At 64.9% G+C, this 113,298-nt stretch carries 108 protein-coding genes and 1 tRNA gene (2 of these 109 cut by a window edge); 39 read left to right on the top strand and 70 right to left on the bottom strand.

All coding sequences use genetic code 11. The features are described 5' to 3' along the window. The 3 genes in view from ACSBOX_RS07725 to ACSBOX_RS07715 are tightly spaced (at most 41 nt apart) and all read left to right on the top strand, a layout consistent with a single transcriptional unit that may run on beyond the window. On the top strand, positions 1-324 hold the end of the coding sequence (locus ACSBOX_RS07725) for a DUF1684 domain-containing protein (RefSeq protein WP_442545502.1). 345 nt of this gene lie to the left of the window's left edge; only the last 324 of its 669 coding nucleotides appear in the window; its start codon lies off the left edge, out of view; its stop codon occupies positions 322-324. A 41-nt stretch (positions 325-365) separates the two neighbouring features. Beyond that, on the top strand, positions 366-1,220 hold the full coding sequence (locus ACSBOX_RS07720; RefSeq protein ID WP_442545501.1) for a fumarylacetoacetate hydrolase family protein: 855 nt from the start codon (positions 366-368) through the stop codon (positions 1,218-1,220). A gap of 12 nt (positions 1,221-1,232) precedes the next feature. After that, on the top strand, positions 1,233-1,724 hold the full coding sequence (locus ACSBOX_RS07715; RefSeq protein WP_442545500.1) for a GtrA family protein: 492 nt from the start codon (positions 1,233-1,235) through the stop codon (positions 1,722-1,724). 134 nt (positions 1,725-1,858) lie between these two features. On the opposite strand, the gene ACSBOX_RS07710 is transcribed toward ACSBOX_RS07715, so the two are convergent. The 6 genes from ACSBOX_RS07710 to ACSBOX_RS07685 form a co-directional block, all read right to left on the bottom strand. After that, a complete protein-coding gene (locus ACSBOX_RS07710) occupies positions 1,859-3,016 on the bottom strand; it encodes a cysteine desulfurase family protein (RefSeq protein WP_442545499.1) in 1,158 nt (385 codons plus the stop codon). A gap of 4 nt (positions 3,017-3,020) precedes the next feature. Beyond that, positions 3,021-3,917, bottom strand: coding sequence for a carboxylating nicotinate-nucleotide diphosphorylase (gene nadC, locus ACSBOX_RS07705; RefSeq protein ID WP_442545498.1), 897 nt, complete (start codon positions 3,915-3,917; stop codon positions 3,021-3,023). Then, on the bottom strand, positions 3,910-5,673 hold the full coding sequence (gene nadB, locus ACSBOX_RS07700; RefSeq protein WP_442545497.1) for an L-aspartate oxidase: 1,764 nt from the start codon (positions 5,671-5,673) through the stop codon (positions 3,910-3,912). Before nadB ends, nadC begins: the two co-directional genes overlap by 8 nt. A 37-nt stretch (positions 5,674-5,710) precedes the next feature. Further along, positions 5,711-7,018, bottom strand: a complete 1,308-nt coding sequence (gene nadA / locus ACSBOX_RS07695; RefSeq protein WP_442545496.1) for a quinolinate synthase NadA — start codon at positions 7,016-7,018, stop codon at positions 5,711-5,713. After that, positions 7,015-7,725 (bottom strand): NUDIX hydrolase, encoded by a 711-nt coding sequence (locus ACSBOX_RS07690; RefSeq protein ID WP_442545985.1) that lies wholly within the window; start codon positions 7,723-7,725, stop codon positions 7,015-7,017. Before ACSBOX_RS07690 ends, nadA begins: the two co-directional genes overlap by 4 nt. 101 nt (positions 7,726-7,826) lie before the next feature. After that, positions 7,827-8,306 (bottom strand): Lrp/AsnC family transcriptional regulator, encoded by a 480-nt coding sequence (locus ACSBOX_RS07685; RefSeq protein ID WP_059387632.1) that lies wholly within the window; start codon positions 8,304-8,306, stop codon positions 7,827-7,829. A 176-nt stretch (positions 8,307-8,482) separates the two neighbouring features. On the opposite strand from ACSBOX_RS07685, the gene ACSBOX_RS07680 reads away from it, so the two are divergent. From ACSBOX_RS07680 to ACSBOX_RS07660, 5 genes are all read left to right on the top strand, one after another. Then, the gene (locus ACSBOX_RS07680) at positions 8,483-9,865 is read left to right on the top strand and encodes an amino acid permease (RefSeq protein WP_442545495.1); all 1,383 of its coding nucleotides are present in this window, start codon (positions 8,483-8,485) and stop codon (positions 9,863-9,865) included. Positions 9,866-10,114: 249 nt separating this feature from the next. Next, positions 10,115-11,152, top strand: a complete 1,038-nt coding sequence (locus ACSBOX_RS07675; protein WP_442545494.1) for a thiamine pyrophosphate-dependent enzyme — start codon at positions 10,115-10,117, stop codon at positions 11,150-11,152. Continuing rightward, positions 11,145-12,179, top strand: a complete 1,035-nt coding sequence (locus ACSBOX_RS07670; protein ID WP_442545493.1) for an alpha-ketoacid dehydrogenase subunit beta — start codon at positions 11,145-11,147, stop codon at positions 12,177-12,179. The genes ACSBOX_RS07675 and ACSBOX_RS07670 overlap by 8 nt, the downstream gene beginning before the upstream one ends. Continuing rightward, complete coding sequence (locus ACSBOX_RS07665) at positions 12,172-12,501, top strand: biotin/lipoyl-containing protein (RefSeq protein ID WP_078108520.1); 330 nt, start codon at positions 12,172-12,174, stop codon at positions 12,499-12,501. The genes ACSBOX_RS07670 and ACSBOX_RS07665 overlap by 8 nt, the downstream gene beginning before the upstream one ends. Positions 12,502-12,505: 4 nt before the next feature. Beyond that, positions 12,506-13,336 carry an alpha/beta fold hydrolase gene (locus ACSBOX_RS07660; RefSeq protein ID WP_442545492.1) on the top strand — a complete coding sequence of 277 codons (831 nt, stop codon included), beginning with the start codon at positions 12,506-12,508 and terminating at the stop codon, positions 13,334-13,336. 42 nt (positions 13,337-13,378) lie between these two features. On the opposite strand, the gene ACSBOX_RS07655 is transcribed toward ACSBOX_RS07660, so the two are convergent. Then, positions 13,379-13,792, bottom strand: coding sequence for a MarR family transcriptional regulator (locus ACSBOX_RS07655; RefSeq protein ID WP_442545491.1), 414 nt, complete (start codon positions 13,790-13,792; stop codon positions 13,379-13,381). 82 nt (positions 13,793-13,874) lie between these two features. Here ACSBOX_RS07655 and ACSBOX_RS07650 point away from each other — a divergent pair, with 82 nt between their 5' ends. After that, on the top strand, positions 13,875-14,528 hold the full coding sequence (locus ACSBOX_RS07650; protein WP_442545490.1) for a phosphoribosyltransferase: 654 nt from the start codon (positions 13,875-13,877) through the stop codon (positions 14,526-14,528). A gap of 39 nt (positions 14,529-14,567) precedes the next feature. On the opposite strand, the gene ACSBOX_RS07645 is transcribed toward ACSBOX_RS07650, so the two are convergent. Beyond that, a complete protein-coding gene (locus ACSBOX_RS07645) occupies positions 14,568-15,374 on the bottom strand; it encodes an AfsR/SARP family transcriptional regulator (RefSeq protein WP_442545489.1) in 807 nt (268 codons plus the stop codon). A gap of 408 nt (positions 15,375-15,782) precedes the next feature. Here ACSBOX_RS07645 and ACSBOX_RS07640 point away from each other — a divergent pair, with 408 nt between their 5' ends. From ACSBOX_RS07640 to ACSBOX_RS07615, 6 genes are read left to right on the top strand one after another with little or no spacing between them, the layout of a single operon-like run. Then, entirely contained in the window at positions 15,783-16,649 is an 867-nt protein-coding gene (locus tag ACSBOX_RS07640; RefSeq protein ID WP_442545488.1) for a glycosyltransferase family 2 protein, read from the top strand. Further along, positions 16,649-17,683, top strand: a complete 1,035-nt coding sequence (locus ACSBOX_RS07635) for a glycosyltransferase family 2 protein (RefSeq protein WP_442545487.1) — start codon at positions 16,649-16,651, stop codon at positions 17,681-17,683. The genes ACSBOX_RS07640 and ACSBOX_RS07635 overlap by 1 nt, the downstream gene beginning before the upstream one ends. Next, positions 17,676-18,764, top strand: a complete 1,089-nt coding sequence (locus tag ACSBOX_RS07630) for a hypothetical protein (RefSeq protein WP_442545486.1) — start codon at positions 17,676-17,678, stop codon at positions 18,762-18,764. The genes ACSBOX_RS07635 and ACSBOX_RS07630 overlap by 8 nt, the downstream gene beginning before the upstream one ends. Continuing rightward, entirely contained in the window at positions 18,761-20,908 is a 2,148-nt protein-coding gene (locus ACSBOX_RS07625) for a glycosyltransferase (RefSeq protein WP_442545485.1), read from the top strand. Before ACSBOX_RS07630 ends, ACSBOX_RS07625 begins: the two co-directional genes overlap by 4 nt. Beyond that, complete coding sequence (locus tag ACSBOX_RS07620; RefSeq protein ID WP_442545484.1) at positions 20,908-22,803, top strand: hypothetical protein; 1,896 nt, start codon at positions 20,908-20,910, stop codon at positions 22,801-22,803. Before ACSBOX_RS07625 ends, ACSBOX_RS07620 begins: the two co-directional genes overlap by 1 nt. Continuing rightward, the gene (locus ACSBOX_RS07615; RefSeq protein ID WP_442545483.1) at positions 22,793-23,176 is read left to right on the top strand and encodes a hypothetical protein; all 384 of its coding nucleotides are present in this window, start codon (positions 22,793-22,795) and stop codon (positions 23,174-23,176) included. Before ACSBOX_RS07620 ends, ACSBOX_RS07615 begins: the two co-directional genes overlap by 11 nt. Before the next feature lie 20 nt (positions 23,177-23,196). Here the strand turns inward: ACSBOX_RS07615 and ACSBOX_RS07610 are convergent, their stop codons facing one another. After that, positions 23,197-24,129 carry a glycoside hydrolase family 16 protein gene (locus ACSBOX_RS07610; protein WP_442545482.1) on the bottom strand — a complete coding sequence of 311 codons (933 nt, stop codon included), beginning with the start codon at positions 24,127-24,129 and terminating at the stop codon, positions 23,197-23,199. Between the two features lie 215 nt (positions 24,130-24,344). On the opposite strand from ACSBOX_RS07610, the gene ACSBOX_RS07605 reads away from it, so the two are divergent. Both ACSBOX_RS07605 and ACSBOX_RS07600 read left to right on the top strand, forming a co-directional pair. Further along, positions 24,345-25,544 carry an alkaline phosphatase family protein gene (locus ACSBOX_RS07605; RefSeq protein WP_442545481.1) on the top strand — a complete coding sequence of 400 codons (1,200 nt, stop codon included), beginning with the start codon at positions 24,345-24,347 and terminating at the stop codon, positions 25,542-25,544. A 210-nt stretch (positions 25,545-25,754) separates the two neighbouring features. After that, a complete protein-coding gene (locus tag ACSBOX_RS07600) occupies positions 25,755-27,083 on the top strand; it encodes an S-layer homology domain-containing protein (RefSeq protein ID WP_442545480.1) in 1,329 nt (442 codons plus the stop codon). A 152-nt stretch (positions 27,084-27,235) separates the two neighbouring features. Here ACSBOX_RS07600 and hpaB read toward each other — a convergent pair whose 3' ends face one another. After that, positions 27,236-28,690 carry a 4-hydroxyphenylacetate 3-monooxygenase, oxygenase component gene (hpaB, locus tag ACSBOX_RS07595; RefSeq protein ID WP_442545479.1) on the bottom strand — a complete coding sequence of 485 codons (1,455 nt, stop codon included), beginning with the start codon at positions 28,688-28,690 and terminating at the stop codon, positions 27,236-27,238. 67 nt (positions 28,691-28,757) lie between these two features. Next, a complete protein-coding gene (locus ACSBOX_RS07590; RefSeq protein ID WP_442545478.1) occupies positions 28,758-29,294 on the bottom strand; it encodes a flavin reductase family protein in 537 nt (178 codons plus the stop codon). A 160-nt stretch (positions 29,295-29,454) separates the two neighbouring features. Between ACSBOX_RS07590 and ACSBOX_RS07585 the strand changes: the two genes are divergently transcribed. Next, positions 29,455-30,189 carry an IclR family transcriptional regulator gene (locus ACSBOX_RS07585; protein WP_442545984.1) on the top strand — a complete coding sequence of 245 codons (735 nt, stop codon included), beginning with the start codon at positions 29,455-29,457 and terminating at the stop codon, positions 30,187-30,189. A 115-nt stretch (positions 30,190-30,304) separates the two neighbouring features. Here ACSBOX_RS07585 and ACSBOX_RS07580 read toward each other — a convergent pair whose 3' ends face one another. From ACSBOX_RS07580 to ACSBOX_RS07555, 6 genes are all read right to left on the bottom strand, one after another. Next, positions 30,305-31,747: an MFS transporter gene (locus tag ACSBOX_RS07580; RefSeq protein WP_442545477.1), complete on the bottom strand. Its 1,443-nt coding sequence runs from the start codon at positions 31,745-31,747 to the stop codon at positions 30,305-30,307. 136 nt (positions 31,748-31,883) lie between these two features. Then, entirely contained in the window at positions 31,884-34,904 is a 3,021-nt protein-coding gene (locus ACSBOX_RS07575) for an AAA family ATPase (protein WP_442545476.1), read from the bottom strand. After that, on the bottom strand, positions 34,901-36,097 hold the full coding sequence (locus ACSBOX_RS07570) for an exonuclease SbcCD subunit D (protein ID WP_442545475.1): 1,197 nt from the start codon (positions 36,095-36,097) through the stop codon (positions 34,901-34,903). The genes ACSBOX_RS07575 and ACSBOX_RS07570 overlap by 4 nt, the downstream gene beginning before the upstream one ends. A gap of 90 nt (positions 36,098-36,187) precedes the next feature. Further along, on the bottom strand, positions 36,188-37,162 hold the full coding sequence (locus ACSBOX_RS07565) for an MIP/aquaporin family protein (protein ID WP_442545474.1): 975 nt from the start codon (positions 37,160-37,162) through the stop codon (positions 36,188-36,190). A 138-nt stretch (positions 37,163-37,300) separates the two neighbouring features. Further along, a complete protein-coding gene (locus ACSBOX_RS07560; RefSeq protein WP_306868986.1) occupies positions 37,301-37,651 on the bottom strand; it encodes a DUF202 domain-containing protein in 351 nt (116 codons plus the stop codon). Then, a complete protein-coding gene (locus ACSBOX_RS07555) occupies positions 37,648-38,004 on the bottom strand; it encodes a YidH family protein (protein ID WP_442545473.1) in 357 nt (118 codons plus the stop codon). Before ACSBOX_RS07555 ends, ACSBOX_RS07560 begins: the two co-directional genes overlap by 4 nt. Positions 38,005-38,081: 77 nt before the next feature. On the opposite strand from ACSBOX_RS07555, the gene ACSBOX_RS07550 reads away from it, so the two are divergent. Further along, positions 38,082-39,161 (top strand): ADP-ribosylglycohydrolase family protein, encoded by a 1,080-nt coding sequence (locus ACSBOX_RS07550; RefSeq protein ID WP_442545472.1) that lies wholly within the window; start codon positions 38,082-38,084, stop codon positions 39,159-39,161. A 6-nt stretch (positions 39,162-39,167) separates the two neighbouring features. Here ACSBOX_RS07550 and ACSBOX_RS07545 read toward each other — a convergent pair whose 3' ends face one another. From ACSBOX_RS07545 to ACSBOX_RS07535, 3 genes are all read right to left on the bottom strand, one after another. Beyond that, positions 39,168-39,707 (bottom strand): DUF4395 domain-containing protein, encoded by a 540-nt coding sequence (locus ACSBOX_RS07545; RefSeq protein ID WP_442545471.1) that lies wholly within the window; start codon positions 39,705-39,707, stop codon positions 39,168-39,170. A 66-nt stretch (positions 39,708-39,773) separates the two neighbouring features. Next, positions 39,774-40,799, bottom strand: coding sequence for an exonuclease domain-containing protein (locus ACSBOX_RS07540; protein ID WP_442545470.1), 1,026 nt, complete (start codon positions 40,797-40,799; stop codon positions 39,774-39,776). Positions 40,800-40,808: 9 nt separating this feature from the next. Next, a complete protein-coding gene (locus tag ACSBOX_RS07535) occupies positions 40,809-42,050 on the bottom strand; it encodes an MFS transporter (RefSeq protein ID WP_442545983.1) in 1,242 nt (413 codons plus the stop codon). A gap of 187 nt (positions 42,051-42,237) precedes the next feature. Between ACSBOX_RS07535 and ACSBOX_RS07530 the strand changes: the two genes are divergently transcribed. After that, positions 42,238-43,002 (top strand): VTT domain-containing protein, encoded by a 765-nt coding sequence (locus ACSBOX_RS07530; protein ID WP_442545982.1) that lies wholly within the window; start codon positions 42,238-42,240, stop codon positions 43,000-43,002. 70 nt (positions 43,003-43,072) lie between these two features. Here the strand turns inward: ACSBOX_RS07530 and rdgB are convergent, their stop codons facing one another. From rdgB to clpS, 6 genes are all read right to left on the bottom strand, one after another. Further along, positions 43,073-43,714: an RdgB/HAM1 family non-canonical purine NTP pyrophosphatase gene (gene rdgB, locus ACSBOX_RS07525; RefSeq protein ID WP_442545469.1), complete on the bottom strand. Its 642-nt coding sequence runs from the start codon at positions 43,712-43,714 to the stop codon at positions 43,073-43,075. Then, on the bottom strand, positions 43,711-44,469 hold the full coding sequence (gene rph, locus ACSBOX_RS07520; RefSeq protein ID WP_442545468.1) for a ribonuclease PH: 759 nt from the start codon (positions 44,467-44,469) through the stop codon (positions 43,711-43,713). Before rph ends, rdgB begins: the two co-directional genes overlap by 4 nt. A gap of 43 nt (positions 44,470-44,512) precedes the next feature. After that, positions 44,513-45,310 carry an MBL fold metallo-hydrolase gene (locus ACSBOX_RS07515; RefSeq protein WP_442545467.1) on the bottom strand — a complete coding sequence of 266 codons (798 nt, stop codon included), beginning with the start codon at positions 45,308-45,310 and terminating at the stop codon, positions 44,513-44,515. Beyond that, on the bottom strand, positions 45,307-46,395 hold the full coding sequence (murI, locus tag ACSBOX_RS07510; RefSeq protein WP_442545466.1) for a glutamate racemase: 1,089 nt from the start codon (positions 46,393-46,395) through the stop codon (positions 45,307-45,309). Before murI ends, ACSBOX_RS07515 begins: the two co-directional genes overlap by 4 nt. A 95-nt stretch (positions 46,396-46,490) precedes the next feature. After that, entirely contained in the window at positions 46,491-47,057 is a 567-nt protein-coding gene (locus tag ACSBOX_RS07505) for a DUF2017 domain-containing protein (RefSeq protein WP_442545465.1), read from the bottom strand. Then, the gene (gene clpS, locus ACSBOX_RS07500) at positions 47,050-47,457 is read right to left on the bottom strand and encodes an ATP-dependent Clp protease adapter ClpS (protein WP_078108496.1); all 408 of its coding nucleotides are present in this window, start codon (positions 47,455-47,457) and stop codon (positions 47,050-47,052) included. Before clpS ends, ACSBOX_RS07505 begins: the two co-directional genes overlap by 8 nt. 181 nt (positions 47,458-47,638) lie before the next feature. On the opposite strand from clpS, the gene ACSBOX_RS07495 reads away from it, so the two are divergent. Further along, entirely contained in the window at positions 47,639-48,967 is a 1,329-nt protein-coding gene (locus ACSBOX_RS07495) for a nicotinate phosphoribosyltransferase (protein ID WP_442545464.1), read from the top strand. Beyond that, positions 48,968-49,594 carry an isochorismatase family protein gene (locus ACSBOX_RS07490; RefSeq protein ID WP_442545463.1) on the top strand — a complete coding sequence of 209 codons (627 nt, stop codon included), beginning with the start codon at positions 48,968-48,970 and terminating at the stop codon, positions 49,592-49,594. A 25-nt stretch (positions 49,595-49,619) separates the two neighbouring features. Here ACSBOX_RS07490 and ACSBOX_RS07485 read toward each other — a convergent pair whose 3' ends face one another. From ACSBOX_RS07485 to ACSBOX_RS07450, 8 genes are all read right to left on the bottom strand, one after another. After that, on the bottom strand, positions 49,620-51,398 hold the full coding sequence (locus tag ACSBOX_RS07485; RefSeq protein ID WP_442545462.1) for a DEAD/DEAH box helicase: 1,779 nt from the start codon (positions 51,396-51,398) through the stop codon (positions 49,620-49,622). A 196-nt stretch (positions 51,399-51,594) separates the two neighbouring features. Further along, entirely contained in the window at positions 51,595-51,933 is a 339-nt protein-coding gene (locus ACSBOX_RS07480; protein ID WP_059387622.1) for a DUF3039 domain-containing protein, read from the bottom strand. Between the two features lie 36 nt (positions 51,934-51,969). Further along, positions 51,970-52,752, bottom strand: coding sequence for a glucosamine-6-phosphate deaminase (gene nagB / locus ACSBOX_RS07475; RefSeq protein WP_442545461.1), 783 nt, complete (start codon positions 52,750-52,752; stop codon positions 51,970-51,972). Positions 52,753-52,845: 93 nt separating this feature from the next. Continuing rightward, positions 52,846-54,417: a transporter gene (locus ACSBOX_RS07470; RefSeq protein ID WP_442545460.1), complete on the bottom strand. Its 1,572-nt coding sequence runs from the start codon at positions 54,415-54,417 to the stop codon at positions 52,846-52,848. Beyond that, positions 54,399-55,190, bottom strand: coding sequence for an ABC transporter ATP-binding protein (locus ACSBOX_RS07465; RefSeq protein ID WP_442545459.1), 792 nt, complete (start codon positions 55,188-55,190; stop codon positions 54,399-54,401). Before ACSBOX_RS07465 ends, ACSBOX_RS07470 begins: the two co-directional genes overlap by 19 nt. 97 nt (positions 55,191-55,287) lie before the next feature. Then, on the bottom strand, positions 55,288-56,391 hold the full coding sequence (locus ACSBOX_RS07460) for an NADH:flavin oxidoreductase/NADH oxidase (RefSeq protein ID WP_442545458.1): 1,104 nt from the start codon (positions 56,389-56,391) through the stop codon (positions 55,288-55,290). Further along, positions 56,391-57,356: a co-chaperone YbbN gene (locus tag ACSBOX_RS07455; RefSeq protein WP_442545457.1), complete on the bottom strand. Its 966-nt coding sequence runs from the start codon at positions 57,354-57,356 to the stop codon at positions 56,391-56,393. Before ACSBOX_RS07455 ends, ACSBOX_RS07460 begins: the two co-directional genes overlap by 1 nt. Before the next feature lie 36 nt (positions 57,357-57,392). Next, positions 57,393-59,210, bottom strand: a complete 1,818-nt coding sequence (locus tag ACSBOX_RS07450; RefSeq protein ID WP_442545456.1) for a hypothetical protein — start codon at positions 59,208-59,210, stop codon at positions 57,393-57,395. 299 nt (positions 59,211-59,509) lie between these two features. Here ACSBOX_RS07450 and ACSBOX_RS07445 point away from each other — a divergent pair, with 299 nt between their 5' ends. Then, the gene (locus tag ACSBOX_RS07445) at positions 59,510-60,700 is read left to right on the top strand and encodes an AI-2E family transporter (RefSeq protein WP_442545981.1); all 1,191 of its coding nucleotides are present in this window, start codon (positions 59,510-59,512) and stop codon (positions 60,698-60,700) included. A 35-nt stretch (positions 60,701-60,735) separates the two neighbouring features. On the opposite strand, the gene ACSBOX_RS07440 is transcribed toward ACSBOX_RS07445, so the two are convergent. Both ACSBOX_RS07440 and ACSBOX_RS07435 read right to left on the bottom strand, forming a co-directional pair. After that, a complete protein-coding gene (locus tag ACSBOX_RS07440) occupies positions 60,736-61,530 on the bottom strand; it encodes an alpha/beta hydrolase (protein WP_442545455.1) in 795 nt (264 codons plus the stop codon). Between the two features lie 697 nt (positions 61,531-62,227). Then, positions 62,228-62,560, bottom strand: coding sequence for an ATP/GTP-binding protein (locus tag ACSBOX_RS07435; protein WP_442545454.1), 333 nt, complete (start codon positions 62,558-62,560; stop codon positions 62,228-62,230). 57 nt (positions 62,561-62,617) lie between these two features. Here ACSBOX_RS07435 and nucS point away from each other — a divergent pair, with 57 nt between their 5' ends. The 3 genes from nucS to ACSBOX_RS07420 all read left to right on the top strand — a co-directional run bounded on the left by nucS (position 62,618) and on the right by ACSBOX_RS07420 (position 65,150). Next, positions 62,618-63,313: an endonuclease NucS gene (gene nucS / locus ACSBOX_RS07430; protein ID WP_059387620.1), complete on the top strand. Its 696-nt coding sequence runs from the start codon at positions 62,618-62,620 to the stop codon at positions 63,311-63,313. A 64-nt stretch (positions 63,314-63,377) separates the two neighbouring features. Continuing rightward, positions 63,378-64,625 carry an N-acetylglucosamine-6-phosphate deacetylase gene (gene nagA / locus ACSBOX_RS07425; protein ID WP_442545453.1) on the top strand — a complete coding sequence of 416 codons (1,248 nt, stop codon included), beginning with the start codon at positions 63,378-63,380 and terminating at the stop codon, positions 64,623-64,625. A 321-nt stretch (positions 64,626-64,946) separates the two neighbouring features. After that, positions 64,947-65,150: a cold-shock protein gene (locus ACSBOX_RS07420; protein ID WP_028264741.1), complete on the top strand. Its 204-nt coding sequence runs from the start codon at positions 64,947-64,949 to the stop codon at positions 65,148-65,150. Between the two features lie 141 nt (positions 65,151-65,291). On the opposite strand, the gene ACSBOX_RS07415 is transcribed toward ACSBOX_RS07420, so the two are convergent. The 14 genes from ACSBOX_RS07415 to ACSBOX_RS07350 all read right to left on the bottom strand — a co-directional run bounded on the left by ACSBOX_RS07415 (position 65,292) and on the right by ACSBOX_RS07350 (position 78,778). Next, positions 65,292-67,784 carry a bifunctional lysylphosphatidylglycerol flippase/synthetase MprF gene (locus ACSBOX_RS07415; RefSeq protein WP_442545980.1) on the bottom strand — a complete coding sequence of 831 codons (2,493 nt, stop codon included), beginning with the start codon at positions 67,782-67,784 and terminating at the stop codon, positions 65,292-65,294. A 68-nt stretch (positions 67,785-67,852) separates the two neighbouring features. Next, positions 67,853-69,124 (bottom strand): alpha/beta hydrolase, encoded by a 1,272-nt coding sequence (locus ACSBOX_RS07410; protein ID WP_442545452.1) that lies wholly within the window; start codon positions 69,122-69,124, stop codon positions 67,853-67,855. 5 nt (positions 69,125-69,129) lie between these two features. After that, entirely contained in the window at positions 69,130-69,561 is a 432-nt protein-coding gene (locus ACSBOX_RS07405) for a DUF2550 domain-containing protein (protein ID WP_442545451.1), read from the bottom strand. A 10-nt stretch (positions 69,562-69,571) separates the two neighbouring features. Then, entirely contained in the window at positions 69,572-69,856 is a 285-nt protein-coding gene (locus tag ACSBOX_RS07400; RefSeq protein WP_059387616.1) for a F0F1 ATP synthase subunit epsilon, read from the bottom strand. A 1-nt stretch (position 69,857) separates the two neighbouring features. Further along, positions 69,858-71,312: a F0F1 ATP synthase subunit beta gene (gene atpD, locus ACSBOX_RS07395; RefSeq protein ID WP_078108480.1), complete on the bottom strand. Its 1,455-nt coding sequence runs from the start codon at positions 71,310-71,312 to the stop codon at positions 69,858-69,860. A gap of 86 nt (positions 71,313-71,398) precedes the next feature. Then, positions 71,399-72,286 (bottom strand): F0F1 ATP synthase subunit gamma, encoded by an 888-nt coding sequence (locus tag ACSBOX_RS07390; protein ID WP_078108479.1) that lies wholly within the window; start codon positions 72,284-72,286, stop codon positions 71,399-71,401. Between the two features lie 93 nt (positions 72,287-72,379). Further along, positions 72,380-74,017: a F0F1 ATP synthase subunit alpha gene (gene atpA, locus ACSBOX_RS07385; protein WP_234748626.1), complete on the bottom strand. Its 1,638-nt coding sequence runs from the start codon at positions 74,015-74,017 to the stop codon at positions 72,380-72,382. Between the two features lie 83 nt (positions 74,018-74,100). Further along, positions 74,101-74,928: a F0F1 ATP synthase subunit delta gene (locus ACSBOX_RS07380; protein WP_442545450.1), complete on the bottom strand. Its 828-nt coding sequence runs from the start codon at positions 74,926-74,928 to the stop codon at positions 74,101-74,103. Continuing rightward, the gene (locus ACSBOX_RS07375; RefSeq protein ID WP_442545449.1) at positions 74,928-75,488 is read right to left on the bottom strand and encodes a F0F1 ATP synthase subunit B; all 561 of its coding nucleotides are present in this window, start codon (positions 75,486-75,488) and stop codon (positions 74,928-74,930) included. The genes ACSBOX_RS07380 and ACSBOX_RS07375 overlap by 1 nt, the downstream gene beginning before the upstream one ends. A 54-nt stretch (positions 75,489-75,542) precedes the next feature. Further along, on the bottom strand, positions 75,543-75,761 hold the full coding sequence (atpE, locus tag ACSBOX_RS07370) for an ATP synthase F0 subunit C (RefSeq protein ID WP_028264751.1): 219 nt from the start codon (positions 75,759-75,761) through the stop codon (positions 75,543-75,545). A gap of 82 nt (positions 75,762-75,843) precedes the next feature. Then, complete coding sequence (atpB, locus tag ACSBOX_RS07365) at positions 75,844-76,644, bottom strand: F0F1 ATP synthase subunit A (RefSeq protein WP_442545448.1); 801 nt, start codon at positions 76,642-76,644, stop codon at positions 75,844-75,846. An 81-nt stretch (positions 76,645-76,725) separates the two neighbouring features. Continuing rightward, entirely contained in the window at positions 76,726-77,064 is a 339-nt protein-coding gene (locus tag ACSBOX_RS07360; RefSeq protein WP_442545447.1) for a hypothetical protein, read from the bottom strand. After that, the gene (locus tag ACSBOX_RS07355; RefSeq protein WP_415983739.1) at positions 77,051-77,539 is read right to left on the bottom strand and encodes a hypothetical protein; all 489 of its coding nucleotides are present in this window, start codon (positions 77,537-77,539) and stop codon (positions 77,051-77,053) included. The genes ACSBOX_RS07360 and ACSBOX_RS07355 overlap by 14 nt, the downstream gene beginning before the upstream one ends. A 129-nt stretch (positions 77,540-77,668) precedes the next feature. Then, entirely contained in the window at positions 77,669-78,778 is a 1,110-nt protein-coding gene (locus tag ACSBOX_RS07350) for an MraY family glycosyltransferase (RefSeq protein WP_442545446.1), read from the bottom strand. Positions 78,779-78,990: 212 nt separating this feature from the next. Between ACSBOX_RS07350 and ACSBOX_RS07345 the strand changes: the two genes are divergently transcribed. Then, positions 78,991-79,887 (top strand): glycosyltransferase, encoded by an 897-nt coding sequence (locus tag ACSBOX_RS07345; protein ID WP_078108471.1) that lies wholly within the window; start codon positions 78,991-78,993, stop codon positions 79,885-79,887. Positions 79,888-79,891: 4 nt separating this feature from the next. On the opposite strand, the gene ACSBOX_RS07340 is transcribed toward ACSBOX_RS07345, so the two are convergent. The 10 genes from ACSBOX_RS07340 to argS form a co-directional block, all read right to left on the bottom strand. Next, positions 79,892-80,695 (bottom strand): WecB/TagA/CpsF family glycosyltransferase, encoded by an 804-nt coding sequence (locus tag ACSBOX_RS07340; protein WP_442545445.1) that lies wholly within the window; start codon positions 80,693-80,695, stop codon positions 79,892-79,894. Further along, positions 80,692-81,537, bottom strand: coding sequence for an L-threonylcarbamoyladenylate synthase (locus ACSBOX_RS07335; RefSeq protein WP_442545444.1), 846 nt, complete (start codon positions 81,535-81,537; stop codon positions 80,692-80,694). Before ACSBOX_RS07335 ends, ACSBOX_RS07340 begins: the two co-directional genes overlap by 4 nt. A 12-nt stretch (positions 81,538-81,549) precedes the next feature. After that, complete coding sequence (gene prmC, locus ACSBOX_RS07330; RefSeq protein ID WP_442545443.1) at positions 81,550-82,422, bottom strand: peptide chain release factor N(5)-glutamine methyltransferase; 873 nt, start codon at positions 82,420-82,422, stop codon at positions 81,550-81,552. A gap of 18 nt (positions 82,423-82,440) precedes the next feature. Next, positions 82,441-83,514 carry a peptide chain release factor 1 gene (gene prfA, locus ACSBOX_RS07325; protein ID WP_284984695.1) on the bottom strand — a complete coding sequence of 358 codons (1,074 nt, stop codon included), beginning with the start codon at positions 83,512-83,514 and terminating at the stop codon, positions 82,441-82,443. Between the two features lie 258 nt (positions 83,515-83,772). Continuing rightward, positions 83,773-85,899 carry a transcription termination factor Rho gene (rho, locus tag ACSBOX_RS07320; protein ID WP_442545442.1) on the bottom strand — a complete coding sequence of 709 codons (2,127 nt, stop codon included), beginning with the start codon at positions 85,897-85,899 and terminating at the stop codon, positions 83,773-83,775. Positions 85,900-86,200: 301 nt separating this feature from the next. Then, positions 86,201-87,175 carry a homoserine kinase gene (gene thrB, locus ACSBOX_RS07315; RefSeq protein ID WP_442545441.1) on the bottom strand — a complete coding sequence of 325 codons (975 nt, stop codon included), beginning with the start codon at positions 87,173-87,175 and terminating at the stop codon, positions 86,201-86,203. Positions 87,176-87,177: 2 nt separating this feature from the next. Further along, the gene (gene thrC, locus ACSBOX_RS07310; RefSeq protein WP_284751234.1) at positions 87,178-88,284 is read right to left on the bottom strand and encodes a threonine synthase; all 1,107 of its coding nucleotides are present in this window, start codon (positions 88,282-88,284) and stop codon (positions 87,178-87,180) included. Then, positions 88,285-89,601: a homoserine dehydrogenase gene (locus tag ACSBOX_RS07305; protein WP_442545440.1), complete on the bottom strand. Its 1,317-nt coding sequence runs from the start codon at positions 89,599-89,601 to the stop codon at positions 88,285-88,287. Then, complete coding sequence (gene lysA, locus ACSBOX_RS07300) at positions 89,594-91,063, bottom strand: diaminopimelate decarboxylase (protein ID WP_442545439.1); 1,470 nt, start codon at positions 91,061-91,063, stop codon at positions 89,594-89,596. Before lysA ends, ACSBOX_RS07305 begins: the two co-directional genes overlap by 8 nt. 5 nt (positions 91,064-91,068) lie before the next feature. Then, positions 91,069-92,718, bottom strand: coding sequence for an arginine--tRNA ligase (argS, locus tag ACSBOX_RS07295; RefSeq protein WP_442545438.1), 1,650 nt, complete (start codon positions 92,716-92,718; stop codon positions 91,069-91,071). 233 nt (positions 92,719-92,951) lie between these two features. Between argS and ACSBOX_RS07290 the strand changes: the two genes are divergently transcribed. The 4 genes from ACSBOX_RS07290 (at position 92,952) to ACSBOX_RS07275 (ending at position 95,925) form a co-directional block, all read left to right on the top strand. After that, entirely contained in the window at positions 92,952-93,371 is a 420-nt protein-coding gene (locus ACSBOX_RS07290) for an FMN-binding protein (protein ID WP_442545437.1), read from the top strand. Between the two features lie 4 nt (positions 93,372-93,375). Continuing rightward, on the top strand, positions 93,376-94,248 hold the full coding sequence (locus tag ACSBOX_RS07285) for an FAD:protein FMN transferase (RefSeq protein ID WP_442545436.1): 873 nt from the start codon (positions 93,376-93,378) through the stop codon (positions 94,246-94,248). After that, positions 94,245-95,765, top strand: a complete 1,521-nt coding sequence (locus ACSBOX_RS07280) for an FAD-dependent oxidoreductase (RefSeq protein ID WP_442545435.1) — start codon at positions 94,245-94,247, stop codon at positions 95,763-95,765. The genes ACSBOX_RS07285 and ACSBOX_RS07280 overlap by 4 nt, the downstream gene beginning before the upstream one ends. Positions 95,766-95,852: 87 nt before the next feature. Continuing rightward, positions 95,853-95,925: transfer RNA gene (locus tag ACSBOX_RS07275), tRNA-Arg, on the top strand. A 517-nt stretch (positions 95,926-96,442) separates the two neighbouring features. Here ACSBOX_RS07275 and ACSBOX_RS07270 read toward each other — a convergent pair. Next, positions 96,443-96,505 carry a hypothetical protein gene (locus ACSBOX_RS07270; RefSeq protein ID WP_442545979.1) on the bottom strand — a complete coding sequence of 21 codons (63 nt, stop codon included), beginning with the start codon at positions 96,503-96,505 and terminating at the stop codon, positions 96,443-96,445. Between the two features lie 644 nt (positions 96,506-97,149). On the opposite strand from ACSBOX_RS07270, the gene ACSBOX_RS07265 reads away from it, so the two are divergent. The 3 genes from ACSBOX_RS07265 to ACSBOX_RS07255 all read left to right on the top strand — a co-directional run bounded on the left by ACSBOX_RS07265 (position 97,150) and on the right by ACSBOX_RS07255 (position 98,810). Then, a complete protein-coding gene (locus ACSBOX_RS07265; RefSeq protein ID WP_442545434.1) occupies positions 97,150-97,320 on the top strand; it encodes a hypothetical protein in 171 nt (56 codons plus the stop codon). A gap of 116 nt (positions 97,321-97,436) precedes the next feature. After that, positions 97,437-98,453 (top strand): M4 family metallopeptidase, encoded by a 1,017-nt coding sequence (locus tag ACSBOX_RS07260; protein ID WP_442545978.1) that lies wholly within the window; start codon positions 97,437-97,439, stop codon positions 98,451-98,453. A gap of 33 nt (positions 98,454-98,486) precedes the next feature. After that, entirely contained in the window at positions 98,487-98,810 is a 324-nt protein-coding gene (locus ACSBOX_RS07255) for a protealysin inhibitor emfourin (RefSeq protein WP_442545433.1), read from the top strand. Here ACSBOX_RS07255 and ACSBOX_RS07250 read toward each other — a convergent pair. Then, entirely contained in the window at positions 98,807-99,775 is a 969-nt protein-coding gene (locus tag ACSBOX_RS07250) for a GlxA family transcriptional regulator (protein ID WP_442545432.1), read from the bottom strand. The genes ACSBOX_RS07255 and ACSBOX_RS07250 overlap by 4 nt on opposite strands. Before the next feature lie 81 nt (positions 99,776-99,856). Here ACSBOX_RS07250 and ACSBOX_RS07245 point away from each other — a divergent pair, with 81 nt between their 5' ends. Genes ACSBOX_RS07245 through hrpA form a run of 3 tightly spaced genes read left to right on the top strand, consistent with a single transcriptional unit; the run spans position 99,857 to position 105,083 of the window. Continuing rightward, positions 99,857-100,024 carry a hypothetical protein gene (locus tag ACSBOX_RS07245; protein ID WP_442545431.1) on the top strand — a complete coding sequence of 56 codons (168 nt, stop codon included), beginning with the start codon at positions 99,857-99,859 and terminating at the stop codon, positions 100,022-100,024. A 60-nt stretch (positions 100,025-100,084) separates the two neighbouring features. Beyond that, positions 100,085-101,071 carry a helix-turn-helix transcriptional regulator gene (locus tag ACSBOX_RS07240; RefSeq protein WP_442545430.1) on the top strand — a complete coding sequence of 329 codons (987 nt, stop codon included), beginning with the start codon at positions 100,085-100,087 and terminating at the stop codon, positions 101,069-101,071. A gap of 13 nt (positions 101,072-101,084) precedes the next feature. Continuing rightward, on the top strand, positions 101,085-105,083 hold the full coding sequence (gene hrpA / locus ACSBOX_RS07235; RefSeq protein ID WP_442545429.1) for an ATP-dependent RNA helicase HrpA: 3,999 nt from the start codon (positions 101,085-101,087) through the stop codon (positions 105,081-105,083). 216 nt (positions 105,084-105,299) lie between these two features. Here hrpA and ACSBOX_RS07230 read toward each other — a convergent pair whose 3' ends face one another. The 3 genes from ACSBOX_RS07230 to ACSBOX_RS07220 all read right to left on the bottom strand — a co-directional run bounded on the left by ACSBOX_RS07230 (position 105,300) and on the right by ACSBOX_RS07220 (position 107,839). After that, positions 105,300-105,728, bottom strand: coding sequence for an HIT family protein (locus ACSBOX_RS07230; RefSeq protein ID WP_442545428.1), 429 nt, complete (start codon positions 105,726-105,728; stop codon positions 105,300-105,302). Next, entirely contained in the window at positions 105,725-106,906 is a 1,182-nt protein-coding gene (locus ACSBOX_RS07225) for an NAD(P)-dependent alcohol dehydrogenase (RefSeq protein WP_442545427.1), read from the bottom strand. Before ACSBOX_RS07225 ends, ACSBOX_RS07230 begins: the two co-directional genes overlap by 4 nt. Before the next feature lie 78 nt (positions 106,907-106,984). Further along, a complete protein-coding gene (locus ACSBOX_RS07220) occupies positions 106,985-107,839 on the bottom strand; it encodes a sulfurtransferase (RefSeq protein WP_442545426.1) in 855 nt (284 codons plus the stop codon). A 115-nt stretch (positions 107,840-107,954) separates the two neighbouring features. On the opposite strand from ACSBOX_RS07220, the gene ACSBOX_RS07215 reads away from it, so the two are divergent. After that, positions 107,955-109,043 (top strand): PLP-dependent cysteine synthase family protein, encoded by a 1,089-nt coding sequence (locus ACSBOX_RS07215; protein ID WP_442545425.1) that lies wholly within the window; start codon positions 107,955-107,957, stop codon positions 109,041-109,043. Positions 109,044-109,056: 13 nt separating this feature from the next. Here ACSBOX_RS07215 and ACSBOX_RS07210 read toward each other — a convergent pair whose 3' ends face one another. Continuing rightward, positions 109,057-109,713, bottom strand: coding sequence for an MBL fold metallo-hydrolase (locus ACSBOX_RS07210; protein WP_442545424.1), 657 nt, complete (start codon positions 109,711-109,713; stop codon positions 109,057-109,059). A gap of 108 nt (positions 109,714-109,821) precedes the next feature. Between ACSBOX_RS07210 and ACSBOX_RS07205 the strand changes: the two genes are divergently transcribed. Further along, a complete protein-coding gene (locus tag ACSBOX_RS07205; RefSeq protein ID WP_442545977.1) occupies positions 109,822-110,304 on the top strand; it encodes a Fur family transcriptional regulator in 483 nt (160 codons plus the stop codon). On the opposite strand, the gene ACSBOX_RS07200 is transcribed toward ACSBOX_RS07205, so the two are convergent. The 4 genes from ACSBOX_RS07200 to ACSBOX_RS07185 all read right to left on the bottom strand — a co-directional run. Beyond that, positions 110,301-111,218: a metal ABC transporter permease gene (locus ACSBOX_RS07200; protein WP_442545423.1), complete on the bottom strand. Its 918-nt coding sequence runs from the start codon at positions 111,216-111,218 to the stop codon at positions 110,301-110,303. The two genes, ACSBOX_RS07205 and ACSBOX_RS07200, sit on opposite strands and share 4 nt — an antisense overlap. Then, positions 111,219-112,052: a metal ABC transporter ATP-binding protein gene (locus ACSBOX_RS07195; RefSeq protein ID WP_442545422.1), complete on the bottom strand. Its 834-nt coding sequence runs from the start codon at positions 112,050-112,052 to the stop codon at positions 111,219-111,221. A 121-nt stretch (positions 112,053-112,173) separates the two neighbouring features. Further along, positions 112,174-113,187: a metal ABC transporter solute-binding protein, Zn/Mn family gene (locus ACSBOX_RS07190; RefSeq protein ID WP_442545421.1), complete on the bottom strand. Its 1,014-nt coding sequence runs from the start codon at positions 113,185-113,187 to the stop codon at positions 112,174-112,176. Between the two features lie 66 nt (positions 113,188-113,253). After that, positions 113,254-113,298 carry the final stretch of a hemolysin family protein gene (locus ACSBOX_RS07185; protein WP_442545420.1) on the bottom strand. It continues 1,026 nt past the right edge of the window, so only the last 45 of its 1,071 coding nucleotides appear in the window; its start codon lies off the right edge, out of view; the stop codon is at positions 113,254-113,256.

Here is a 113,298-nt window from a genome sequence, read left to right as displayed (position 1 = left end):
CTGGGCACCTTCGACCTGGACGAGCTTGGCTCGCTGGCCGTGTGGCGCCTGCGGAGCTATGGCGGCGGCATCTTCGTGCCCTTCCGCGATGCCACAGCGGGCAAACCCGGAGGAAGCTACGGCGCGGGCCGGTATTTGCTGGACACGATCAAGGGCGCTTTCCACGGCCTTCGCGGATCCGGGCAGCAGGAGTTCGTGCTTGACTTCAATTTCGCCTACAACCCGTCCTGCGCCTACAACGAGGCCTGGGCCTGCCCTTTGGCCGGGCCGGCGAATCGCCTGGCCGCGGACATCCCGGTGGGTGAGCTCTACCTGCCGGTCTAAATGGGACGGCCTCATGAGGCCGAAGGACGTAGGATGTCTTCATGACTTCCTCCCGTGCACGCCGGATCGCCCGCGTCCGCCCGCTCTCCCCCACTTCACCGGACGAACACTTCTTCGTCGCGAACGACGCCGTCGACTTCGCTTCCGCGGAAGGCCGGAACTGGACCGTGGTGGACAGCCCGTTCCCAGGCTCCCCGGCAAACCGCAGCAGCGCCGGGCGGCCGGGCTGGGTTGGAGGCACCGAAGTTTCCGAGGATGCGTTCACGTTCCTGGCGCCGTCGGTTCCGGCCAATGTCTTCGGGATGGCACACAACACCGGCCAGCCTGGCCGGGATTTGCCTGCCCAGGCGTTCCACAAGGCAGCCACAAGTGTCGTCGGACCGGGTGACGCCATCGAACTCGCCTCGGACGTCGGCTACGTGGACCCCGAAGCGGAACTGACCGTCGTCGTCGGACGCAAGGTCCGCGGGCTCACGCTCGACAACGCGCGCGACGCCATCCTCGGTTTCACGATCGGCAACGACGTCTCGGCGAGAGACCTGCAGAAGACCGACGAACTGTGGATCAGCGCGAAAAGCCAGGACACGTTCACCCCTGCTGGCCCATGGATCGTTACGGACCTCAATGACGGCGACCTTTCAATCGGCATCGTGCACAACGGCCGGGAATTGCGTACCGCCAGCACCGCGGACCTCGGTTGGAAGGTAGACGAGATCCTTGTCTACCTCACCTCGTTCATGACCTTGCACGCCGGCGACCTGGTCCTCACCGGCTTCCCGGCCGAGTGCGCCAGGATCGAACCCGGAGACCTCGTGACCTGCCGCATTGAGGGCATCGGAGAGCTCAGCAACCCCGTTATTGCAGCATCTTGGGAGAAATTTCCCAGCTTGATATGAAAGGCTTGAGCCATGGAGCCTCCTGCCGTGCCGGCAATTGAGACGCGGCAGACGTCCCTTTCCAGGCCAAAGACAAGCACTCGCCGCAAAGGCGTGCTGCGCTATCCGGTGGTCAGGCAGCTCATCCGTTTCACCGGCGTCGGGATCATCTGCACCGTCACTTCGCTGGCGCTGTATGCGCTGTTCCGGCCGTGGATCGGCCCGCAACCTGCCAACGCCGCGGCACTGATCATCACTTCGCTCATGAACACGGCCTTGAACCGGCGGCTCACCTTCAAGATCACCGGCAACCGGAAGAGAGCGCGGGACCACCTGAACGGGCTGATCGTGATCGCCGTCGCACTGGTCATCACCGGCGGTAGCCTGGGAGTGCTGCATGCGTTGCGGCCCGAAGCCACCCTCGCCGAGGATCTTTGGACCACCACACTGTCCGGATTCGTCGCGACGGCCGTGCGGTTCACCATGCTGCGGCATTGGATCTTCCGCCGGGCCCGCCACGTCTGATTCCCAACTGACTCGCATTTAATGTCGTTCTGGGGCCTCTAAACGACATTAAATGCGTGGGCCCACGCCGCCAGGGTTCCCTGGCCGAGCTTGCGAGGCGAGGGTGGCGGTGGGGACAGTTGGGTGGGGGGCGGTCAGCGGCGACCGAGCCCCTGGACGCTCCCGACGGCGGCAGCCACGGCTTCCGCGGCTTGTTCCAGTTCCGCTGACGTCACCGTGGAGTCGAAGCTGAAGCGCACAGCAGTGTGGGCCACCTCCGGCTCGATTCCCAAGGCAAGCAGGACCGGCGACGGAGCATCGGATCCGGCAGCGCAGGCCGAGCCGCTCGAACAGACCACGCCAAGCCGCTCAAGCTCAAGCAAAACGGACTCCCCGCTCGTGCCAGGGAAACAGAAGGACGCGACGGACGGCAAGCGCTGCGAGGGGTGGCCGGTCAACACGGCACCCGGCACAGCCTCAAGGACTGCGTGGATGAAGGCATCACGCAATTCCGCGACACGCCCGGCCAGCCCGGACTGCCCGGACTGGGAGAGCGTCAGTGCCGTAGCCAGGGCAACGGCACCCGCGACGTTTTCGGTCCCGGAGCGCCTGCCCCGTTCCTGGCCGCCGCCGTGGACCAGCGGTTCAAGGCGCAGCCTTCCCTTGGCATAAAGCACGCCGCTGCCCTTCGGTGCGCCGAGCTTGTGGCCCGAGATACTGAGTGCGTCTACTCCGAGTTCCTTGACGGCCAGAGGTAGCCAGCCCGCGGCCTGGACAGCGTCGGCATGGAAGGGCACACCAAATTCCGCGGCCACTTCCGCGAGTTGCCGCACGGGCTGCACGGTCCCGATCTCGTTGTTGGCGTACATGATGCTGACGAGGGCCGTCTCCGGGGTCAGGGCGGCCCGGAGCGACTCGGCCGTCACCACGCCGTGCCGGTCCACCGGGACCACGTCCACTTCGAACCCATGGACGCGTTGCAGGTACAGCGCGGATTCCTCGACGGCGGGATGCTCGATGGCGCTGATGACGATGCGATTGAGCGTTGGATCCGCCGCACGCCTCGCGAGCGCGATTCCTTTCACCGCCAGGTTGTCTGCCTCGGTGCCACCGGAGGTGAAGGTGATCTCCCCCGGCCGGCAACCCAGGACCTTCGCGACTGCCGCGCGGGCCCCGGACAACGCGTTCGCGGCTGCTTCGCCGAGGCTGTGATGACTCGAGGGATTGCCGAACTCCCCCGTCAGATACGGCCACATCGCTTCGAGGACTTCCCTGCGGACGGGTGTTGTCGCCGCGGCGTCGAGGAAGATCATGGCGTCAGCCGAGCGCCAGGGACGGGTCCGGTGACACGTCGAGCGTCACGTCCAGGCCGAGGTCCAGCGCGTTGACGCTGTGCGTGAGTCCGCCGATGGAAATGACATCGACTCCGGCTGCGGCGATGTCCGCCACGGTATTGACGTTGACGTTGCCGCTCGCCTCGACGACGGCGCGGCCGGCCACTTGCTTCACGCCGGCCCGGAGCTCCGCAAGGGAGAAGTTGTCCAGCATGATCGTGTCCACCCCGGCCGCGAGCACCGGTTCAATCTGCTCGGCGCGGTCCACTTCCACTTCGAAATGCGTGGTGTGGCCCAACTGGGCTTTGGCGGCCTTGAGCAGTGCGGTGAGCTTGGCGGAATCGCCACCGGTCATCACAGCCAGATGGTTGTCCTTGGCCAGGACGGCGTCGGACAGGCTGTAGCGGTGGTTGGCTCCCCCGCCGCACCGCACGGCGTAGCGTTCCAATACCCGCAGCCCGGGGGTCGTTTTCCGCGTGTCCGTGATGCGTGCCTTGGTGCCGTCGACGAGCCTGACGAATTCCGCCGTCTTGGTGGCGATGGCGCTCATGCGCTGGGCAAGGTTGAGCCCGACGCGTTCGGCGAGCAGTACCGAGCGCGCGCGGCCGCTGACCCGCGCGAGGTGGGTTCCGGCGTCGAATGCTTCACCGTCGGCGAGCAACAGCTCCACTTCGGTGTCCGGGTCGACGAGCAGCATGGCGTCGCGGAACACCGTTCCGCCGCTGAAGACCCCCGGAACCCGGGCGTTGAGCACGGCGGTGGCGCGGGCCTCGGCGGGAATGAGCAACTGCGAGGTGATGTCGCCGCTCGGTGCGTCCTCCGCGAAAGCCCGCTCCAGAATGTCCCGGACGGGTGCTGCGGGGAGGGTCAGGCTAGTCATGAACGAGGCTCGCTTTCCGGCGGATCGTATATCTCTGGACAATTTCTTCGCGTCGGGTGTCGACCGCATCACTCCGGTAGTGGGCGCCCACAGACCCCGGCCGCGCTTCCGCAGCCCGCACCAACAACTGCGCAGCAAGCAACAAGTTGGCATCCTCATGAACCACGGAATCCACCGAGTCCGGCAGATTCTCAGGAAGCACGACGTCGGCCCAAGCCTCAAGTGCCTCAGCGGCCTCCCGAAGCAACCCCCCGGTCCGCAGCACCCCCGCCTTGGCAGTCATCAACCGACGAAGGGCGGCCCGCGAGAAGGGACTCGTGCTGGACCTCGTCAAAAGATCCCAAACGGGCGCGGGACTGCCGGCCACGAACTCGCGGAACGGTGTTCCGGCAGCGTGCGTAAAAGCGAGGCCGCCCGCGGCCGAGTTAGCACGCAGAGGAATGCCGTTTCGCGAACCGGTGCCGTTCGGCGAACCCTCACCGTTCGGCGGCGCCCACCCAAGGAACCCTTCAACAGCCCGCCGTCCAAAGACAAGCCCTTCGAGCAGCGAGTTACTAGCCAAGCGATTGGCGCCCTGCACCCCGGTACAAGCAACTTCGCCGGCGGCAAGCAAGCCAGGTACAGACGTCCGGCCGTGGAGATCCGTGACCACCCCACCCATCCAGTAGTGCGCGGCAGGAGCAACCGGAACGGGCTCGAGGGTCCAGTCGATGCCGGCTTCGCGGGTCCGGGCGCTGAGCGTGGGGAAGCGTTTCTCAAGGAAACCCGCCCCTTTGTTTGCTTCCACGACCCGGGCGTCAAGGAAAACGTGCCCGTTCGGATCGCCAAGCGACGCCAAGTGGAGGGCGATGCTGCGGGAGACGACGTCGCGCGGTGCCAGTTCGGCGTCGGGGTGGTAGCCCGGCATGAACCGCTCGCCGTGCGCGTCCACCAGGATGGCGCCTTCGCCACGGACGGCTTCGGATATGAGCAGAGGATCGGCGCCGAGGTGAGCTGCTCCTCCCGCAGCGGAGGGGACCATACTCGTGGGGTGGAACTGGAAGAACTCCAGGTCTGCGAGCTCGGCGCCTGCCCTCCACGCGAGCGCGAGCCCGTCCGCCGTTGCCACCGAGGGGTTGGTGGTTTGCGCAAACAGCTGCCCCGCGCCACCGGTTGCCAGCAGCACGGCATCGCCAAGGACGCTCTCAACGCGGCCGTGGCGCAGGAATTCAACGCCCGTTACCCGGCCCTCGGACTGGATCAGGGACGTTGCCTGGGCATGGCCCAGCACTTGGATATTCCCGGCGTCTTGGGCGTCGAGGACCGCCAGGATGAGCGCGTTCGCGACCCCGGCACCGGTGGCGTCTCCGCCGGTGTGCAGGATCCGCGGCGCGGAGTGGGCGGCTTCGAGCCCCAGGGCGGGATCGCCGTCGTCGTCCGCGTCGAAACGGACACCGAAACGCTCCAGTCCCCTGATGTCGAGGCGCGCTTCGGTGCAGAGCACCCGCACGGCCTCCTCATTGCAGTGGCCTGCGCCGGCCTTGAGGGTGTCTGCGATGTGCGCGGCGACGGTATCGCCGGGGGCCGGCTCGTCCAGCACTGCCGAAATCCCGCCTTGGGCGAAGAAGGTATTGCTGTCCGCGAGCGCGCCCTTGCTCAGCAGGACGACCTCCGCACCGGCCTCGGCGGCCAGCAGCGCGGAGTAGAGGCCGGCGATGCCGCTTCCGACGACGACGAGTCGCCGCGCCGGAGCGCCGGGAATGCGTTCTGCAGTCATGAAGGGCTCGATTCGACTGGTTGGTACGGGGTGCGGCCTAGAGCGGCCGTGCTGCGAGCATGCGTTCGAGGGCGATCTTGGCGTTGTCCTTGACCGAGTCGTCCACGGTGATGCGGTTGACCACGCGGCCTTCCACCAGTTCCTCGAGCACCCACGCGAGGTAGCCGGGGTGGATGCGGTACATCGTGGAGCAGGGGCAGATCACCGGGTCGAGGCAGAAGATGGTGTGCTGCGGGTTCTCCGCCGCCAAGCGGTTCACCATGTTGATCTCGGTACCGATCGCGAAGGTGGTGGGCTCGGTTGCCGCGGCGATGGCCTTCTTGATGAAGTCGGTGGACCCCGCACCGTCCGCGGCATCGACAACTTCCATGGGGCACTCGGGGTGCACAATGACGTTCACGCCCGGGAATTCGGCGCGGGCCTTCTCGATCTGGCCCACGTTGAAGCGCTTGTGGACGGAGCAGAAGCCGTGCCAGAGGATGACGCGGGAATCCAGGAGGGTCTGTTTGTCGTTTCCGCCGAGTTCCTTGCGCGGATTCCACATGGGCATCTGCTCCAGCGGCACGCCGAGGGCCTTGGCCGTGTTGCGGCCAAGGTGTTGGTCCGGGAAGAAGAGCACCCTCTGGCCGCGCTCGAAGGCCCATTCGAGCACCGTCTTGGCATTCGAGGACGTGCAGACGATGCCGCCGTTGCGTCCGCAGAAGGCCTTCAATGCGGCCGAGGAATTCATGTAAGTCACCGGGATGACCGGGGCACGGCCTTCGGAATCGGTTCCGGTCCCGAAGAGCTCCTCGAGCTGCTCCCAGCATTCCTCCACCGAGTCCTCGTCCGCCATGTCCGCCATGGAACAGCCTGCGGCCAGGTTCGGCAGGATCACGGCCTGGCCCTCGCTGGAGAGGATGTCGGCAGTCTCAGCCATGAAGTGCACGCCGCAGAAGATGATGGCCTCGGCGTCGGGCTTGGTCAGGGCGGCGTTGGCGAGTTGGAAGGAGTCGCCCACGAAGTCCGCGTACTCGACAACCTCATCGCGCTGGTAGAAGTGGCCCAGGATGACGGCCCGGTCCCCCAGGGTCTCCTTGGCTGCACGGATCCGGGCGTCCAGCTCGGCGTCGCTGGCCACCTTGTACTCTTCCGGCAACTGGCCTTGCCGGGGCGTGGCCTTCGGAGCGTCGTCGGAACTGGAAGCGCCCGGGCCGTATGCCGGGATGCCGGCGAGGGCCTCAGCGAGGTCGTACTCCCACGGACCTTCGGCCAGAGCGGGGCTGCACGTCGAGCCGGCCGCGGAACGGCCGCTTTCGGCTTCTTCCCGCGTGATCAGCTGGATAGCTGTGTTGACGCTGCTCATGGTGTACTCCTGTTGTCTGGCCCGAGTCCGGGCGTGCCGGTGAAGCGGTAGAGGCGGGGCGGGCGGTGTTTTCCGCCCTGGAGGTATTCACCGGTTTCCTCGATTTCCGGTGTTCCCTTGATTTGCCGGCGGAAGTTCGACGGATCCAGCTGGCGGTCCAGGACAGCCTCGTAGACTTCGCGGACCTGTGCCAAGGTGAAGAATTCACCCAGCAAGTGATAGGCGATGGACCCATAGGCCATCTTGTTGCGCAGCCGCCACAAGGCGTAGTCCACGATTGCGTTGTGGTCGAAGGCCAATTCAGCGAGCCGGTCCGCGCGAAACCAGCGGACATTCTCGGATTCGTCGGCCAGGGCGGCTTCCGTGGGCTGCACCAAGGCCCAGTACACAATCGACACGACCCGCTGGGCGGGCGAACGGTGGAGGCCGCCGAAAGCGTAGAGCTGCTCGAGGTAATGGGGAGCCAGCCCCGTAGTCTCGCGCAGGTTCCGGGACGCGGCATCCTGGAGGGATTCGTCGTGCTGAAGCGGGCCACCGGGTAACGCCCACATGTCCTTGAACGGTTCGCGGATGCGGCGCACCAGCGGCAACCACAGCGTGGGCCGGCCGGAGCTTTCGCTCGGACGGAGGGCGAAGATCACGGTGGATATGGCCAACGACGGCGGCGCGAGCCTGCGCTCTGCGACATTGGCCGAGGGGGCGTACACGGTTTTCACCCCGCTTCTTTGCCGTAGGGACCAGAAAATTAGTTATAGTCAAAATGACTAGAACTAATGGTACGACTGTCGGCGGACAGTGTCCAAATGTTTCAGCCAGCATTCTCCTTGGCAGCAGCTTCCAGGAGCGGCAAGGTGCGTCCTTGGAAATGGGTATTCAGCACGATCACCGACGAGGAACGAAGCACGGTCTTGGTGGCGATGAGCTTGTCCAGCACGCGCTGCAGGTCCGAGTTCGACTTGCCCACCACGCGCACCATGAGGTCCGAACTGCCGGAAACGGTATGGACCTCGATGAGCTCGGGAATGGCAGCCAGTGCTTCGACGACGGCATCGTGCCCCAGGTCCTGGTTGATGGTGAGCGAGCAGAATGCGACCACGGGATAGCCGAAGCCGGCGGGATCGGGCTGCGGAACCCAGGGAGCCACCACCCCACGCTCGGCCATCCGGTCCAGCCGGGACTGGACCGTGGCGCGTGCGACCTTCAAGACCCTCGATGCCTCCAGGACAGACGCCCGCGGGGAGTCAGTGAAAAATCGGACAATCTTGGCGTCCAGTTCGTCGACAACCATCAGTTTTTCCTACTTCCGCCCATCAGCTGTACAAATCGGCACTCCATGCCCAGATGTCGCACCAGCTTGTAACCATCATCTCACGGGTGTTTTTCGCCACTTTCCACCGGGAGCTGTAAATTCGATAAGTCCCACGAGGACAAGCTGACAAACCATCCACAAGAAGGCAAACACGAATGACAACGAAGTCCACCGCTGTTCGACCCGCCATTCCTTCGCACGGCCTCGGCCACTCGATGAAGCCGCGCCAGCTCACCATGATGGGCCTCGGCAGCGCGATCGGCGCGGGGCTCTTCCTCGGCTCGGGCGCCGGGATCCACGCGGCAGGCCCGGCGGTACTTATCTCCTACCTTGTGGCGGGAAGCCTGATCATCATTGTGATGTGGGCGCTGGGCGAGATGGCGGCCGCCAACCCCAACAGCGGCGCCTTCTCCGTCTACGCGGAAAAGGCCATGGGCAAGACGGCAGGATCCACCGTCGGCTGGCTCTGGTGGCTGCAGCTGGTAGTGGTCATCGCGGCGGAGGCACTCGGCGCAGCAGGATTGTTGTTCTCCGTCTGGCCGGTCATTCCCGTGTGGGCGCTGGCTTTGGTCTTCATGGTGGCCTTCACCGCGATCAACCTCGCCGGGGTCCGGAACTTCGGTGAATTCGAATTCTGGTTCGCCATCCTGAAGGTCGCAGCCATTGTGGCCTTCCTCGTCATCGGCGCTGCCTTGCTGTTCGGCTGGCTGCCCGGCGCAACTTCCCCGGGACTCCGAAACCTCACGGGCAACTTTGCTCCGTCCGGCTGGTCTGGAATCGCCGCGGCGCTCTTCGTGGTGATCTTCGCCTTCGGCGGCACCGAAATCGTGAGCGTGGCTGCCGCGGAAACGCAGAATCCCGCACACAGCGTCGGCAAGGCCATCCGCACGGTGGTGTGGCGCATCCTGGTTTTCTACATCGGTTCCGTCTTCGTCATTGCGGCAATCCTTCCCTCCGACTCCGACGGCTTGAAGTCGCCGTTCGCCGGCGTCCTGGACCTCGCCGGCATCCCGGGAGCCGGCACGGCCATCACCCTCGTCGCCGTCGTGGCGCTGCTTTCCGCGCTCAACGCAAACCTCTACGGCGCCTCGCGCATGGTCTTCTCCTTGTCTGAGCGCGGCGAAGCTCCGGCTTTCCTGTCGCGGCTGCGCGGCGCCCAGGTGCCCATGGCCGCCGTCGGGGTTTCCGTTGCGTTCGGCTTCATTGCCACCATCCTGGAACTGCTGTTCCCCGACCACGTACTTCCGGCATTGCTCAACCTCGTGGGTTCCACGTGCCTCGTGGTCTGGGGAACGGCGCTCGTGTCGCAGTTCATCCTGCGTCGCCGCGCCGACCGCGAAGGAACCGAACTGCCGCTTCGCATGAAGGGCTTCCCGTTCCTCACCGTGTTCGGCCTGGCGCTGCTTGCCTTGATCTTCGCGGTGGGCTTCTCGAATGCCGAGAGCGCCGGCCAGCTGATCGGCACGTTCCTGTTGATCGCGTGCATCGCCGTCGCCTGCCGGATCGGCGCCAAGGTCAAGTCCGCGCGAAACGCCTAAGCAAACCCAACTAGTCCCCACCGCCACCCTCGCCTCGCAAGCTCGGCCAGGGAACCCTGGCGGCGTGGGCCCACGCAGTTAATGTCGTTTTGAGCCCTCATAACGACATTAACTGCGAGTCAGTTGGGTGAGCGGAGCGGTGCACAAACTGCTATGTGTTCCCCGAGGAAAACTGGCAGTTCGTGGCAGTTTGACTAGGCCGAAATAGGCGGATTGCCTACGGTACGAACAGTGACTACGGTCACGTCCATGGACTCACTTCTTCCCGTCGTGGCCGCAGCCGACGCCGCGCCCCTGTCCCCCGGACAGCTCAGGGAGCTCTATTCCCTGATGGCTGCCGTTCGATACCTCGACACCTCGGCCGTCGCCTGGCAGCGCCAGGGAATCATCCCCGGCTACGCTCCCGAACTCGGCCAGGAAGCCGCCCAGGTCGGCAGCGCCTATGCCCTCGACACTGCGCGTGACTTCGCCTTTCCGACGTACCGCGAGATGGGCGTCGCCCGGACCATGGGCGTGGACATGGTGGCATACATGTCCACCCACAAGGCAACATGGCACGGCGGCATGTACGATCCCGTTGCCAGCCGCCTCGCGCCCATCCAGGCCGTCGTGGCGGGCTCGGTGCTCCACGCCGTCGGCTGGGCCCACGGCCAGACCCTCAGCGGGGAAGACGGAGTGGCACTCAGCTACTTCGGCGACGGCGCTTCCTCCCAAGGCGACGTCCACGAAGCCATGAACTTTGCCGCAGTCATGAAAGCACCTGTTGTCTTCTTCATCCAGAACAACGGCTGGGCGATATCCGTGCCCACCGAACGGCAGGTGGCCGGCGGCTCGGTGGCTGCACGCGCCGCGGGCTACGGGATCCCGGGCATCCAAGTGGACGGCAACGATGTGGTCGCCGTCCATGAGGCCACCCGCAACGCCTTCGCCCACTGCCGCGCAGGAAACGGTCCGGTGGTGGTCGAGGCCATGACCTACCGCCGCGGGCCGCATTCAACCGCCGACGACCCCGGCCGGTACCGGAGCCTCGACGACGAGCGCATCGACGCCGGCGCGGACCCCCTGGAACGCCTCCGCGAGCGCTTGCTCGCAGAGGGCGTGGCCGACGAGGCGTTCTTCGCCGCCGCCAACCAGGCCGCCCGGGCAGAGGAAGAAGCGATCCGCACCGGAATCGAAGCTCTCGGTCCCCGGCCCGGCAACGAGATGTTCGATTTCGTCTTCCAGGAAACCACCCCCGCCCTTGAAAACCAGGCCACCCGTTGGCGCGAGGAGTCCGAACATGTCTGAGAGCACCACCGCCATCCTTGAAACCGCGGCGGCTAACGAGACCCAATCCGTCAAGCTCTCCATGCAGCAGGCTCTCAACCGCGCGTTGGACGAGATCCTCTCGAACGATCCCAAAACGGTGGTCTTCGGCGAGGACTGCGGCCAGTTGGGCGGAGTCTTCCGCATCACCGACGGGCTGCAGTCCAAGCACGGAGAATCCCGGGTCTTCGACACGCCGCTCGCCGAATCGGGCATCCTGGGCATGTCCGTGGGGCTCGCCATGGCCGGCTTCCACCCGATTCCGGAAGTACAGTTCGATGGCTTCGCGTATCCCGCCATCAACCAGATCGTGTGCCAGATCGCCCGGATGAACTACCGCAGCCGCGGCACCTTGCCGATGCCGATCACGCTCCGGGTGCCCAGTTTCGGCGGCATCCGAGCCCCCGAACACCACGGGGAAAGCCTTGAGGCACTCTTCGCGCACGTTCCGGGCCTCAAGGTTGTCTCACCGTCGGACCCGCACGATGCGTACCACCTGCTCAAGTACGCAGCTTCGCGGCCTGACCCCGTGATCTTCATGGAACCGAAGTCCAGGTACTGGCAAAAGGGCGACGTCGACAGCTCCGACGGCGGTACCTTCACCGGCGCCCGCGTTGTCCGGCCGGGCCGCCACCTGACCCTCGTGGCCTGGGGTGCCATGGTTGCCCGGTGCCTGCAGGTTGCCGAACTCGCCGCGGAGGACGGAATCGACGTCGAGGTCCTCGATCTGCGCTGGCTCAAGCCGATCGACGCCGAAGCCCTGGCGACGTCCGTCGGAAAGACGCGGCGCGCCGTCGTCGTGCACGAAGCTCCGCTGACCTCGGGACTGGGGGCCGAAGTGGCCCAGCTGATCACGCAAAGCTGCTTCGACACGCTCAAGGCGCCCGTCGAACGCGTCACCGGCTTTGACGTGCCGTATCCCTCCGGCGACCTGGAGGACGAATACATTCCGAACATTGACCGCATCCTCCTGGGGATCCAACGAGTACTGGAGTATCGACGTGGCTGAAATCAGCTTCCCCCTGCCCGATCTTGGCGAAGGCCTCATCGAAGCCACCGTGCTGGACTGGCTCGTCTCCCCCGGCGACCAGGTGGAACGGAACCAGCCGCTCGTGGAACTGGAAACGAGCAAATCCGCCCTCGAGTTGCCGAGCCCGCAGGCGGGTAAAGTGATCCGTATCCACGGCGCGCCGGGCGAGACCATCAACGTCGGCGAGCCGCTGGTGGTGTTCGAGGTGCCGGACAATACTGCCGGCATCGTGGGCACCGTTCCCCAGGATGACGCACCGAAGCGCCGGGTCCGCCTGAGCGCCGTACTTGATGAGGACTGACACCATGAGCGGCAGGCACACGGAAGAGCACATCCACACGGTGGAAGGGACAGACCCGCATCTGTTCGTGGAAGTCCATGAGCCTGCCGAAGGCACCGACGCCGGGTTGCGCCCAGTCCTGCTGCTGCACGGTTTTTCCTCGTCCACCAAGCTCAATTGGGGCGATACCGGCTGGATCTCCACCCTCAAGGCCGCCGGTCGGCGGGTCATCACGGTGGACCTTCCCGGGCACGGCCGCAGCAGTTCGCCCGAGGACATGGACTCCTACTCCCCGAGCCGGATCCGCGCGGACCTGCTCCAGATAGTCGCCGACGCCGGTGCGCGCCCTCTGCGCGCCGGTGACCCTGCCAGCGGTCTCGACGTGATCGGCTATTCCTTGGGCTCCCGGCTCGCCTGGGAGTTCGGGGCGACCCAGCCCGAGCTCGTGCACCGGCTGGTGTTGGGCGGCCCGAACAAGGAAGACCCCCTGGCGTCCTTCGATCTCGCGGCGGCCCAGCGCTACCTCGCGGACGGAACACCCATTGACGACGAGTCCACCGCGGGGTTGCTGAAGATGGCACAACTCTTGCCGAGCAACGATCTTTTCGCGCTCTTGTCGCTCATCGAAGCGATCAAGGGTGAACCGTTCGATCCGGCCGAAGCCGTCCCCCACATGCCGATGCTCCTGGTGGCCGGCGATAAGGACGAACGCGCCGTCACCATGCCGGAACTCGCGGCGATCGCTGCCCGCGCCGGTGGCATGGTGGAACAGCTGCTTGTGCCGGGGCGGAACCACAGCAACGCGGTGACGAGCCGCGTATTCAAGGACGCCGCGGTCGCGTTCCTCGGCGTCTAGGTAGTTGCGAAGCCGCTCATGGTGGCGGGAGCGGCTGGCGGCCTAGCCTGCCAGCCGCTCCGCATTGAGCGTCATGCGCTCCAGCACGCTGACGGCCATGGCGTATTCGTCGATACCGATCCCCATCGAGAGGTCCTGACGCGCGTCTTCCACGAACCTTAGGGCTTCCGCCTGCTTCGCGTGGCCCAGTTCGCTGAGGCTGATCCGGTTGTCCACCATGATGATCATGCCGCGGCCTACCATCGCGGCGAGTTCATTTTCGCGACGCCGCGTGTCGCCGCCCCAGAACGGGCTGAGTGTCCGGTCAAGGTCCTCGGGGCTCAAGGGTGTCTCTGCCAGGACATTGAGGGTCTGCCACTGCCTCCGGCTGAGTTTCAGCCTCGCCAAGGTGCTGTCCAGGTGCGCCTCCAATGCGGCATCCAGGCGTTTGGTCCAGTAACCGATCGGCTTGTTCACATGGCCCATCGTGGCAGCGCCGAGCGGTCCCGGCAAGAAAGGTAGGCTTGATTCAGCGCTGGATGACGTGGAAGTGGGACGAATGGGCATGCGCTTCAAGGACCGCGCGGACGCCGGACGCCGCGTGGCAGCGGGGCTTCCGCAGCTCCGGCAACGGCCGGACACCATCCTGTTGGGCCTCGCCCGCGGTGGAGTTCCCGTGGCGGCCGCAGCCGCCGTCGAACTCCAGCAGCCATACGGTGCCATTCTGGTGCGCAAACTCGGCATCCCGGGGCGCGAGGAAACAGCGTTCGGCGCCCTGGCCTGGTCCAACGGCAGGATCGTGCGCATGCTCAACCGGCCCCTCGGCGAACGCATGCTGCGGCACGGAATCACCCAGGCTTCCCTTGATGCCGTGGAGGCACGCGAGCGCGGAGAACTCCTGCGGCGAGTGAAGACCTACCCGGGTATCAACTTCGACCTCTCGGGCAAGACTGTCGTTCTTGTCGACGACGGACTCGCCACAGGCGCAACGATGCGTGCCGCCGTCGAGGCCGTGCGCGCGGGTGGGGCCGCTACTGTGCTGGCCGCCGTACCCGTGTCATCCCTCGAGGCCCAAGCGTCCATCAGCCGGGTGTGCGATTTCATGATGTGCCTGCACACGCCGGGCAAATTCCACGCCGTCGGCGCGTTCTACGAGCACTTCGAACAATTGACCGACGACGACGCGGTGCGGCTTTTGGAGCGGGCGGGGTAGTTTCAACCGTTGGACGCAGGCGTTCGACGACCGACCCGCCTACGCCGTCGGCCGCCGGTTCGTCATCACGATGTGGCTCGAGGGCAATGCTTGGGTAAACGGGAGGCCTCCGACGGCGTTTTGACGCCCGCTCGCCCCGACGGCATGGCGGATGAGTTTGGCGAGGGACGGGGAGGGGCCGACGCCGAATTCCTGCCTCAGCTCGGCGGAATAGCTCTTGTAAGTGCGAAGGGCCGAGACAAGGTCGCCGGTGGCGAGGTGTGCCTGGATCAACAACTGGTACGAGGACTCCCGGAATGGTTCAAGGGAGATTGCCATAGTGGTGGCGGCCTTGCTTTCCTCGGCGTTTCCCTGGCTGAGGTGGAACGCGGCGATGGAGTCGAGGGCTGTTGTCCGCACTGCGCGGAAGCGTTCCTGTTCGGCCAGGATCCAGTCCTCGTACCATCCCGGAAGAAGCTCCGCGGTCCGCAGCCGTTCCCACCTGGGATACGAACCGCTCAGCTCAGACGGCGGGGCGTGAAGCTCGCGCTCAAGTTCGGTGACATCAACGAGAACCTGCTCGCTGAGGGCCACCGAGACTTCCGTAGTGCCGTCGGCATCGAGCAGGCCGGGGAGCTCGTGGTTGATGTGCCAGATACTCACCCTGAGGCCGACCGCAGCCTGGGCGTCGGACGAGTCGGGCCAGAGAAGCCCGGAGAGGAACGTGCGCGGCCGCTCGCCGAGGAGGGCCAGCGCGGTGATAAGGCGTTGCTGCCGGTGCGCCACTTTCTGGCGCCGGCCATCCCTGCTCAGTGTCCAACCATTGAGCAAGGTCAAGGACCACTGAGGGTCTGGTGATGAAACCACGTCTCGTACCCCAATCGAACGTCGGATTCCTGGTGGGCAAACGCTACGTCGTCAGACACTAGTCAGCCTTCACCAACCCGGTCACGAGTGGCCACTACTTGAATCAAGGATCCCTAACGGATGCCCTACTTACTCGTAATGGATTTTTATCCCTGCTGACATCGGAAGGCCCCGGGCCGAAGCGACCACCGAAAGAGCCACGCCTGCGTGTAACGGTGCTGTAACGGGTTCGGCCCCATGCTCATCCGAACATGCACCTGACCTGGCGCATGCAAACGGCGAGCGAAATCGAGGTGCGGCCATGAACAATCCAGGCCCCCTTTCCCGGCGACCTTCCACAAGGGGCCGCCGCGTGCTTCCCAGCTGGTGTCCAGCATTCGTGCAGCAAAACGGACGGGGGTGAGGGCGGTGTCCATTGGACAATTGGAGCCTGCCAGCGGCAGGGCACCTTCCGCTTCGGCTCCGGGGACTTCGCTCACGGCGGCTTCGATCAGCGTGGTGATTCCTACTTTGAACGAGGCATTCAATCTGCCGTGGGTGCTCAGACGGATGCCGTCGTACGTCGACGAAGTCATCATCGTGGACGGCCGGTCCGAGGACCTGACGGTGGATGTGGCGCGCGCGCTCCGCTTCGACGTCGTCGTGGTGAACGAGCTGCATGCCGGCAAGGGCGCCGCCATGCGTGCAGGGTTCGCCGCCGCCACCGGGGACATCATCGTCATGCTCGACGCCGACGGCAGCATGGACCCGAGGGAGATCGGTTGGTTCGTTTCACCCCTGCAGCACGACCACGACTTCGTCAAGGGCTCGCGTTACGTCACCGGCGGCGGATCCGATGACTTGACGCGTTTGCGCAACCTGGGCAACCGGGCGCTCACAGGGCTCGCGAACAAAGCCTTGCACTGCAACTTCTCGGATCTTTGCTACGGATATATCGCTTTCCGCAGGGAGTGCCTCGAGGTTCTTGAACTGAAGTCCGACGGTTTCGAAATCGAGACCGAGTTGGTGTCCCGCGCGGCACGGGCAGGGCTTCGGATCGCAGAGGTGCCAAGCCACGAGCTCTCCCGTATTTCGGGCAATTCACACCTGCAGACCTTCCGGGACGGCTGGCGTGTCCTGCGCACGCTGACTCGTGAGTGCGTCGGTTGGGACGCGCCGACGGCGGGGGTACGGCCGGAGGCACTCCGGCGCGTCAAGTACCGGTACCCGGACATGAGGCTCCCCCATGTTCCCACCGACCCGAAAACGGTCCTGGCGATGCTGGCGGACGGCTGATGCCCGGCAGTGCCGCCGGCTGGCCAAGCGTCAGCGTGGTGATCTGCTGCTTCACTGAAGCCCGGTGGGAGTTGCTGCTCCGCGGGATCGCCTCGGTCCAGTCCCAAACGTTCCGGCCGGAACAGTTTGTCGTCGTCGTCGACCACAACGAGGACCTGTACCGGCGACTGGGACTGTACCGGCGACTGACGGGCGCGCTTCTCGGAGTCGAAGTGGTGGAGAACTCAGGGCCGCGGGGTCTTTCCGGCGCCCGCAACACCGGGGTGAAGGCGGCGACCGGTGACATTGTGGCCTTCCTCGACGACGACGCCGAAGCCGCCCCGGACTGGCTGGCCCGGCTTGTCCTGTTCTATGACGATCCGGACGTGTTGGCGGTAGGGGGCCGGGTGGAACCCGTGTGGGAATCAGGCAGGCCGGCCCACTTTCCCGAGGAGCTGGATTGGATTGTCGGGTGCACCTACAAGGGCTTGCCCAGGGTCGCGGCGCAGGTTCGCAACGTGATCGGGGCGAACATGTCCTTCCGCTGCGATGTCTTCGAGCGCGTCGGCGGGTTCAATGCGTCCCTTGGCCGGCAAGGTAGCCGCCCGCTTGGATGCGAGGAGACCGAATTGTGCCTGCGGGCGTCCATCGGCGCCCCGGGAACCCGGGTGGTTTACGAGCCGGCGGCCGTGGTCCGCCACCATGTGCCGGCTACGCGCGGCACCCTGCGCTACATGCTTTCGAGAGCCTGGTCCGAGGGTGTTTCGAAGGCCCAGGTAACGCGGCTCCTCGGCCGGAGCGAAATCCTTGGACCGGAACGCCGATACGTCCGCCGGGTGCTGCCGCGAGCTGTCCTTGCCGGACTACGCGCGTGCACGCGAGACGGCGACATGGGAGGACTGGCCAGGGCCGGAATGATCGTGGCGGTTCTGGCTGTCACCGCGATCGGCTATCTGCAGAGCCTGTGGGAAACGTCATCGCCCCAAGTGCGGGTGTCCGGCTCCGTTTTGTACCGGCTTATTCGCGACACCAGTGGAGGCAGGTCCAGTGATTAACCAGCAGATTGCCGCGTCACCGGCCGTTGTCTTTGACGTCCACGGACGTGTCGCCATCAGGGTCGCCCAGGGCACCCCAGGCGAGGCGCAGCTACGTGACATGCTCGCCCCGTTCCTGGGCCCTTCGGCGTCACCCCTGCAATTGGACATCAGAGGCGGCATTACTCCGGTTCCCGCGCAATCCCATGCCGAAGACGCCTACCGGTATACAGACGATTCATTGTTCCTCCCGGAGGACCGGGTCCAGATCACCCGCACCGACAACGGATTCGTGGTCGAAGGGGCGGGCGAGCTGCTCACGGCAGTCGTTCCGTTGTTGGACCACTTGTGCGTCAAGCAGGATACGGCGATGGTCCACGCGGCGATGGTGAACTATCGGGGCGCGGGCATCCTGATGCCCGCATGGGGCGGCGTCGGGAAGACAAGTACTGTGGCGAAGCTCCTGGCCATGCCTGGCGTCGGCTTCATGGCCGATGACTGGGGATTCATCACCGCGGAGGGGACGCTCCTGTCGTACGCGAAACCGATGTTCATCAAACCCCACCACCGGCCAATCTATCCGGACTTGTTCCAGGGAGTCCGCAAGCCGCTCGCGCCCGGCTGGTTGACGTCGACGATCAGCAGCGTGGCCACGGCTGTACACCCTGTCATCGTCCGTTATCCACGCACTGCCGCGTTCACCCGGCGCTGGTCACCCGAGCACAGGATGGTCCACCCGGAAGAGGTATTCGGCGCAGGGAAGATCGTTCCCCGGGCGCCTGCGCGGATCGCCGTCTTCCTCGAACGTTTCGACGGAGCGGAAGCCCGGTTGGAACGCCGGACAGAGGCCTGGATGGCAGCCCGCATTGTCGGCAACTTCCATTCGGAATTGCCTTTGGTGTCTCGGCGACTCATCGAGGCCTTGGGGGCCACTGGCCTCGTGTCATTGGGCGGGCACTTCTCCGCAAAAACCTCCGTGGTCACCCGAGCGCTGGGTGACGTTCCGTGCTTCGTGCTGCGCCTTCCCGTGGCGTGGTCGGCAGACCGGACCTCGGACTATGTCGCGGGCACGGTCACCTCGTTGGTGGATGGCGGGCCGTGAGCAGGAACGCGGACGCCGGCAGCGTCCTGGACGTGTCTGTGGTGATCCCGGCCCGCAACGCCGCCAACTGGCTCGGCGAATGCCTCGAGTCCGTCTTTGACCAGAACCCCCGCGAGGTGATCGTCATCGACGGATGTTCGGATGACGCCACCGTGCAGATAGCCCGTTCGTACGGGGCACGTGTCATCTCCGACGAGGGGCGCGGACTCCCGGCGGCGCGGATGCTCGGTGCCAGGGCCGCGCGCGCCGACCTTGTCGCCCTCATCGACGCCGACGTCATCGTGCCTCCTGGCGTTCTGGACAACCTGATGAAGGAGTTCCAGGCGGGCGGCTTCGATGGCTTGCAGTTCGGACTGGTGAGCGAGCCCGACGGCGCGGGCTACTGGGGTGCCGCCCTCGCCTGGCACCATAACCACAGCAGGGTCCGTTCCTGGTTCGGAGTCAGCGCCACCCTCATGCGCCGCAGCGTGCTCCTGGACGCCGGATTCGATGAGAGCTTCCGGTCCGGCGAAGACATAGAACTCCGGATCCGGCTCGAGGACGGTGGATACCGCCTCGGCGTCTCGCCCGCCACCTTCGTCAGGCACCGGTTCGCTGACAGCTTCGAATACGCCCGCGACCAATGGCTCCAGGACGGCGCCGGTTTGGCGCGTACGATGCACAAGCACCCGCGCCGCGCCGCCTGGCTGGTCTTCCTGCCCCTGCTCGCGACGGCGCGTGGGGTGCTTCTCTCCTTGGCCACCGCTCCCCGATACCTCCCCTATTGGGCCGGCTTCGTCCTCTACAACTACGGGGCTTTTGGCAGCACCTTCCTGCGACTCCCCAGGCACGGACTGTCCCTCGGCGGGAACGCCATGTGGCTCGCGGCGGCCCGCATTGCGCCGATGGCGGCCGGGCTGCTGTTCTGGGCCCTCGCCGCCGTCGTGATACCTGCCGACCGTCTGGGGCTTGCCTCGGCCGTGGTCGCAGCCACCATGCTGACCGTGCAGCTGGGCATGCTCGGCGTCGGGCCGGCCACCCTGTCCGTGCTGCCCGCCCAAGCCGACCAGGGCCGGACCCTGATTCCGGCAAGCGTCGCCGCCGTGAGCTTTTCGTCGCTCCTCATGGCCACCGGCTTGCTCGTCGTGACCTCTTTCCAGGGATCCGGCGTCGGCACCGCGTGGACGAATCCCGTGATGAGCGCCGCCTTTTTCGCCGCCGCGCTCCTCGCCGCCGTCGCGTATCAGTTCGACCACATCGCCGTCGCCCAGGCACGGGCGGATCGCGCGTTGACGCGCAGTCTCGTGCAGGCCTTGTTCCAGCTCGGCACCCTCGCCGTCTGCCTGTTCGCCGACTACCGTGATCCTTCCGCCATCGTCGTTGCCGTGGCCGTGGGTGCCTTGGCGAGCGTGCTCCTCGGCCTGCGCCAGCTCGGACGCACCGATACTGCCCTGGAGTGGACGCAAGCGAACTGGCGCGAAGTGGTGAAGGTCTGGGGTCCGGGCCTTCGCCAGCACGCGCTGATGCTTGCCGACCGCGCGCCAGGCTACGTCCTCCCGCTCGTCGTTGCGGCGGCGCTGAATACCTCGGCCGCAGCGGCCTGGTACGTCGTCTGGATGCTTGCTTCAGCGATCTTTTTCGTGCCCCAATCGGCTGGCTATTCGCTCCAGACCGCTATTGCTGCCGACACGTCCGACCCTCGCGTTCCTTCACCTCCGGGCTTGGTCCGGAGGGCTTTGCAGATGAGCCTCTTCCTCACCGGGCTTGCCGGGGTGTTGCTGCTGGCGGCCGGCTCCCTGCTGCTGCCGTTGTTGGGGTCCGGCTACGCCTCGGCGTGGGTGCTGCTGCCTTTCCTGGTCCCGGCACTGATGTTCACTTGCGTCACGCAGGTCTATTACGGGGTGTGCCGTTCCACCGGGCGTTTGGCTGAAGCCACGGTGGTCGCGATTGCCGCGTGCGTCCTCGCGGTGGCACCGGCTCCCGCAGTCGCCCAGCACTTCGGCCTCACGGGGGTGTCCGTGCTCTGGTTGGTCTCCCAACTGGGAGCAGCCGTGGTCGCCGGCGGCCGCTTGCACCGTTTCTCACGGGGCCACGGCCCCGCCCGGACCAGACGGAATATCCGGCGCACGTCCGGGTCCCCTGCGCACGGAGTACCGGCACCGTAATGGCCGTACAAGCCCCTTGGAGTGTCTCCTCCACCCGCTTGCACCGATCCGACGTCGGGACGTTGCCCCTCGTCGTCTCCGGCCCGAAGCGCCTCCATCCTGCCCAGCATCGGGCCGAGCGCGGTGACGCGCGGATTCCGGGTGCCCTCGGGGTGATGGCGGCAACCGCCTTGATCCTGGGTGTGTGGGCGCTCAAGACAGTGAACGCCCAGGACATTGGCGGCGCTGGCCTGATCCAGGTCCTGCCTCCCAGCTATTTTTTTGCCCTGGGCCTGAGCCTCACCGGTTTCGTCGGTTCCCTCGGCCTCAAGGTTCTTCGACCGTGGTTGCTCGTCGTTCAGCTTCTGGTGGTGATCGTCGTCCTGCACGGGGCCGACCCGATCATTCATGGCCTGCCCCGTTTGGAAGCCAGCTACCGCCACTTGGGCATCACGGATTACATCACGCAAACCGGAGGACTGGACCGGAAGCTGGACGCTTATTTCAACTGGCCCGGGTTTTTCGGAATGCTGGCGATGCTCTCGAATGCCACGGGAGTCCATGACCTGACCTGGGTTGCCACGTGGGCGCCGGTCGGCGTCAACGTCCTGCTCATGCCTGCCCTGCTGGCGCTGGCCCTGCGCCTTGGCTCCAGTCCCAGGCAAGCGTGGGCCGCCGTGTGGATGTTCTACCTGGCCAGCTGGGTGGGGCAGGACTACCTCTCCCCACAGGCTTGCGCCTTGCTGCTGCTGCTGACCTTGATCGCTTGTGTCCTGACCGTTTTCCCCGGGTGGCCGCGGAAGCCGGCGGGTAAACTGGCCGGCCGGCTCAGGAATCTTGTCCGTCGACTCGAACCAGGCAAACCGGCGCCGATGCCGGCGGAATTGCCGGGGCCTGCCTTCATCATCTTGGCCGCAGTGTGCGTGGTGCTGCTGGCCGGGATGACGGTCGCCCATCAACTCACTCCTTTTGCCGCGATCCCCATCCTGGCTCTGCTCGCCCTGAGCGGAAGGTGCCGGCTGCGCTTCCTTCCTGTCCTTGCGCTGCTGCTTCCGGTCTGCTGGCTGGTCCTGGCCGCCACCCCTTTCCTCATCGGCCACCTGCATACTCTCTTCGGGTCCATCGGCAACATCAACGCCGCCGCTTCCGCCTCGTTGCTCAACAGGGTGGGCGGTAGTCCGGCCCACCAGTTCATCGTCTACTCCCGGCTCGCGGAGGGAGCCCTGGTGTGGGTCCTCGCAGGACTAGGCAGCCTCCGCGGGCGACGGCTGCGGAGGCCGTGGCTGGCTGCTGCGCTGGGGACCGTGGCGCCCTTCGTCATGTTCCCGCTCCAGTCGTATGGCGGCGAGCTGCTGCTCCGGATCTACCTCTTCAGCCTTCCGTTCGCCGCGAGCCTCGTCGTGCTTCCGCTGCTTCCCCGTGGCCCGAGTCCGCCCGGACTGCGCCGGATGGGCGCGCTCCTGGTGCTCGGATCGATCATCGCCACGGGCACAGTCGCCACCCGGTATGGCAATGATGCCATCGAGAATTTCACTCCGGATGAGATCGCCCTCGTCAACCAGCTGTACGCCACCGCGCCGCATGGCTCGGTCCTCATCGAGGCAGTTCACGACACAGCCTGGCGGTACGCTCACTACGCCGGATACCGGTACCAAACGGTCCTCCCGGCGGAGCCGGCACGCCCTGGCGACCCGCCGCCCGGCTGCTTGTCTATAACCCAGCTCGTCCCATCCGCCGGCGCCTACTTGATCGTCACTGCAAGCCAGGTCAGCGCCGCCGGGGTTCTCAACACGGGGCCGGGCGAAGGCTTGCAACACCTCATCGACAGGTGCGCCCTCCAGGGAGGCTGGTCAGTGGAGTCCCGCAATGCGGGCGGAGTGGTCTACCACCTGCAAGGAGCACCGAATGGCATCTAGGCACCGGAGCGTCGCGACGATCGGCGCGGTAGTGGCGGTTGTGGCATTGGCGTCGATTCCCTTGTCCTTCACCGGCCCGGAGGGACTGCGCCTTGTCGTCATCGGACCGTTCCTGCTCGCCGGCCCGGGAACGGCCCTCATCTTGTTCCTGAAACCCCGTCGAATCCGAAAAGGAACCGGATTCGAGATGCTCCCGTTGGCCGTGGCGATTGCGGTGAGCTTCAGCCTGGCCTTGGCTATCCTGCTCTCGACGGCGATGCTTTACGCCGGTTTCTGGCATCCATCGGCGGCTGTATCCGGCTTGGCTGTGCTCACCTTGGGCCTGCTCGTTGCCGTGGACCGACGGTCGCGGCGAGAGGAGCCGGCGCCATAACGAACGTGCGGACAGTGCGCCTACGCTTTCGCCCAGATTGCCACCCAGGCCACCTGCAGGTGCCCGGCTGTCGCCGGCGCGGGGCAGCCGGTCAGGCAGGATTCGGTTTGGAGGATGTAATGCATCGGCTTGTCAGGGATGCCGACTGTGCTGACACCGATCGAGACACCATCGAGGAAGAACTCAACGCGCCCGGGCGTCCATTCGGTGGTCGCGGTATGCCAGGCCGTGAACCGGGCGCCGGACTGGTTTTCATGGAAGATGTTCTTGTCCGAGCCAGCCTGGTGGACTGCGCCGTAAAAGGACTTGGACAGATCACCTTCGGGGTAGTCGATCTCTCCGTCACGCGGCCAGACTCCGCTATCGGGCCACAACAGCCACGCCGTCTTGAACCCCTGCAATGCCTCGGACCTGAACCGCACCGAATACCGTCCGTACAACAGGCTGTCGTACGGACGCCCGTTTGCAGGGGTCAGCTTCGGCGCGGGCGCCGCCCCCATCGAGACACCCTTCTCGGTGTGCAGGTACATGTCGAGCATCCCGTCCTTGACGCTGAGCACTTTCGATGGGTAGTAGCCCGACTTGCCGCCGCTTTGCTGACCGGCCGTGTCCGGTGTCCCGTCGGCGTAGTTGACACTCCACTTGGCGCTGTACGCGGGCCCGGGGAAACTCCCCAGCGGAACGTCCCCTTCGCTGAAGTCTTCAGTGAACACCTGCCGCCACCCGGGCAGGTCCCCCACGGGCATTTGTCCGGTCGCCTGGGACTGCCCTGCGCCGGCCCCCGCCGTCGACGTTCCGGCCGACCGGCTTGCGCCCGGCGAGGCCGGGCCGCCCGGGGGTCCGGCGACGCATCCGGAGAGGACGAGTGCCAAGGAGGCAACGAGAACGATCGGGATGCCCGCACGGCGCGCAGTCTTGAAATTCCTGCTGTTTCGCCGCTCGTCCACGTGCATGGGAGCCAGTGTGGCGGCAAACCCACACGGATACAAGGCCCGACCTGTTCGTCCATGATCGGGACGTGGAGCGGCAGCATCCATGGCCACGGCTGCGAATTCACAGCGAACCCGAAGCCGGTAACCATGGCCCCGTTGGACATAGTGTGCAACAGTGTCCGGACCGGAACGCTTCCGCGATACCTGCTACAGGAATTTGGAGGAAGCTGGAACAGATGAAACGTCAAATGAAACCCGGCAGAAGAGTCCCGGGCCGCGTCCGTCCGCAGCACCGCCGTCCCCGGGCTGAGCGCGTCGTCCTGGTTGCCGCGCTCTTGGTGGTGAGCACGGCTTGCCAAGGTCCGTCGGGTGACGGAACACCGGCTCCCGATCCGAGCACCACCGGCGCGTCCACGGTCCCGACGTCGGCGGCCGCGCCGGCCACCGACAGCCCCCAGCCGACGGCCGCAGCAGCGGGAAAGATCGGGCACGTCTTCGTGATCAATCTGGAAAACCAGAGCTACGACAAGACCTGGGGCCCGGACTCGGCAGCCCCCTACCTCTCCCAGACCCTGCGCAGCCAGGGCGTCCTCCTGACCCAGTACTACGGCATCGCCCACCATTCCAACCCCAACTATCTCGCCCAGATCTCCGGACAGGCATCCAACCCGATGACGCGCAATGACTGCACGACGTATGCCCCGTTCATCCAGACTGGAACCGCGGACCCGGGCCAGGTGCTCGGATCGGGCTGCGTCTATCCCGCTTCAGTCCCGACGCTCGCCGGGCAACTCAGCAACGCCGGGAAAACCTGGAAAGGATACATGGAAGACATGGGCTCGGCGTGCCGCCACCCGAACCCGGGCGCCAAGGACAATTCCCAAAACGCCAAAATCAATGACCAGTACGCCACCCGCCACAATCCCTTCGTCTATTTCGCCAGCATCACGTCTTCCACCGACTGCCAAAACAACGTCGTGGACTACTCCAACCTCGCGAAGGACCTGCAGTCTGCCGCCACCACTCCGAACCTGACTTACGTCAGCCCCAACCTTTGCCACGACGGCCACGACAGTCCCTGCGTCGACGGACAGCCCGGCGGGCTGGAAAGCGCCGACGCCTGGCTCAAGGAACAAGTCCCCGCGATCCTCAACTCACCGGCCTACCGGCAGGACGGCGCGCTCGTCATCACCTTCGACGAGGCGGACGGTAATGCCACCGGCCCCTCCGGCCTGCCGGGCGGAACAGCCGGAGGACGTATCGGCGCGCTGGTGCTGTCTCCATTCAGCAGTCCGGGCACCACGAGCGGGACGATGTACAACCATTACAGCCTTCTCGCGACCATGGAGGACATCTTCGCCGTCCCCCGTCTCGGGTATGCCGGAGCACCCGGGCTGCAGAGTTTCGGGCGGGACGTGTTCAACACTCAACGTTGACCTCGAGGAGAAACCACACCGGCCAGCAAGGCAATCCTGGATTTGGTAACGCAACTGTAACCGCACCCATGGTGCCATTGGTTCTCGACGGCATTGCCGGGTGCCTGGGCCGGGGACCGTCGCAACAACTTTCGCCACAGGCAGATCAAAGCCGGCTTCCTCGCACCTCCGAGGAAGCCGGATGTCGACCGTAGCTTGGAGGACGGAACAATGAAACGACTGTACCGGTTGGGACTCTCCGGAATTCTCGGCCTCGCTTTGGGTGCAAGCGCGGCAATTGTTGCGGCACCCGCCGAGGCAGCGACGGTCACCTGTCAGCCGGGAACCGCTGCACCCACAGACAGCTTCCCCGGCACCACGGTGGTTGCCGACAACTTCGAATCCGGGACTTTGTCCCCGTACTCACCCGTGACGCAAGGGACCGGAACGGCCGCTGTCAGCTCGACTATGGCCCACGACGGCGCATGCTCCGCCTACCTGCACGCAACGATCGATGCCGGTTCGGTCTCGAATATGTCAGTGCCCCTTCCCTCAGGCGCCACCCACGCCTACGCGGCCGGCTGGTTCAACATCACCACCGCCGGTGTGGCAGGCAACGACGTTCCCTACTTCCGCTTCTTCTCCGGGGCGACGCGGATCATGGACATCTTCCGTTACAACAGCACGTCCAACTTCGTGTTGAGGGTCACTGCGCCGGACGGAACCTTCAGCTATACAACGATGGTCGGGACCGTTGCGCTCAACAGCTGGCACCATATCGCGATGGACGTCACCGCCAATGGAAGTGCCACGGCGGCCCAGGTCTGGTTCGATGACAAGTCCGTCTTCTCCTCCAGCACCCTCAATATCTCGGCAACGTCCGTGAGCAGCGTGATGCTGGGCTCGGAACACCCGACGCAGCAGGCCGACATCTACGTGGACGACCTCATCGTGAAGAATGAATCGGCGTCTGCGTCGTATTCCTTCACCGACGTGACCTCGAGCTACCCCTTCTACAAGGAAATCACCTGGGCCGCTGACGCAGGCATCACCACCGGCTGGGTCATGCCGGACAAGACCCGCCAGTTCCGGCCCTTGGAGTCCATCAGCCGCGAAGCCATGGCCGCCTTCATCTACCGCTACATGGGCAGCCCTGCCTACACCCCGCCGGCAACACCGAAGTTCGCCGACTATCCAACGAACAGCCCCTACTACAAGGAAGTGTCCTGGCTGGCGGACCAAGGTATTACCACCGGCTACAACGACGGCCCCAACGGGGCACCGACCTTCCATCCACAAGGCACGGTCAACCGCGACACCATGGCGGCCTTCATCTATCGCCTCAACGGAAGCCCTGCGGTCACGGTAAGCAGCAACTTCAACGATGTGCCTGCCAACTACCCCTTCTACAAGGAAATCACCTGGCTCGCCAACAACAAGATCACCACCGGCTGGGCCCTCTCTAACGGAACGTCGGAATTCCGGCCCGGCATCGCCGTCGCCCGCGACGCCACCGCGGCCTTCCTCTACCGCACCAACGCCATCTACCCCAGGCCCTGAGAGCGGTCCGGCAACGGAAAAGGGGACTGACGGTCAGCACCGTCAGTCCCCTTTCCGTGGGCGGCCGCCGGTCTATTCGGCCAGCTCCACTCGCTCGGTGACCGGCAGACGACGACGGCGACGATCGCCGCCGTCGTCCGCGCCGTGGCGCGTCAGTCCTTCCGCTCCAAGAACTCCCGCACCCGTGCGCGTGCCGGCTCGCGGTCGTAGCTGTTCACGAGGGCGGCCGCCATGCGCACGGGGTCGCCGAAGAAGAAGTACTCATAGAGGGCCTGGCGCCCGGCGAACGCGGAAATGCTGGCATCGAAAGCGAGCTTGAAGAGGCGCACGCGTTCAGGGCCGGTCAGCGTCTTCGCCTGCAGGTACAGCTCGATGTCCGGCAATGCCTCGCTGGCCACGTCCGCTTCGCCCGGCAGGGCCATGAGGCCCGACGCCGAGAACTTCCGGATGATCGCGGGGAACCGCTGGGCAACCTTGGGGTACCAGTTGCGTGCCGCATTCAGGGTGGGCCAATGCGGCAGGAACACCCCATCCGGGCTTGGAGCCGCCTGGGCTTCCGCCGCCACCATGAGGGCCTTGCCGATTTCGACGGATTCGATCAGCTCCGCGAGGTCCTCCTGGATGTGCTGGAAACCGTCAATCCCGATCGACGCCGCGATCTCGGAGGCCAAGCCCAGGAAGAACTCGCTCTTGGCAATGGTCCGCGTGACCACCTGGTGGGTCATAAGGGCCCCGGCGCCGGTCTCGGAATAGAAGGCGTTGCACAGTTCAGGATGGCCGAGCATGAAGATGCGCTCGTTGGGAACGAACACGTGGTCGAAAACGACGACCGCGTCCATCTCCTCGAAGCGGCTGGCGAGTGGCTCGTCATGGGTGCCTCCGCCGTTGTAAAGCGAGGTCCGGCACAGGTAGCGCATGCCGGGCGCATCGTTCGGGAGGGCAAACGCGTAGGAATAGGGAGCATCTTCCGGCGTCGAGCGCAGGAGCGTCGAAGGGAACACGAGAAGCTCGTCGGCGATCGGCGCGATCGTGGCGAGCATGCGCGCACCGTGGACCACGACGCCGTCTTCGCGTTCCTCCACCACCCTCGCCGAGAGTTGGCCGCCGAGCTGCTCGGAACCTGACACCGAACGGTTGACCTGCGGCGGGATCAGCGTGTGCGTGGCCAGCAGATCGTTCTCGCGGCAATGCTCGTAGTATTTGCGGATGTTTTCGCCGAACATCGGATCGGCCTGGGCAAACCATTTTTCAGCGGCCGCGAGCGCCGTGAGGGCGCCGTTCATGTAGTCACCCGTCCGGCCCAGGAATCCAAGCGAGTACTCGGCCCAGGTGCGGATGGCTGCATGCCGGTGTTCCAGGTCTTCCTTGCTGCGCGGCACCAGGAACGAAGCACTCACGCGGTCACCCGTCGTCGGGGACTCGTAGGTGAGGGCGTCCGCATACTTCGGATCATGCTGCATGTCGAAGAGCTTCGCGTACGTGCGGGCCACGTTCCTGAAGGACGGGTGGTCGGCGATCTTCTCGGTGACCATTTCGCCGTCGATCAGGACGTGGGGGTTCATCGAGTTGAGCTTGTCCAGGTACTGCTGTCCGGTCCGGATTCCCATGGTTGTCTCCAATGATGGTTGAGCTGAAAACGGCATATGGATGCGACGTCGACCGGCGCCGCGGCAACTACAGAAGGTCCTCCATTCCCAATTGGCTTTCCGGGATGGTGGTGAAGGAGCTGTTGGCGAAGGCGAGCGCGTCGCCGTTGCGGTAGTTGAAATCCACCACCTGACCCAGGTAGAGGGTGTGGTCTCCGCCGTCGTAGGCCGCCCATGGCGTGCATTCGAAATAGGCGAGGACGTTGGATAGCCGGGGTGCGGTGCCGCCTTCGACCCAACGGGGCTCGGGACCGGGGCGGCCCGCGAAATGCAGGGCGAGCTGCTTCTGCTCAGCGCCCAGGATATTGACGGTGAACGGGCGCCCGGCGAGCTCGTCGTGGGCTTTGGTGTTGCGGGCGATGCTGACGAGGACCAGCGGCGGTTCCATGGACACCGAAGTGAAGGAATTGACGGTAATTCCATGTCGCTTGGTGACCCCGTCGAATGTCACGATGGCAACGCCCGTGGCAAAGCGGCCCAGACTGCCACGGAAGTGATGGGCCCGCGGCCGCGAAGTGCGGCCCAGGGGTCCCGGCTCCGCATTCTGGCTGGACTTGGCAATCATCGTTGATTCCTGGCTGGAGATTGTTCTAGGAGATTGTTCTATATGTGGATTTGTTCTATATTTGAACAACAAATTCTCATACAGAACCATAGTCTCTTGCGTGTCACAGCACAAGACGGCGGGCAAGCCGCGTTAGCCCCAACATAGGATGGAGCGCATGATGTCTCCCAGCGCCGCGAAGAGTCTGCAGGAAACGACGGCGACAGTCTCGCCGTCGCAGACCCTCTCCCGAGGAATCCAGGCCCTCGAAATCCTGGCCGCCGCCGAACGCCCCCTGACCATTGCGGAACTCGCCGGCGCCCTGGGCGTCCATCGCTCTGTGGCTTACCGGATCCTTCGCACGTTGGAAGACCACTCCCTGCTGGTGCGCGACGACGCCGGACGGGTCCAGCCCGGTCCCGGCCTTGCCGTGCTGGCCCGCGGCGTCTCCCGGGACCTCCAGACGGCCGCACTCCCCGAGCTGACCCATCTGGCCAACACCCTGAACATGACGGCGTTCGTCGCAGTCTGGGACCATCAGGACTGCGTCACCCTGGTCACCGTCGAACCACGCCACTCGGCCGCGACCCTGGCACAACATCCCGGCACGCGCCACCCCGTGAACACCGGAGCGCCTGGAATCGCCATCCAGTCCACCATGAGCAAGGAAGAATGGACCGTCCGCGCTCCGGGCCTGCCCTATCGCCCGGAAGCGGCAGAAGCCCGCAGGCTCGGCTACGCGGCAAGCCACGACGAAGTCATCGCCGGATTGTCTTCTCTGGCCGCCCCTATCCAGGTGCCGGGCGGGCGGCCCGCCGCGATCGCCGTCGTCTACATCCGCCGCGAACAGGACCAGGCCGCCGTCGGCGAAGCACTGGCAGCAAGCGCGGCCCGCATAGAGGCCCAGCTGGCGTAAGAACGGGGCTAGAAACGGCAACGCTCGCTCACTTATGAGGCCAAAACGGGCAACCCTCTCGCAGATGATCTGAAAGAGGGTTCGCCGAAAGCGGCCCATAAGTGAGCGGGCGTCGTCAGTGTTGGGTGCTTGGCCTGCGCCGGAGGACCAGTCCTGCAACGATGCCGAGCACCAGAAGCGCACCCGAGGCGGCGGTCGACACCACAAATGCGGCGCCCGGACCCTGGGTCTGGGCCAATTGGCCGGCAAGGTAGGCGCCCAACGCCGTACCCGCCACGATGCCGCTCGCCAGAGCGGTCATCACGGTTGCCATCCGGCCTGCCGGTGCCACGACTCCCCCGATGCTGAAGACGGTCACCATGACGGGTCCCACGGGGATTCCGAGCACCAGGAGAACGATGACCATCGGCCAGATCCCGGCGGGGAGGAACAACAGCAGGGAAAAGGCCGTCATCGCGGCCGCGGCGAGCACCCAACGGAGGGCCAGGCCGAAGCGCCGCGGCCAAAAGGCAACGGACAGCGCGGCGACGGCGGAGCTCAGGCCCATGACGGAATACATCAGCCCCGCAATTTCCGCCGTGGCGAACTGGGCGGAGAAAGCGCTCAACGCATTCTGGGTTGCACCGAAGAATGTTCCCATGCAGACCATGGCCAGCACCGGAACCGCGACCTTCAGCCACGCCAAGGCACCCGACTTCCGCTCCGCAGCGATGCTCACGACGCCGGTGCGCGCCTTGCGCTTTGCCGGCACCACAGCCAATTGCGAGGGATGGACGGCGAAGGCCGGAACGAGAGTTGCCGTCAGGACAGCCGCCAATGCGAGCGGAAGCCAAGGGGCCACGAGGCTGGCGAGAATACCTACCAGCGCCGGACCCAGGACGAAAGTGACTTCGTCCGCGGTGCCCTCGTAGGACAAAGCGGTATCCAGGTCTGCGCGGCTGGACGCCACACTTCCGTGACCCGTGGCATTCGCCCCGGCCCCAGTGTTCGGATTCCGGGGATTCAGGTTCCCGGCAGTGAGGGCCATCCAACGGACACGCGCCATCGGCCCCACCTGCGGGCAACTCGCTCCGGCCAGGAAAGCCGTCAGCAAAATGGCGACCGCGTCCGTGGGGGTGCTGAAATCGGGCGTCAGGTACGCGGCAACGAGCAGCGCGATGACTGTCACCGCATTGACAGCCGCGGCGACGAGCAGGACCGGGCGCTGGCCTGAACGGTCGGCGAGCGAACCGAGCACCGGTGCTCCCAAGGCCGATCCGATGCCGACGGCTCCCGCGGCCAGGCCACCGATGGCGTAGGAATGGCTGACGGCCGTGACGAGGGTGAGGGTGCCCACGGTCAGCATGGCGAGGGGCAGCCTCGCGAAGAGCCCGAGCGGCAGGAAGTTCCGGCCAGCGAGCTCAGGCAGGCGGGCGAAGCGGCCAGGCAGACGCGAACGACGGGGCGCGGCCTTCGACGGCGCGGCCTGTGGGGACTCGGCCTTCGAGGGTGCCGAAGGACCTGACGGGTCAGCCTGGAGTGCGGTGTTCGCCGTGGAGTTCTGTGGGGAGGAGTTCATGATTCCGGGTTCGCTGAATGGTGCGCATCGTCCCTCCTCCCGATGCGCGCGACCCGGTGTAACCCTCCAAGTCTACCGGACGGCGATGCCATTTCCAGCGGGCTGGGTCCTGCGGGGGCACCTCAAACCGGCATCGTCAGGCCGCCGCGGCGTCGACGATCCGCACAGTGGAGCCGTTCCGGTTCTTGGTCACTTGCAGCTGGCTGCCGATTCTCTGCTTCATCTCCGCAACGTGGCTGACGAGCCCCACTACCCTGCCGCCGTCGCGCAGTCCTTCGAGCGCATCCATGACCTGCTCAAGGGACTGCTCGTCAAGGCTCCCGAAGCCCTCATCCACGAACAAGGTCTCGATGTCCACACCGCCGGCTTCGTGCTGGACCACATCCGCGAGCCCCAGGGCCAACGCGAGCGAAGCCATGAACGACTCCCCGCCGGACAGCGTGGCGGTGTCCCGCAGCTGGCCCGTCCACTCGTCCACGACTTCCAGGCCCAGACCGGATTTCGCGCCGCGGGCAGCCTTGGCGTCCGTGTGCTGCAGGGTGTACCGGCCATCGCTCATGGCGATAAGCCGCTCCGACGCCGCCGCCGCAACCTGTTCAAGGCGAGCGGCCAGGACATAGCTGTTGAGGCTCATTTTGTAGCCGTTGTCGCCTGACCCCCTGGCGGTTTCGGCGAGCTCGTTGAGTACCCGGGCGCGTTCGCGGGGTCCGCGCCCGGAATCGGCAGCTTCTTCGTACTGCGAGCGGATCGCAGCCAGGCTGGTCACGGTCCGTGCAGCCAGTCCGGCAGACAGAGCCAAACGGCGGGCTGTTTCTTCGCTTTGCCCGGCCTCCTGTTCGAGGGCGGCGAGCTCGACGGCGGTCAGGGGCACCTCTCCGATCTGGGCTTCCTTTGAGGCGAGCACGAGGTCCTCGGATTCGAAGAGTTCCGCGAGTCGCGCGTTCTCGGTCTCGGCGGCCCTGATGGCTTCCTCAAGCCTGGCGGCGTGCTGCTCGTCGAGGATTTCGAGCCGCGCAGCCTCCGCGGTCTGGATCCCGTTCGCCGAAAGGGCACGGTTCAAGGCTGTGGATGCATCGTCCACAGCCTCCCGGGCACGTTCCAACTGGACGCCCGCGGCCACAGCCGATTGCAGGAGATCGCGTTGCGCGGTCAATGCCTCAATCCGGCCGCGCAGCGTGTCGAAGCCATTGCGAAGACCGCCAAGCATGGCGTCCAAGGACTCACGTTGCTCGTCCAGCAGGATCACGGTGGATTCGGCCTGAGCCGCAGCAGTGTCCTCCCGGAGCTGTTCCTCCTCCAAACGGGAAATACGCTCCGCTGTGCGGGCGAGGTCTGCCTTGACCCGTTCAAGTGCATCGACGGCGGAGCGCGCCGAAGCCAGTGCGTCTTTGGCCCGGACCTCCGCCGCGGCGGCTTCCTTCGGATCGATGTCTCCGCCCTGGGCAGCGAGCACGGCGACTTCCTGCTCGGCGGATGCGAGCTCAGCCGAGGCCTGAAGCAGTTCGTGTTCGCTCTCGTCATAGCGTTCGTGGGCGGATTGCTCTTCCTCGGCAAGCGCCAGCGCGGTGAGCCCGGCAGCTGCCGGCGAAGGATGTTCGGCGCTTCCGCACACAGGGCAGGCGTCGCCGTCCCGCAACTTTGCGGCGAGCTCGCCGGCGGCGTTGGCCAGCCGGGACTCGCGGAGATCCAGCCAGAGTTGGCGAAGGTCCTGGGAAAGGGCCCGGGCCAACGCATGGCGCTTCACTGCCGCGGCCAAGGAATCCCGGGCGATTGTGTAACGGGCTACGGTCTTGACGGTGCTCCCGGCTACTGCTGCTTCGCCTTCGCGGACGGGCAGAGCCACAGCGGCCGTTTCCAGCGGGGCCAGTTCACCTTCCAAGGCAAGTGCCTCGCCGCGGAGACCGGCCAAAGCGAGGGAGCGTTCGGCTTTGGCCGACTCGTGCTGCCCTGCCGCAAGGGTGAGTGCGTCAAGCCTGGCAGTGATGTCCTCGAGCTTTTGTTCATCCCCGATCCGGGCCTCCACCACCGCCATCGTTTCGTGAATCCTGGCGAGGGACGTGCCGGGGTCGCTCGGGTCCAGGGCTGCGGCAAGAAGCTTCGCCGTCGCCGACTCTGCTGCGGAGCCCGCCAGGCCGAGCGCGTTCGTCGCGCGGTCTACGGCGTCGAGCTGTCCGCCGAGCACGGCGGCTTTCCGGTGGCGTCCAAGCCGCTCGCGGGTTTCCCGCACTTCACCCGCGCGCGAGGAGAGCACCTCGCGCCGTCGCGTGGCGGCGTCGAGCTTCGCGTGCCGTTGGACCCGTTGCCGGGCGGAGTTGAGCTTGTCTGCCAGCTGAAGCCGAACGGCATCGGCAGTGCCGGCGGCTTGCTGCCGCTCCAGAGATTCGGCACGGGCCAAGGCCTCAAGGTTCCCGAGCCGGAGTTCAGGCGCGAGCCCACTGGATCCTGGGCAATCAAGATCCGCCGTGTCGGCCTCTTCAATGCCAAGTTGGGCGTACTCGGACTCCGCCCTTTGCACGAGCAACTCCAGCACGTTCCGGTTGTCCTCCACCTGTGCGCGCGCGGCGTTTGCTTGGAGTGCCAACTGTTGCTCGATCGCTTCAAAGCGCTGGGTTCCGAAGAGCTTCTGCAGAAGATCGAGCCGGTCGGATGCTTTGGAACGCAAGAACGCCGCGAAGTCGCCCTGCGGGAGCATGACCACCCTGGTGAATTGTTCCCGGTCCATCCCCAGGACGTCACCGATTTCCATGCCGGCTTCGTCGTTGCGCGAGGTCTTTTCTTCCCACGAGCCGTTGACCCGTTCGCGCAGGAGGGTTTTGGCCTGCTGGGTGGTGAAGCCCTTGCGTCCGCGGGCGCTTGGCCTGTCCCAGGCCGGGGAGCGGGTGACCTCAAAGCGCCTGCCGCGCGCCGAAAATTCGCAGACAACGCGCGGCTCCGCAGCCGGCTCCGCGTGGTCGCTGCGCAAGCGTTTGCCATCCTGGCGGGCGCCCGGGACCGAGCCATACAACGCAAAGCAGATAGCGTCGAGCACGCTTGTCTTTCCTGCACCCGTGGCGCCGTTCAAGAGGAACAAGCCTTGGGCCCCCAGCTGGTCGAAGTCAATCGACTGAAGTCCGGCAAACGGCCCGAATGCCTCAATGTCGAGTCGGTGGATTCTCACAGCTCTGCTCCTTCCAACCGGACTGCTTCCAGGGCTTCGCGAAGTGCGGAAAGTTCGGTCTCGTCAGCGGGCCTTCCGCGCACATGGTCGAGGAAGCCGCAGCACACACCCAGATCGTCCTCGGCTTCGGCAAGCCTGCTGCTGTAGCTGGCCTTGACCTTTCCGGCGGCGTCTTCGGGGTCAAAGCCCAGCACCAGGGTGTCCGGGAACCGGGCACGCAATTGTTCCATGGCCTGCGCCGGCCGCGCCGAGTCCGTGAGGGTGATCTGGCAATACGCATTCTCGGCCCAGGAATATTGCTCCGACTCCAAAAGCTCCGCAAGCTTCCCCCGAAGGATCGCCAGCTCGCGGGGCGCTGTCCACAGGACTTCCTCGACGCCCTCGACACCGTCGACGCCGACGTCGATCAACCATGCACCCTTCCGGTGCTTGGCTTCGGAGAAGGAGTACGCCAGCGGCGAACCCGAATACCGGACGTGCTCCGAAAGTTCCTGGCGCCCGTGCAGGTGGCCCAGTGCCGTGTAGCCGAAGCCATCGAAGAGATCCAGGGGCACTGCCCCCAAACCGCCGATGCTCAGGTCGCGTTCGCTGTCCGAGGTGATGCCCCCGCTCGCGAAGGTGTGTGCCAGCACCACGGAGTGCACCGGCCCTGTTTCGCTTCTCCGGGAAATGTCCTCACGGATGAGCTGCGCCGCGGCCTGGGTGACGGCAAAATGACTCGCGGTTTGAGTGCCGAGCCGTTCGGAGACAAGCCTCGGTTCAAGGTACGGAATGCCGTAGATGGCAAGCACGGGGCCACCCGCCCGAGCCGCGCCACTGTTGTCGCTGTTGCTTTCCAGTGGGACCAGGACCGGAGAATCGAGGTCCTCCACGCGGGTCCTCAAGTGGACTCCTCCGCGCTCCAGCAGGCGTGAAGCGAACCCGAGGCGGATCGCGGAATCGTGGTTGCCGCTTGTCAGCACCACCCTGGCACCTGCGTCCGTGATGCGCACGAGGGCGTCGTCGAGTAGCTTCACGACATCCAGTCCGGGGAGGGCGCGGTCGTAGACGTCGCCCGCGATCAGGACGACGTCCACCGACTGCTCCCGGATGACTGCCAGCATCTGCTCGATGAAGTCGCGCTGGGCATCAAGCATCCCGACGCCGTGGAACGATCGTCCAAGATGCCAATCCGACGTGTGCAAAAGCCTCATGTTTTCACGCTAAGCGGAGGCACCGACATTATGGGTGCGGCGCGGCGGCACCGGCCGCAACTGGGCGATCCCGGCAGCTGAATACCTGCGTCAGCCCCGCTTGCCATCGAAGAATTCACGGGCCGGGTCGACGTCGGGCTTTTCCTCGACGGGTGCCGGAACGGGAGCTTCGGCAGGCTCTTCGACGGACGCCGCAGCCGGCGTGGAAGCGTCGGCCGCGCCTTCCGGGGCAACTGCGTCAGCGTCGTCGTGGGACTTTTCGTCCCAGGCGTCGGACGGCAACGGTTCTGCGGCCTCAGCGGTTGCGGGCTCGCCGGCCTCGGCCACAACCGCCGGAGTCGACTCGCCGAAACCGCGGACGATGAGGCCTGCGATCGCCGCGCCCACGAGCGGTGCGACCCAAAAGACCCAGAGCTGCTCCACTGCCCAGCTGGAGCTGAAAATGGCGGATGCTGTGGCGCGGGCCGGGTTGAAGGCGAGGTTGCCGGTGGACTGACCCAGCCCCAGCAGGACTGCGACTGTCAGGCCGACGGCGAACGGTGCCGCGAGCTTGTTGGGATTGCGTCGTGCGGTGACGCCTAGGAAGACCCCCACCAGCAGCGCGGCGCCGAGGACCTCAATGAGCATCACGCCGGTCACGGGAACCTGGAAGGTCGAATGGGTACCGAAGCCGGAGGTTGCCGTGTCAAAGACAGTCCGGCTGTCAGGGATCCCGGGAACGGTCCTCACGACGGCGAAAATCGCCAACGCTCCCAGCAAACCGCCCACAATCTGGGCGCCAACGTATGCGGCCCCATCAATGAGCTTCATCCGGCCGGCAACCAGGTGGCCGACCGTGATGGCCGGGTTGAAGTGGCCGCCTGACAGGTAACCGAAAGCAAGCATGGCTGCGGCGACAGTCAGGCCGCTCGCCAGCGAGGCCGGCATCGGAACCGCCTGGGGGTTGATGAAGATCAGCACACCCAAGCCAACAACCACAAGGAACAGCGTCCCCAGAGCTTCAGCGAACGACCGGGCAAGGAGCCCGGGGCCGCGGGAGGAGGGAATGGACACAGTCGTGGTCATGTCGAGGGATTCCTTTGTTCGAAGTTAGCGTGGTCTTTTGCGGAGGCGAATGCTCCGGCAGGCAACGCCACGCGGCGGACCGCGCCCTTGCCCCGGAGCATCGTGTCAGCCGAGTCTGGACGCTTCCTGAATCCGAGCCTAGCCGCCCAGCGCGATTGCGGCGACCGCAGCGCAGGCGAGCGCGATGATCGACAGGGCGCTTGCAATCATCAAGACAGCCGAGGCTTCCTCGGCACCATGGTGCAACTGGTGGGATCTGACCCAGACAACGAAGCCCAGGACGATCGTCGCGGCTGCGGCAGTCAACGCACAGATACCTTGGTAGTCGAGCCCCGGGATCCCCGTGGGAAGTTGCCCCGCACCGGACTTTGCCGACAACCACCTGCGCCAGATGAAGAGATCCACCACTAGAAGCGAAATCAGCGTCCGTCGCCAGGCGAGCATGGTGCGCTCCGGTTGCAGGCCCGGATCCCTGGACTCAACGGTCAACGCGCCACCAGGATCAGCACGGCAAAGGTGAAGGCGGCCAAGGCCACCACGATGGTCATGAGCAGCATGACCCGTGAGAACGGCAAGGCCTGGTCGTTGCGCATCGCTGCCTCCATCTGAGCCCACCGCCGGTAGGCAAGGGTCGCAAGGCCCGCGCCGATGATGGACAGCACCACGCACAAGACAATGCGCACGGGCTGCGGCGCGATGTTCGGTGCAAGCTGGTCGATGGCGACGGCACCCGCCAGCAGCGCCAACGAGGTACGGATCCACGCAAGGAAGGTCCGCTCATTTGCGAGGGAGAATCTGTAGTCCGGAGTCTTTCCGGTTTTCCGCCACGCGGGTTCACGCATCACTGCCTCCTGGTTCACGAGCCACCGTATCAGCGGGCTGGTGAAGACCGACGAAGCAGCCACGGTAAATTACCACTATGAGTGCTGAACCGTCCCCCTCCGCCGTGCCATCCTTCGAGTCCCGGGTCCGCGGCTGCCTGCTGGGAGGTGCCTTGGGCGATTCGCTCGGCTATGCCGTCGAGTTCGACGACGTCGCCACCATCCGTTCGCGCTTCGGCGCCGCAGGCCTCACCTCTTTCGGCCAGCTCGACGGCGGCAGCCACTTTTCGGACGACACCCAGATGACGCTGTACACCGTCGACGGCATCGTGGAGGCCCTCGAATGGGCCAACGACGGCGTAGCGGCGGATGAAACAGCGTGCCTCTGGCTGGCTTACCTGCGATGGCTCGCGACCCAGGGCGTCGCGTTGCCGTCGTCAGCCCCCGTCCCCCAACCGCGCTGGATCGACAGCCAGGAGGTCCTACGGCATCGCAGGCATCCGGGCAAGGCGTGCCTGAGCGGACTCGCCACGGGCCAGATGGGGACCAAGTTCCGGCCCGTCAATCCGGAATCGAAGGGCTGCGGCACGGTCATGCGGTCCGCTCCCTTCGGCCTGGTCCCGCACATTTCGGAAGCGACGGTCTACAAGCTGAGCACCGATGCCGCATCCTTGACCCACGGACACCCTTCAGCCCGGCAAAGTGCCGGTGCCTTCAGCGTCCTCGTGCACAAACTGACAGCGGGTTCCGATCTACGGACCGCGGCCGAGCATGCCCTGGGCGTGGTGTCGGCATTGCCGGATGCGGCTCCCGAACTCCTCGATCGGCTCCGCCAGGCGCTGGAACTGTCGTCGGCCGGCACCTTGCTCAGCCCGGAAGAACTCACCGCGCACCTGGGCGAAGGCTGGGTCGCGGAGGAGGCACTCGCCGTCGGGCTCTATGCGGTGCTGGCAACCGGCGCCGACGCTCAGCTCGATCCGTCAGCCCATTTCCGCCAGGCCATAACCGTGGCACTGAACCACAGCGGTGACAGTGACTCCACGGCGTCGATCGCGGGCAATATCCTCGGGGCGTTCCACGGCGAAGAGTCCCTGCCCTCGGACTGGCTTGAAGCCCTCGAGGCCCCGGAGGTCATCCGTGGTATGGCTCAACGGCTTATCGCTGTCACGGTCGGCTAGAGCGGCTCAAAGCCGGCGAAGCTCGATGTTGTTGCACGCTTCGCAGACGTCCTCGGGAATCAGGCCATGCTTCTGCAGGAAACCAAAAATGGCGCAGCCCAGGCAGAATCCCGCAAACGATTCGAGGGACGCGGCGACGATCAGCAAGGCGAGCAGGATCCAGGCGCCCAAGGCGGAACCGGCGAAGAACAGGATCACGGCGGCCGTGCTGAGCACCGCACCGATTCCCTGGGCGAAACGCTTGGGCGGCCCCGGGACAAGCTTGGCAGGACCAACGCGGGGCGCCAGGACCTTGACGGATAGCACAGCGAATGGCGAGATCCTCGGCCCGAACAACACCCGCAGCCAGAACCCTGCCGCGATCAGCACGAGTCCCCCGCCGAGGCCGCTCAGGAGGGTGGCCACTGCCGCAAGAACCACGAGCCCGGCAGTGATCCTCGCGGCGTACTCATTGACCGGATTGGGGAAAGCGAAGACAGCGCGCCATCGGCTGGCTGCCGGAGCCGCGGTGAACCGTGCGGTATCGGCCTGTTTTCCCTGTGTCATGGCTCAAGGCTAGGAGCGCTGCAACACAACGGGAAGCTTTGTTGCTCCGTGTGAATTTTGGAGCGGCTAGCGTCCGCCGACCATCTGCAGGAACTCACCCTCGGAGAGAACCTCGATCTGCTGGCCGCGGCTGTGCAGCTCCAGGACCCGCTTTGCTTTGCCTGTGAGCCGGCCGTTCCGGAGATCGCCGGCAACAAAGCCGTCGCCTACCACCAGGACCGTTGTCCTTCCGGTCACGCGGCTCTCCGGACTCGCACCCATCTCCGCTGCACGCTGTTTCGCTTCCGGCCGGGCCATCGCAAGCTCGCCGGTGAAGACGACGGTCTGACCGAACAAGGGGTGGCCCGGTTCCGCGGCAGGATTGGGCGCCGGGTTGTCGCCTTCCTCCGGCCAATTGCTCCAGGCGCGTCCAAGCTGGCCGGCGCCATTCCCGACGCCGTACCGGCCGGCGACCGTGTTGCGCCCTTCACCGACGGCCGCGAGCGCGGCGAGGGTCTGCTTGGACAGTCCGTCTCCTGGCTGGAAAGCCTGTTGCCTGGGTATGGCCAGGCCGAGGGACAAGTAGAGCTCAGCGATGCTGTTGGCGTTGTTCCGGTGCGCGATGTCCACCAGGATTCCGGCGCAGGCCCGGGCGTCTTCGGCGGCGTCGTGATGGTTCACGAGGGGCACGCCGGCCTCCTCCGCCGCGTAGGGCAAGGAATTGGACACCAAGGAGTAGCAGCGCCGCGACAACATCACTGTGCAGACGTACTCGTAAGCGGGACCCGGCAGACCGGAAACTTCGAGCCCGGAACGGATGACGCCAAGATCGAATGCCGCATTGTGGGCGGCAAGGATATCGTCGCCGATGAAAGCGCCGATTTCGGGGAAGACTTCGCCAAAGCGTGGAGCACCGGCGACGTCCTCGGCTCGGATGCCGTGGATCCGGGTGTTGTGGTACTCGAAGTGGTCATGGTTTTCCGGCGGCCGCATGAGCCAGGAGCCTTCCTCCACCACGACGCCGCCGCGGACCTTGCTGAGGCCGACCGAGCACGGAGAACCCCTGAAGCCGTTCGCAGTTTCAAAGTCGATCGCCGTAAAGTCCAATGCCACTGGTCAAGGTTACAGGTGGAGTCGTGAAGAACGTGCCTCCCGGGGACCGGCGGGGTAGCCGCCGCGGCGGCTGGCCAGGATGATTGCGAGGGCTGCCGCCGTCGGGACGGCTGCGGCTAGCGGCACCCACAGGGCGCCGACTGTAGTCAGGGCCAGGGCGCCATACCCGGCGCCGACGGCGATGCCCAGTTGAATGGTGACCACGGTCAAGCCGTTCGCAGCGTCCCTGTGCTCCCCGCCGGCGCGAAGGATTGCCGCCTGGTTGTAGATGCCGATGGCCCCGAAGGCGGCTCCCCATACAGTCACCAGCACGAGCTCACCCACCCACGTGCTGCCAAGCAGCGGCAAGAGTCCGAAGGCCAGCACCAACAGGGCGACCGCGGAAATCAGGGAGCGCCGCGGGTGGGAATCGGCAGTGAGGCCGGCGATCCAGATCCCCACGAGGCTGGCGACCCCCACCACGGACAGCGAAATGCTCGTGGAGGCATCCGGCAGGCCGGAGACGTGGAGGAACGGCGCGATGTAGGTGAAGAGGGTGAAGTGGCCCAAAAGCAAGAGCGGCCAGGCTGTGGCCACCGCGATCACGCCGGGCAGCTTCAGGGCCCCGCGGAGGGTCGGCGTCGTATGGCCGTCCTCGTCGCGGGCTGCGGGGAGTACCCACATGGCCAGCAAAGCGAGAACCGCGCCGACTCCGGCCAAGATAAGGAAGGAAGCGCGCCAGGAGAGGACCGAGCCCATGAGCGTACCGATCGGGGCGCCGACGGCGAGCGCGATGCTGTTACCGCTGAAGACCATGGCCATTGCTTTTCCGACCGAGTGCGCTGGGACGATCCTGGCAACGTAAGGGGCCATGCTTGACCACAGCATCCCGTGGGCCACGCCCCCGAGGAGCCTCGCGGCAACTGCCCATCCCAAGCCCGGGCTCGACGCCAACAGGACATTGCTGAGTGCGAAGGCGAGCACCGTGGCGATCAACAGCGCCTTGCGGGGAACCCGTCCGCCGAGGAGCCTGGACAGCGGAATCGCCGTGAAGACGATGACCGCCGCATAGGCGGCCGTCAGGGAGCCTACGGCCGATTCGTCTACTCCCAGGTCCCGGCTGATCTGTGGCAGCAGCCCGGACGGGAGGAGTTCCGTAGTCACTGCGGTGAAGCCTGCCGCGGCGAGGATCAGGAGACCGCCCCACGGGAACACCGGTGCTGGCGCAGGAGCGACCGTCGCCGCTGTCCCGGGTATAGCTGCGTCGCGCATCAAAAGTTCTTCCTCGTCCTTCATGGTCGGTTGGCTGCGGACGCAGAAGTTTTCGTCCTTTCTGCCCACGTCCACCACGCTACGCAGCTCGGGCGACTGGTGGCAGTGTCTGTCAGACACCCCCAGCCGCTGTCTCAAGGGCCCGACGGCTGTTGTCCCGTACCCTTGAAGGGTGACCCTTTCTGCGATGAACGACTTTGCCGTATCCGCTTTGGTGGGTGCAGGACCGGTGCAGCCGCATATGTCCGCGCTCCTCCCCGACTGGTTGAACCCCCAGGTCTTCCTGGCCGACCCCGCATTGGCCCCATGGGTAGTCCTGCTCGTGTGCGGCATTGTGTTCGCCGAAACGGGACTCCTGGTGGGCTTCTTCCTGCCTGGCGACTCGATGCTCTTCACCGCGGGGCTCCTCGTCGCCACGGACACCATCAAGTTCAACATCTGGGCACTCGCGGCCCTCATCGTCGTGTCCGCGATCATCGGCAACCAGAGCGGCTACCTCATCGGCTCCAAAGCCGGACCGGCCATCTTCAACAAGCCTGATTCCAAGCTGTTCAAACGGGAGAACGTCGAGAGCGCGCACGCCTTCTTCGAAAAGCACGGCGGCAAGGCCCTGATCCTTGCCCGCTTCGTTCCGATCATCCGCACCTTCGTCCCGGTGATTGTCGGCGTCGCCCAGATGGACAAGCGCAAGTTCTTCATTTTCAACGTCATCGGGGCGGCGCTCTGGGGCGGCGGCGTCACGCTGCTCGGCTACCTGCTCGGCGACAAGGTCCCGTGGGTCCGCGACAACCTGGACATCATCTTCGTGGTCATCGTGCTGCTCTCGGTGGTCCCCGTGGCCGTCGAGGTCCTCCGCGGCATCCTGGCAAAGCGCAAGGTCACGGACCACGGTGCCGAACCCGCCCAGGAGTTCGTCGACGGAAGCGAAGCCGGAAAGCACGGCGAGCGCTAGACCCCTGACTTACAGGAAAGGCACCCCGCAGTTGCGGGGTGCCTTTTCCGGTTAATGCCGGCCGGGAGTTTCAGCGCAGGGCGTCAACGATGGCCGGGAGCAGCGCCCTGAACGCCTTGCCGCGGTGGCTGATGGCGTTCTTCTCCTCGGAACTCAGCTCCGCGCAACTGCGGTCCAGCCCCTCGGGCTGGAGCACGGGATCGTACCCGAATCCACCCGCGCCGCGCGGTTCGCGCAAGAGAGTGCCTTCCAGTTGTCCGTACTCGACCACCTCGCGCGCCCCGCCGTCGACGGCGGCCGGTACGGCGAGCGCCGCGGCGCAGACGAACGCGGCTCCCCGGTGAGCGTCGGGGACGTCGGAGAGTTGCGCCAGCAAGAGCTGCAGGTTGGCGGCATCGTCGCCGTGCCGGCCGGACCAGCGGGCCGAGAAGATGCCTGGTGCTCCCCCCAGGACGTCCACGGCAAGCCCCGAGTCATCGGCGATCGCCACGATTCCCGTGGCCTCAGCGACGGCCCGTGCCTTGAGCAGGGAGTTCTCGGCAAAGGTCACGCCGGTCTCGGCAACATCGGGGGCCCCTGCGGCAGCAGCGTCGATCACTTGGGTATCGACGTCGAGTCCGGGCACTTGTCCCCTGAGGAGTTCCCGGAGTTCGCGCAGTTTTCCCTTGTTGTGGGTGGCGAGAACGAGCCGAGGCGTGGTCGACCCGCTCACGGGGCCTCGGCCAGGGTCTCGCGCTGGATTGCCGCCAGTTCGCCCGTGCCGATAAGGGCAAGGTCCAGCAAGGCATTCAGTTCATCGCGGTCGAAGGGCGCTCCCTCGGCGGTGCCCTGGACTTCCACGAACTTGCCGGAGCCCGTGACCACCACGTTCATGTCGGTTTCCGCGCGAACGTCCTCGACGTACGGCAGGTCCAGCATCGGGATGCCGTCGATGATTCCTACGGAGACTGCAGCGATGGTGTCGATCAGCGGCTGTGCGTTCTTGGCGATCAACTTGTTCTCGCGGGCGAAGCGGATCGCTTCGGCGAGCGCCACGTAGGCGCCGGTGATCGCGGCGGTGCGGGTGCCGCCGTCGGCCTGCAGGACATCGCAGTCCAGCACAATCGTGTTCTCGCCCAGGGCCTTGGTGTCGATGATGGAACGCAGCGAGCGGCCGATCAGGCGCGAAATTTCGTGGGTGCGTCCGCCGATCCTGCCTTTGACCGATTCACGGTCGGAACGGGTGTTCGTGGCCCGCGGCAGCATGGCGTACTCGGCCGTGACCCAGCCGCGGCCTTCGCCTTTGAGCCAGCGCGGAACGCCCTCGGTCAGGGAAGCCGTGCACAGCACCCGGGTGTTGCCGAATTCGATCAAGGCAGAACCTTCGGCCTGCTTGGACCAGCCGCGGGTGATGCTGATGGGACGGAGTTGATCGGGCGTGCGGCCGTCGGCACGGATGACGGGGACAGATGTGGCTTCGGAAGTCATACTGCAAGCTTAGCGATCCCCCGGCCCTCGCCGGACAGCCGGTTCAGACGGTGTAGTGGACTCCGGCAACCGCGACGGCGACATCGCCGGCGAACTCGGGCCGCGCCTCGGCCATGACTTTGGTCTGCGATGTCCAGACCGGGATGTGGGTCAGCAGGAGGCGTCGGGCCCCTGCTGCCGTCGCTGCCTGGCCCGCGCGTTTGCCGGTCAAATGCACATCCTTGATGTCGTCGTCGCGCCCTTCTTCGAAAGCGGCCTCGCACAGGAACAGATCGGCGTTGCGGGCGGCGTCTTCGAGTCCGGTGCACGAGTCGGTGTCTCCCGAGTACGTGAGGACCCTGCTCACCGTTTTGCCGTCTTTGTCCGGCTCTGTGACCTCCACGCGCAAGGCGTAGGCCTCTTCCACCGGGTGGTTCACGGCGTACGGTGTCACGGTGAACGGCCCGAGTTGAACGGATTGGCGTTCGCTCCAGTTGCTGAAGTCGAATTCCTCGTGCATTCCCGGGTCCAACTCCAAACCGTAGGCGGTGGCCATTCGGTCGGCTGTCGCGGCGGGACCCCAGACGGGGATCCTGTCCCGTCCCCAGCCACCCGGCTTCCAGCGGACGGCCACGTGCAGTCCGCAAAGGTCCATGCAGTGGTCCGGGTGCAAGTGGGTCAGGAAGATGGCATCGATATCTTCGAGATCGGTGTAGCGCTGGATGGCCCCGAGGGCCCCGCTGCCAAGGTCCAGGACGATCTTCCACTGGCGTTCACCGTCGTGCGCAGTCAGCAGATAGCACGACGCCGGAGAGCCCGGACCGGGGAAGGAACCCGTGCAGCCCACTATGGTCAGTTTCACTGGATGCGGCCCCCGCGGGCCGCGCCGAATTCATTCAGGGTGAACGCTGCGGGATCAACGAAATTGGACGTCCGCGCATGATTTCCACCTGCGCGGGCGGCTTCCAACATTTCCGGCGTGATCCGCGCGAGGCTTCCGGTCGGATACTGGGCAGCCACATGGTCAACGTGGCGTACGGACAGGACCTCCGGGCCAAGGAAGCGGCGCGCCAGCGTTTCGAACTGCACCGCGTCGCCGGTGGCCATGAAATCGTGCCGGGGCACGCCGGCATCGGTCCGTTGGATCCCGTGGGTGGCCAAGGCGCGGTATACGTCTTTGGCGGTCTCCTCGGCGCTGGACACAAGGGTGACGTCTTCCCCCATGACGAAGGAGATCACGCCGGTGAGCAAGGGATAGTGCGTGCAACCGAGCACCACGGTGTCCACATCTGCGCCCCTGAGCGGTTCCAGGTATTCGTGGGCCGCCGCCAGCAGCTCGGGACCGGTGGTGATGCCGGCTTCCACGAAACTCACGAACTCCGGACAGGCCACCGAAGTGATCGTCAGGTCCGGCGCCGCGGCGAAGGTGTCCTCGTAGGCCCGGGAACCCACCGTGGCCGATGTCCCGATGACGCCGATCCGGCCGGATCTCGTCGCGGACACCGCGCGGCGGACTGCGGGCTGAATGACCTCGATGACGGGTATCCCGTAACGGGCCGTGTAGCGTTCGCGGGCATCGCGCAAAACCGCGGCCGAGGCCGAGTTGCAGGCGATGGTCAGGAGCTTGACGCCGGAGTCCACGAGTTCGTCCATGACGCCAAGCGCATTGGCCCGGACTTCGGCGATGGGGAGCGGCCCGTACGGTCCGTTGGCAGTGTCCCCCACGTAGATGATCGACTCATTGGGCAGTTGGTCGATGATGGACCGTGCCACGGTGAGTCCGCCGACGCCGGAATCGAAGACACCGATGGGGCGTGATCCCAGCAAGGGGTTGTGTGCCTGGCTGTTCAGTGTTTCCGGCTTGCGCTTTGTTTCCGGCTTGCGCTGGGATTCCAACGCCGCTGCGGCGCTCTCCCCATCCGATACCGCGTCCGATGCTGAGTTCATGATTCTTAGAGAATAAGCCAAGGCATGTGCTGCAGGCATGACATGTGGCGGGGGCCTCGTGTCTGTTTTGTCACATGGACGCCCACAAGACCCACTCAGGGCTTCCGGTCCATCGAGGCCATCATGGCCTGGACCAACGATTCCTGGAGCCACGTGGTGAAGTTGTAGACGAGCGCCAGGTAGCTCTCTACGTCTTCGGCCTGGGACCAGTCCTGCATGGCGTGGACATGGTCGGCATCCGCTTCGTCACGGATGTCGAGTCGCTCCGCCAGCACCAAACGGACATCGTTGAGGGCCATGGACCAAAGCTTCGCCTCCTCCGGGGTGAGGACGAGTTCGTTTCGGTCCAGGCCCATCGCGGCGGCCCGGAGGGCGCCGATTTTTCCTTCCCTCAGCGAGCGCTCGGTGAGTTGGCGGAACTCGAGGGACGCGGCGTCGTCGTTCTTCATGACGTTCGGCAAGAGCCGCAAAAGGGCGCGGTCGGATGGTTCCTTGACGTCCATGTCCAGCCCGATCAAGGCCGTCAGCGGATCTTCGTTCCTCGACAGCTCCGGCTCGAGCATTGAAATGACGTCGTCCAGGAGTCCGCGCAGGAGTTCGCGCTCCGCGGGCTCAAGGTAGCCGGTGATGCCTTTGAGTCCGTACTTGAAAGCCTTAGCCACGTGCGCCGCCCTTGCGTCCCCGGCCGTCGCCGCTGCTTGCCTTTTCAACTGTTGCCCACAAACCGTAGCCGTGCATGGCAACCGCGTGTTGCTCCACTTGTTCCTTGCCACCGTACGCCACGATGGACCGGCCCTTTTTGTGGACCTCAAGCATGAGTTTGTTGGATTTGGCCTCGGAATAGCCGAAGTAGCTTTGGAACACGTAGCTCACGTAACTCATGAGGTTGACGGGATCGTTCCAGATCACGAGGTTCCAAGGGATGTCAGCGGCGCTGAGGAGGTCGGTGGACGACTGCTCCGAGATGTCCGTCCGTTCTTTTCCCTTTAAGCCTGCGTCTGTCACTGTGTTGCTGGCTGAATAGGTGCCGGGGGCTGTGCCGGGGCCGACGGTAGTGGTCATCTGTCCATTCTAATGGTGGCCAAGCGCAGCGAGACGTGGGAGCCGCTGGATGGGCCCACGGCGGCGAGGGCCCCGCGTTGAGCGCAGCGAGACGTGGGAGCCGCTGGGTGGGCCCACACCGCCGAGGGCCCCGCGTCGAGCGAAGCGAGACGTGGGAGGCGGTGGGGACTAGAGTGAATCCGTGAGCAGATCCGTCGCCTGGGACCACCCCCGCACGTCGTTGTACACCGATCACTATGAGCTGACAATGCTGGAAGCTGCCCTCCATTCGGGCGCGGCGCACCGGCGCTCCGTCTTCGAGGCCTTCGCCCGCCGCCTGCCCGATGGCCGCCGCTACGGAATCGTCGCCGGCACGGGCAGGCTGCTTGAGGGCATCAGGGACTTCCGTTTCGGAGACGCCGAACTCACGTTCCTCGATCAACACAAAGTAGTTGACAGGCAGACGCTGGACTTCCTCGCCGACTACAGGTTTTCCGGCGACATTTGGGGCTATCAGGAGGGCGAAGCCTACTTCCCCGGCTCCCCCATCCTGATCGTCGAATCCACGTTCGCCGAAGCGTGCATCCTGGAAACGTACATCTTGTCCGTGCTCAACCACGACACCGCGATTGCTTCGGCTGCCTCCCGCATGACCAGTGCGGCCGGCAACCGGCCGTGCATCGAGATGGGTTCCCGGCGCACCCAGGAGGAATCCGCGACGGCGGCAGCCCGCGCCGCGGTCATCGCCGGTTTCGGGAGTACCTCCAACCTTGAGGCCGGCCGGCGCTTTGGGCTCAAGACCGTTGGCACGGCCGCCCATTCGTTCACGCTCCTGCATGACACCGAGCGCGAAGCCTTCGAAGCCCAGATTTCCGCCTTCGGACCGGGAACGACGCTTCTGGTGGACACCTACGACGTCGAGGTCGGGGTACGCACCGCGGTGGAGCTCGCGGGTGACAAGCTCGGGGCAGTCCGGCTTGACTCCGGAGACCTGGTGGCCCAGGCCCAGTGGGTCCGCGAGCTGCTGGACAGCCTCGGCAACACCGACACCCGGATCGTCGTCACCTCGGATCTCGATGAATTCGCGATCGCGGCCCTGCAATCGGCCCCGGTGGACGTGTATGGCGTGGGCACTTCCCTGGTCACGGGATCAGGGGCCCCGACGGCCAGCATGGTCTACAAACTGGTCAGCCGGACCAACGATGCCGGGGAATTCGTTCCCGTGGCCAAAGTAGCCAAGAACAAGGCCAGCGTGGGCGGCCGCAAATACGCCCTTCGCAAACTCAACGAACTCGGCATCGCGACCCAGGAGATCGTGGGCATCGGGCACCGGCCGGAAGACGACGGCAACGATCGCCCGCTGCTCCAGCAGTTCATCAAGAACGGCGAACTGCTCCCTGGCTGGACGGGACACGAGGGCGTGGTCCGGGCACAGGAACGCCACGCCGCCACCATGGCCGAACTCCCGCCGGTGGTCCGGAGGCTGCAACGCGGCGAGCCCGCAATCCCCACTGTCTACGAGGAGGATTGAATGTCCCGTGCCCTGATCATCGTGGACGTCCAGAACGATTTCTGCGAGGGCGGATCCCTCGCCGTAGAGGGTGGCGCAGCCACCGCCGCCGCCATCAGCGAATACCTTGACACGAACCATCAGCACTTCGACCACGTCGTTGCCACGCAGGACTGGCATGTGGATCCCGGGAGCCACTTTTCGGAGACACCGGACCTCGTGGACAGTTGGCCCCCGCATTGCCGCGCCGGGAGCAAAGGGGCCGAACTCCATCCGGATCTCGACGCCGAGTATATCCAGGCGTACTTCCGCAAGGGACAGTACACGGCGGCCTATTCGGGGTTCGAGGGAGTCCTGGCACCCGAAGACGAAGTGCCTACGGGCGAGCTCGCGCCCGGCGCCGTCCCCTCCGTCGAGCTGGACGAGGACGCCCTCGGGCTCGACGACTGGCTGCAAAGCCACGGAGTGGAAGAAGTGGTGGTGGTCGGCATCGCCACGGACTACTGCGTCCGGGCCACCGCACTGGACGCCGTGCAAGCGGGCTACTCCGTGACGGTCATCGGTGAGCTCACCGCCGGCATCGCGGAGGATCTCGACGAGACGTACGCGGAGTTGGAAGAGAACGGCGTCGAACTGGGGCAGCCCTAAGCGCCGGTAGTCCTGCCAAGCAGAGCTACTTCCGGCCGATGAACCAATCCTGGAGCTTGCGCAGCCTCGACTGCAATTGCTCTTCGTTTGCCTGAGCCACGGCCGGCCCGCCACACACCTCGCGCAACTTGTTGTGGACGACGCCGTGCGGGGTGCCGGTGCGGGCCGACCAGGCTGCGACGTTTTTGGCCAGCTCATTGCGCAGGTCCATCAGCATGCGGTGGTCCGGAACCGCCGGCGCCGCGGCGGCAGCCAACGGAGACTGGCGCTTCTTCCTCGACTGCTGGTCATGCTGGCGCTGCCGGAGCAACGTTCCCACCTGTTCGGCGTCGAGCAGCCCGGGGATCCCGAGGAAGTCCAGTTCGTCCTCGGAGCCGATGTCGGCTCCCGTACCGAATTCGCCGCCGTCGAACAGCACCCTGTCAAAGGAAGCCTGGGAATCGAGAGCCTCGAATTTGCCCTTCTCAAGGGAGTCGGAGGCCTTCTCTTCACGGTTGGCCTCGGCCATCAGGTTCTCTTCGGGGTTGAAGAGTCCGTCCGCGTCTTCCTTCTCGGGCCGGTCCAGCGCGTGGTCCCGCTCGGCTTCCATGGAGTTGGCCAAAGCCATGAGGGGCGGCACGGACGGCAAGAAGACCGACGCCGTTTCCCCCCGTTTGCGGGCACGGACAAAGCGGCCCACGGCTTGGGCGAAGAACAGCGGCGTGGAGGTGGACGTCGCGTAGACGCCGACCGAAAGCCGGGGGACGTCGACGCCTTCGGACACCATGCGGACCGCCACCATCCAGCGCTTGTCGCTGGCCGTGAACTCCTCGATCTTGTGCGAAGCCTTGGAATCATCGGACAGGATCACCGTGGGCGACTGGCCCGTGATCTTCTTGAGCTGACCGGCGTAGGCGCGGGCGTCGTCGTGATCCGTGGCGATCACCAGGCCGCCGGCGTCGGGCACGGTACGGCGGACCTCGCTGAGACGCTTATCGGCGGCGGCGAGAACCGCGGGAATCCATTCGCCGCTCGGGTTCAGGGCGGTACGCCACGCCTGCGAGGTGATGTCCTTGGTCACGGCAGCCTCGCCAAGGGAAGCCGCCATTTCGTCTCCGCCACTGGTACGCCAACGCATTTGGCCCGAATACGCCATGAACAGCACGGGCCGGACCACGTGGTCCCGCAAGGCATTGCCGTAGCCGTAGGTGTAGTCCGCCTTCGAGCGGCGGATGCCGTCCCGGTCTTCGGCGTATTCCACGAAAGGGATGGGCGAGGTGTCGGAACGGAAAGGCGTTCCCGTGAGGGCCAGGCGCCGCGCAGCGGGATCGAACGCCTCGCGCAATCCGTCGCCCCAGGACAACGCTTCACCGCCGTGGTGGATTTCGTCGAGGATGACCAGGGTGCGTGCGGCTTCGGTCTTCGCCCGGTGGAGCATGGGCTTGCTGGCCACCTGGGCATAGGTCACGGCGACGCCGACGAAGCCCCTGCCGTGCTGGCCGTCGGCATTCTTGAAGTTCGGATCGATGGCAATGCCCACCTTGGCCGCGGCGTCCGCCCACTGCCGCTTCAAGTGGTCCGTAGGTGCGACGATCGTCACGCGGTTCACGGTTCCACTGTCAAGGAGCATTGACGCAATCCGCAGGGCGAAGGTGGTCTTACCGGCTCCGGGGGTTGCCACGGCGAGAAAATCGCGCGGGCTGGCGTTCAGGTACAGGTCCAGCGCTTCCTGCTGCCAGGCGCGCAACTTCGGGGCGGTTCCCCAGGCTGCGCGTTCCGGATAGGCCGGGGGCAGCGCGGGGCCGCCGAAGAGCGTTTCAGTCACGCGGTTTCCCCCCGACCAGCAACGATTCCAAGCAAGGCCGCTGCAGCCAGCGAAGCCCAAATAACCACAAAAAACACCAATCTGTTCCGGATGCGCCGAATCACGCGGGGCAGCACACAGGCAGGGAAAGAACTCCCCCGCCTACTACCAGGAAATACCCGACTACCAGGGATTTCTTACTACTGGGGCTTACTGGCTACTTGGAGCCGCCCGAGCCGCCTTTGTCTCCGCCGTCGTTGCCGGGGCGAAGTCCTTCATAGATTTCTTTGCACTCGGGGCAGACCGGGAACTTCTGCGGGTCCCGGCCAGGGGTCCACACTTTGCCGCAAAGTGCGATCACGGGTTCGCCTGTGAGGGCGGACTCCATGATCTTTTCCTTGCGGACGTAGTGCGAGAAACGCTCCCGGTCACCGGGTTCCACTTCCTGGCGCAATTCCTCGCGCTCAATGGTTGCAGTGGAAGTTCCGGCTCCGGAAAGCTCGCGCATGGGATCGTTTTCGAATGGGTCCGGAGGCAGCGTCGTCATGCCATCCATCTTAGCCGCTGATGCTTCGCGATCAGATGCACCGTGTCAGATGCTCTGCCATTTCGGCTTGTTGTCGTAGGTGTGGCGATAGTAGTCGGCGAGCTTGAGCGAGGACGCCGCAGCTTCATCGATGAGGATGGTGGCGTGCTGGTGCATCTGCAGCACGGATGCCGCGCAAATGGCCGCCACCGGCCCTTCCACAAAGTCCCTGACGGCCTGGGCTTTCTGCGCCCCGGTGGCAATCAGGACCACGTGCCGGGCGTCCATGATGGTTCCCAAGCCCTGTGTGACGACGTGGTGCGGGACATCATCGACGCTCTTGAAGAAACGGGCGTTGTCCTTGCGGGTCTGCTCGATCAGCGTCTTGATCCGGGTCCGCGAAGCGAGCGAGGAACCGGGTTCGTTGAACCCGATGTGCCCGTCCGTGCCCACGCCAAGGATCTGAAGGTCAACGCCACCGAGTGCGCGCATGGAGTCTTCGTACGCTTCGCAGGCTGCGGGAAGATCGGCCGCGGTACCGTCCGGGCTGTGGACATTGGCGGGGTCGATATTGACCCGATCGGTGAATTCACGGCGGATGACTTCACGGTACGACTCCGGATGCCCCGGCTCCAACCCGACGTATTCGTCAAGGGCGAAGGCGTGTGCCTGGCTGAAGTCGAGGCCTCTTTCCTGGTGGCGGCGCGCCAGTTCGTCATAGACGGGGAGCGGAGAGGACCCTGTGGCGAGGCCCAGGACGGCGTTCGGCTTTCGGAGGAGCAGCGCCTCGATGGCGTCCGCGGCGAGCGCCCCGATCTGCTTGCTTCCCGGAAGGATGACAACTTCCATCGTCCACGACCTTTCTAGCTGTGTTTCCCGGATCGACTGGTTCAAACTCGAGGTTATCCCATGTCCCATAACTTGTCATTGTTGGTCATGGAATCAACGATTGACGCTCAATTGCGCGAAGAGCTCCGGCCCGCGGCGGTCAAGCCAGCGGCCACCGATCCGCACACCGGCCACAAACAAGGCCACCCCTAGAACCGTACCAATGGCCAGGTTGATCCATCCCCACAGCGGATCGCCCGTGACCGACTGGACGATGACCAGGACAAGTTCAGGAAGTACCAAGAGGAACAGCACCGCCATCCCTCCGAACTGGACTGCCAGCGTCTGGGCAACGTTTCCCGGGGGCTTCTTGAAGGGGCTGTCACCGGGCAACGGCACGTTGGACGTGTAGCGCGCCGACACGATGGAGGCCAAGCCCAGGCCCGAAAACAGGACGCCCATGGAAAGGCCCAGGACACCAGGCAACCAGTTCCAGTCCCGCGTCAGGAAGAAGGGCCCGACGGCGAAGATCACCACCACCGGGAGGGCGAATGCGAGGCACGCCAAGGCCCGGCCGAGCCGGTCATGGATGCCCCGGACCCCGGTGGCCAGATGCAAGGCAAATGCGGTGCTGTCATAGGAAACATCAGCGGCGATCGACCATGCGAGGACAAAAGCAGCGATTGGCCCCAGGATCACCAGCATCGAGTAACTTCCGGACTGCCCGGACTGGAACAGGAAAATCACGGGCAACAACGGGACCACGATGAGCGAAGCTGCGTAGCGAGGGTCGCGGATCCAGTAGCTGAGGGACCGCGCAGCCACGGCCCCGGTGGGAGTTGCAGGCAGCAGCCCGAACAAGCCGAGTTTTCCGCCGCGTTTCCCCGAGCCACCGGAATACGGCGGAGTGACCAGCGCCCGCTTGAGCAAGGCATTCCACGCGGCAAACAACACAAGGAGGGTGGCCAGGGCAATCAACGCCTTCAGGCCGGCAGCAACAACATCTCCCGACGCGAGATCGCCGCCAAGCGACCAGGAAGCACCGAGCGGCGTCCAGGAGACCGTCCGGGCGAGCTCGGGGAGATAGCCAGTGGAACCGGACACTCCCTTGAAGAGGCCGGCAACAATCGGTCCCATCAGCACGAGTGGCACAAAGACCACGATGCTGCTCACATCCTTGAAGCGACGGGAGGCCGCGAGGCCGGCAGTCGCCGTCGTAATGACTTTCGACAAGACCACGCAACTCAGCACGCCGAGCACGGCGCCCAGCAGGGCGCCCAGCACCGCCGGCACGCTGCGCCACCATGTTGCCGCCGTGAACAACGCCACAATCAATGTGGACAGGCCCGGCAATCCGATGAATCCGGCGAGGGCAAGCCCGGTCAGTAGCTGGCGCATGGGAACCGTCGACGTCGTGAAGCGGGAAGGGTCAAGCGTCATGTCCGCGGCCGAAGCCATCAGGGGCACCACGGCCCAGGCAACGATCGCGGCAGCGCCACCGAGGACGACGGCGGTGTGGGCCGTCCCGGCGTCGGCCCACCGCAGGGCGACGAGCGTCACCACGAGGGTCACGACGACCCCCAGCGCATAGAGTCCGCCGATCGCGATGCCCACAAGCTGGGCCGGACTGCGTCGGAAGCCGTTCAGCAGGAGCCGCCACTTCAGGCTCAGAAGGTGCGCAACCATTCCAGGCCTCCCGTCTGGTTTCCGCCGCCCACCAGCTGAACAAAGCGGTCCTCGAGCGTGGCGCCGGCGCGGACCTCGTCGACGGTTCCGGCGGCGAGGACCCTCCCGGCAGCCACGACGGCCACGTGGTCGCACATGCGCTGCACCAGGTCCATGACATGGCTCGAGACGATGACCGTTCCTCCCGAGGACACATAGTTGTCAAGAATCCCCCTGATGTTGGCTGCCGACACGGGATCGACGGACTCAAAGGGCTCATCCAGCACCAACAGCCTGGGCGCGTGGATGAGGGCCGACGCGAGGGCGATCTTCTTTGTCATGCCGGCGGAATAGTCCACCACGAGGGTTCCGGCGTCGCTGCTCAGGTCCAGCGCGGCCATCAGTTCTCCCACCCTGTGGGCGACGGCGTCCCTGTCCATGCCGCGGAGCAAGCCGGCATAGGTGACGAGCTGTTCGCCCGTCAAGCGGTCGAAGAGGCGAACGCCGTCGGGCAGTATCCCCATCAGTTTCTTGGCTTCGAGCGGATTCGCCCACACGTCCACGCCATGGACAAAGGCCGTCCCGAAATCCGGTCGCAGGAGCCCGGTGGCCATCGACAACGTTGTCGTCTTGCCCGCCCCGTTGGGACCAACAACCCCGTAGAAGGAGCCGGCGGGAACGTCCAGGCTGATGCCGTCGACCGCGACCTTGCCTCCGAAGCGTTTCGCCAGGCCGCGCAGGGCCAAGGCGGGCACCGGGGAATTAAGAGGGGAACCGGGAAGCTGGACAGTCATGCAGTCAGCCTAGCCCCGGGCACGGTTCCAGGGGTCGTCCCCCAGGGGGAACTACGGAGCCGCTTTCCGGAGCGGCCTCATCCCAAAGGAGTAGCGCCTAGAAGCTGTGCCGTGGAACCGCACGCTCATACTGCGGCGCCCAATCCAGGGGGAATCCGAGTTCAAAAGCCGCGCGAAGCCACCAGTGCGGATCGCGGAGGGCTGCCCGTGCCATGAACACGCCGTCGGCTTGGCCCGTGGCCACCGTATGTTCGGCCTGCCCCGAGGACGTCAGGAAGCCGACTGCCCCGGTGGAAACCCCCGCTTCGCGCCGGATCTGCTCCGAGAATCCCGTCTGGTACCCAGGGCCGGCCTTGATCCGCTGGTGGGCCACGGCGCCACCGCTGGAGACGTCCACCAAGTCCACGCCGCGCTCCGACGCCGCCCGCGCGAGCCGCACGGAGGCATCGATGTCGACGCCGCCCTCGGCCCAATCACTTGCGGAAATCCGCAACAACAACGGCATCGAATCGGGAATGACAGCGCGGACGGCGTCGATGACCGCGAGCATCAAACGGTTTCGGCCGGCCTCGCTGCCTCCCCACGCGTCGTCGCGCGTGTTGATCAGCGGGCTTTGGAATTCGTGCAGGAGGTAGCCGTGCGCGCCGTGGATCTCCACGGTGTCGAACCCGGCGTCCACTGCCCGTGAAGCCGCCGCCGCGAAATCCGAAATCACGGCGTGGATTTCCGCCTCGTTCATGGCAAGCGGACGTGCAAGCCCGGCGAAGGCCTCAGACCCGGGACCCCGGGCCACCCACCCGCCGTCGGACTCCGCCACTGATCCGCTCTGGTCCGCGAAGGGCCAGTACGTGGAAGCCTTGCGGCCGGCGTGGGCCAGCTGGACGCCGATCTTGCCGCCCACGGCGCTGTTGCGGTGGACGAAGTCCACGATCCGCTCCCACGCCGCTGCCTGCTCGTCCGTGTACATTCCGGCGTCCCGCGGGCTGATCCGTCCCTCGGGGCTGACCGCCGCCGCCTCGGTGAGGATGAGGGCCGCGCCGCCCGTCGCAAAAGCTCCAAGATGCACCAGGTGCCAGTCGTTGGGTACGCCTCCCCCGCCGTCGGGCGAGCAACTGTACTGGCACATCGGGGACACCCAGCCACGGTGCGGCAACGTCAGAGAGCGCAAGTGGAGCGGGCTGAACAACGCCGGCTGAGTCATTAGAAGAGGACCCGCGCCAGACCTTGCCGGGCTTTGGCCACGCGTTGGTCCGAAATGCCGACGACGTCGAACAGCTCCAGCAGGCGCACGCGCGCCGTTTCCCGCTCGGGACCGAAGTTGCGGCCAATGAACGCGATGATGCGGTTGAACGCGTCCTCGATGTGTCCACCCGAGATGTCGAGGTCGGCAACCGTGAGCTGCACGTCGATGTTGTCCGGCTCCTCCGCGGCCCGCTGGCGCATGGTTTCGGCTTCGGTTGCCGTCAGGAGCTCCAGCCTGCCCATCAACTCCACCTGGGCGAGTCCTGCCTTCGCCTCGGTGTCCGCCGGCTTCTCGGCGAGCGCCTGGCGGTAAGCCGTGGCCGCAGCGGCGTAATCCCCGGCTTCGATGGCGTCGAAGGCGGCCTGGTGCAGCGGCGGCAGAGGAGGGGCCTCCGCACCGGCGTCACCTGCACCGATGCTGCCCGTGACGCCGTTGGCTTCGGCCACCTTGAGGAGTTCATCGATGAGGCTGCGGATTTCCTGGTCCGAAGCTGGCCCCTCGAAGAGCGGCACGGGCTGGCCCTTCAGGACCGCGATCGCGGTGGGAATGGCCTGGACCTGGAATGCCTGCGCAAGCTGCGGGAAGGCGTCAACATCGGCCGCGGCCAGCACCACTTTGCCGCCGTAGCTTTCGACGACGCCTTCAAGGCTATGCAGGAGGGTCGAAGCCTCCAAGGAGCGGTTAGACCACAAAAGGAAAAGGACGGGAATCTGCGTGGACAGCTGGACGAGGTCCTGGAAATTGGCCTCGGTGGCGTCTACGCGAAGGGGCTGGCCGCTTCCGGGGCTGCCGCCGGACGCAGCCGGGGCACCGCTTGGTGCCGCCGGCGCAGGGCGCCGCAATGCAGAGAGGTCGACGGCGCCGCGCAGGTTGAGCTGGCTGGCAGCGGCTGGAGAGACGGGACGGGATCCTGGCGAACTCATACCGTCCACTCTAGCCGCTGCGCCAACAGCATTTTCCTACTGGAAGCTTGCTCCCACCAGACCGCGGACCGCGGCAACAAGCTTCATGGGAGCAGTAGTGCCTGCCGGTGGAATGTAAATGGCCACCGACTCCGAGAAGGTCTGCACGAGGCCGACTTTCGTGGAATCCCCGCCCGCAAGCACTGCCGCGGCTTTGTCCACGGTCAACGTGTCGCCGTCGGCCTTGGGCTTGCTGGTGAAATTGAAGTCCAGCTTTCCCACCACTACTGCGCCGCCGTCGGAGGTCCGGAACACCGCAGTATCCGCGGGAGAGGGCGTGTGCGTGAAGGTGAAGTCGCCATTGGTGCCCGACTTGACGGTGCTCGCCTGGTAGTCGAGGACATCGGCAATGTACGGCGAATTGGTGCCTTCCACGAGCTTGTCCTTGAACGCCGAATCAGCCTTGGTCAAGCGATCGCCCAGGGCTGCCATTGCTTCGGTGCCGCTGTATTGCAGTCCGGACTTGTCTCCGGCCGCCAACTGCGCGGTTCCGCCCAAGGGGATCGCCGGGAAGGATGTTCCCGGTTGCAGCGGCGAAGTGCTCTTCAGCTTGTAGTTCTCGCGCGGCGAGGCCTGCACGAGGGTCAGTACCTGGGGAACCACGTTGCCATCGCCCTGGGTCAGGGCAATCACGGTGCGCGGCCAGGTTCGCTGGGTGGAGATGACACTGCCCAGCAGTTTGGTGGACCGGACCGGCATCCGCGCCTCATGCGTGGCAACTTGGGACCGGATCTTGTAGTTCTGCGTGCGCACCTGCAGCTCGGTGCCGTCAACCCGGGGAGCGAGTTTGGAGGCATCACGCGCGGCATCCCCGGCGGTCACGGCGCCGGCCACCTGGTCCAGGATGCGCTTGAGCTGCGCGTCCACCACCACGGGGACTGCGGGCGCGACGGCGACCCCGGCCGGGCTCGCCGTCGCGGATCCGGAGCCCGCCGTCGCCGATCCGGAAGGAGAGGGAGTCTCGGCCGCTTGGGCGCCCGCAGCGGTGCCACCCACGAGGGCGGTCACAACGGCTGCGGCTACCAGCGAAATGCGAAGTGCGGGACCGCCGGCGATGCCCTTGTTGTTGTCCTCTGCAGAGGTGTCCCCGCCGATGATGTGCTGCTCGGAATCCGCGGGGGTGTCCTCGCCGACAGAATCCCTGTCAGCTTCGGTGGTGCCGCCGCCTCGCGGACCGCCGCGGCGAGGGCCCCTGCCCCTGCCGCTCGTGAACTTGCTGACGAACGGCAACGCCGCACCCGCGACAATGAGGAGCGCGCCGATGACGATCAGCGGGACGGCCCACGGCATGGTGGCATCGTTGGCGTACGTGATGGAGACCGACGACGGCGCCGGCTTGGTTCCGTCGCTTGCCAGCAGGAGCGACCAATTGCCACTCGCGGGCGGAGTAAAGGTGTAGTCCAGCTGTCCGTTGGCGCTCTCGGTTTGCACCCACATGTCCGATCCGGCAGGCGACGGAGCGGTTGCTTCGCCGTCGGTGCCGGCAACCTGGAGGGACTTGCCGTCCTCGGAGACTCCGGTGATGCTGTTGTGGGCCGTCTTGCCGACCCACGCGTCCACGTCATCCGGACGCCCGACGGCCACCACGAACTTACCGTCGCCCTTGATGTTGATTTGTCTGGAACCACCCTTGTGGGTCAACACGTCTTGGGTGATCACGGTCAGCGGAGCGGCTTTGGAGTCGCCGGGGGCGGACGCGGTTACGGTCTCGGCCGGGGCCCAAAAGGTCAGCTGGCCAATGCCGGCCAACAGTGTCAGCAGGCCAAGCAGCACCAGCGAAACTGCAGTCTTCAATCGCACAGGAATACCAATCATCAGCGGTCGTTGAACTTCAAGGGTAACGGTTTTGTTACCAAAGAGTCAGTTCGGGGTCCTCCCCAAGGGCTTCCCGACGCGCTGCTCAACCTCTAGAATTCGCCAATTCCGGCAGGCTGATAGTGTGTCGAACAACATGGCGTCGGGCGCTCCCCGAGCCTGACCGCGGAACGAAAAGGCAGCTGAAACACGTGAAAGAGCGCAAGGATCCCACTCCCGCCGAACAAGGACCGGGGACCGGCCCGGACGGCTTGGCCAGCGGTTCTGCCCAGGACGGCAAGGATCACGGCGAGGGCCTGATGGCGTCCTTCGTCCGCCGCCTTCGCCAGCCCATTCCGGGCGCCCAACCACGGGTCCGTTTCGAAATGCCTCCCGAGCTTGAGCACGACGCCGCAACCGAGCCCGCCCTGGATGACTCCGACGGTCAGCGCTTCGGTTCCCCCGGCCCGAGGATGTCCGCGCAACACCCGCTGTATCTCGGATTCATGGGCACGGCCGGGGTGGGCGTCGCCCTCATGCTGTATTACATTGGCACCAATACCGCCCAGCTGCTGTTGTGGATCGTCACGGCCCTGTTCATTGCCTTGGGACTCGACCCCGTGGTCCGATGGCTCGAAAACCGCAAGGTTCCGCGCCCTGCCGGCGTGGTCATCGCCGTCGGCGTCCTCGTTGCCGGAGTGGCGGCGTTTTTCGCCACCCTCATCCCCACCATCGTGGAACAGGTCTCGCAGATCGTGCGGCAGGCGCCGGACTGGATCCGCAGCTTCGTGGATTCCGATTTCTTCCGCTCCCTGGACAGCCAATTCGGCGTCCGCGACAAGATCAGCCAGGAACTCGACAAGTTCGTCAAGAACCCCGACGCGATGGGCGGCATCTTCGGCGGCGTCGTCGGTTTCGGATCCACGGTGGCCAACGGGGTCTTCGGGACGTTGATCGTCCTGGTCCTCAGTCTCTACTTCCTCGGGGCACTGCCTGCCATGAAGAGATGGGGATATCGGCTCGCTCCGCGGTCGCGCAGGCCCCGGGTGGAGGCGCTGTCCGAAGAAATCACCCGCTCGGTGGGCAACTACGTGATCGGCCAAGTGTGCGTGGCCCTGCTTAACGCCGTGTTCGCCTTCATCGTCATGAGCATCCTGGGCATTCCTTTCAGCGTCCTGCTGGCCTTCGTGGTTGCCCTGCTTGCGTTCATTCCGTTGGTGGGCGGCCTGATTGCCGCCGTCGTGGTCATTCTGGTGGCCCTCACCGCGGGCTGGCAGACCGCCGTCATCTACGCCATCTGCTACTTCGCCTACCTGCAGTTCGAGGCCTACTTCATCTCTCCGCGCATCATGCAGAAAGCCGTTGCCGTCCCGGGTGCTGTTGCCGTGATCTCGGTGATCGCGGGCGGCAGCCTACTGGGCGTGCTCGGTGCCTTGATTGCCATCCCGACGGCGGCGGCCATCATGTTGCTGCTCAAGGAAGTCTTCATCGCCCGCCAGGACCGGCACTAGGCCGTTGCCGCTGGACGGCGGCCACTAGACCGTTGCTAGGCCGTTGCCACTGGGCCTGACCAGTGGCGCGGCAGGCCATCCGGTCCGGCGCCTGCTTCCGTCACGTCGTCCACGATCTCGTCCAAAACCCGCGCCGCATACTTCTCTCCGACCCACAAGTGCTTGGCGCCATCGATCCCCAGGACCCGGGCCTTGGGCACCACGCTGAATCGTTCGGCGGCTTCGGCGGGCTGAAGGTAGTCGTCGTGCTCCGGAACCAGGACCGTCAGCGGCTTTCCCGAAGCAGCCCATTCCTTCAAATGCACATCCGTCGCCCGGTGCAGCGGCGGGGACAGCAGGACGGCACCCTCTATCTGGGAAGCCACGGGCTCAATGGCCCCGTACATCAAGGCCAACTCGGTGCCGAAGGACCAGCCCACCAACCAGCGGTTCGGAAGCCCGCGTTCCACTGCGAAGCGAACGGCAGCCTCGACGTCATAACGTTCACCGATTCCCTCGTCGAACTGCCCTTGGCTGGTACCCCGGGGCGAATGGGTCCCCCGTGTGTTGAAGCGCAGAACCGCGACGCCGGCCAGCGCGGGAAGCCGATAGGACGCCTTCCGGTAGACGTGCGAATCCATGAAACCGCCGTGCGTCGGCAAGGGGTGCAGCGTGATGAGCGTCGCCGAAATCTCGCCGGATTCCGGCAATGCCAGCTCACCCACGAGCAACTTGCCGTCCTCAGTGAGGAACTCCACGTTCTCGCGGCGCGCCGGCAATACCGTAGACGCCCTGATGTCCGTGGCAGACTCCGGCTGGCTGAAAACGAGGGAAGCAGGATCGAAACTCATGCTTCCAAGCTTAAGTGCTCGGCGCCGTCAAGCGACGCGCAGGAGGGCTGGTGCTGCGCAAACGGGCCGGTGACACTCATATCCGGGTGTCGCCGGCCCGTTTCGGTGTCACCGACACATGTGCGTGTCCTCCAGTGGTCCGACGGCGGAGGGGCGGCTCAGGTGCGGCGGCGTCGTCGTGGTTTCCCCACTTTTTGCCGTTGCCGCAGTCCAGAATCCCTGTCGTTCCGAGGATTCCGGGGCCGCACACCGGCCAAAGCTGGGGAGATTCAGCGGCGCCACCTCTATCGACAGGGGGAAACCAACGCCAAGACGCGCCGAAGCTGCGCAAACGGGCTGGTGACACTCATATCCGGGTGTCGCCGGCCCGTTTCGGTGTCACGGACACATGTGGGTGTCCTCCAGGGGTCTGACGGCGGAGGGGCAGCGCCGTCGTCGTGGTTTCCCCACTTTTGGCCGTTGCCGCAGTCCAGAATCTCTGTCGTTCCGAGGATTCCGGGGCCGCACACCGGCCAAAGCTGGGGAGATTCAGCGGCGCCACCTCTATCGACAGGGGGAAAATCATCGCCAAGACGCGCCGGAGCTGCGCAAACGGGCTGGTGACACTCATATCCGGGTGTCACCAGCCCGTTTCGGTGTCACCGACACATGAGGGTGTCCTCCAGACACTCCGACGGCGGCGCGGCGGCTTAAGTGCTCAGCGGTACCTGTAGGTTCGGCCTGTCCAGCAGTTGTTGTGCCAGTGCCGGCGTTCCGCCAGGCCTGCGGCATCGCCGAAGAGGTGCGTTTCGGACCAGACCACCAAATGGGCGATTCCGGGCATGATGGCCATCGAACAACCGGGGCAGATGTAGGTCTTCTCAGCATTCCGTGCGGTCATCGTCCGGACCATCCAGTCGCCGTCGGGGGCGCTTTCCCTGCCGGCAATCCCCGAACGGGCACGTTCCAGATCCAGTTCCGGCGACTCGCCTGTCCGTCTCCAGCTTGCCTTGGCTGATTCGGTACGTCGGGGGCGGTTGGAGCGGGGCATGAGTCCATTCTGCCCCAGTCGCCAGTTGCGCGCGGCAGAGGAAGTAAAGTGGAGCGGGTGCGACTCGTCATAGCCCGTTGTTCCGTTGATTACGTTGGCCGCCTCAAGGCCCACCTCCCGCTTGCCACCCGGCTTTTGCTCGTCAAATCCGATGGTTCCGTGCTGGTGCACTCCGACGGCGGTTCGTACAAGCCGTTGAACTGGATGAGCCCGCCCGCCACGTTGCGGGTGACCACGCCGGAGGAGACCGAGGTCGAAGAAGGCGTGGTGGAACAGTGGACCGTGCAGTCGGCCAAGACCGATGACCGGCTCATCATCAACATCTACGAGCACCTCCACGACACGTCCCACGACCTCGGCACGGACCCCGGACTCATCAAGGACGGCGTCGAAGCCGATCTGCAGCGACTGCTCGCCGAGCAGATCGAAACCCTTGGTGCAGGCTATTCGCTCATCCGGCGCGAGTACTTCACTGCCATCGGTCCGGTGGACATCCTCGCCCGGGACGGCGACGGCAGGACAGTCGCCGTCGAACTCAAGCGGCGCGGCGACATCGACGGCGTCGAGCAGCTCACGCGGTACCTCGAACTGCTCAACCGGGATCCCCTGCTGGCGCCGGTGCGGGGCATTTTCGCCGCCCAGCAGATCAAGCCGCAGGCGAAGGTCCTTGCCAACGACCGCGGAATCGACTGCGTCACCCTGGACTATGACGCCATGCGCGGCGTGGACGACAGCGAGTCGCGCCTGTTCTAGCTGTCCGGGCCTTCATCCCGGGTAACCCGGGTCACGCGCGGCCCCCGGCAACTAGAATCAAAGCATGACTGTCCCAGACCGGCCTGCATCTTCTCCTGCGCCTGTGCGCCACCTGATTACCGGAACCATCGTCAGCGACGGTGCGGTGATCGAAGATGGCCTGGTGGCCGTTGAGGACGACCGCATCGCCTTCGCCGGACCGGCCGCCGAATTCCACGAGGAAGCCTTCGAAGGGTTCGAGGAAACTCCCCGGACCGATTTCCCGGCGGAACGGTACATCGTTCCCGGATTCGTGGATGTCCACTGCCACGGCGGCAATGGAGGCGACTTCCCCGGAGGCGATGAATCGTCGGCACGCAAGGCCATCGATTTCCTGCACCGATCCGGGACCACCACCCTCCTCGCCAGCATGGTCACGGCGCCCCGGGAGGACTTGCTTCGCGGCATCGAGCTTTTCGTGCGCTTGGCCGATGAAGGACTCGTGGCGGGAATCCATCTGGAAGGACCCTTCCTCTCCCACGCCCGCTGCGGCGCGCAGAATCCCGCCTATCTGCTCGAGCCTGACCTGGACCTCATGACCGAGCTGGTTGAAGCCGCTGCCGGCAAACTCGCCACCATGACCTATGCCCCCGAGCTTCCCGGCGCCGCTGCACTCGTGGACCTGATGACGTTCCACGGGGTAACGCCGTCTCTTGGCCACACGGATTGCGACGACGCGACGGCGGCCGCTTCCCTTACTGCGGCTCGGGAGGGCTTGGAATCCGCCGGTTTTGACGGCGTCAGCTCGCTGCCGACTGTCACGCACTTGTTCAACGGCATGCCTCCCATGCACCACCGCTCACCTGGCCCCGTGGCCGCCTCCCTTCGCACGGCCCAGGAAGGCAAAGCCGTGGTTGAACTGATTGCGGATGGCACGCACCTCGACCCCAGCACGGTCGTGACCGTCTTTCAGCTGGTAGGAGCCTCAAACGTTGTCCTCGTCACCGATTCAATGGCGGCGGCCGGACTCTCCGACGGAAACTACATGCTGGGCCCCTCGCCGGTGACCGTGACGGACGGCGTCGCTACCTTGGATGCCACGGGTTCCATCGCGGGTGGCACCGCCACCATGCTCGACGTCGTCAGGCGCACCGTGGAAGCCGGCGTCGGGCTCGCCGACGCGATTGCCTCGGCGACGGCGGTTCCCGCCGCGGTCCTAGGCCTCTCCGATGAACTTGGCGGCCTTCGGCGGGGCCTGCGGGCCGATCTCGTCGTCGTGGACAAGGAACTGCAACTCGCTGGTGTATTGCGCAATGGTGATTGGCTGGCTTAGGGAGATTGGCCCGCAAAGGCCGAATTCGCAGGCATCCAATGGCGGATCCCGTCGCAGCCGCGCTTTCTTCCGTTACCTTCTTTTTACTTAAAATTTGTCGGAATTCCCCAGCAGACCGTTGACCTCCAGTATTCGTCATGAAAGTGTTGTAGCAGTCTTTGTGTAGGTGTGATTCATGCTCGCAAGACGTGTTGCGAGCGTGAAGCTCCTGCGAAGCCACCCAGGCCTTGCTTGGACGGAATACCAGGTCTTCTCGCGGAGTAACCAAGGCCGGCACGCGGTGTGCCGGACTTAATAGTTCCACAATGAGGAGAAACAAAAATGGCACTGGGCACCGTCAAGTGGTTCAACGCTGAAAAGGGCTTCGGCTTCATCACCCCGGACGACGCCGAAGGCGACGTCTTTGTCCACTACTCCGAGATCCAGACCGGCGGATTCCGCACCCTCGACGAGAACCAGCGTGTTCAGTTCGAGATCGGTCAGGGCGCAAAGGGCCCGCAGGCCACCGGCGTAACCGCCGTCTAGTTTGACTGCCTGAATTCTGCGCGCAGGATTCAACGAAGGGGTTCCGCACACGTGCGGGACCCCTTTTCCCTTCCCAACTAGCTCGCATTTGTTGTCGTTATGGGGCGTCAAAACGACAACAAATGCGAGTCAGTTGGGTGTTCAGGCGACGAGGGTGCGGAGGAGCCTCGCAGTTTGCCGAACGGACAGCCCAGGCAAATATGCCCGGCTTAGCGCGGCGCCGATCGCGGGAATCTCCAGGCTGTCCTGGTAGTACATATACAAAGTCCGGTACTCCGGCTGGAACCTCGATTTGAAGCGGGCCAGCGAGCGGAATCCGTAAACAGGCTCCAAGGTCCTTCCGACGAGGTCCAGAATGCCCGCCATGCCAGCTTCCCCGCTGGAGAATTCCTCGGTCTCCCCCGCCAAAGGCGAGCCCGACAGGGATATGACCTCCACTCCCTGCCGCAACTGGTGGACTGCCGAGGCAATCATGAATTCCATGAGGCCGGGGAAGGCGTCGCTGCGCCGCCGCATGAAGTCCAATGTCCAGCTGATCACCTGGCCGTCGCGAAACACGGGGAGCCAGCTGGTGACCCCGTGGACAAACCCTTTGCCGTCGACGGCGACGCAGCAAAGCACTTCATCGTCCATCAGCTCGTCGAGGGAACCCAAGGTAAAGCCCATTTCGGGTACCTTTTTCCTGGCGGCCCACTCTTCCGACACCTCGCCGAGTTGGGAGCGAAGGTGTTGCGGGAACTCCGAATAGCGCCCCCACCGGGCCAGAACGCCGGCCTTCACCGCACGGTTCTTGGCCGTGCGCACGTTCTGCCATGCTTTGCCTGTGAATTCGAGGTCGCGGATAGAGAGCCGGGTTTCCTGTGCGACCGCAATCCTGCGGAATCCCGCGGATTGCAGCATGGGCCACAATTCCTCCGTGCAGGAGTAGAGGCACGGCACCAATGCATGGTGCGCGCAGTAGTCCAGAAAACCCTCGGTCGCGGCTGCGGCTTGTGCGGGATCACCGAACGGACCGGCGAGGGTCAGTGCCACGTTCCCATGCTGCTGATAGGCAATTCCGGCGTCCATTCCGGGGGTGAACCAGAACTTGTTCGGCTCCCATAGCGCCATCCAGGAAAGCGACTCCCCGCCCCGTTTCACCAGGTCCCTGGCCGCCAGTCGAGCGGGATCATCGCCGTCGGGACCGTGCTGCCGTTTGAGAAGCAGCGTCCACACGGCTGCGAGGGCCACAAGCCAGAAGATGATTCCCGACCACGCGAAGAGCAATGACTCGGCGGCACTTCGGTCCGCGAACACCCGGCCGAAGGCCGTGGGTATGGGCAAGGGAAGGTACTGCCGGGCGAGTTCCGCACCGAGACCCAGGATGCCGCCGTCGTGCGCCAAACCGCCCGAGCCGAGCCAGGCCCCGGTGTATCCGCTCGCCAAGATAAGCCAGGTACTGCCAACCAGCCACGCCATCTTCCGGCGGAGCGGCGCCCTCGAGCCGACCACAAAGTTGCCCCTGAACAGGAAAAGCAGAACCGCCAGGATCAGGGGAACCAAAGCGAGGGTCAGGATGTGGAACACCGCGGAGCCCATGACGACGGTGCGGCCCCGGCCTGGAAAATGCGGGATGCTGGCAAACAACACGAGGTAGGCGAAGGACAGCGCCACCACGCCAAGTTGCACGCCGATGGCGATTTTCAGCGCCAAGCGCCTTCCTTGGCGCATGCCCACCGCACAGATCAGGAGAAGCAGCGCGGGTACCACTGCGAGGGCAACGCCGGCCGGCCCGGGATAGCCCTGGCGTCCGAGTTCCAGGCAGCTGATATCCACAGTGCCACCGCAGTTCGCCTGCAATTGGTTGAGCGTCGGAACAGGGTTCAGGACCATTTCGCGGAGCAGCGCCAGCGGCCCCGCCGGGCTCCTCACGGCGCCCGCCACCAAAGGCCCGACGCCGAAAATCGCCACCATGAGCGACAGCAGGTTTCGCGTTTCACGCCTCGTGGCACGGTGGCTTGGTTGAATGCCGTGGTCGAGTTGGAGCCACAGACCGGTCCCCAGCCCCAGCAGCGCCCCGGTCAGGGCCATGACAGCCGAGGGGTCGCCTACGTACAGGACCAAGAGCAGCGCCAAGGAAAGGACTGTCGCCCTCAGGCGCCGACGCCACAGAGTAGGGAGGAGGCCACTTGCCGCCATCGAGACCAAGAGGGTTGCCGGTAGGGGTCCGGAGGTCTTCGCATCCATCATCCGCCCCAGCCAGCCGTCGCCGGCGTAGGCTGCCAACTGGACCACCAGCAAAAAGGCGGTGACCGTCGCAAACTGGCCGCCAAGGAAGGCCACCGCCGTGCGGAACCACCCGAGCTTCCGCTCTGAAGCACCCAAAAGCACAACAAACAACAACGAGCTCGTGACGTAGTCAAAGGGGTTCGCGGCGAAAAACATGGATGTCCAGATGGACCACCAGTCCCCCGCCTTCAATCCCCCACCGCTCACGCTCGAGAGATGCCGCAACGCATCAGGGCCGTAGCCGAGATCGGGGTCGAAGATCGCCGGCGTGAGCAAGTACAGCGCGAGCACAATCACGGTGAAGGGGATCGCGCCAATATGGGCAGCCACGTTGCCAAGCATGGCCCGGGCGAGGACCGCCACCATCTTCCGGGCGGGCCTGGCATCTTCGGATTCAGGCACCTGCTCTTTGGACAACTGGGCTTCCTGGGTGCTCATCGAACGAGTCCCCATCGAGGGGCCAGGAATTCCATCGCCGAGGGAAGCTCTTTCACGGCCACGGCCCACGAATGTCCGGCACCGGCAACCGAAGCGTGCCTGACGTCGAACCCGGAGGTGCGGGCGGCTGCCGCCAGCTCGGTGGCGAAACGGACGAATTCGCTGTCCGCGGCCCCGACGGCGAAGTAGCCTGCATGGCCGTCGTAGCTACGTTGTTTCATCAGGGTCAACGGCGTCAGGGCGTCGAAGGCCGCAGCGTCGCCGCCGAATGCGGTTTGGATGGTCCGCCCGCGATCAGGACCGAGCGAAGGCTCCCGCTCTCCCGAGAAGGCGATGAACGAAGGGTAGATCTCAGGATGCAGCGTGGTCATTTGCACGGCGCAGGTTGCACCGAAGGAAAACCCGCCGACGGCCCACTTTCCTGGGTCGGCGGAAACCTCGAGCGTCGAGTTGATCCAGCGAGGAACATCGATCGCGAGGTAGGTGTCGGCATGCGCGATCCGGCTATCCATGCACATGGTGTTTGCGGTATCGGAACCGTTTGGATCGACCACGACGACGACGGGTGCCACGCCTCCGTGCCGTGCGGCGAAGGAATTCATGTTCTGCTCCAGCAACCCGCCGGTCAGCCAATCGGCGGGGCGTCCCGGTTGGCCGGCAAAGAGAACCAGGACGGGTAGCTGGCTGCGGTCGGTAGCCAGGTAGGCCGGCGGCAGGTAGATGAAAGCGTCCTGGGCCGTGAATCCGGATTCAATTCCGGGAATCGACGCCCTGCGGACAACACCTCCGTTCAGCGCGGCCCCCGGGGTGTTTCCGGCAACACCCCTTTTGAATCCCGCCTCAAGCTCGGGGATCCGCCCCACGTTGTGGCCGAAGAGATCGGCAGCCGTGTGGTTGAGCCCGAAGTAGCTGTTGATCTGTAGCGCGGAGAGGAGCAGCACGGAGACGAACGAAACCCCTGCGGCGCTCCTTCCACGCCAGGAGGAACCACGGAGCCGGAAAAGGAAAAGGGCCAACGCAGAGAAAGCAACCGTGGACCACACGAGGACATCGATGGGGAGGTCCTCGGGGAACACGGTAAGGACATTGACGAGCAGCCAGTGGATGACGGCGACCACACCGCTCGCCGCGGCAAGCGAAAGAACGATGGAAAGCAACCAGGGCCGGTCCCGTCGCAGGAGGAGGAAGACACTCCCGGCAACTCCCGCGCCAAGAACGGTCCAATAGAACGGACCATCAACAAGCCTCACGTTGTAGAGGAAGTCCACTGGCCTCAGCGCCAGGTGCCGACGCCCACCACAGGGCCGGCCTCGAGCCAGGACGACAACCCGGCGTAGGCATCAAATCTCATCGCCAGCATGAACCGCTGGCCTTCATGTAGGAGTTCGACGACGACGACGTCGGGTTGGAGCCTCGTCAGCTCTTCCTCCGTTGGCTTCCGGCGGCCAAGGAGCTCCAAGGAACTGCGGCGGAAGCTGTGTTTCGGACGGAAGCTGAGGGACAACAGGCGGAACCACTCAAGCTCCGAGTCCTGATAACGACAAACCCCCATCCGCCAGCTGTTTCCAGCCGTGCAAATGGAGGCGTCGACCGTGCCCAGGGCGCGCCGCAAATTGAAGCGGCGCACCCCGACGAGGCACAGTGTAAAGATCAGCAACGCAAACGCCGTTGCCAAGGCGATGAACGGAATAGCAGAATCGTCCATCAAGGTCTTGCTATCGGATCCCCGCAGTAGCTGAATCGCCCAACTGGGCGTTGTCAGCGACGATCACCACGCGGTTGTTGTCGACGGAGAAGAATCCGCCGTCCACAACTACTGCCAGGCGGTCTCCGGTAACCGGCTCGATGGCCAGCTCGCCCGCGGCCAGAATGGCGAGGAGCGGCGAGTGGCCCGGCAGGATCCCGATTTCACCATCGCTGGTGCGGGCCTTGACCATTTTGGCCGCACCGGACCACACGAAGTGGTCCGCTGCGACAATCTCAACCTCGAGCTCAGCCATACTACTTGGTCTGTTCCTGGATCTTGGCCCACTGGCGCTCGACGTCATCCAGGCCACCGACGTTGAAGAACGCCTGCTCTGCGATGTGGTCAAGCTCGCCGTCGCAAATCGCCGTGAAGCCTTCAACGGTGTCCTTGATGGACACGGTGGAGCCTTCGACGCCGGTGAACTGCTTGGCGGTGTAGGTGTTCTGGGACAGGAACTGCTGGATGCGGCGTGCACGCGACACGACGATCTTGTCTTCTTCGGACAGTTCGTCAACGCCGAGGATGGCGATGATGTCCTGGAGTTCCTTGTTCTTCTGCAGGATCTGCTTCACGCGGACAGCCGTGTTGTAGTGGTCCTTGCCGATGTACTGCGGGTCCAGAATGCGGGACGTCGACGTCAGCGGGTCAACGGCCGGGTACAGACCACGGGAGGCGATTTCACGGGAAAGTTCCGTGGTCGCGTCGAGGTGTGCGAAGGTCGTTGCCGGAGCCGGGTCGGTGTAGTCATCAGCAGGCACGTAGATGGCCTGCATCGACGTGATCGAGTGGCCCTTGGTCGAGGTGATGCGCTCCTGGAGGAGGCCCATCTCGTCGGCGAGGTTCGGCTGGTAACCAACAGCGGACGGCATGCGGCCGAGCAGCGTGGAGACCTCGGAACCGGCCTGAGTGAAGCGGAAGATGTTGTCGATGAAGAGCAGCACGTCCTGGTTCTGGACATCGCGGAAGTATTCCGCCATGGTCAGTGCCGACAGTGCCACACGCAGACGCGTTCCCGGCGGTTCGTCCATCTGGCCGAAGACAAGGGCAGTGTCCTTGAGGACGCCTGCCTCTTCCATTTCAACCCAGAGGTCGTTGCCTTCACGAGTACGCTCGCCAACACCGGCGAATACCGAAGTACCACCGAAGTTGCGGGCCACACGGGTGATCATTTCCTGGATCAGAACGGTCTTGCCAACACCGGCGCCACCGAACAGGCCGATCTTTCCACCCTTGATGTACGGGGTGAGGAGGTCGATGACCTTGATGCCGGTCTCGAGCATCTCCGTGGAGCCCTCGAGGGACGCGAAGGACGGAGCCTTGCGGTGGATCGGCCAGTATGCGTCCGCGTTGATCTCGGACTCTTCGACGTCCAGCGGCTTGCCGAGAACGTTGAAGATGTGGCCCTTGACGCCGTCGCCGACAGGCACGGAGATCGGGGAGCCGGAGTCCTGCACGGAGGTACCGCGGACGAGTCCGTCGGTGGCCTGCAGGGAGATGGCACGGACGAGGTTGTCACCCAGGTGCTGGGAGGTCTCGAACGTAATGGTCTTGGTCTCACCGTTGAGGGTTACCTCGGTGGTGAGTGCGTTGTAGATCGACGGGATTGCGTCAGCCGGAAATTCGACGTCGACAACCGGGCCGATGACGCGGGCAATGCGGCCGGTGGCGCCGGCCGTTGCGGCTGCGTGCTCGGTAGCGGTGGCAGTCATCTCTCTCACTTCACTCAGTAGATGGCGTGGGGTTAAGTTTATCTATTTGGTGCAGGTGTGGCTTGCGCCGAACCATGCACCGGCAACTACGCGTTCAGGGCGTCGGCGCCGGCCACGATTTCGGAAAGCTCCTGCGTGATCTCAGCCTGGCGGGCCGTGTTGCGCAGACGCGTGTACTTCTTGATCAATTCGGTCGCGTTGTCGCCTGCCGACTTCATGGCGCGCTGGCGGGCGGCGAGCTCGGAAGCTGCCGCCTGCAGCATTGCTGCGAAGATGCGGGACTCGATGTAACGCGGAAGCAGTGCGTCAAGCACCTGCTCCGATTCCGGTTCGAACTCGTACAGCGGCAGAAGCTCGGACTCAGTGACCGCCTGCTCTTCAACTTCGAGCGGCAGCAAACGGACAACCGTGGGCTCCTGCGTCACCATCGACTTGAAGCGGGTGTAAACGACGTGGATCTCATCCACGCCACCCTCAGCGAAGTCGTTGGCGAACTCTTCGAGAAGAGCGGCGCCGACTTCCTTGGCAGTCTCGAATTCCGGTGCGTCGGTTCCGCCGGTCCACACGCGGGAGTACGAACGGCTGCGGAAGTCGAAATATGCCTGCGCCTTGCGGCCAACCAGGTAGGTCTTGACTTCCTTGCCCTCTGCCCGGAGAAGCTCGTTGAGACCTTCGGCCTTCTTGAGCACGCTTGCGGAGTAAGAACCAGCCAAGCCACGGTCCGAGGTGATGACCAGGACTGCGGCGCGGCGGATCTGCTCCGGCTCGGTGACTAGCGGGTGATCGATTTCGCTCTGGCTTGCGACAGCAGAAACAGCACGGGTAATCGCGTTTGCGTAGGGCGTCGAAGCTGCAACGCGGGCGCGGGCCTTACCGATGCGCGAGGTAGCGATCAGTTCCATCGCCTTGAAGATCTTGCGCATCGACGTCGTCGAGCTGATCTTCTGGCGGTAGACCCGGATCTGGGCTCCCATACATTTCCTTTCCTAAGATCCCGATGGATCAGCGGCTAAGGCTTTGGCGAAGGCCCCGGGCCTGCGGATACCGCAGGCCCGGGAACCAATGCTCTAGCGCTTCTGCTTGACGATCTTTTCCTGGTCGACTTCGCCACCGGAAATCGCTTCGTGCTCTTCGTGGCCGGCACCAACCAAACGGTTGTCGCCTTCTCCGAAGAAGCCCTTCTTGAAGTCGATGATCGAGGACTTCAGCGCTTCAGCGGTGTCGTCGTCCAGGACGTTGGTCTGCGCCAGCGTGGTCAGGATGGAGGACTTGTGCTTGAGGTGCTCCAGGAACTCGGACTCGAAACGGCTGACATCCTCAACCGGAACATCGTCCAGGTAGCCCTTCGTACCGGCCCAGATGGATACAACCTGGTCCTCGACCGGGAACGGCGAGTACTGGCCCTGCTTGAGCAGTTCCATCAGGCGGGCGCCACGGGTCAGCTGCTGGCGTGAAGCGGCGTCGAGGTCGGACGCGAACATCGCGAACGCCTGCATGTCGCGGTACTGGGCCAGGTCCAGCTTCAAGGTACCGGAGACCTTCTTCATGGACTTGACCTGTGCCGCACCACCAACACGGGACACGGACACACCGACGTCAACAGCGGGGCGCTGGTTGGCGTTGAAGAGGTCCGACTGCAGGAAGATCTGGCCATCGGTGATGGAGATGACGTTGGTCGGGATGTAGGCCGAGACGTCGTTTGCCTTGGTTTCGACGATCGGAAGACCGGTCATCGAGCCTGCACCCAGCTCGTCGGAGAGCTTGGCACAACGCTCCAGGAGGCGGGAGTGCAAGTAGAAAACGTCACCCGGGTACGCTTCGCGTCCCGGCGGGCGGCGGAGCAGCAGGGACACTGCACGGTAAGCCTCGGCTTGCTTCGACAGGTCATCGAAGATCACCAGTACGTGCTTGCCGCCGTACATCCAGTGCTGGCCGATGGCCGAGCCGGCGTACGGAGCCAGGTACTTGAAGCCGGCCGGGTCGGATGCCGGAGACGCCACGATGGTGGTGTATTCCAGCGCGCCGTGGTCTTCCAGGGTCTGGCGGACGGCAGCGATGGTGGAAGCCTTCTGGCCGACACCGACGTAAACGCAGCGCACCTGCTTGGTGACATCGCCCGAAGCCCAGTTGGCCTTCTGGTTGATGATGGTGTCCACGGCGATGGCGGTCTTGCCGGTCTGGCGGTCACCGATGATCAGCTGGCGCTGGCCACGGCCGATCGGAATCATGGCGTCAATAGCCTTGAGACCGGTCTGCATCGGCTCGTGGACCGACTTACGCTGGGTCACGCCCGGAGCCTGGAGTTCCAGTGCACGGGTGGTCTCGGCCTTGATCTCGCCGAGGTCGTCGATCGGCATGCCGAGCGGGTCGACTACGCGGCCCAGGAAGGCGTCGCCCACCGGGACGGACAGGATTTCACCGGTGCGGTGGACTTCCTGGCCTTCTTCGATGCCGGTGAAGTCACCGAGGATGATGACGCCGATTTCGCGGACGTCGAGGTTCTGGGCCAAGCCCAGGGTGCCGTCTTCGAAGCGAAGCAGCTCGTTCGCCATGACCGAGGGAAGGCCCTCAACACGGGCGATGCCGTCACTTGCGGCGGTCACGCGGCCGACCTCTACGCGCTCTGCGTTTCCGGGTTCGTAGGACGCCGCGAACTCGTTCAACGCATTACGGACGTCGTCGGCGTTGATGGTCAATTCGGCCATCTGCAGTCCCTGCTCTCCTGTTTTCGTGATCATCGTTGCTCACGATGACCGGGTTTTGTATCAGTTAAGTTGTGCTTGTCTGGCTAGCCGGCAAGTTGCCGGCGGAGCTCGGACAGGCGGGCTACGACGGAAGCGTCAAGCACTTCGTCTGCCACCTGGACCCGGATTCCACCGATCAAAGTCGGATCAACGCTGACGTTGACCTTCAACTCGCGGCCGTAGAGGGCATCAAGCCCGGCCTGCAGGCGGCTGGCCTGCGCATCCGTCAACGGACGGGTAACGCGGACAGTTGCGATCCAGCGCTGCTGGCGCTTGGCTGCAAGCTTGGCGAAATTGTCGACGAGCTTGCTCGGCTTGACGCCGCGCGGCTGCGACACAGCCTGGCCGATGAGGAGCTTGGCTTCCGGGCTTGCGCCAGGAACCAGCTTCTCCGCCAGGCTGATCTTGGCCGCAGCACTTGCCTGCGACTCTCCCAGGGCACGTTGTACCTCGTGGCTGGAAGCGACGGCCTGGTTGAAAGCAAACAGATCGTTTTCCAGCTCTTCCAGCCCCGTGATTCCGGAGGCAGAAACGGCCGACTTGTTTTCAGCCACGGCGATGACCACCGTGGCGGCAAGAGTCTCGAGTGCATCGCCGATATCGCGTGCCGATGCCCAGCGTGAGCTGGCCAATCCGCTCGCGATTTCCGCAGCATCAGCGGAGACTTTCCCGCCAACCAGCTGCTTGACCAGCGCCGACTTTTCTTCTCCGCTGCGGGAGGGGTCAGTCAGGGCGCGGCGCAAGCCAGCCGAGCTGTCCACCGTTCCCAGGATTCCGAAGAGGTCCTTAGCCAACTGCAGCGAGGCCGTCGGAAGCGTGGCTTCCAACTGCTCCAGCGCTGTGGTCAGCGATTCGCTCGATACACCTGCCATTACTTAGCTGCACCTGCGCTCTGGGTCTCCAGATCTGCGAGGAAGCGGTCCACCACGCGGGCGGCACGCTCGTCATCGCTGAGCGTTTCGCCAACGATGCGCTCTGCCAAAGTCGTGGCCAGGGTGCCCACCTCGGAACGCAGGGAGACAACAGCCGCCTGGCGCTCCGATTCGATCTGGGCGTACGCCTGCTCGGTGATGCGAGCCGACTCGGCTGCTGCCTTGGTCTTCAGCTCCGCGAGGATCTGGGCACCTTCGGCTCGAGCTTCTTCGCGGATGCGGTTGGCTTCGGCGCGGGCATCGTGGAGCTGCTGCTTGTACTCTTCAAGAGCTGCAGAAGCTTCTGCCTGGGCCTTTTCAGCCTTGGCAATGCCGCCCTCAATCGCCTCTGCGCGCTCGGCAAAGGTCTTCTCGAACATCGGGACAACAAACTTGACCACGATGTAAAAGAGGATCGCGAAGCCGACGAGCACGACGCCCATTTCCCAGACGTTGGGAACGAGCGGATTAGCCGACTCGGCGGCGCCTTGAGCGGCGGCTGAGATGATCTGCTGATTCATGTTTCACCCGTCCTTATCTACTCGGTTCTGAATGTTCGCTTGGTTCTTAGCGGTTTACTTGAGAACGAAAGCGAAGACCAGGCCGAGGATGGCGAGGGCTTCCGTCAGAGCCAGACCAAGGAACGCGATCGGCTGGAGCACGCGCTGGGCTTCCGGCTGACGTGCAACACCGTTGATGTAAGCAGCAAATACGAGACCCACACCGATACCACCGCCGATTGCGGAGAGACCGTAGCCAATGAGGTTAAGGGAGCCGTTGATATCGCCGTTCATTGTTTTCCTTTCAAGATGCCGCACTCGCGGCAGGTTGTTTGGTTTGCTTCAACCCCCGAGGGGGAAGATTGAGGGGTTGTGCCTAGTGGCTGTCGGCGTGGAGTGCGCCTTCGATGTAAATCGCAGTCAGCAGGGTAAAGACATACGCCTGCAGCACCATGATCAGCGCTTCGAGCATGTACATGGCGACGGCGCCAGCAAGCACCAGCACGGACGCGCCCTTGAGGAGGACGTTCTCCTGCATGACGAGGAACTCGATGCCGGAGCCGGCGATCATCACGATGAGGTGCCCCGCCATCATCGTCGCGAAGAGACGCAGGCTGTGGGTGACCGGGCGGACCATGAAGTTGGAGATGATCTCGATCGGTACGACGATAATCAGGATGGGCCACGGAATGCCGGACGGGACGGTAGCCAGCTTGAAGTACTTCAAGCCGTTCTTCTTGATGCCGATGCCGATCCAGGTGACGTACACGACTGCGGCCAGCACATAGGCCCCGCCGACGTGCGAGAAGCTCGGAAGCTGGATCACGGGAATGGCGCCGTAGATGTTGTTCACCAGGATGAAGAAGAAGAGGGAGAACAAGAGCGGCACGAACTTCATGAAGTCGCGTCCGCCGATGATGTCCTTGGCGATGCTGTTGCGGACGAAGCCGTAGGCCATCTCGCCTGCGAACTGCAGCTTGCCGGGAACCAGCTGCTGCTTGCGCGCAGCGAGGATGAAGAATGTAGCGATAAGGACGACCGACAGGATCACCAGCAACATCTGCTTGGAGAAGCCATCGCTCGCACCCCACGGCAGGATAGCCGGGAGATGCATTTGGTCGATTCCGGGAGGAGTGAAGGTCCCTGAATCCTGGGCCGGGAGCGCAAGCGCGATCAACGCGTTTCCTCTCTGCAGTGTCCATCATTGGGCGTTGTTGAGGATCCGGCCGCGTTTCTTGCAGCCATTTCCCGTGTGAAATTATTTGGCATTACTGTTCCCGTCCTGGGACGGACCACTGTCTGCTTTGCTCTCACCGGTAGAAGATCGATGACTGGTGAGGCCGTGCATATGGGAAAGATAGAACCCTCCTGCGGCTCCAAGCAGAGCGCCAAGGAGCACAATCCAGCGAGTCCCCCACAGATTATCCAGACCCCAGCCTATCAAACTCCAGACTATGATTCCGCCAACAATATAGCTAAAGACGGCGATGCCGGCGTTGTATCCGCCGTCGCTTCCGTCGCTCGCTTGCTCAGCGGAATGACCGGGTTTTCCGGCGTGGGGCGTGGCCGGGCGGCGCTTGTTCCTAGGAGTGGACATCGTCGCCTCCTTTGCCCGCTGCGGGGTCGTTGTAGATCTGGAGCCGGGCTTTGCTGAAGCCGTAGATTTCGGCGGCTTGCCACGAGACGACGGCGACGACGGCGCCGATCACGAACCAGCGTCCGTGCAGCCATGCGGGGGCGCCCAAGACGAACAGCACCACCGCGAAGCCAACGACCTTGACAAAGTAGCTGGCAACGAAGAGGCCGACCGCGCCGGAAGGATTATCCCGCCCGACGAAGTGGCCGATCAGGAGGCTGATGGCAAAAAAGGCCATCACCAGTGCCCCGCCGAATACAGCGGAAAGTACGCCCACGCCACCGTTCATGACCACCGCGACAACCGACGTCGCCGCGAGGGCCGCTACCGCCGTCGTCGAGCTGAGGAAAAGAAGCCGCAGCCACAGCGAGGACGTGGAGCGGGGGGCAGCAACGCCGCTCGAGTCGGACTGCTGTCCGCCGGCGTTGGAGGTCATGGGGATGCCAATCGTCGTGGCAAAAAATGCCAAATTCTCAAAAAGGGTGGGTGCGCGGGCGAGTGACTGTCCGCCCTAGAATTCTACATGAGATAGAACTGTGATGTTAACGCCTTTGTCACACGCCGTCTACCGGGCGGCGCGCCCTTTGCGGGCAAAGTACGGCCATGCTGTCACTGCGGCCATGATCAGCGCGGCGACGATGTCGACGGTGAGGACCATCTGCCACGGGAAGATGGCAAAGGCGAGGCCCCCAAACGCCAGAATGCAGGTCCACACGTACATCATGAGCACCGCCGTGCGGTGGGTGTGGCCGAGTTCGATGAGCTTGTGGTGCAAGTGTCCGCGGTCCGCCGACCAGGGCGATTGGCCCCGTGCCGTTCGCCGCAACACCGCAAGGCCGAGGTCCAGCAACGGTAGCGACAGGATCGCGAACGGCAACAGGATGGGCACGATGGTAGGAATACCGTTGGCGCGGTCGTAAAGCCCTGAGCTGATCTGGCCCGTGGAAACCACGCCGGCCGAAGCCATCACGAGGCCCAGGAGCATGGCGCCGGAGTCGCCCATGAAGATTTTCGCAGGGAACCAGTTGTGCGGCAGGAAACCGATGCAACAACCCACGGTGATGGCCATCAGCAGCGCAGCCAGGTCCGAGCGGTCGGTCAGCGTGGCATTGCGGTGGACCCAGTACGCCGTCAGGAAGAATGCGGCCCCGCCGATGGCTGCAACTCCCGCAGCCAGGCCGTCAAGTCCATCGATGAAGTTGACCGCGTTCATCGTGGTCACAATCGCGAGTGCGGTCAGGACGATGCGCAACGGTTCCGCCTCGATCCGTAGGGGCTCCGGAACAAAGGGAACCACGGACATCTGCACGCCCCAGACCGCAACGATCGTCGCCGCAGTGCATTGGCCGATCAGCTTGACCCACCAGCGGATGTCCATCACGTCGTCGGCAACACCGACCGCGACGATCACCAGGGCACCTGCCAGGATCCCCCACGGCGCACTGTTCCCGTGGAAGATGTCCTTCACGAAGAACGAATTGCTGGCTACCAAGAGGGCGATGGCGAAGCCCGCGAAGAGCCCCAGGCCACCGAGCCTGGAAATCGGGACTGAATGCATATCCCGGCTGCGGATGGGGGCAAAAAGCCGAAGTTTGTTACCCATCTGGCGGGCTACCCACGTAGCGAGATACGACACGACGGCAGCCGTGAGCATCATGAGCGAATACATGATCACGTGGCGGCTCCTGTTGGCGGTGGTGGTGGATTTTGTCCCTGGCGACTAGCTGCCGGCACAACACCCGCAACACCTCTGCGCACCGCCGAATATTGCTGTACTACAGTTGGACTCTGTCAAGATACTAGCGGCAACGGCGGCTTTGCTCCGTTTCACGCGCCCCTAGGGCGAGCCGGGAAGACCTCCCCGCAACTGCCCGGAAGGAACCCTACATGACTGTCTCCGTTGCCGTTGCGGCTGTGACCTTTGACCGCCCCGGAGAGCTAGCAGTCCTGCTCGACGCTATCAACAAACAGTCCATGCCCGTGGACACCATTTGCCTCGTGGACAGCGGAACCACCCCTTCGCGGGAGCTCGCGTCGAGCCATCCGAAGGTGGACTACGTCCGCTCGGAGGCGAACTTGGGCGGGGCGGGCGGCTTCGCCCTTGCGATCCTCAAGGCGGTGGCCAGCGGCGCCGAATGGGTCTGGATCATGGATGACGACGCCGAGCCCGGCGATCCCGCATGCCTCGAAACCCTGGTTCGCGAAGCGGAGGCGCGCGGACTCGATGCCGTCGTCCCGCTCGTCGTCGCTCCCGGGCACCCGGACAAGCTCTCGTTCTTCTTCCGGATTGACGGCAAAGTGACCCACGACCGGGCCGAAGTCGAAAAAGCGGGGTTCCTGCCCGACGTCGGGCACTTCTTCAACGGGGCGCTCATCCGTTCGAACGTCTTCTTCAAGGTGGGCGTGCCGGATATCCGGCTGTTCATCCGCGGCGACGAGGTGGACTTCATGATCCGCCTCAGGAAAGCCGGGATACGCTTCGGCACAGTCGCGACGGCATGGATCACCCACCCGCATGCGTTCTCCGAGACAAAGCACGTGTTCGGCGCCCGCTGGCATGTGATCGTGCCGGATTCAGCGTTCAAGCGCTACTTCTACTACCGCAACCGGGGTTACTTGATCCGCCGCTACCGCCGCGGGAAGTCGATGGTGGCCGACGTCGGAGGTTACCTGGGCTATTTCCTCCCCCGGGGTGACTTCCGCGGGCTCGCAGAGTGGTTCCGGGCATTCTCCGCAGGTTTGCGGGACAAGGGCTTCGGTCCGCTGGAGGACCAGAAGTTCTAGCGGCCTAGCGGGCGCGGCGTGGTCTTCCGGCCTCGCGGTTCTTGGAGGAAAGCCGACGGCGTACCAGCAGGCCGAGGAGCACCCACGGCTCGCCGAAGACCCGGTAGGCGACGCGTCCCGGGTGCAGCGCGAGCCGCCAGGCCCATTCGAGCCCGAGGCGGCCCAGCCAGCGGGGAGCGAGCTTCTGGAGGCCCGCCAATTGCTCGATAGCCCCGCCGACTGTGCAGTAGACGGCTGGCGGAAGCTCGTCCAGGCGCCGGTGCAGGACCGATTCCTGCAGCGGCATTCCCAGGCCAAGAAGGACGAGCTGCGGGCGGAATTCCGCCAGCCAGGCGACGGCGGCCTCTTCGCCGGCATCGTTCCAATTCTCGCCGGGCCGACCGGACACCTCGGCGCCGGGCACGATTCCGCGGAGGCGCTCCACTGTCTTGCTATTGGCTTCGGGGCCGGCGCCGACGACGGCGATCCGGCGCAGCCCTTCCACGCCGCCGAGCGCCGGCACCCAGTCCGTGGAACCCAAACGGTATTCCATCAACCCGGCAGCATCGTCACGTGAAGCTCCGCGGCGCCCAAGTCCCCAAAGCATCGCGACCGGCGCCCCATCCATGAGCACCACATCGCTGCGTTCATAGAGACGGCGGAAGTCCGGGCTCGAATGAAACAACGTGACGCTGTGCAGATTGTGCCCGAGGACAACCTTGGTGGTGCCGTCCGAAACGTACCCGCTGATGGCCTCGATGAGTTCGTCGGCGCACAAGGCGGTGACGTCTACGTCCAGAAGGGGAACACGATCCCGGACCAGGCTCATTCGGCCCTGGTCTCCGTGTGAACAGCATTTTCGCCAAGATTAGGGGTCTCGGCTTGAACAGGGGTCTCAGGCACAGGGGTCTCGGCTTGCGCGTCGGGCGCCGTCTCCGGCGCCGTCTCCTGCTGCTCGGCAGCCTCGGGCGCGGTTTCCGGCTCCGGTTCCACGGCCGGTTCGGGCGCGGTTTCTCCGAGGGCCAGCACTCCGGGGACAACGTCGCGCAGGCGTTCCAGGGAAATGGCACCATCGCGCACTACGCGGAGCGGCAAGGTGGTTGCGTCGACGATCGTGGACGGTACGGACTCGGTTCCTTCGACCGGCCGGAAGCCGCCTTCGAGGTACACCTCGACCGATTCGGCAAGCTGGGTCCTCGCCTCGGCTGCTGTCTGCGCGGCGGCCTGGCCGGTGCGATTGGCCGAGGACACTGCCAGCGGTCCGGTGCGGTTGAGCAGTTCAAGCGCTATGGCGTCGTCGGGCATGCGAAGAGCGACGGTTCCGCGGGTCTCCCCCAGGTCCCAGTCCAAGGACGGCTGGGCGTGGAAGATCAGCGTCAGGCCGCCGGGCCAAAAGGCTTCCGCCAGTTTCCGGGCTTCTTCCGATACATCGGTGGCCAGCCCGTCCAGCGCGTTGATCCGCGGGATCAGCACCGGGGGCGGCATATGGCGGCCGCGGCCCTTTGAGACGAGCAGCATGGTCACGGCTTGCGGCGAGAACGCGTCGGCGGCAATGCCGTAGACGGTGTCCGTCGGCATGACGACACACTTTTTCTCGCTGATGGCGCGCTGCGCATGCTCCAGGCCTTCGGCGCGTTGTTCCTCTGACGTGCAGTTGTAGCTTGTGGTCACAGCGCTATTCTTTCATTTCCCGGAGGCAGCGATTGCCAACACTGCGCTCGTGGCACGTTCCTTGCCGTTGAGATCGAGGTGGGTGGTGACCTGGGTCCAGCAGCCGGCCGACTTCAAGTGTTCGGAAATCCACCCTGCCTGCACCTCCGCGTGCTCCATCACGAAGAAGCCGCCGCCCTTGAGGAGCCGGGCAGCCGAGGCTGCAGCCGCCGTCGGGAGCTCCATTCCGTCCGCTCCCCCGCCGTACAGCGCCTCGGGCGGATCGTGCAGCGCCACTTCGGGTTCGTTGGGAATGGCTTCAGCCGGGATGTAGGGCGGATTGGAAACGACGACGTCGAACGTTCCGTCGTGTTCGCGCAAGGCATTGCGGAGGTCGCCCTGCACGAGCTTCACCCCGAGCGGCTTCAGGTTCTTGGTGGCCCACGCGTGGGCGAAGGTGCTGAATTCGACGGCGTGGACCTCGGCTCCGGGCACTTCGTGGGCGATCGAACCGGCAATGGCGCCCGAGCCGGTGCCAAGATCAACCACTTTGGGATGCGGGAGACCCTGGAGGTGGTCGATGACCAGCTGGACCACGGATTCCGTTTCGGGCCGCGGAATGAACACGCCCGGACCCACGGCAAGCGTGAGGTAGCGGAAATGCGCGACGCCGGTGATGTGCTGCAGCGGAACGCGCTGTGCCCGTTCGGCCACGAGGTCCGCGTACCCTTCCGGGGCTGCGGAATCTCCGAGCAACATGGCACGTAGCCGCCCGAGGCCGACGCCCAGGAGATGTTCCGCGAGGAGTTCCGCGTCCACGCGCGGAGTAGGGACTCCGGCGTCGGACAGGATGGTTGTGGCCTCGCGGACGGCGTCGGCGAGGCTTTGGCCCGGAAAGAGCGTCATCAGGATCCTTGCAGGCTGTTACTCGCCCAGGGCATCCAGGCGCGACTGTTCGTCCATTTCGATGGCCGACTGGATGACCGGTTCCAGGTCGCCGTTCATGACGGCGTCGAGGTTGTAGGCCTTGTAGCCGGTACGGTGGTCGGCAATCCGGTTTTCCGGGAAGTTGTACGTGCGGATGCGCTCGGAACGGTCCATGGTACGGATCTGGGATTTGCGCTGGGCCGAGTTCTCGGCGTCGATCTGCTCCTGCTGGTGGGCAAGGATGCGGGCACGGAGGACGCGCATGCCGGCTTCGCGGTTCTGGAGCTGGGATTTTTCGTTCTGCATGGCCACCACGATGCCCGTAGGGAGGTGGGTGATGCGGACTGCCGAGTCCGTGGTGTTGACGGACTGGCCACCGGGACCCGAGGACCGGTAGACGTCGATCTTCAGGTCGTTCTGGTTGATTTCAAGCTCTTCGGGCTCATCCACTTCCGGGAGCACGAGTACGCCGGCGGCGGAAGTGTGGATCCGGCCCTGCGATTCGGTGACGGGAACGCGCTGGACGCGGTGCACGCCGCCTTCGAACTTCAAGCGGGCATACACGCCTTCCGCGGGATCGTTCGAGTTGCCCTTGACGGCCATCTGGACGTCCTTGTAACCGCCCAGGTCCGATTCCGTGGCCGAGATGAGTTCGGTCTTCCAGCCGCGGGACTCCGCGTAACGCATGTACATGCGCAGCAGGTCTCCGGCGAAGAGCGCAGCTTCGTCGCCGCCTTCGCCGCCCTTGACCTCGAGAATGACGTTGCGGGCGTCGTCGGGATCGCGCGGGATCAGCAGCCTGCGCAGTTTCTCCTGCGCTGCCGGAAGCTTCGCTTCGATTTCGTCTACCTCGGCAGCGAATTCGGCGTCCTCGGAAGCCATTTCCTTTGCCGCCTCAAGATCGTCCATGAGCCCGTGCCAACGGTTGTACGCCTCAACGATGCCCTGCAACTGGGCAGAGCGCCGTCCCAACTTGCGGGCCAAAGCCTGGTCGGCATAAACAGCAGGATCACTCAACTGCGCCTGGATAGCAGCATGTTCGTCAAGCAATCCCTGTACGGACTCAAACATTTTCAAACCTCTTTCGACTTCTACAAGTCTAATAACTGCAACGCGGGGTCACTTACGGCCCATGCCGAGGCCACGGATGGGCCGTATCTGACCCCGCGTTGCTGCCGGCCAGGAATTCCTTCTTAAAAACCGAGCCGCTGATTTTGCTGCCCCGGGAGTGGCATCGGGCCTGCCGAAGCCGGGGTGGCTCGCGATCGTAGATCGCAAGCCACCCCGGCGTAGGGGCGGGGGCAGCAAAATCAGCGGCTCAACAGCCAGCTACTTGTCGTTATCCGACTTGGCTCCAAGAGTCGTCTTCTGTACCTGCATGAGGAACTCGACGTTACTCCCGGTCTCCCGGATCTTGTTGGTCAGGAGTTCAAGGCTCTGCTGGGTCTCGAGTCCGGACAGGACGCGGCGCAGCTTCCACATGATCTTGACTTCTTCGGCCGAAAGCAGGTTCTCTTCGCGACGGGTACCCGAAGCGTTGACGTCCACGGCCGGGAAGATGCGCTTGTCCGCCAGCTGGCGGGACAGGCGGAGCTCCATGTTGCCGGTGCCCTTGAACTCTTCGAAGATGACCTCGTCCATCTTGGAACCGGTCTCCACGAGCGCGGTTGCCAGGATGGTCAGCGAGCCACCGTTTTCGATGTTGCGCGCAGCACCGAAGAAACGCTTCGGCGGGTAGAGCGCAGCGGAGTCGACGCCACCGGACAGGATACGGCCGGAAGCCGGTGCTGCCAGGTTGTAGGCGCGGCCCAGCCGGGTCATGGAGTCCAGGAGGACCACCACGTCCATGCCCATTTCCACGAGGCGCTTGGCGCGCTCGATGGAAAGCTCGGCAACCGTGGTGTGGTCGTCGGCGGGACGGTCGAAGGTGGAGGCAATGACCTCGCCCTTGACGGTGCGCTGCATGTCCGTGACTTCTTCGGGACGTTCGTCGACCAACACCATCATGAGGTGGACCTCAGGGTTGTTGGTGGTGATCGCGTTCGCTATGGACTGCAGGATGAGCGTCTTGCCGGCCTTGGGCGGGGAGACAATCAGGCCGCGCTGGCCCTTGCCGATCGGGGCCACGAGGTCGATGACACGCGGGCCGATCTTCTTGGGATCCGTTTCGAGGCGCAGGCGCTCGGACGGGTACAGCGGGACGAGCTTGGCGAATTCGACGCGGTCCTTGAGCTCTTCGGGCGTCTTGCCGTTGACCGACGTGACGCGGACGAGAGCGTTGAACTTCTGGCGCGCGGACTGCTGGCTGCGGTCCTCGCCGTCACGCGGCGCGCGGATCGCTCCGACGACGGCGTCACCCTTGCGCAGGTTGTATTTTTTGACCTGGGCGAGGGACACGTACACGTCGTTGGCACCGGGCAGGTAGCCGGAGGTGCGGATGAACGCGTAGTTCTCCAGGACGTCCAGGATGCCGGCAACCGGCAGCAGGACGTCGTCCTCGGTGACCTCGACGTCGTCGACGTCCGGGCCCTGGCCACGGCCGCGGCGGCGTTCGTTGCGGTCGCGGAAGCGGTCGCTGCGGGTGTTTCCATCGCGGTTGTCACGGTTGTCGCGGTTGTCCTGCGGACCCGGACGGTCGTTGCGGTCGCGGCGGTTGCGACGATTGCGGCGGTTGCCGCTGTCATCGCCGTCGTTCGTGTCTTCGCGACGCGTACGGGTGTTGTCGCGGCGTTCACGCTGGCCGGATTCGCCGGCGTCGGCCGAGGCCTGCTCGCCCTGGCGCGGCTGTGCCTGACGCTGCTCGGGCTGGCGCTGTTCTGCCTGACGCTGCTCGGGCTGACGCTGTTCTGCCTGGCGCTGCTCGGGCTGACGCTGTTCGGCCTGCGGCTGCTCTGCAGCGCGGGTCTCGCCTGCTTCACCGGTCTCCACGGGAGCAACGGCCTCGCCACGACGGCGGTTCCGGGTGCGCGGCTGGCGGCGTTCGCCGGCGGCCTCGCTTGCTTCGGCGGCGGGAGCTGCAGGAGCCTCGACGACGACGGCGGGAGCCTCCGCGGCTTCCGCGGCGGCGGGAGCGGCAACTACGCCGTCGCTGGTGGCGCGGCGGCTGCGGCCACGGCCACGTGCCCGGGTGCCATCCTGCGCGGCTTCGGTGGATGCTGCGGCAGGTGCGGCAGCAGTCTCAGCTTCCGGGGATGCAGGCGCGGCCTTTACTGCCACGGCCTTGGCCGCGGTAGGAGCCTTGCTGGTGGTTGCACCGGCGCGATGGGCCGAGATCGCCGAAACCAAGTCCCCCTTGCGCATCCGGGATCCGCCCGAAATGCCCAGCTGACTGGCGAGAGCCTGGAGCTGCGCGAGCTTGAGGCCTGCAAGGCCGCTGCTCTTAGCGGTTGCGGCCGTTGATTCAGCTGCAGAAGATGTTGTGTCCACAGCTGAAGCCAGCTCAGTGGTTTCTGTCACGAAGGATCCTTCCCCCTCGACGGCGTCCAGACCTAGAGCTGGACGCGATGATTTGTTCTGGACTGCAGTTCAGATCTGCAGCCGTGATTTCGGTCTTGCCGGTTTAGTTTCAGCAGGGCCGGATACTAATACGTCTTCGATGCTCCGGCGGGCGGGGCGCGGGCTGACGGTTCGGGTAACAGAAAGGGTTCTGTGGCACCTGCGACAGGCCGATAAGGAGACGACACCGGCAGACTTCGACACAGTAGGAGACGGGAACGGCATCAAGCCGGGATCCAATGTCAGGGAACTGCCCGCGGTTCTACCGCCGGTGCAAGTCCACTCTAGCACCTTCAACGTCCACTGCCAGTGTCATCACGCGCCACGCAACGTCCGGTGTGTTGTCCGCGGTGAACGTTTTAATCAATTCGGCGATCGCCCCGGCTTCGTCCGCGCCGTTGGCCAGCGCCAGAACCGTGGGACCCGCTCCCGAAACGACAGCTGCATGTCCTGCAGACCGCAATGCCTTGATCAGCGCCGCGCTTGGCCGCATTGCCTCTGCGCGGTAGCTCTGGTGCAGGTAGTCCTCGGTTCCGGGAAGCAGGAAACGGGGATCGGAGGTCAAGGCGTGGACCAGGAGGGCGGCACGCCCAGAGTTCATGGCTGCCGCGTGGTGGCCGATGGAAGCGGGCAGCAGCCCGCGGGCGGTTTCGGTGGACAGTTCGTAGTCGGGGACGGCCACGATCGGGATGACCGACGGGACCACCTCCGCACGGGTGCTGCTGTACTGCTCGCTGTCCTGCCACGACAAGGCCAGTCCGCCGAAAATCGCGGGTGCGACGTTGTCCGGGTGCCCTTCCATCTCGCTTGTGAGTTGCAGGATCCATTCGCGGCCGCGCTGGGCGGATTCGGGGACCAAGGCGTTGGCAGCGGTAACGGCCGCAACCACGGCCGAGGCCGAGGAGCCGAGTCCACGGCCATGCGGATTGACGTTGTCCGCGGTGATCTTGAGGCCGCTGTGCCGGAAGCCGAGGCGTTCCAGGGCCATGTTGAGCGCACGCACCACGAGGTGGCTGGCATCGCGAGGGAGGGACTCGGATCCCTCGCCGGAGAGCTCGAACTCGAGCTCTCCGGTAGAGAGTGTTTCGACGGTCAGGGTGTCGTAGATCGACAATGCCAGGCCGAGGCTGTCATAGCCGGGGCCCAGGTTGGCGCTGGTGCCCGGGACCCTGACGGTCAGCTGCTGGCCTGCCGCGACAAGCTTGAGGCCCGTCGCGGTGGGCTGCGTGGTTTCCACTCTTAGTTTTCTTCCAGTCCCAGTTCGGATGCCACGGTCACGACGTCGTTCGGCACCTTGACCGGCTGGACCTCGCTGCCGTCTTCGGTGCGGAGGGCCCACTGCGGGTCTTTGAGTCCGTGTCCGGTGACGGTGATGACGATCGTCTTTCCGGCGGGAACCTCGCCTGCCGCGTGCTTCTTGATGAGGCCGGCGACCCCTGCCGCGGAACCGGGTTCCACGAAGACGCCTTCCTTGGCGGAGAGCCAGCGGTGGGCATCGAGGATTTCCTCGTCGGTCACGGCGTCGATGAAGCCGCCGGATTCATCGCGTGCCGCGATGGCCGTGTCCCAGGATGCCGGATTGCCGATGCGGATGGCCGTAGCGATCGTGTCCGGTTCGGTGATGGGGTGGCCTGCCACGAACGGTGCCGCGCCTGCCGCCTGGAATCCCCACATGGCCGGAGTCTTGGTGGAGACGGCGGGAAGGGTGCCGGCCGTTGCGGACTCGAAGGGCGCGGAGTACTCCTTGTAGCCCTTCCAGTACGCGCTGATGTTGCCCGCGTTGCCCACCGGCAGGACGTGGATGTCAGGAGCGTCTCCGAGGGCATCGACGATTTCGAAGGCACCGGTCTTCTGGCCCTGGATACGCGCCGGGTTGACGGAGTTCACGAGGAACACCGGGTAGGACTCGCCGAGCTTCCGTGCGATGTCCAGGCAATTGTCGAAGTTCCCGTCCACCTGCAGGAGAGTGGCACCGTGCGCGATGGCCTGGCTGAGCTTGCCCATGGAGATCTTGCCTTCGGGGACCAGCACGGCGCACTTGAGCCCGGCAGCCGTGGCGTAGGCTGCGGCGGAGGCAGAAGTGTTGCCGGTGGAGGCGCAGACAACGGCCTTGGCGCCGGCTTCGACAGCCGCCGTCATGGCCATCGTCATGCCGCGGTCCTTGAAGGACCCGGTGGGGTTCATGCCCTCCACCTTCAGGTACACGGTGGAGCCGGTGAGTTCGGAGAGCTTCTGCGCGTGGACCAGCGGAGTTCCGCCCTCGCCAAGGGTAATGACCTTCGTGGCTTCCGTTACAGGCAAACGATCAGCGTATTCGCGGATTACTCCGCGCCATTGGTGAGCCACTTAGACCCCTTCTACCCGCAGGACGGATGTCACAGAATTGATGACGTCCAGGCCCTTGACGGCCTCGACGGTTGCCGCGAGTGCGGCTTCGGATGCGCGGTGGGTGACGATCTTCAGCTCGGCCGACTCAACCGTCGAGCCGGCGTCGCGGTGGATCGTCTGGCGCATGATCTCAATAGACACGCCGTTCTCCGCGAAGATGTGGGTGATCCGGGCCAGCACTCCGGCCTGGTCGGCGACGTCGAGGCCGATGTAGTAGCTCGTGGTGGAGGCATCGATCGGCAGCGCGGGCACGTAGCCGGTGGTGGTCTCGGTACGACCGGGACCGCCAAGCACCACCCGGCGGGCGGCCGAAACGAGGTCGCCCAGGACGGCGGACGCCGTCGGGGTTCCGCCGGCGCCCTGGCCGTAGAACATCAGCTCGCCGGCGTTCTCGGCCTCGATGAAGACTGCGTTGAACGCGCCACGGACTGCTGCGAGCGGGTGTTCGCGGGGCAGGAGGGTGGGGTGGACGCGGACCGAAATGCCGTCGTCGCCGTTTGCGTTGGTGATCTTCTCGGCGATGGCGAGAAGCTTGATGACGAAGCCCGCTTCCTTCGCGGCGGCAATGTCAGCCGCGCTGACCTTGGTGATGCCTTCGCAGTAGACGTCTTCGAGGGCAAAGCGCGTGTGGAAGGACAACGAGGCGAGGATGGCGGCCTTGGCCGCGGCGTCATGGCCTTCGACGTCGGCCGTCGGGTCGGCTTCCGCGTATCCGAGGCGTTGGGCCTCGGCCAGAGCGTCGGCGAACTGCGCACCGGTGCTGTCCATCTGGTCGAGGATGAAGTTGGTGGTGCCGTTGACAATGCCCAGGACCCGGGTGATGCGATCGCCCGAGAGGCTGTCGCGGATGGGGCGCAGGATCGGAATGGCTCCGGCGACGGCGGCCTCATAGGAGAGCTGGACGCCGGCTTTGTCGGCTTCTTCGTAGAGCGTCGGGCCATCCTGGGCCAGGAGCGCCTTGTTGCCGGTCACGACGCAGGCGCCATTCTGCATGGCGGTCAGGATGAGCGAACGGGCTGGTTCGATGCCGCCCATGAGCTCGATCACCAGGTCGGCGTCCTTGGCCAGGGTATCGGCGTCGGTGGTGAACAGTTCGCGCGGCAGTTCGACGTCGCGCTCTGAATCGATGTTTCGCACGGCGATGCCGGACAACTGCAAGCGCGCTCCGGTGCGGGCCGCAAGGGCGTCGGCGTCGTCAAGGAGAATCCGCGCTACCTGGGCCCCGACATTGCCACAGCCCAGCAGGGCCACCTTCAGGGTTCGCACTTCAGACATTCGCCACTCCCATGTCGCGGTTCAAGAGATCTTCTTCGGTTTCCCCGCGGACGATCAGCCGGGCGGATCCATTGCGCACAGCGACAACGCCAGGCCTGGCCAGATAGTTGTAGTTGCTTGAGAGGGCCCAGCAGTAAGCGCCGGTTCCCGGTACAGCGAGCAGATCACCGGCTGCCACGTCTTCGGGCAGATATACATCTCTAACAACTATGTCGCCGCTCTCGCAATGTTTGCCCACTACTCGGGACAACTGCGGGGCGGCACCCGAGGCCCGCGAGGCGAGAATGGCCGAATAATCCGCGTCGTACAGCACCGGACGGGCGTTGTCGCTCATGCCGCCGTCCACCGACACATACCGGCGCGGGAACGTAACGTTTTCTCCGCCTTCTGGGCCTGCCGGCGCGTCCACGCGAACTGTTTTCAGCGTTCCCACCTCGTACAGGGTGAATGTGCTGGTGCCCACGATTGCGCGGCCCGGTTCGATCGAAATGCGCGGCGGGGTGATCCCCAGCCCAGCGCACGTGGAGCGTACGACGGCGGCCATCGCCTGCGCGATCTCGGCCGGCGGGCGGGGGGTGTCCACCGGAGTGTAGGCGATGCCGTAGCCACCGCCCAGGTCCAGTTCCGGCAGGACGATGGAGTACTTCGCCTGCATCGCTGCGAGGAAGGCCAACAGCTTCTCGGCTGCCAGCGCGAAGCCGTCGGGCTCGAAGATCTGGGAACCGATGTGGCAGTGCAGGCCCAGGAGTTCCACGTTGGAGTACGAGGTGGCCGCAGCGACGGCTTCTTCGGCCGCCGAGAGGCCGGCCGACTCGGTGGAATCCCCGGCCATGGAGAGACCGAATTTCTGGTCCTCGTGGGCCGTGGCGATGAATTCGTGGGTGTGGGCGTGGACGCCGGGAGTCAGCCGCAGCATGACCTTCGCCGTCTCGCCGCGGCCGGAGGCTATCTTGGCAACCCGCTCAAGCTCATCGAGGCTGTCCACCACGATGCGGCCGAGCTTCATGTCCAGTGCGCGGTTGATTTCGGCGTCGGACTTGTTGTTGCCGTGCAGCCCCAGATTGGCACCGTCGATGCCGGCGCGGGCCGCGACGGCGAGCTCTCCCCCGGAGCACGTGTCCAGGCGCAGGCCTTCTTCGGCCACCCAGGCGGCCACGGCAGTGCACAAGAAGGACTTTCCGGCGTAGTAGACGTCCACTCCCCCGCAGATGTCCGCGAAAGCTTCGTCGAAGGCATTCTTGAAGGAGCGGGCACGGGCACGGAAATCGCCCTCGCTCATGACGAACAGCGGAGTGCCGAACTGAGCCTTGAGCTCGCTGACGGGAACGCCGTCAATGGCGAGTTCGCCGTCGTCGTTCCTCCCGACACCTTCGGCCCACATCGGCGCGTGAAGCGCGTTCAGGTCTTCCGGCACGGCGAGCCATTCGGGCGCAAGGGGTGAGGCGGCGGCATTGTTCTGCATGCTGGTCACATCCGTTCCGGGGCTGAAACGCCGAGGAGTTCGAGTCCGTTCGCCAGTACCTGGCTCGTCGCGTCGTTGAGCCACAGCCGCGTGCGGTTGACGTCCTGGACGGCTTCGTCGCCCAGCGGCGAAACGCGGCAGGCGTCGTACCAGCGGTGGTAGGCCCCGGCGATGACCTCGAGGTGGCGGGCCACACGGTGCGGCTCGCGGAGCTCCGCGGCCTTGGCCACGATGGACGGGTAGCTGCCGAGGTAGGACAACAGTTCGTTCTCGGTCGCGTGGTCAAGCAGGGAAGCGTCGAACGCGCTGTGGTCCACGCCGGCGTCGATCGCGTTGCGGGCCGTTCCCCGGGAGCGGGCGTGCGCGTACTGCACGTAGAACACAGGGTTTTCGTTGCTGTTCTTCTTCAGCAGCTCCGGATCCAGTGTCAGCGGCGAATCCGCGGGGAAGCGCGCCAGCGAGTAGCGCACAGCGTCCTTCCCGAGCCATTCGATAAGGTCCTTGAGCTCGATGATGTTGCCGGCGCGCTTGGACAGCTTGGCGCCGTTGACCGAGACCAGCTGTCCGATCAGGACCTCGATGTTGACCTCGGGGTCGTCGCCCGCGCAGGCGGCGATGGCCTTGAGCCGGTTGATGTAGCCGTGGTGGTCGGCCCCGAGCAGGTAGATCTTCTCGGTGAAGCCGCGGTCCTTCTTCGACAGGTAGTACGCGGCGTCGGCGGCGAAATACGTGGGTTCTCCGTTGGCGCGGATCATCACGCGGTCCTTGTCGTCACCGAAGTCCGTGGTGCGCAGCCAGACTGCCCCGCCGTCGTCGAACACGTGGCCCTGTTCCCGGAGGCGGGCGACGGCGGATTCGATCGCGCCGCCGTCGTGCAGTTCCTGTTCGGAGAAGAAGACGTCGAAAGCCACGCCGAATCCGGCGAGGGTGTCCTTGATGTCCTTCATCTGGGCTTGGTAGGCGGCGGCGCGGATGACCGGCAGTGCAGCCGCGTCGGTGAGCTCGCGGATTGCCGGGTGGGCCTTGAGGACCTCATCGCCGAGTTCACGGATGTACTCGCCCGGGTAGCCGCCTTCCGGAACGCCGCGTCCGTGCAGGCGGGAGAGCACCGAGTTCGCAAAAACGTTCATCTGCGAGCCGGCGTCGTTGATGTAGTACTCCGCGGTGACGTCCGCACCGGAAGCGCGGAGTACGCGGGCGATCGAATCGCCCAAGGCGGCCCAACGCGTGTGGCCGATGTGCAGCGGTCCCGTGGGGTTGGCCGAGACGAATTCCATGTTGACCACATGGCCTGCGAGCGCCTGGTTGGTTCCGTAGGAGCTTCCCGCCTCCACGATCACCTTGGCCAGCGCGCCGGCGGCGGCTGCGTCCACGGTGATGTTGAGGAAGCCGGGGCCTGCGATATCGACGGCGGTGACGCCGTCGATCGCTTCGAGCCGCTTGCTCAGGATCGTGGCGAATTCACGCGGGTTGGTCCCGGCGTGCTTGGCAAGCTGCAGGGCGATGTTGGTGGCCCAGTCGCCGTGCTCCCGGTTCTTGGGTCGCTCCACGCGCACGTCCTCGGGGAGGGCGGATTCGGAAAGCGCAAGTTCGCCGGCGGCGACAGCGTCTTTCAGGCAGGCGGATATGGCGGCTGAGAGTTCTTCGGGAGTCACCCGTCTAGCCTACCGGTGGGGCTTGCAACTGGTGGAATTCTTATGCTTAGCAATGCGCACATGCGGGCACCAGCGCGCACCCAGCCGGCGCCCAGCTTCGCCCGGTAGAGCTCCCAGACTGAACCGATAGGCTGAAATCAACGTCAATCGTGTGATCGGCCCACGGCCTGCAGCAATATGCATTGACCCTTTTTCTTGTCCAGTTGACGAGTCCAGTTGAAACGAGCAGAACCATGACTACGCCACTCCGCAAGGGCCTCCTGGTGGGCGCCGCCGGCCTCACCCTGGCCAGTTCGGTGGCAGCTTGCGCCCCTTCGGCCCGAGGCAGCACCCCGCAGAAGACCTCCTCGATTTCCGGCCCGTACAAGGACGGAACCTACAGTGCGGACGGTGACTACATTTCACCCAACGGCGGCGAAACCGTAGGCGTCCAGCTGACCTTGGCCGGCAACACCATTTCCGCTGTGGACATCACCGTCCATGCCAACAACCCGAACACCCAGGAGTTCCAGGGACAGTTCAAGAACGGCATCGCCGCGCAGGTTGTCGGCAAGAAACTGGACGAGATCAACGTCTCGAAAGTAGCTGGCTCCTCCCTGACGAGCGAAGGATTCAACAAGGCCGTGGAAACCATCAAATCCGAGGCCAAATAGCGGCATGACGCTCACGGGCTGGAGTGGTTTCAGCTTCGACGGCATCGGGACCACGTGGGAAATCTCGACGCCGGAGGAACTCCCGGAGGGGATGCACGCCGGCTTGCTCGGCGTCGTGGAGGATTACGACCGAAGCTATTCGCGTTTCCGGGACGACTCCCTGGTTGCCGCTCTCGCCCGTGAACCCGGCACCGTCACCCTTCCGGCCGGGTCCGGCGAGCTGGAACAGCTTTTCAAAAAGCTGTACCGCCTCAGCGACGGTGCCATGACTCCGCTCATTGGCGGCAGCCTCGAGCGCCTGGGCTACGGCGCGGACTACGCTTTGCGACCCCTCGGCCATCCGGTGCCGGCGCCGCGTTGGGAAGACGTCCTCGTGTGGAGCGGCACGTCGATCACCGCTTCCGCTCCTGTGGTCCTGGACATCGGCGCTGCCGGAAAGGGCCAATTGGTGGACCTTCTGGCCTCGGTCCTGCGTGGAGCGGGAACTACGGAGTTCCTGGTCGATGCGAGCGGCGACATGCTCCATTCCGGGACGGAACCATTGGGCGTGGCCCTCGAACACCCCTACGACCCCACCCAGGCGATCGGCGTCGTCGAACTGCGCGACGGCGCCCTGTGCGCTTCCGCCGCCAACCGCCGGGCGTGGGGCGACGGCCTGCACCATGTCCTCGACGGCGCCACCGGGCGCCCGATCGAGACGGTGGTGGCTACGTGGACCATGGCTGCGACGGCAATGGAAGCCGATGCCCTGGCCACGGCGCTTTTCATGGTTGATCCGCCGGTGTTGGAGACGGAATTCGAATTCTCCTGGCTCAAGGTTTATTCGGACGGACATGCCGCCTATTCGCCCGGCTTCGAAGGGACACTGTTCACATGATTGCCATCAAAGCGCGCGTGGATGCCTGGCTCGGCCATTTCACGATGTACCGGCTGATTCTTTGGGTCCTTGGCGTGCTCGCGGTGTACAGCCTGGTGCTGAACGCGCTGGGCTGGCTCACCTTCGGGCTGCCTGAAATGCTGGTCCACCTTGTGCTGTGCCTGGGCGTGACGTACGCGTCCAACCGGCTCGTGGCCATGCTCTTCAAGGTCCGGCCGCATTCGGAATCCTCGCTCATCACGGGCCTTTTGTTGTACTTCCTGTTCTGGCCCACTGAGCTGGTTCCCTCGGTCCAGGTCCCCGATCTCGCCGGAGTCGCCGTGGCGTGCGTCCTGGCCTCGGCATCCAAATATTTGTTGGCGTTCCGCGGGCGGCACATCTTCAATCCCGCCGCCGCGGGGGCCTTCATCGCGGGACTCACCGGCTTGAACATCACCACGTGGTGGGCAGCGACCCCGGCCATGCTGTGGCTCCTCGTGCCCGGTGTACTTCTGGTGCTGTACCGGACACTGAAGGTGCTCATGGCCTGCACTTTCCTGGTGGTGGCGGTGTCTGTGGTGTGCGCCTTGCTCCTGCGGGGCGGCATGACCTTCGGACTCGCCGTTTGGCAACCGATCGCGCAGCAGCCGCTTCTGTTTTTCGTCGGCTTCATGCTTACCGAACCGCTCACCTTGCCTCCCCGCCGTTGGCAGCAAGTGGCGCTGGCCGCCGTCGTGGCCTTGTTGTTCGCGGTGCCGTACAACGTGGCAGGCGTCGCCAATTCGCCGGAACTCGCTCTGCTCATCGGGAACCTCCTCGCCTTCCTTGTGGGGCAGCGGGGCGGAATCGTGCTGACGTTCAAGGGCTCGCGGCCCCTGACGCCCTTCACCACAGAGTTCCGTTTTGAGCCACGACGGCCCGTCCGTTTCCTTCCGGGGCAGTTCATGGAGCTCAACCTTCCGCACTCGCGCTCCGACGGTAAGGGCCGGCGACGGGTCTTCAGCATCACCAGCGCGCCGGACTCGCCCGAGATGACATTCGGCGTCGGCACGGCGGAACCCGTCTCGGCAGCCAAGCGCGCGTTGCTCGCGCTTGCGCCTGGGGATTGCGTCCATGGAACCGCCGTGGGCGGCGACTTCGTCCTCCCACACGACGCCGGCAAACCCGTGCTGCTTATCGCGGCCGGAATCGGGATTGCACCTTTCCTTTCCCAGCTGGCGTCCAGCGACTCCGCCCGAAGGGACATCGTCGTGCTGTATCTCGCCCCCAGCGCCGCCGAACTTGCCGGGTGGGATGTCCTGGAGGCCTCGGGAGCACGGGTCATCGCCCGCCTTTCGGACGGTTCCCTCCCGCCGTCGTTCATGCACGACGCCGGGCGGAGCCGGATCGATGGCGACTCCCTGCGGGCGCTCATCCCCGATGTCGCAGAACGCGACGTCTACGTCTCCGGGTCCCCGGCAAACGTGGACGCCCTTCGCTCAGCCGCCCGCCACGCCGGTGCCCGACGAATCCATGTGGACGCTTTCGCGGGCTACTGACGGCTCGCCCGCACCCGTTTTCCATTGCGGCGCGGTGACCTGCTAAGCTCATGGACGTCCCTCCGGCAACGGACGGGAGCCCCGGATGCCCTCGTAGCTCAGGGGATAGAGCGTCTGCCTCCGGAGCAGAAGGCCGTAGGTTCGAATCCTATCGAGGGCACAACAGAAAACCCCGCCAGTTCAAGGAACCGGCGGGGTTTTTCTTTGCCTCACCGAGTGCGCGCGGAGGTTATCGGACAAAACGTGGGTAAATCCCGCTCGTGTCAGGTGCGTCCCGGGATCATTTTCGCTCGACTGTCGGATTCTGCTCAATCATTCGAATGGACAAATGCCGGGCCCGCGGAATCACGGGGCCGGCAACATCGGCGGAGAGAGTGATCCAGCAGAATCCTTCGGGGGCCCGTAGATCGTCGAACCAGCTTCGCTTACCGGAGCTCGCTGCAAGGCGAGAACGGACGATCAGGCAGCACCATGAACCGACGTAGATCCCATCGACCTGGATTTGGTCATGGACCTCCCCGGTCATCGTGATCCGCGGGGCAACGTTCCAGCACCAGGCCGTGCGGCGCCGCAATGAGCGGGCGGTGCCGAACGAGGTCAGCGATGACTGGTTCATGGTGCCCATCAGCCAGCCGAGGAACGCCTCGAGATCGGAGCGTCTGCTGACGTCCTGGCGTTCACCCGAGCGGCCGACGCCGGTAGCGCTGCTTACCCGCGGCCGTTTTTCCGTTCCGTACCAGCGCCTGACCGCAGCCCAGACATTCCAGAGATATGCAAGCACCCCGGCCACCCTAAGCTTCCAAAGCTTAGCCGTCCCGAAATTCGCCCGCCAACACCGGGAAGCAAGCCCCTCCCGTACACACGTTTTGTCCTATAACCCGCCTTTTTGCGTTCCGGGGGCTGTTTCGTCCCGGGCCGGTTTCGCCCGGATGTGAGATTCTGCTCAATCATTCGAATGGACAAATGCCGGACCTGCGGAATCACGGGGCCGGCAACGTCGGCGAAGAGAGTGATCCAGCGGAATCCGACGGCGCCCGTAGATCCTCGAACCAGCTTCGCTTCACGGAGGGGCAAATTCACCCGCCAACACAGTGAAGCAAGCCCCTCCGATTCACACGTTTTGTCCTGTGGTCCGCGCACCGCGTTGCCGATTGGAGCCTGGACGGTTGCAAGCGGGCAACAGAAAATGGAAAAACTGCGTCACGTTTGACCGCCTGCCAACACATGGTTCTTGTGGAGACAACAAAAAGACCTGGGGAGGCACCTCAAGAGGAGCCCGCGTTCCCCGAACTCGACGCCAAGGCCCCGGTTCTCGCCAACAAGCTGTCGCGGCTACCGGCACCACAACTCGCAACGATCCTTCGCCCAAAACCCAAGGACAGCGATGCCTGAATGTGAAGCCGACCGCCGCAACAAGCAGGCCCTCTACGAAATCGAGCTGGCGTGGGGCAATGGCATCGTGGACCTCGGCAAGCTGCAGCGGATTCTGAAGGGCACTGAATATGAGTCGGAGCTGTTGCCGGCGCGCCCGCAGGAGGACTCCCCGTCGTCGTGATCCGGGACATGCCGAAGCGGGCCGGCTAAAAAGTCGGTGGCCACTCCTAAGCTGTTCGTACCCGTCCACGAGGTACGAAAGGGTTCGCCGTGATCTGTTCCATCGTTCCGCCGTACATGCTGCGAAGGCTGGCGGCCCAACATGAGCCCCGCCTGCGCGTTATTGCGCGGGCGGCCAAGGAATCCCTGCTCCACATCAGGAACCTCCAAGCGGTCCGATCGCTTCCGGTGCCGGCCCCGGTGCCCACTGCACGCCAGGCGAAGCCCGGGCCGCCCAAGCGGACCATCTACGACGCTGGCTCCACCGAAGCCCTGCCCGGCAAGCTCGTCCGCAAGGAAAAAGGTCCGGCAACGGGCGACCCCGCCGCCGATGAAGCCTATGACGGACTGGGCGGAACCCACGCCCTTTATGCAGAGGCGTTCAGCCGGAATTCAATCGACGGCGCCGGCCTGAAACTCGACGCCACCGTCCATTACGGCGAACTGTACGACAACGCCTTCTGGAACGGCAGCCAAATGGTCTTCGGTGACGGCGACGGCGAGATCTTCCAGAGGTTCACCAAGTCGCTCAGCGTGATCGGGCACGAGCTCGCCCACGGCGTCACGCAGTACACGGCAGCCCTCGCCTACCGGAACCAGGCCGGAGCGCTCAACGAGTCCATGTCGGATGTTTTCGGGGCGCTCGTGGAGCAGTATGCCAAGAAGCAGACTGCTGCCGACGCCAGCTGGCTGATTGGTGAGGGCTTGTTCACTGACGCCGTCCAAGGCACCGCGCTCCGGTCCATGACGGCGCCCGGTACTGCGTATGACGACGACGTCCTCGGCAAGGATCCGCAACCGGACTCCATGGACAAGTATGTCCGCACCACCGCGGACAACGGCGGAGTCCACATCAATTCGGGCATCCCCAACCGGGCGTTCTCCCTTCTTGCATTGGAACTGGGTGGCAATGCGTGGGAAGCGCCGGGACAGATCTGGTACAACACCCTGACCAGCGGCTCGCTGCCTGCCACCTGCACGTTCGGGCGCTTCGCCAAGGCCACCGTCGCCTCGGCGGAGGAACTCTTCGGCGCCGGTTCGCGCGAGCATGACGCCGTCCGTACGGCGTGGGAAACTGTGAAGGTAAAGCTCTAGCAGCACCCTCCGGAGCAGTGGAAGCCGCAGAACATGAAAATCACCGTCCAGCGCAGCGGTGGCGTCGCCGCGATCACACGCGTCTGGACCGTGGATGCCGCCACCTCCGAGGACAAACGACGCTGGATGCCGATCGTAGAGGCCTGCCCTTGGGACCAAGTGCCGTCCCGGGGTCGCGCCAGCGCACAAGCGCCCGCGCGGACACCAGGGAAAGCAGCCGGGCAAGCCGACAGGTTCATGTATTCCATCCGCGCCGGACAACACCGGGCCACGCTTCCCGAGACCGAGGTCACCGGGCCATGGCACACCCTCGTGGAGAACGCCAAGGTAGAAGGTCACGAGACCCTCCGCCGCTAGCCAACTTCCGCCAACTGGCCGCGGAAAGCCCTCCGGTACGACTGCGGACTCGTGGCCAGGACCTTGGCGAAGTGGTGACGCAGCAGCACGGAATGTCCGAATCCGGCCTCGCGGGCTATTTCGTCGATGTTCAACTCCGTGGTTTCCAGAAGCTCCTGCGCCCGCAGTACCCGCTGCGAATTGAGCCACGCCGCCGGTGTGGCCCCGGTTTCGGCCCGGAACCGGCGTGCGAACGTCCGGGCGGACATGTGCAGCCGGGACGCCAGTTCGTTCACGCTGTGGTCGTGCTCGAGGTTCTCCACCATCCAGCGCAGCAAGGCCTCCATGGGCGCGGAGCCGCACGTGGGCATGGGCCGGTCGATGAATTGGGCCTGGCCGCCGTCGCGGTGCGGAGGAACCACCATGTCGCGGGCAATGGCAGCCGCAACGTTGGCGCCGAGCTCGACGCGAATCAGATGCAGGCACGCGTCGATCCCGGCCGCGGTGCCGGCACTTGAAATGATCGTTCCGTCCTGGACGTAGAGCACATTTTCGTCCACGTGAATCTTCGGATACCTGCTGGCAAGGTCCTGTGAATAGTGCCAATGCGTGGTGCAGCGGCGTCCGTCCAGAAGCCCTGCGCGCGCAAGCGCGTACGCGCCGGAGCAGATCGACATGACCCAGGCACCCCGTTCATGCGCAGCCCGGAGCGCATCCAATACGGGCTCCGGCACGTCCTCGTCCCGTCCGTACGGGGCCATGATGACCAGGTCGGCATCGCTTGTGGCTTCCAGGCCCAGGTCGACGTGCATCGACAGGCCGGACTTCATCTTCACGTCTCCCGGTACGGGGGTGCAGACCCTGAAATCAAAGGTGGGAACTCCGCTCCCCCGGTCCGCGCGGTCAATGCCGAAGACCTCGTAGGCGGTCCCGAATTCGAAGATCGAGAAGTTGGGAACAACAATGATTGCCACCGTTTTCAACATAGATCCAGTGTGGCAGAAAATTGCCTAAATGGGTCATTTCTGCCACTGTTTCTTGAGATGCATCGGGAACACGATGGAGTCATGGAGTTCATCGGAGCCTTGCTGTTCATCATCCTCATCATCACCGCGGCCGCGTCCATTTCAGCAGTCCTTCGGGACGGCCGCGGCCACCTTCCCCCCGACCGTTCGGAGCCTTGGACCGCGCGGGACCTGCCGGACAACTCATGCTGGACACTGCGCGCGTTCTAAGAACAGCCTGCCCTTGAATACGGACGACTTTTGTCCGCATCCTGGGCTAGATTCAATGGCATGATCCAGACGTCCGCGAGGCTCCTGCAATTGTTGTCCTTGCTGCAGGTCCGGCGTGAATGGACCGGCCCGGCATTGGCCACGCGGATGGGTGTCACGGAGCGCACCGTCCGCCGCGATATCGACAAGCTCCGGAACCTCGGCTACCCCATCCACGCCTCGCCAGGGATAGCCGGCGGTTACCAACTGGGCGCCGGGGCGCAGCTCCCGCCGCTGCTGCTTGACGACAATGAAGCTCTCGCCGTCGCCTTGGGACTGAACTCGGTGGCGGCGGGTCCCGTGGCCGGTATCGGCGAAGCATCCGTTCGCGCCCTTGCCAAGCTTGAGCAGGTGCTTCCCTCACGCCTCCGCCCGAAGTTCGCGATGCTCAAGGCCGCGGTCACCACACTGCCCAGCAACGCGGCGTCGGTAGACCCCCAGCAGCTCACGGTGGTCTCCGCGGCGATCGCGGACAAGCGGCAACTCAGTTTCGACTATGTCAAGGCCGACGGCGACGCCGGCCGGCGCTTGGTGGAGCCATACCGGCTCGTCGACACCGGGCGGCGCTGGTACCTGGTCGCCTGGGATGTGGACCGGGAAGACTGGCGCACGTTCCGTGCAGATCGCATCGCCACGCTTCCGGCTGAACGGAAAAAGTATGTGCCGCGCCCCCTCCCTGCCGAGGACCTCGCGGACTACGTCCAGCGCTCCGTGACCCGCTCGCCTTACCGTTATGACGTCGTCGTGCGCCTCCACGCCCCCATCGGCGAGGTGGCCGCCGTCGTCGGCCCGCAGCTTGCGAGCTTGAGCGACGACGGCGGGAACGCCACCCTGCTCCGCGCCGGCTGGGACAGCCTGGCGCAGCCGGCGGCACACCTCGCAGCGCTGGACATGGACTTTGAGATCATTTCCCCCGAGGAATTCAAGGAGTACGCCCGCACCCTGGCCGGGCGATTGGAAAAAGCCGCAGGGAACCGTGCACTGCAAGGCGACGCGCCGCCACAGTAGACTGTCAGCAGCCATGACATTTCATATTTCCTACCCCGCAGAGCTGCCCGTCTCCGAGCGCCGCGAGGACTTGATGGCGGCGATCGCCGCAAACCAGGTGACCATCATCGCCGGCGAAACAGGTTCCGGCAAGACCACGCAGATTCCCAAGATGTGCCTGGAACTCGGCCTCGGGGACAAGGGCCTGATCGGCCACACCCAGCCGCGTCGCCTTGCCGCGCGCACCGTTGCCGAACGCATCGCCTTCGAGATGGGCGTGGAGATCGGGCAGGAAGTGGGCTTCCAGGTCCGTTTCACCGGCGAGGTCAGCAAGGCTACCAAGATCAAGCTGATGACCGACGGCATCCTGCTGGCCGAGATCCAGCGGGACAAGCTGCTACGGAAGTACAGCGCCATCATCATCGACGAGGCACACGAGCGCAGCCTCAACATCGACTTCATCCTGGGCTACCTCAAGCGGATCCTGCCGCAAAGGCCGGACCTGAAAGTCATCATTACCTCGGCCACCATCGACCCCGAGCGTTTCGCGAAGCATTTCGGCAGCGAGGAAGAACCCGCGCCGATCATCGAGGTCTCGGGCCGGACCTACCCCGTGGAAATCCGCTACCGGCCGCTCTCCCAGCCAGCCGGTGGTGCATCCGGCGAGGATGAGGACGCGTCCGACGACGAGCTCGAGGAAGACCGCGACCCCCTCGACGCCGTGTGCGACGCCGTCGACGAGCTCGCGCTGGAGGCTCCCGGGGACATCCTGGTGTTCTTCTCCGGCGAGCGCGAGATCCGTGACGCCGCGGAAGCGCTGAACGGCCGGATCCAAGCCAACCGCAAGCTGGCGGGCACGGAAGTCTTGCCGCTGTTTGCCCGATTGAGCCTGCAGGAGCAGCACAGGGTCTTCAACCCGGGCGGCAAGCGGCGGATCATCCTCGCCACCAACGTCGCGGAAACGTCCCTGACGGTGCCCGGCATCAAATACGTCATCGACACCGGCACGGCCCGCATCTCGCGATACTCGCACCGCACCAAGGTGCAACGGCTGCCGATTGAGCGTGTCTCACAGGCATCGGCAAGCCAGCGTTCCGGCCGTTGCGGACGCGTGTCCGAGGGTATCGCCATCCGGCTCTATTCCGAGGACGACTTCGAGTCCCGCCCCCCGTTCACCGATCCGGAGATCCTGAGGACCAACCTTGCCGCCGTCATCCTGCAGATGACTGCCATGGGCGTTGCCCGCGGCCCCAAGGACGTCGAGAACTTCCCCTTCGTTGAGCCGCCGGACTCCCGTGCCATCAACGACGGCGTCACGCTGCTGCGCGAACTCGGCGCCTTGAGCGCTGCCCGCACGGGCGACGGCGGCCCTCCCCCAGCCGTCGACGGCCGCAACACGCGCGGGGGCGGCGCGGACAATCGCGGCGGTCTGACCGCCGTCGGGCAGAAGTTGGCGCAGCTCCCGGTGGACCCCCGGCTCGGCAGGATGATCGTCGAAGCCGGAAAACGCGGCTGCGTCAAGGAAGTCATGATCCTCGCGGCGGCCTTGACGATCCAGGACCCGCGCGAGCGCCCGACGGACAAGCAGCAGCTTGCAGCGGAGAAGCATGCACGCTTCCGGGACGAGAACTCGGACTTCACCGGATTCCTGAACTTGTGGAACTACATCCAGGAAAAACAGCAGGAGCTCTCCTCCACGCAATTCCGCCGGTTGTGCAGGAACGAGTTCATCAACTACCTGCGCGTTCGCGAATGGCAAGACCTCTTCCAGCAATTGCGCCAGCTCGCCAAGCCGCTGGGGATCACGATCGACAACAAGCGCGAGGCCGACCCCGTAGGCAACAACGAGGGAATCCACATCAGCTTGCTCTCGGGACTGCTAAGCCACATCGGCATGCTCGATGAACGCAAGCGCGAATACGCCGGAGCACGCGGCAGCCGTTTCGCCATCTTCCCGGGCTCGGCGTTGTTCAAGAAGTCGCCGGCCTTCGTCATGGCCGCGGAACTGGTTGAAACAAGCCGGCTCTGGGCACGCGTCGCCGCGAAGTTCGATCCTTTGTGGGCAGAGCAGGTTGCACCGGACCTCGTGAAGCGCTCCTACAGCGAACCCCACTGGTCCGCCCGGACGGCCTCGGTCATGGCCCACGAAAAGGTGATGCTCTACGGAGTCCCCATCATCCCGAACCGTCGCATCAACTACGGCAGGATCGATCCCGAGCTCTCCCGCGAACTCTTCATCCGGCACGCCCTCGTAGAGGGCGACTGGAAAACCCACCACAAGTTCTTCCACCGCAACCGCGCCTTGCTCCACGAGATCGAGGAACTCGAAACCCGGATGCGCCGCCGCGACATCCTCGTGGACGACCACACGCTCTTCGAGTTCTACGACGCCAGAATCGGCAAGGACGTGGTCTCCGAACGCCACTTCGACAAATGGTGGAAAGAAGCCCGTCAGCAGGACCCCACCTTGCTGGACTTCGACCAATCGCTGCTCATCAGCGAGGACGCCGAAGCCCTGGATGATTCCGCCTACCCGAAAACCTGGCTGCACAAGGGCTTTGAACTGCCTTTGAGCTACGAGTTCCATCCCGTGGCTCCCGGCTCGCCGCCCAATCCCTCGGACGGTGTCACAGCCGAGGTACCCGTGCTGTTCCTGAACCAGCTCGACGACGCCCCCTTCCGCTGGCAAATACCTGGCCAGCGGGTGGAGCTCGTCACGGCCTTGATCAAGTCGCTGCCCAAACACCTCCGCAAGAACTTCGTGCCTGCCCCGGATGTGGCCCGGCAGGCTGCCGCTGCCTTGGAAACCGACTTCGATCCTGCCTCGGACGATCTCGAAGCCTCGCTCGAGCTGGTGCTGCGCCGCATCCGCGGACACGTCATTCCTCCGGGATCGTGGAATTGGGACGCTGTCCCGGCCCATCTGCGCGTCAGCTTCAAGGTAGTGGACAGCCGCGGCAAGGTGCTCGACGAAGGCAAGGACCTCGGCGCGCTCCAGGAGCAGCTGGCCCCCGCGACCCGCCGCGCCATCGCCGAATCCCTCGGCGCAACACCCGCGACGACGGCACGGGCCCAGGCTCCGAAGGGCGCTTCCAGTTCCGGAGGTGCCGGCTCGCCCGGCGGAAACGGCAGCGGGGCGACCCCGCAGGGAGCCGGTTTCCTTTCCGAGCAGACCGGATTGACCGAATGGACCTTTGGAACTGTCGAGCGCCAGGTGACGCGGACGGTGAAGGGACATGATGTCACCGGTTATCCCGCTCTCGTGGATGAGGGCAAAACCGTTGCGTTGCGGGTGTTCCAGACCCGGGCTGAGCAGGAGTCGGCAATGCGCGGCGGCGTTATCCGGCTGCTCGCCCTTCGGGTTCCCGCGCCGGACCGCTACGTGCTGGAACACTTGAACAACACCGAGAAGTTGACGTTCAGCCAGAATCCCCATGGTTCGGTGAGCGCCTTGATCGCGGACTGCGTCCTCGCGGCCATCGACAAGCTGACTCCCGCCGAACTTCCCTGGGACAAGGCGGCGTTCGATGCCCTCTACGAGTTGGTCCGCGCGGAACTGATCGACACCGTCTTCACGGTGACCGCCGTCGTCGAACGCGTTTTGGGGAGCACCCGGCGGATCGAGAAACAGCTCAAGGGCAGCACGAGCCTCGCCTTGATCAGTGCCCTCAACGACATGAAGAGCCAGCTGGAGCAACTCGTTTTCCCCGGTTTTGTGGCACGGACGGGCTACGCCCAATTGAGCCAATTGCCCCGGTATTTGGCCGGAATCGAGAAGCGCCTCGAAAAGCTTCCGAACAACGTTCAGCGGGACGGGCTGAACATGTCCGTCGTGCAGGCATTGGAGGACGACTACGACGACGCCGTCTCCGCACTGTTGCCGGGCCGACGGGCAGGAGCCGAGTTAACCCGGGTGCGCTGGATGATCGAGGAACTGCGCGTGAGCCTTTTCGCCGTCGAACTCGGCACGGCCTACTCGGTCTCGGAAAAGCGCATCCGGACGGTTCTCAACCAGGCACTGGCCCCCGCATAGCTGCCGCGGCCCCAACGCTCGCTCACATATACAGCTCTTTCCGCCGACGCTCGCTCACATATACAGCTCTTTCCGCCGACGCTCGCTCACCAATACAGCCCGCTCAGCTATAGAGGCCATTCATGCCAAAGGTGAGCGAGCGTTTGAGAAAACACGAGCAAAGGTGAGCGGGCGTTTGAGAAAACACGAGCAAAGGTGAGCGGGCGTCGCCCGGCTTCAGTCCGCGGGAACGAACTCTCCGTGTCCGGCGGCGGCGAGGCCGGCCCGGAGTTTCGCGGCATTCGCGTCGAGCCGGGCGGGGTCCGGGTTGTGCTCCACGGTCCCGAAGTCGAAATCGGCCAGGGACGTTGCGGGGAAGACGTGCACGTGGAAGTGCTCCACTTCGAAGCCCACCACGGACAGTCCAGCCCGCGGCGCGCCAAACGCCTCCACTTGCGCCTTGCCGATTGTCTGCGCGACGGACATGACCTTGTTGAGGAGCCCAGGGGCGACGTCGGTCCAGCGGTCCACCTCTTCGCGCGGCACCACGAGGGTGTGGCCGTCGGTCAGCGGGGCGATGGTCAGGAAAGCAACTACGTCGTCGTCCTTCCAGACAAAGCGTCCCGGAATCTCGCCGTTGATGATCTTGGTGAACAGGGTGCTCATATGTCTGCCTTTTCCGAAGCGGGCTGAAGGGTCTTGGTATCGAGGACGAAACGGTATTTGACGTCGCCGGCAACCATGCGGTCGTAGGCTTCATTGAGTTGCCGGGCGGTGACAACCTCGACGTCGCTGACTACGCCATGCTCGGCGCAGAACTCCAGCATTTCCTGGGTTTCGGCAATGCCCCCGATCAACGAACCCGCGTAGGAGAGCCGGCGCCGGATCAGCGCGCCGGGACTGACCGGAGGCATGTCCGTGGGAGGAAGCCCCAATTGGAAGAGGGCACCGTTCAGCCGCAGGGCGCGGAAATACGGGTTCAGGTCATGCGGCGCTGCCACGGTGTCAATGATGACGTCGATGGAGCGGTTGGCGCCTTCCATGGCCTCCGGGTCCTTCGAGAGGATCACCTCGTCGGCACCGAGCTCGATCGCCGCCTCGAACTTGGCGTCCGACGTCGTGAAGACCACCACGCGCGCCCCCATCGCCTTCGCAATCTTGACCGCCATGTGGCCCAGTCCGCCGAGTCCGACGACGCCCACCACGTCGCCGTCTTCGACGTCGAAGTAGCGCAGCGGCGAGTAGGTGGTGATGCCCGCGCACAGCAGTGGCGCCGCCGCGGCCGGGTCGAGGCCCTCGGGCACGCGCAGCACGAAGCGGCGATCCACCACCACCGAGGTGGAGTAACCGCCCTGCGTGATGGCGTCGCCGTTCCGGGGGTCTTTCACCCCGTAGGTGCCGACGTTTCCGCGTTCGCAGTACTGCTCCAGGCCTTCGAGGCAGCTGCCGCATTCGCGGCAGGAGTCCACCAGGCAGCCGACGCCCACGAGGTCTCCGGGTGCGAAGTCGTCGACGGCGGAGCCCACGCTGCGGACCCGTCCCACGATCTCGTGGCCCGGGATTAGCGGATAGTTCTGGACACCCCATTCGCCCCGTGTCGCGTGGACATCGGAGTGGCAGAGGCCGCAGAAATCGATCTCGATCTCGACGTCGTCTTCCTTGGGAACGCGGCGGGCCACGGTCAGCGGGACAAGGCCGCTGACGGCCGACGTGGCGCCGTAGGCGGCCGCGAGCGTCGGCATTCCCTTCGCGGCCGCGGGCTTGGATGGCGAGGTGTCCGCCGTCTCGTCACCCACGACGAGCGGCTTGCCAAGGGGCGGAGGAACGGGGCGTCCGGGAGTCATGCCTCGACGCTACCCCTGCGGGCTGATTCTTTGCCACTCGGCGCCGCCACGCCCGCCGCCTTCACCGCAAGCCAAGACTCATTGCTCCGGAGTGCCCAGGGGCGCGGCTCCGGTGACGACGGGATTGGACTCGATCGAGGACCATTGCGAAAAGGAGCCCGGGAAGAGGGCTGCCCTGAATCCTGCGATCTCTAGGGCGGCGATCTCGTGGGCTGCCGTGACCCCTGAGCCGCAATAGACCGCTACCTTGCTGCCCTCGTCGATGCCCAAGGCAGAGAATCTTTCTCGGAGCTGCGCTGCGCGGAGGAATGTTCCGTCCGGTCCGAGGTTTCCGGCCGTGGGAGCGCTCAGCGCGCCGGGAATGTGTCCCGCGCGGGGATCGATGGGTTCGAATTCGCCGCGGTAGCGTTCCCCGGCCCGGGCGTCGAGAAGGATTCCACGGCTGTGCCAGTCCGCCGCCTCGTCCATGCTGATGGCGTCCATGTGGCCGTGTCCAAGCACGACGTCGCCTGGAACCGGCGGTTGCTCGTCCTGCGCCAGCGGATAGCCGGCCGCGCGCCAGGCGCCCAATCCGCCGTCGAGCAGGAAGACGGAATGGAAACCGGCGTCCCGGAGCAGCCACCACAACCGCGCCGCTGCGGTGCTGCCGCTGTCGTCGTACGCGACCACAGTGTCGCCGTCGTTGATGCCCCACGCACGGGCGCTCCGTTGCAGCGCGGCGGTGGGCGGCAACGGGTGCCGGCCTTGCCCTTCGGCCGTGGGATCGGCGAGTTCGTGATGCAGGTCCACATAGACTGCGCCGGGAAGGTGGGCCTGGCGGAAGTGCGAATGGCCGTGCGGATCGCCCAACACCCAACGGACGTCCAGCAAGACTGTCCGCTTGCCCGCGTCCATGCGGTCCTTGAGCGCGGCTACGTCAATGAGGGTGGCCATCAAATCTCCTTCGCTTTGCTGCTCCTACCGAACGACGTCGAAGCTGTTGCCGTGCAGCTGTCAACCGGCTACCAGCCTATCCTTGGGCGGCAGCCGCCGCCGGTAGGCTGGATCGGTGAGCACTCTACGCAACCAGGACCGGGCATGGGCCAGCGAGGCAATCCGACGCATCGAAGCCGAGAACAACCGCTCTGCGGACACGCACCTCTACGCGGTGCCGCTCCCCGAACACTGGGGTGTCCAGCTCTACCTCAAGGACGAGTCCACCCACCGCTCCGGCAGCCTCAAGCATCGACTGGCACGCTCGCTCTTCCTCTACGGCCTGGTCAACGGCTGGATCACGGAAGGGACCACCATCGTGGAGGCCTCCAGCGGGAGCACCGCAGTGTCCGAGGCATACTTCGCCAGGCTGATCGGGCTCCCGTTCATCGCCGTGATGACCCGGACCACCAGCCCCGAGAAGATCGCCCTCATCGAAGAGTTCGGCGGCGCCTGCCTCCTCGTGGACCACGCATCGGAGGTCTATGCCATGGCGGAAGAGGTGGCCCGGACGTCCGGCGGCTACTACATGGACCAATTCACCTTTGCCGAGCGCGCCACCGACTGGCGGGGCAACAACAACATCGCGGAATCGATCTTCGAACAGCTCGCCCTCGAGGAGCATCCCGTGCCCGAGTGGATCGTGGTGGGCGCCGGCACCGGCGGAACCAGCGCCACCATCGGCCGGTACCTGCGGTACCACTGCCACTCGACCCGGCTGGCCGTGGTCGATCCCGAAAACTCCGCGTTCTATCCCGGCTGGCGCGACGGCGTCCCGGACTACTCCACGGGCATGCCGTCCAGGGTTGAAGGCATCGGCCGGCCGCGCATGGAGCCCAGCTTCGTCCCGGCCGTCATCGACACCATGATCCAGGTTCCCGACGCCGCCTCCGTCGCCGCGATGCGGCACTTGCGCCGGCTGGCCGGACTGCATGCCGGGCCTTCCACGGGAACCAACCTCTGGGGTGTTTGCCAACTGGTTGCCGAGATGGTGGCCCAGGGAAAGCGCGGCAGTATCGTGTCGCTCATGTGCGACGCCGGCGATCGCTATGCGGGGAGCTACTACAATCCGGACTGGATCGCCGAGCGGGGCCTGGACCCTGCCCCGTACGAGGCCGTCCTGGCCGACTTCTTCGAGACAGGCACGTGGCCCGGCAGCATGTAGGCGGCGGACTAAGCTAGACCTCCACCGATTCCCGCGGCGACAACCTCGCATAGCTGGTACCGTACTTCGCGCCGATACGGGTTACGTGGCCTTCCACCAAACCGCGCCCGAGTTCGTTCAGCAGCCCGTCGTGGACCGGGTAGGCCTTGGGTGCGCGGACCGCGATCACGAAGTCCACCACCTCGCCGATTTTCGACCAGGGCGCGTGGATGGGCACCAGCAGGGTTTGTACGTCGATTCCGTCGGGGACGACGAACGAGTCGCCCGGGTGGAAGACGTTTGCGTCCACGAGGTAACCGATGTTGGCCACCACCGGAATCTGCGGGTGGATAAGGGCATGCTGCCCTCCGAAGGAACGAATCGCGAAGCCTCCGGCGTCAAAGGACGTGCCTGGTTCGACGGCGTGTACCCGGTCGCCGTCGTCGCCCGCCTTCGCGGCCAGATCGGAAGCGAGCCCCGCGGGCGCGTGCACCTGCAGCCCCGGGTTTCCCTTGAGTGCCGCGACGACGGCATCGGCGTCCACATGGTCCGCGTGCTCATGGGTGATCAGCACCGCGTGGGCACCTGCTAGGGCTTCCTCGGACTCGGAAAAAGTCCCGGGATCAATCACGAGGACCTGGCTGTCCTTTTGCAGGCGGACACAAGCATGGGTGAACTTGGTGAGCTTCATGCAGCCAGCCTAGGACGGGCCTCCCATGGTGTCCACGAACCGACGTCCGGGGACCGCCGGCTGGTAACGTTGGTGTTTGCGAACATCAATATCGAAATGAGTCCACGAATGTCACAGGGCGCCAATGCCGCCACGTCCGGGCCCGCAGCCGAGCCGCTTCCGGCCGCGAAGGATCCCGCCGTCAAGGAGCAGCGCGTCACCAAGCAACGACTGGCCGTCAGCGCCGCGCTGGACGAACTGGACGACTTCGTGAGCACCCAGGAACTGTACCGGCTGCTCCAGAACCAGGGCGTCTCGGTGTCCCTGGCCACGGCCTACCGGATCCTGCAGTCGCTTGCCGACGACGGACTCATCGATGTCCTTCGAAACGCCGACGGCGAAGCCGTCTACCGCCGCTGTGCGGTCACGGGCCACCACCACCATTTGCTATGCCGCAATTGCGGGAAGGCCGTCGAGGTGGAAGCTCCGGCCGTGGAGACGTGGGCAGCACGGGTCGCCGCCGAAAACGGCTACACCGAAGTGGCTCACACCGTGGAGATCTTCGGTCTCTGCCCGGAGTGCACTGCAAAGAAAGCAGCGGGCCTGCTCTAGCCGGCTACCGTCTGGTCTTCCACTGCCTGGCCCATGGCAGCGTGGGGGCGGACAATCCTGCCGTTGATACCCCGCTTGGCACGTACGTTGCCGATGATCCGGCACACCACATAAATCAGGAACGACAACGTGGTGACATACGGGCTGATGGGAATCCTGCTGCCGAGCGCCAGGAGGATCCCACCCACCGTGGCAGTGATCGCGAAGACCACGCTCAACAGGACCACGATCCGCGGCGAAGTGGTCACCCGCAGCGCAGCGGCGGCGGGCGTGATCAGCAAGGCCAGCACCAGAAGCGCGCCGACAATCTGGATGGACAAGGCAACGCTGACGCCGAGCAACACCATGAAGGCAATCGCCAGTCCACGGACGGGAACTCCCCGGGCTTCCGCCATCTCGGGGTCCACGCTCGCGAAGCTGAGCGGGCGCCATATCGCGGCGAGGGCGAGCATGACCACCACGGCCGTGCCGGCCAGGACCTGGAGCTGCACGGTATCCACCGAAACGATCTGGCCCGTCAGCAACCCGAACTTATTGGCCGCCCGGCCCTGGTAGAGGGCCAGGAACAAGATGCCCAGGCCCAGTCCGAACGGCATGATGACGCCAATGATCGAGTTCTTGTCCCGAGCCCGGACGCCCATCAGTCCCAGAAGCAGCGCAGCCGCGACGGACCCCGCGAGCGAACCGAAAATGATGTCCGCCCCGATGAGCAGGGCAAAGGAGGCACCAGCGAAGGACAACTCCGAAATGCCGTGCACCGCGAAGGCGAGGTCCCGCTTCATGACAAAGGTGCCTATGAGCCCGCCGAGCAGGCCGAGGACCGCACCGGCCCAGATGGAATTCTGGACCAGCGCCAGGAGTTCGCCGTAGTTTTCAAAGTTGAAGATGGTGTGCAGGATGCTGCCGAGATCCATTTAGTGGCCTTCTTCCACACCGGCGTGGGCGTCATCGTGGTAGTGGGTGGTGGCGTCCGGAAGCCCGACGACGACGATCCGGCCGTTCGCGCGAATGACCTCAACGCGGCTGTTGTAGAGCTCGGAGAGGACTTCGGTGGTCATGACCTCCTCCGGTGTTCCCACGCGGAACCTGCCGCCGGCGAGGTAGAGCACACGGTCGACGTAGTCGATGACCGGGTTGATCTCGTGGGTCACGAAGACCACTGCGCTGTTGCGCTCGTGGCATTGCCTGTTGATGAGGGAGCTCACGGCCTGCTGGTGGTGCAGGTCCAAGGACAGCAGCGGTTCGTCACAGAGCAGGAGTTCAGGTTCCGAGGCGAGGGCTTGCGCAACACGGAGCCGTTGTTGCTCTCCGCCGGACAATTGACCAACCGGCACGCGGGCGTAGTCACTCGCCCCCACTAAGTCCAGGAGGGCGTCGACACGCTCGTTGACGGCTTTCGCCTTGATCCGCAGGCCCCAGCGGTGGCCGTCGACGCCGAGGGAAACCAGGTCCCTGGCACGCAGGGGCGTATCCGGGGCAAAGGACTTCTGTTGCGGTACGTAACCGATCTTCCGGCTGCCGCGTTCCACGGGCTGTCCGGCCACGGTCACCGTCCCCGAGTGAAGCTGCTGCAGTCCGAGGAGGACTTTGAGGAAGCTGGTCTTGCCGCTGCCATTCGGACCGAGCACGGCGAAGAACTCACCCGCCTGGATGTCCACGTCGAGGTCCTTCCAGAGGGCCCGTTGGCCGAACTGGAGGCCCGCGCCGCGAAGGCTCACTACCGGTGTCAAAAAGATTCCTCGATCCATGGGGTTCGCGAAGCTATGAAGCTGGCGGCCTGCGCTTGGATGAACAGAGAGGGCCCCGCAGCCGCCCTGTACATCTTAGGACGATTGCGGGGCCCGCCTGTTCTTTGCCGCGTGCGTCCGCTTACTTGTTCAGGGCAGCGGCAACGTTGGCCACATTTTCCGTCATCCAGGCGACGTAGTCCTTACCCTCGGGAAGCGTCTCGGTGAAACCAATCACCGGGACACCGGCTGCGGCTGCCTCGGACTTCAGCTTTTCGGTCTCGGCGCTCGCGGTCTGTTCGTTGTAGGCCAGGAAGCGGACGGACTTCGAGGTAATCAGATCGCTCGTTTCCTTGACGGCTGCGGGCGGAACGTCCGAGCCGACCTCAATGGCGTGGCTGAATTCCTCGGGGGTCTTGTTCTCCAGGCCGGCCGCATCGAGCAGGTAGCCAGGGACGGGCTCCGTGATGGCTACGGGAGCGGAAGCCTTGGAGGCCTTGATTTCAGCCACTTTGGCGCTGAGCCCTGTCAACGAGGCCTTGAACTTGTCCGCGTTGGCCGTAAAGGTCTTGGCATCGGCAGGGTTCAGGCTTCCAAGCTTCGCAGCCACGGCATCGGCCATCTTCGCCATCGCGTCGAAGTTGTACCAAACATGCTCGTTGAACCCTTCCGGCACCGCGGACGGAGATGCGCCGGTGCTCGCCGCGGGAAGGAGCCCGGACACGTTGACGGCTGTGATGGTCTTGTCCGCTGCCACCTTGCTGTCATCGGCCAGCTTGCTGAAGAAGTCGTCGTAGCCCGCACCATTGTCGAGCACCAGCTGGGCCTTGGAGACTGCCAGCTTGTCCTGGGTGCTTGCCTCGTAGGAGTGCGGATCCTGGTTCGTCTTGCTGATGATGGAGGTGACGGACACCTTGTCACCGCCGATGCTCCTGGCGATATCGCCATACACGCTGGTGGAGGCGACCACGTCGATCACGCCGGAGGACGACGACGGCGCCGTCGCTGCGGGTGCCGCGCACCCGGCAAGCAGCACGGCGAACACCGCGCACGCGGCCGGCAAAGCGGTCAGGGAAGGACGGGCGGCACTACGACGCACGGGAAACCTCGGATCTACCGAATCAAGCACAACAGGGGACTCAATGAGTGTATCCATAAATGGGAATGATTCCTATTTAGAATTCCGAGCGCCTCTTGCCGTCCCCGTGGGGCCGGCAAGAGGTCACACCGATGAGGGTCCGCCCAGCCGCCGGATTCCGCGCGCCTG

The organism is Arthrobacter sp. KN11-1C (genome assembly GCF_052180225.1).
Taxonomy (GTDB): Bacteria; Actinomycetota; Actinomycetes; order Actinomycetales; family Micrococcaceae; genus Arthrobacter.
This window is presented reverse-complemented; position numbering and strand designations above follow the sequence as displayed.

Bases quoted from the DNA above. Each gene is read 5' to 3' on its own strand.
- ACSBOX_RS07670 (WP_442545493.1), top strand. From the start codon at position 11,145: ATGTCTGAGAGCACCACCGCCATCCTTGAAACCGCGGCGGCTAACGAG.
- ACSBOX_RS07555 (WP_442545473.1), bottom strand. From the start codon at position 38,004: ATGCGTGAACCCGCGTGGCGGAAAACCGGAAAGACTCCGGACTACAGA.
- prfA (WP_284984695.1), bottom strand. From the start codon at position 83,514: ATGTTTGAGTCCGTACAGGGATTGCTTGACGAACATGCTGCTATCCAG.
- ACSBOX_RS07290 (WP_442545437.1), top strand. From the start codon at position 92,952: ATGACTACGCCACTCCGCAAGGGCCTCCTGGTGGGCGCCGCCGGCCTC.
- ACSBOX_RS07615 (WP_442545483.1), top strand. From the start codon at position 22,793: ATGGCATCTAGGCACCGGAGCGTCGCGACGATCGGCGCGGTAGTGGCG.
- ACSBOX_RS07715 (WP_442545500.1), top strand. From the start codon at position 1,233: ATGGAGCCTCCTGCCGTGCCGGCAATTGAGACGCGGCAGACGTCCCTT.
- murI (WP_442545466.1), bottom strand. From the start codon at position 46,395: ATGAACTCAGCATCGGACGCGGTATCGGATGGGGAGAGCGCCGCAGCG.
- ACSBOX_RS07265 (WP_442545434.1), top strand. From the start codon at position 97,150: ATGCCTGAATGTGAAGCCGACCGCCGCAACAAGCAGGCCCTCTACGAA.
- ACSBOX_RS07205 (WP_442545977.1), top strand. From the start codon at position 109,822: ATGTCACAGGGCGCCAATGCCGCCACGTCCGGGCCCGCAGCCGAGCCG.
- ACSBOX_RS07580 (WP_442545477.1), bottom strand. From the start codon at position 31,747: ATGAACTCCTCCCCACAGAACTCCACGGCGAACACCGCACTCCAGGCT.
- ACSBOX_RS07535 (WP_442545983.1), bottom strand. From the start codon at position 42,050: ATGCGCGACGCAGCTATACCCGGGACAGCGGCGACGGTCGCTCCTGCG.
- ACSBOX_RS07225 (WP_442545427.1), bottom strand. From the start codon at position 106,906: ATGACTCCCGGACGCCCCGTTCCTCCGCCCCTTGGCAAGCCGCTCGTC.
- ACSBOX_RS07440 (WP_442545455.1), bottom strand. From the start codon at position 61,530: ATGAGTTTCGATCCTGCTTCCCTCGTTTTCAGCCAGCCGGAGTCTGCC.
- ACSBOX_RS07390 (WP_078108479.1), bottom strand. From the start codon at position 72,286: ATGGGAGCCCAGATCCGGGTCTACCGCCAGAAGATCAGCTCGACGACG.
- ACSBOX_RS07280 (WP_442545435.1), top strand. From the start codon at position 94,245: ATGATTGCCATCAAAGCGCGCGTGGATGCCTGGCTCGGCCATTTCACG.
- ACSBOX_RS07445 (WP_442545981.1), top strand. From the start codon at position 59,510: ATGGCGTCCTTCGTCCGCCGCCTTCGCCAGCCCATTCCGGGCGCCCAA.
- ACSBOX_RS07680 (WP_442545495.1), top strand. From the start codon at position 8,483: ATGACAACGAAGTCCACCGCTGTTCGACCCGCCATTCCTTCGCACGGC.
- ACSBOX_RS07260 (WP_442545978.1), top strand. From the start codon at position 97,437: ATGCTGCGAAGGCTGGCGGCCCAACATGAGCCCCGCCTGCGCGTTATT.
- clpS (WP_078108496.1), bottom strand. From the start codon at position 47,457: ATGACCACTACCGTCGGCCCCGGCACAGCCCCCGGCACCTATTCAGCC.
- ACSBOX_RS07530 (WP_442545982.1), top strand. From the start codon at position 42,238: ATGAACGACTTTGCCGTATCCGCTTTGGTGGGTGCAGGACCGGTGCAG.
- prmC (WP_442545443.1), bottom strand. From the start codon at position 82,422: ATGACGCTCTTTCCGGGCCAAAGCCTCGCCGACGCCGTCCGCGAGGCC.
- ACSBOX_RS07285 (WP_442545436.1), top strand. From the start codon at position 93,376: ATGACGCTCACGGGCTGGAGTGGTTTCAGCTTCGACGGCATCGGGACC.
- ACSBOX_RS07550 (WP_442545472.1), top strand. From the start codon at position 38,082: ATGAGTGCTGAACCGTCCCCCTCCGCCGTGCCATCCTTCGAGTCCCGG.
- ACSBOX_RS07245 (WP_442545431.1), top strand. From the start codon at position 99,857: ATGGAGTTCATCGGAGCCTTGCTGTTCATCATCCTCATCATCACCGCG.
- ACSBOX_RS07355 (WP_415983739.1), bottom strand. From the start codon at position 77,539: ATGACCTCCAACGCCGGCGGACAGCAGTCCGACTCGAGCGGCGTTGCT.
- ACSBOX_RS07380 (WP_442545450.1), bottom strand. From the start codon at position 74,928: ATGGCAGGTGTATCGAGCGAATCGCTGACCACAGCGCTGGAGCAGTTG.
- ACSBOX_RS07470 (WP_442545460.1), bottom strand. From the start codon at position 54,417: ATGGTTGCGCACCTTCTGAGCCTGAAGTGGCGGCTCCTGCTGAACGGC.
- ACSBOX_RS07720 (WP_442545501.1), top strand. From the start codon at position 366: ATGACTTCCTCCCGTGCACGCCGGATCGCCCGCGTCCGCCCGCTCTCC.
- nadA (WP_442545496.1), bottom strand. From the start codon at position 7,018: ATGAGCAGCGTCAACACAGCTATCCAGCTGATCACGCGGGAAGAAGCC.
- ACSBOX_RS07240 (WP_442545430.1), top strand. From the start codon at position 100,085: ATGATCCAGACGTCCGCGAGGCTCCTGCAATTGTTGTCCTTGCTGCAG.
- ACSBOX_RS07415 (WP_442545980.1), bottom strand. From the start codon at position 67,784: ATGGTGGCGGTCCTCGCCCGGGCCATGCTTGGCAACGTGGCTGCCCAT.
- ACSBOX_RS07685 (WP_059387632.1), bottom strand. From the start codon at position 8,306: ATGGTTGTCGACGAACTGGACGCCAAGATTGTCCGATTTTTCACTGAC.
- ACSBOX_RS07230 (WP_442545428.1), bottom strand. From the start codon at position 105,728: ATGAGCACCCTGTTCACCAAGATCATCAACGGCGAGATTCCGGGACGC.
- atpD (WP_078108480.1), bottom strand. From the start codon at position 71,312: ATGACTGCCACCGCTACCGAGCACGCAGCCGCAACGGCCGGCGCCACC.
- ACSBOX_RS07405 (WP_442545451.1), bottom strand. From the start codon at position 69,561: ATGGACGATTCTGCTATTCCGTTCATCGCCTTGGCAACGGCGTTTGCG.
- nagB (WP_442545461.1), bottom strand. From the start codon at position 52,752: ATGGAAGTTGTCATCCTTCCGGGAAGCAAGCAGATCGGGGCGCTCGCC.
- atpA (WP_234748626.1), bottom strand. From the start codon at position 74,017: ATGGCCGAATTGACCATCAACGCCGACGACGTCCGTAATGCGTTGAAC.
- ACSBOX_RS07250 (WP_442545432.1), bottom strand. From the start codon at position 99,775: ATGTTGAAAACGGTGGCAATCATTGTTGTTCCCAACTTCTCGATCTTC.
- ACSBOX_RS07675 (WP_442545494.1), top strand. From the start codon at position 10,115: ATGGACTCACTTCTTCCCGTCGTGGCCGCAGCCGACGCCGCGCCCCTG.
- ACSBOX_RS07455 (WP_442545457.1), bottom strand. From the start codon at position 57,356: ATGAGTTCGCCAGGATCCCGTCCCGTCTCTCCAGCCGCTGCCAGCCAG.
- ACSBOX_RS07400 (WP_059387616.1), bottom strand. From the start codon at position 69,856: ATGGCTGAGCTCGAGGTTGAGATTGTCGCAGCGGACCACTTCGTGTGG.
- ACSBOX_RS07635 (WP_442545487.1), top strand. From the start codon at position 16,649: ATGCCCGGCAGTGCCGCCGGCTGGCCAAGCGTCAGCGTGGTGATCTGC.
- ACSBOX_RS07585 (WP_442545984.1), top strand. From the start codon at position 29,455: ATGTCTCCCAGCGCCGCGAAGAGTCTGCAGGAAACGACGGCGACAGTC.
- ACSBOX_RS07460 (WP_442545458.1), bottom strand. From the start codon at position 56,391: ATGACTCAGCCGGCGTTGTTCAGCCCGCTCCACTTGCGCTCTCTGACG.
- ACSBOX_RS07340 (WP_442545445.1), bottom strand. From the start codon at position 80,695: ATGAGCCTGGTCCGGGATCGTGTTCCCCTTCTGGACGTAGACGTCACC.
- nadC (WP_442545498.1), bottom strand. From the start codon at position 3,917: ATGACTAGCCTGACCCTCCCCGCAGCACCCGTCCGGGACATTCTGGAG.
- ACSBOX_RS07435 (WP_442545454.1), bottom strand. From the start codon at position 62,560: ATGCCCCGCTCCAACCGCCCCCGACGTACCGAATCAGCCAAGGCAAGC.
- ACSBOX_RS07200 (WP_442545423.1), bottom strand. From the start codon at position 111,218: ATGGATCTCGGCAGCATCCTGCACACCATCTTCAACTTTGAAAACTAC.
- ACSBOX_RS07195 (WP_442545422.1), bottom strand. From the start codon at position 112,052: ATGGATCGAGGAATCTTTTTGACACCGGTAGTGAGCCTTCGCGGCGCG.
- ACSBOX_RS07605 (WP_442545481.1), top strand. From the start codon at position 24,345: ATGAAACGTCAAATGAAACCCGGCAGAAGAGTCCCGGGCCGCGTCCGT.
- hpaB (WP_442545479.1), bottom strand. From the start codon at position 28,690: ATGGGAATCCGGACCGGACAGCAGTACCTGGACAAGCTCAACTCGATG.
- ACSBOX_RS07660 (WP_442545492.1), top strand. From the start codon at position 12,506: ATGAGCGGCAGGCACACGGAAGAGCACATCCACACGGTGGAAGGGACA.
- ACSBOX_RS07570 (WP_442545475.1), bottom strand. From the start codon at position 36,097: ATGAGGCTTTTGCACACGTCGGATTGGCATCTTGGACGATCGTTCCAC.
- ACSBOX_RS07600 (WP_442545480.1), top strand. From the start codon at position 25,755: ATGAAACGACTGTACCGGTTGGGACTCTCCGGAATTCTCGGCCTCGCT.
- ACSBOX_RS07565 (WP_442545474.1), bottom strand. From the start codon at position 37,162: ATGACCACGACTGTGTCCATTCCCTCCTCCCGCGGCCCCGGGCTCCTT.
- rph (WP_442545468.1), bottom strand. From the start codon at position 44,469: ATGACTTCCGAAGCCACATCTGTCCCCGTCATCCGTGCCGACGGCCGC.
- ACSBOX_RS07420 (WP_028264741.1), top strand. From the start codon at position 64,947: ATGGCACTGGGCACCGTCAAGTGGTTCAACGCTGAAAAGGGCTTCGGC.
- ACSBOX_RS07610 (WP_442545482.1), bottom strand. From the start codon at position 24,129: ATGCACGTGGACGAGCGGCGAAACAGCAGGAATTTCAAGACTGCGCGC.
- nagA (WP_442545453.1), top strand. From the start codon at position 63,378: ATGACTGTCCCAGACCGGCCTGCATCTTCTCCTGCGCCTGTGCGCCAC.
- hrpA (WP_442545429.1), top strand. From the start codon at position 101,085: ATGACATTTCATATTTCCTACCCCGCAGAGCTGCCCGTCTCCGAGCGC.
- ACSBOX_RS07590 (WP_442545478.1), bottom strand. From the start codon at position 29,294: ATGATTGCCAAGTCCAGCCAGAATGCGGAGCCGGGACCCCTGGGCCGC.
- ACSBOX_RS07345 (WP_078108471.1), top strand. From the start codon at position 78,991: ATGACTGTCTCCGTTGCCGTTGCGGCTGTGACCTTTGACCGCCCCGGA.
- lysA (WP_442545439.1), bottom strand. From the start codon at position 91,063: ATGCAGAACAATGCCGCCGCCTCACCCCTTGCGCCCGAATGGCTCGCC.
- ACSBOX_RS07360 (WP_442545447.1), bottom strand. From the start codon at position 77,064: ATGTCCACTCCTAGGAACAAGCGCCGCCCGGCCACGCCCCACGCCGGA.
- ACSBOX_RS07490 (WP_442545463.1), top strand. From the start codon at position 48,968: ATGTCCCGTGCCCTGATCATCGTGGACGTCCAGAACGATTTCTGCGAG.
- ACSBOX_RS07210 (WP_442545424.1), bottom strand. From the start codon at position 109,713: ATGAAGCTCACCAAGTTCACCCATGCTTGTGTCCGCCTGCAAAAGGAC.
- ACSBOX_RS07255 (WP_442545433.1), top strand. From the start codon at position 98,487: ATGAAAATCACCGTCCAGCGCAGCGGTGGCGTCGCCGCGATCACACGC.
- ACSBOX_RS07480 (WP_059387622.1), bottom strand. From the start codon at position 51,933: ATGGATGGCATGACGACGCTGCCTCCGGACCCATTCGAAAACGATCCC.
- ACSBOX_RS07305 (WP_442545440.1), bottom strand. From the start codon at position 89,601: ATGTCTGAAGTGCGAACCCTGAAGGTGGCCCTGCTGGGCTGTGGCAAT.
- ACSBOX_RS07465 (WP_442545459.1), bottom strand. From the start codon at position 55,190: ATGACTGTCCAGCTTCCCGGTTCCCCTCTTAATTCCCCGGTGCCCGCC.
- atpE (WP_028264751.1), bottom strand. From the start codon at position 75,761: ATGAACGGCGATATCAACGGCTCCCTTAACCTCATTGGCTACGGTCTC.
- nadB (WP_442545497.1), bottom strand. From the start codon at position 5,673: ATGACTGCAGAACGCATTCCCGGCGCTCCGGCGCGGCGACTCGTCGTC.
- ACSBOX_RS07545 (WP_442545471.1), bottom strand. From the start codon at position 39,707: ATGACACAGGGAAAACAGGCCGATACCGCACGGTTCACCGCGGCTCCG.
- ACSBOX_RS07220 (WP_442545426.1), bottom strand. From the start codon at position 107,839: ATGGCCACCCTCATTGACGTAGCCGCGCTCAAGGACCGCATGGACGCG.
- ACSBOX_RS07710 (WP_442545499.1), bottom strand. From the start codon at position 3,016: ATGATCTTCCTCGACGCCGCGGCGACAACACCCGTCCGCAGGGAAGTC.
- ACSBOX_RS07375 (WP_442545449.1), bottom strand. From the start codon at position 75,488: ATGAATCAGCAGATCATCTCAGCCGCCGCTCAAGGCGCCGCCGAGTCG.
- ACSBOX_RS07650 (WP_442545490.1), top strand. From the start codon at position 13,875: ATGGGCATGCGCTTCAAGGACCGCGCGGACGCCGGACGCCGCGTGGCA.
- ACSBOX_RS07190 (WP_442545421.1), bottom strand. From the start codon at position 113,187: ATGGATACACTCATTGAGTCCCCTGTTGTGCTTGATTCGGTAGATCCG.
- ACSBOX_RS07620 (WP_442545484.1), top strand. From the start codon at position 20,908: ATGGCCGTACAAGCCCCTTGGAGTGTCTCCTCCACCCGCTTGCACCGA.
- ACSBOX_RS07450 (WP_442545456.1), bottom strand. From the start codon at position 59,210: ATGATTGGTATTCCTGTGCGATTGAAGACTGCAGTTTCGCTGGTGCTG.